General features: G+C 34.0%; 91 protein-coding genes and 1 tRNA gene (2 of these 92 running past the window's edge). 60 read left to right on the top strand and 32 right to left on the bottom strand.

Features of this window, described 5'->3' with window-relative positions; genetic code table 11:
* From AAC069_RS02750 to rplM, 5 genes are all read right to left on the bottom strand, one after another.
* Window positions 1-197, bottom strand: partial view of a DNA-3-methyladenine glycosylase I gene (locus AAC069_RS02750; RefSeq protein ID WP_339918980.1) — the start only. Its footprint begins 364 nt before the window's first position; the window shows 197 of its 561 coding nt (coding positions 1-197); it begins with the start codon at window positions 195-197; its stop codon lies off the left edge, out of view.
* Between the two features lie 87 nt (window positions 198-284).
* On the bottom strand, window positions 285-1,109 hold the full coding sequence (gene tsf, locus AAC069_RS02745) for a translation elongation factor Ts (protein WP_339918979.1): 825 nt from the start codon (window positions 1,107-1,109) through the stop codon (window positions 285-287).
* A gap of 138 nt (window positions 1,110-1,247) precedes the next feature.
* On the bottom strand, window positions 1,248-2,081 hold the full coding sequence (gene rpsB / locus AAC069_RS02740) for a 30S ribosomal protein S2 (RefSeq protein WP_339918978.1): 834 nt from the start codon (window positions 2,079-2,081) through the stop codon (window positions 1,248-1,250).
* 171 nt (window positions 2,082-2,252) lie between these two features.
* Complete coding sequence (rpsI, locus tag AAC069_RS02735) at window positions 2,253-2,639, bottom strand: 30S ribosomal protein S9 (RefSeq protein ID WP_091083100.1); 387 nt, start codon at window positions 2,637-2,639, stop codon at window positions 2,253-2,255.
* Entirely contained in the window at window positions 2,639-3,094 is a 456-nt protein-coding gene (rplM, locus tag AAC069_RS02730) for a 50S ribosomal protein L13 (RefSeq protein WP_007137451.1), read from the bottom strand. The genes rpsI and rplM overlap by 1 nt, the downstream gene beginning before the upstream one ends.
* A 337-nt stretch (window positions 3,095-3,431) precedes the next feature.
* On the opposite strand from rplM, the gene AAC069_RS02725 reads away from it, so the two are divergent.
* Window positions 3,432-4,457, top strand: coding sequence for a LacI family DNA-binding transcriptional regulator (locus AAC069_RS02725; protein ID WP_339918977.1), 1,026 nt, complete (start codon window positions 3,432-3,434; stop codon window positions 4,455-4,457).
* A gap of 112 nt (window positions 4,458-4,569) precedes the next feature.
* Here the strand turns inward: AAC069_RS02725 and polA are convergent, their stop codons facing one another.
* Window positions 4,570-7,410 (bottom strand): DNA polymerase I, encoded by a 2,841-nt coding sequence (gene polA / locus AAC069_RS02720; RefSeq protein ID WP_339918976.1) that lies wholly within the window; start codon window positions 7,408-7,410, stop codon window positions 4,570-4,572.
* A 354-nt stretch (window positions 7,411-7,764) separates the two neighbouring features.
* Here polA and AAC069_RS02715 point away from each other — a divergent pair, with 354 nt between their 5' ends.
* The 3 genes from AAC069_RS02715 to AAC069_RS02705 all read left to right on the top strand — a co-directional run bounded on the left by AAC069_RS02715 (window position 7,765) and on the right by AAC069_RS02705 (window position 11,013).
* Complete coding sequence (locus AAC069_RS02715) at window positions 7,765-9,252, top strand: hypothetical protein (RefSeq protein ID WP_339918975.1); 1,488 nt, start codon at window positions 7,765-7,767, stop codon at window positions 9,250-9,252.
* A 153-nt stretch (window positions 9,253-9,405) separates the two neighbouring features.
* Window positions 9,406-10,641, top strand: a complete 1,236-nt coding sequence (locus AAC069_RS02710) for a metallophosphoesterase (protein ID WP_339918974.1) — start codon at window positions 9,406-9,408, stop codon at window positions 10,639-10,641.
* Window positions 10,642-10,716: 75 nt separating this feature from the next.
* Window positions 10,717-11,013 (top strand): thioredoxin family protein, encoded by a 297-nt coding sequence (locus AAC069_RS02705; RefSeq protein ID WP_339918973.1) that lies wholly within the window; start codon window positions 10,717-10,719, stop codon window positions 11,011-11,013.
* A 22-nt stretch (window positions 11,014-11,035) separates the two neighbouring features.
* Here the strand turns inward: AAC069_RS02705 and AAC069_RS02700 are convergent, their stop codons facing one another.
* Both AAC069_RS02700 and AAC069_RS02695 read right to left on the bottom strand, forming a co-directional pair.
* Window positions 11,036-11,683, bottom strand: a complete 648-nt coding sequence (locus AAC069_RS02700) for a polysaccharide deacetylase family protein (RefSeq protein WP_339918972.1) — start codon at window positions 11,681-11,683, stop codon at window positions 11,036-11,038.
* 91 nt (window positions 11,684-11,774) lie between these two features.
* Complete coding sequence (locus AAC069_RS02695; RefSeq protein WP_339918971.1) at window positions 11,775-15,086, bottom strand: DUF2723 domain-containing protein; 3,312 nt, start codon at window positions 15,084-15,086, stop codon at window positions 11,775-11,777.
* A gap of 237 nt (window positions 15,087-15,323) precedes the next feature.
* Here AAC069_RS02695 and AAC069_RS02690 point away from each other — a divergent pair.
* Window positions 15,324-15,394: transfer RNA gene (locus AAC069_RS02690), tRNA-Gln, on the top strand.
* Window positions 15,395-15,512: 118 nt separating this feature from the next.
* On the opposite strand, the gene AAC069_RS02685 is transcribed toward AAC069_RS02690, so the two are convergent.
* The gene (locus tag AAC069_RS02685) at window positions 15,513-16,337 is read right to left on the bottom strand and encodes a universal stress protein (RefSeq protein WP_339918970.1); all 825 of its coding nucleotides are present in this window, start codon (window positions 16,335-16,337) and stop codon (window positions 15,513-15,515) included.
* Window positions 16,338-16,512: 175 nt separating this feature from the next.
* Between AAC069_RS02685 and rimP the strand changes: the two genes are divergently transcribed.
* From rimP to AAC069_RS02660, 5 genes are all read left to right on the top strand, one after another.
* Window positions 16,513-16,977, top strand: a complete 465-nt coding sequence (gene rimP, locus AAC069_RS02680) for a ribosome assembly cofactor RimP (RefSeq protein ID WP_339918969.1) — start codon at window positions 16,513-16,515, stop codon at window positions 16,975-16,977.
* Between the two features lie 13 nt (window positions 16,978-16,990).
* A complete protein-coding gene (gene nusA, locus AAC069_RS02675) occupies window positions 16,991-18,244 on the top strand; it encodes a transcription termination factor NusA (RefSeq protein WP_339918968.1) in 1,254 nt (417 codons plus the stop codon).
* Window positions 18,245-18,356: 112 nt separating this feature from the next.
* The gene (infB, locus tag AAC069_RS02670) at window positions 18,357-21,245 is read left to right on the top strand and encodes a translation initiation factor IF-2 (RefSeq protein ID WP_339918967.1); all 2,889 of its coding nucleotides are present in this window, start codon (window positions 18,357-18,359) and stop codon (window positions 21,243-21,245) included.
* 78 nt (window positions 21,246-21,323) lie between these two features.
* Entirely contained in the window at window positions 21,324-22,412 is a 1,089-nt protein-coding gene (locus AAC069_RS02665; RefSeq protein WP_339918966.1) for a hypothetical protein, read from the top strand.
* Between the two features lie 231 nt (window positions 22,413-22,643).
* Complete coding sequence (locus AAC069_RS02660) at window positions 22,644-23,051, top strand: hypothetical protein (RefSeq protein ID WP_339918965.1); 408 nt, start codon at window positions 22,644-22,646, stop codon at window positions 23,049-23,051.
* Window positions 23,052-23,707: 656 nt separating this feature from the next.
* Here AAC069_RS02660 and AAC069_RS02655 read toward each other — a convergent pair.
* On the bottom strand, window positions 23,708-24,097 hold the full coding sequence (locus AAC069_RS02655; RefSeq protein WP_339918964.1) for an SPOR domain-containing protein: 390 nt from the start codon (window positions 24,095-24,097) through the stop codon (window positions 23,708-23,710).
* A gap of 217 nt (window positions 24,098-24,314) precedes the next feature.
* Between AAC069_RS02655 and AAC069_RS02650 the strand changes: the two genes are divergently transcribed.
* The 10 genes from AAC069_RS02650 to queG all read left to right on the top strand — a co-directional run bounded on the left by AAC069_RS02650 (window position 24,315) and on the right by queG (window position 37,835).
* Window positions 24,315-25,634 (top strand): cytochrome c3 family protein, encoded by a 1,320-nt coding sequence (locus AAC069_RS02650; protein WP_339918963.1) that lies wholly within the window; start codon window positions 24,315-24,317, stop codon window positions 25,632-25,634.
* Window positions 25,635-25,666: 32 nt separating this feature from the next.
* Window positions 25,667-28,717, top strand: coding sequence for a TAT-variant-translocated molybdopterin oxidoreductase (locus tag AAC069_RS02645; protein WP_339918962.1), 3,051 nt, complete (start codon window positions 25,667-25,669; stop codon window positions 28,715-28,717).
* Between the two features lie 38 nt (window positions 28,718-28,755).
* A complete protein-coding gene (gene nrfD / locus AAC069_RS02640; protein ID WP_091083154.1) occupies window positions 28,756-30,159 on the top strand; it encodes an NrfD/PsrC family molybdoenzyme membrane anchor subunit in 1,404 nt (467 codons plus the stop codon).
* Entirely contained in the window at window positions 30,152-30,676 is a 525-nt protein-coding gene (locus AAC069_RS02635) for a DUF3341 domain-containing protein (RefSeq protein WP_091083157.1), read from the top strand. The genes nrfD and AAC069_RS02635 overlap by 8 nt, the downstream gene beginning before the upstream one ends.
* A gap of 7 nt (window positions 30,677-30,683) precedes the next feature.
* A complete protein-coding gene (locus AAC069_RS02630) occupies window positions 30,684-31,229 on the top strand; it encodes a cytochrome c (protein WP_339918961.1) in 546 nt (181 codons plus the stop codon).
* Between the two features lie 27 nt (window positions 31,230-31,256).
* Window positions 31,257-32,702 (top strand): quinol:cytochrome C oxidoreductase, encoded by a 1,446-nt coding sequence (locus AAC069_RS02625; RefSeq protein ID WP_339918960.1) that lies wholly within the window; start codon window positions 31,257-31,259, stop codon window positions 32,700-32,702.
* A 19-nt stretch (window positions 32,703-32,721) separates the two neighbouring features.
* Complete coding sequence (locus AAC069_RS02620; RefSeq protein ID WP_339918959.1) at window positions 32,722-33,876, top strand: cytochrome c oxidase subunit II; 1,155 nt, start codon at window positions 32,722-32,724, stop codon at window positions 33,874-33,876.
* A gap of 28 nt (window positions 33,877-33,904) precedes the next feature.
* Window positions 33,905-35,701 (top strand): cbb3-type cytochrome c oxidase subunit I, encoded by a 1,797-nt coding sequence (locus tag AAC069_RS02615; RefSeq protein ID WP_339918958.1) that lies wholly within the window; start codon window positions 33,905-33,907, stop codon window positions 35,699-35,701.
* Between the two features lie 155 nt (window positions 35,702-35,856).
* Window positions 35,857-36,879 carry a Holliday junction branch migration DNA helicase RuvB gene (ruvB, locus tag AAC069_RS02610; protein WP_339918957.1) on the top strand — a complete coding sequence of 341 codons (1,023 nt, stop codon included), beginning with the start codon at window positions 35,857-35,859 and terminating at the stop codon, window positions 36,877-36,879.
* Between the two features lie 35 nt (window positions 36,880-36,914).
* On the top strand, window positions 36,915-37,835 hold the full coding sequence (gene queG, locus AAC069_RS02605; protein WP_339919021.1) for a tRNA epoxyqueuosine(34) reductase QueG: 921 nt from the start codon (window positions 36,915-36,917) through the stop codon (window positions 37,833-37,835).
* Between the two features lie 12 nt (window positions 37,836-37,847).
* Here the strand turns inward: queG and AAC069_RS02600 are convergent, their stop codons facing one another.
* The 4 genes from AAC069_RS02600 to AAC069_RS02585 form a co-directional block, all read right to left on the bottom strand.
* On the bottom strand, window positions 37,848-38,870 hold the full coding sequence (locus tag AAC069_RS02600; protein WP_339918956.1) for a LacI family DNA-binding transcriptional regulator: 1,023 nt from the start codon (window positions 38,868-38,870) through the stop codon (window positions 37,848-37,850).
* A 217-nt stretch (window positions 38,871-39,087) separates the two neighbouring features.
* Entirely contained in the window at window positions 39,088-40,107 is a 1,020-nt protein-coding gene (locus AAC069_RS02595; RefSeq protein ID WP_339918955.1) for a LacI family DNA-binding transcriptional regulator, read from the bottom strand.
* Between the two features lie 156 nt (window positions 40,108-40,263).
* The gene (locus tag AAC069_RS02590) at window positions 40,264-41,997 is read right to left on the bottom strand and encodes an alpha-glucosidase (protein ID WP_339918954.1); all 1,734 of its coding nucleotides are present in this window, start codon (window positions 41,995-41,997) and stop codon (window positions 40,264-40,266) included.
* 30 nt (window positions 41,998-42,027) lie between these two features.
* On the bottom strand, window positions 42,028-43,797 hold the full coding sequence (locus AAC069_RS02585; RefSeq protein ID WP_339918953.1) for an alpha-glucosidase: 1,770 nt from the start codon (window positions 43,795-43,797) through the stop codon (window positions 42,028-42,030).
* 249 nt (window positions 43,798-44,046) lie between these two features.
* Between AAC069_RS02585 and AAC069_RS02580 the strand changes: the two genes are divergently transcribed.
* The 28 genes from AAC069_RS02580 to AAC069_RS02445 all read left to right on the top strand — a co-directional run bounded on the left by AAC069_RS02580 (window position 44,047) and on the right by AAC069_RS02445 (window position 87,488).
* Window positions 44,047-46,056, top strand: coding sequence for a glycoside hydrolase family 65 protein (locus AAC069_RS02580; RefSeq protein ID WP_339918952.1), 2,010 nt, complete (start codon window positions 44,047-44,049; stop codon window positions 46,054-46,056).
* 444 nt (window positions 46,057-46,500) lie between these two features.
* Complete coding sequence (locus AAC069_RS02575) at window positions 46,501-49,491, top strand: SusC/RagA family TonB-linked outer membrane protein (protein WP_339918951.1); 2,991 nt, start codon at window positions 46,501-46,503, stop codon at window positions 49,489-49,491.
* A gap of 11 nt (window positions 49,492-49,502) precedes the next feature.
* Entirely contained in the window at window positions 49,503-51,050 is a 1,548-nt protein-coding gene (locus AAC069_RS02570; RefSeq protein ID WP_339918950.1) for a RagB/SusD family nutrient uptake outer membrane protein, read from the top strand.
* Between the two features lie 166 nt (window positions 51,051-51,216).
* A complete protein-coding gene (locus AAC069_RS02565; protein WP_339918949.1) occupies window positions 51,217-54,534 on the top strand; it encodes a VCBS repeat-containing protein in 3,318 nt (1,105 codons plus the stop codon).
* On the top strand, window positions 54,527-57,796 hold the full coding sequence (locus AAC069_RS02560; protein ID WP_339918948.1) for a VCBS repeat-containing protein: 3,270 nt from the start codon (window positions 54,527-54,529) through the stop codon (window positions 57,794-57,796). Before AAC069_RS02565 ends, AAC069_RS02560 begins: the two co-directional genes overlap by 8 nt.
* A gap of 35 nt (window positions 57,797-57,831) precedes the next feature.
* The gene (locus tag AAC069_RS02555) at window positions 57,832-59,157 is read left to right on the top strand and encodes a vanadium-dependent haloperoxidase (RefSeq protein WP_339918947.1); all 1,326 of its coding nucleotides are present in this window, start codon (window positions 57,832-57,834) and stop codon (window positions 59,155-59,157) included.
* Window positions 59,158-60,069 carry a hypothetical protein gene (locus AAC069_RS02550; protein ID WP_339918946.1) on the top strand — a complete coding sequence of 304 codons (912 nt, stop codon included), beginning with the start codon at window positions 59,158-59,160 and terminating at the stop codon, window positions 60,067-60,069.
* Between the two features lie 132 nt (window positions 60,070-60,201).
* Complete coding sequence (locus AAC069_RS02545; RefSeq protein ID WP_339918945.1) at window positions 60,202-61,500, top strand: MFS transporter; 1,299 nt, start codon at window positions 60,202-60,204, stop codon at window positions 61,498-61,500.
* A gap of 16 nt (window positions 61,501-61,516) precedes the next feature.
* Window positions 61,517-62,443 carry a carbohydrate kinase gene (locus AAC069_RS02540; RefSeq protein ID WP_339918944.1) on the top strand — a complete coding sequence of 309 codons (927 nt, stop codon included), beginning with the start codon at window positions 61,517-61,519 and terminating at the stop codon, window positions 62,441-62,443.
* A gap of 6 nt (window positions 62,444-62,449) precedes the next feature.
* Window positions 62,450-64,186 (top strand): glycosidase, encoded by a 1,737-nt coding sequence (locus AAC069_RS02535; RefSeq protein WP_339918943.1) that lies wholly within the window; start codon window positions 62,450-62,452, stop codon window positions 64,184-64,186.
* 96 nt (window positions 64,187-64,282) lie between these two features.
* Window positions 64,283-65,497 carry an MFS transporter gene (locus AAC069_RS02530; RefSeq protein WP_339918942.1) on the top strand — a complete coding sequence of 405 codons (1,215 nt, stop codon included), beginning with the start codon at window positions 64,283-64,285 and terminating at the stop codon, window positions 65,495-65,497.
* Window positions 65,494-67,362 (top strand): trehalase family glycosidase, encoded by a 1,869-nt coding sequence (locus tag AAC069_RS02525; protein ID WP_339918941.1) that lies wholly within the window; start codon window positions 65,494-65,496, stop codon window positions 67,360-67,362. Before AAC069_RS02530 ends, AAC069_RS02525 begins: the two co-directional genes overlap by 4 nt.
* Before the next feature lie 69 nt (window positions 67,363-67,431).
* Window positions 67,432-67,866 (top strand): CBS domain-containing protein, encoded by a 435-nt coding sequence (locus tag AAC069_RS02520; protein WP_339918940.1) that lies wholly within the window; start codon window positions 67,432-67,434, stop codon window positions 67,864-67,866.
* A 154-nt stretch (window positions 67,867-68,020) separates the two neighbouring features.
* Window positions 68,021-70,303: an NADP-dependent malic enzyme gene (locus tag AAC069_RS02515; RefSeq protein ID WP_339918939.1), complete on the top strand. Its 2,283-nt coding sequence runs from the start codon at window positions 68,021-68,023 to the stop codon at window positions 70,301-70,303.
* 95 nt (window positions 70,304-70,398) lie between these two features.
* Window positions 70,399-70,980, top strand: coding sequence for a Holliday junction branch migration protein RuvA (ruvA, locus tag AAC069_RS02510; RefSeq protein WP_091083233.1), 582 nt, complete (start codon window positions 70,399-70,401; stop codon window positions 70,978-70,980).
* Between the two features lie 25 nt (window positions 70,981-71,005).
* Entirely contained in the window at window positions 71,006-78,166 is a 7,161-nt protein-coding gene (gene sprA, locus AAC069_RS02505; protein ID WP_339918938.1) for a cell surface protein SprA, read from the top strand.
* 88 nt (window positions 78,167-78,254) lie between these two features.
* Window positions 78,255-78,635, top strand: coding sequence for a glycine cleavage system protein GcvH (gene gcvH, locus AAC069_RS02500; RefSeq protein ID WP_339918937.1), 381 nt, complete (start codon window positions 78,255-78,257; stop codon window positions 78,633-78,635).
* A complete protein-coding gene (locus tag AAC069_RS02495) occupies window positions 78,628-79,011 on the top strand; it encodes a VanZ family protein (protein ID WP_339918936.1) in 384 nt (127 codons plus the stop codon). Before gcvH ends, AAC069_RS02495 begins: the two co-directional genes overlap by 8 nt.
* A 246-nt stretch (window positions 79,012-79,257) precedes the next feature.
* Window positions 79,258-80,001: a deoxyribose-phosphate aldolase gene (deoC, locus tag AAC069_RS02490; protein WP_339919020.1), complete on the top strand. Its 744-nt coding sequence runs from the start codon at window positions 79,258-79,260 to the stop codon at window positions 79,999-80,001.
* Window positions 80,002-80,020: 19 nt separating this feature from the next.
* On the top strand, window positions 80,021-82,138 hold the full coding sequence (locus AAC069_RS02485) for a gliding motility protein RemB (RefSeq protein WP_339918935.1): 2,118 nt from the start codon (window positions 80,021-80,023) through the stop codon (window positions 82,136-82,138).
* Between the two features lie 173 nt (window positions 82,139-82,311).
* Complete coding sequence (gene cyoE, locus AAC069_RS02480) at window positions 82,312-83,214, top strand: heme o synthase (RefSeq protein WP_339919019.1); 903 nt, start codon at window positions 82,312-82,314, stop codon at window positions 83,212-83,214.
* Between the two features lie 2 nt (window positions 83,215-83,216).
* Window positions 83,217-83,804: a cytochrome c oxidase subunit 3 gene (locus AAC069_RS02475; RefSeq protein ID WP_339918934.1), complete on the top strand. Its 588-nt coding sequence runs from the start codon at window positions 83,217-83,219 to the stop codon at window positions 83,802-83,804.
* Between the two features lie 42 nt (window positions 83,805-83,846).
* On the top strand, window positions 83,847-84,875 hold the full coding sequence (locus AAC069_RS02470; RefSeq protein WP_339918933.1) for a cytochrome c oxidase subunit 3: 1,029 nt from the start codon (window positions 83,847-83,849) through the stop codon (window positions 84,873-84,875).
* An 18-nt stretch (window positions 84,876-84,893) separates the two neighbouring features.
* A complete protein-coding gene (locus tag AAC069_RS02465; RefSeq protein WP_091083261.1) occupies window positions 84,894-85,250 on the top strand; it encodes a cytochrome C oxidase subunit IV family protein in 357 nt (118 codons plus the stop codon).
* An 88-nt stretch (window positions 85,251-85,338) separates the two neighbouring features.
* Complete coding sequence (locus tag AAC069_RS02460; protein WP_339918932.1) at window positions 85,339-85,980, top strand: hypothetical protein; 642 nt, start codon at window positions 85,339-85,341, stop codon at window positions 85,978-85,980.
* 11 nt (window positions 85,981-85,991) lie between these two features.
* Window positions 85,992-86,678 (top strand): SCO family protein, encoded by a 687-nt coding sequence (locus tag AAC069_RS02455; protein ID WP_339918931.1) that lies wholly within the window; start codon window positions 85,992-85,994, stop codon window positions 86,676-86,678.
* A 5-nt stretch (window positions 86,679-86,683) separates the two neighbouring features.
* Entirely contained in the window at window positions 86,684-87,226 is a 543-nt protein-coding gene (locus AAC069_RS02450) for a DUF420 domain-containing protein (protein WP_339918930.1), read from the top strand.
* 34 nt (window positions 87,227-87,260) lie between these two features.
* Window positions 87,261-87,488, top strand: coding sequence for a hypothetical protein (locus AAC069_RS02445; protein WP_339918929.1), 228 nt, complete (start codon window positions 87,261-87,263; stop codon window positions 87,486-87,488).
* Window positions 87,489-87,500: 12 nt separating this feature from the next.
* On the opposite strand, the gene AAC069_RS02440 is transcribed toward AAC069_RS02445, so the two are convergent.
* A complete protein-coding gene (locus AAC069_RS02440) occupies window positions 87,501-88,910 on the bottom strand; it encodes a DUF4403 family protein (protein ID WP_339918928.1) in 1,410 nt (469 codons plus the stop codon).
* Between the two features lie 197 nt (window positions 88,911-89,107).
* Here AAC069_RS02440 and AAC069_RS02435 point away from each other — a divergent pair, with 197 nt between their 5' ends.
* Genes AAC069_RS02435 through tsaB form a run of 3 tightly spaced genes read left to right on the top strand, consistent with a single transcriptional unit; the run spans window position 89,108 to window position 92,516 of the window.
* Window positions 89,108-90,478 (top strand): TolC family protein, encoded by a 1,371-nt coding sequence (locus tag AAC069_RS02435; RefSeq protein WP_339918927.1) that lies wholly within the window; start codon window positions 89,108-89,110, stop codon window positions 90,476-90,478.
* Between the two features lie 6 nt (window positions 90,479-90,484).
* Entirely contained in the window at window positions 90,485-91,783 is a 1,299-nt protein-coding gene (locus AAC069_RS02430; protein WP_339918926.1) for an efflux RND transporter periplasmic adaptor subunit, read from the top strand.
* A gap of 58 nt (window positions 91,784-91,841) precedes the next feature.
* Window positions 91,842-92,516: a tRNA (adenosine(37)-N6)-threonylcarbamoyltransferase complex dimerization subunit type 1 TsaB gene (tsaB, locus tag AAC069_RS02425; RefSeq protein WP_339918925.1), complete on the top strand. Its 675-nt coding sequence runs from the start codon at window positions 91,842-91,844 to the stop codon at window positions 92,514-92,516.
* 3 nt (window positions 92,517-92,519) lie between these two features.
* Here the strand turns inward: tsaB and AAC069_RS02420 are convergent, their stop codons facing one another.
* The 4 genes from AAC069_RS02420 to AAC069_RS02405 all read right to left on the bottom strand — a co-directional run bounded on the left by AAC069_RS02420 (window position 92,520) and on the right by AAC069_RS02405 (window position 95,298).
* Window positions 92,520-93,347 carry a mechanosensitive ion channel domain-containing protein gene (locus AAC069_RS02420; RefSeq protein WP_339918924.1) on the bottom strand — a complete coding sequence of 276 codons (828 nt, stop codon included), beginning with the start codon at window positions 93,345-93,347 and terminating at the stop codon, window positions 92,520-92,522.
* A 77-nt stretch (window positions 93,348-93,424) separates the two neighbouring features.
* A complete protein-coding gene (locus AAC069_RS02415; protein WP_339918923.1) occupies window positions 93,425-93,859 on the bottom strand; it encodes a YtxH domain-containing protein in 435 nt (144 codons plus the stop codon).
* A 210-nt stretch (window positions 93,860-94,069) separates the two neighbouring features.
* On the bottom strand, window positions 94,070-94,270 hold the full coding sequence (locus tag AAC069_RS02410) for a dodecin family protein (protein WP_339918922.1): 201 nt from the start codon (window positions 94,268-94,270) through the stop codon (window positions 94,070-94,072).
* A 128-nt stretch (window positions 94,271-94,398) separates the two neighbouring features.
* Window positions 94,399-95,298 carry a NifU family protein gene (locus AAC069_RS02405; protein WP_339918921.1) on the bottom strand — a complete coding sequence of 300 codons (900 nt, stop codon included), beginning with the start codon at window positions 95,296-95,298 and terminating at the stop codon, window positions 94,399-94,401.
* A 158-nt stretch (window positions 95,299-95,456) separates the two neighbouring features.
* On the opposite strand from AAC069_RS02405, the gene AAC069_RS02400 reads away from it, so the two are divergent.
* Entirely contained in the window at window positions 95,457-96,455 is a 999-nt protein-coding gene (locus tag AAC069_RS02400; RefSeq protein WP_339918920.1) for a type IX secretion system membrane protein PorP/SprF, read from the top strand.
* A 13-nt stretch (window positions 96,456-96,468) separates the two neighbouring features.
* A complete protein-coding gene (locus tag AAC069_RS02395) occupies window positions 96,469-96,984 on the top strand; it encodes a gamma carbonic anhydrase family protein (RefSeq protein WP_339918919.1) in 516 nt (171 codons plus the stop codon).
* An 8-nt stretch (window positions 96,985-96,992) separates the two neighbouring features.
* On the opposite strand, the gene AAC069_RS02390 is transcribed toward AAC069_RS02395, so the two are convergent.
* From AAC069_RS02390 to AAC069_RS02370, 5 genes are all read right to left on the bottom strand, one after another.
* Window positions 96,993-97,706 (bottom strand): LytTR family DNA-binding domain-containing protein, encoded by a 714-nt coding sequence (locus AAC069_RS02390; RefSeq protein ID WP_339918918.1) that lies wholly within the window; start codon window positions 97,704-97,706, stop codon window positions 96,993-96,995.
* A 44-nt stretch (window positions 97,707-97,750) separates the two neighbouring features.
* Window positions 97,751-98,833, bottom strand: coding sequence for a sensor histidine kinase (locus tag AAC069_RS02385; protein ID WP_339918917.1), 1,083 nt, complete (start codon window positions 98,831-98,833; stop codon window positions 97,751-97,753).
* Complete coding sequence (locus AAC069_RS02380; RefSeq protein WP_339918916.1) at window positions 98,834-99,193, bottom strand: DUF4907 domain-containing protein; 360 nt, start codon at window positions 99,191-99,193, stop codon at window positions 98,834-98,836.
* A 145-nt stretch (window positions 99,194-99,338) separates the two neighbouring features.
* Window positions 99,339-100,184: a kelch repeat-containing protein gene (locus AAC069_RS02375; RefSeq protein ID WP_339918915.1), complete on the bottom strand. Its 846-nt coding sequence runs from the start codon at window positions 100,182-100,184 to the stop codon at window positions 99,339-99,341.
* Between the two features lie 15 nt (window positions 100,185-100,199).
* Entirely contained in the window at window positions 100,200-101,048 is an 849-nt protein-coding gene (locus AAC069_RS02370; RefSeq protein WP_339918914.1) for a hypothetical protein, read from the bottom strand.
* Between the two features lie 230 nt (window positions 101,049-101,278).
* Between AAC069_RS02370 and AAC069_RS02365 the strand changes: the two genes are divergently transcribed.
* Window positions 101,279-102,601: a DUF4270 family protein gene (locus AAC069_RS02365; RefSeq protein ID WP_339918913.1), complete on the top strand. Its 1,323-nt coding sequence runs from the start codon at window positions 101,279-101,281 to the stop codon at window positions 102,599-102,601.
* Window positions 102,602-103,846 (top strand): aromatic hydrocarbon degradation protein, encoded by a 1,245-nt coding sequence (locus AAC069_RS02360; protein ID WP_339918912.1) that lies wholly within the window; start codon window positions 102,602-102,604, stop codon window positions 103,844-103,846.
* On the opposite strand, the gene murI is transcribed toward AAC069_RS02360, so the two are convergent.
* From murI to AAC069_RS02320, 8 genes are all read right to left on the bottom strand, one after another.
* Entirely contained in the window at window positions 103,847-104,623 is a 777-nt protein-coding gene (gene murI / locus AAC069_RS02355; RefSeq protein ID WP_339918911.1) for a glutamate racemase, read from the bottom strand. It abuts the gene before it with no gap.
* Window positions 104,624-104,737: 114 nt separating this feature from the next.
* Entirely contained in the window at window positions 104,738-105,238 is a 501-nt protein-coding gene (locus tag AAC069_RS02350; protein WP_339918910.1) for an OmpH family outer membrane protein, read from the bottom strand.
* Window positions 105,239-105,264: 26 nt separating this feature from the next.
* Window positions 105,265-106,278, bottom strand: coding sequence for an OmpH family outer membrane protein (locus tag AAC069_RS02345; RefSeq protein ID WP_339918909.1), 1,014 nt, complete (start codon window positions 106,276-106,278; stop codon window positions 105,265-105,267).
* Between the two features lie 37 nt (window positions 106,279-106,315).
* Window positions 106,316-109,045 (bottom strand): outer membrane protein assembly factor BamA, encoded by a 2,730-nt coding sequence (gene bamA, locus AAC069_RS02340; RefSeq protein WP_339918908.1) that lies wholly within the window; start codon window positions 109,043-109,045, stop codon window positions 106,316-106,318.
* The gene (locus AAC069_RS02335; protein ID WP_091083333.1) at window positions 108,978-109,718 is read right to left on the bottom strand and encodes an isoprenyl transferase; all 741 of its coding nucleotides are present in this window, start codon (window positions 109,716-109,718) and stop codon (window positions 108,978-108,980) included. Before AAC069_RS02335 ends, bamA begins: the two co-directional genes overlap by 68 nt.
* A 4-nt stretch (window positions 109,719-109,722) precedes the next feature.
* The gene (locus AAC069_RS02330; RefSeq protein ID WP_339918907.1) at window positions 109,723-110,406 is read right to left on the bottom strand and encodes a DUF6089 family protein; all 684 of its coding nucleotides are present in this window, start codon (window positions 110,404-110,406) and stop codon (window positions 109,723-109,725) included.
* A 171-nt stretch (window positions 110,407-110,577) separates the two neighbouring features.
* A complete protein-coding gene (locus AAC069_RS02325) occupies window positions 110,578-111,462 on the bottom strand; it encodes an NAD kinase (RefSeq protein WP_339918906.1) in 885 nt (294 codons plus the stop codon).
* Window positions 111,463-111,534: 72 nt separating this feature from the next.
* On the bottom strand, window positions 111,535-112,191 hold the full coding sequence (locus AAC069_RS02320; RefSeq protein WP_339918905.1) for a CBS domain-containing protein: 657 nt from the start codon (window positions 112,189-112,191) through the stop codon (window positions 111,535-111,537).
* 116 nt (window positions 112,192-112,307) lie between these two features.
* On the opposite strand from AAC069_RS02320, the gene AAC069_RS02315 reads away from it, so the two are divergent.
* The 5 genes from AAC069_RS02315 to AAC069_RS02295 all read left to right on the top strand — a co-directional run.
* A complete protein-coding gene (locus tag AAC069_RS02315) occupies window positions 112,308-113,021 on the top strand; it encodes a pyridoxine 5'-phosphate synthase (protein WP_339918904.1) in 714 nt (237 codons plus the stop codon).
* A 132-nt stretch (window positions 113,022-113,153) separates the two neighbouring features.
* Window positions 113,154-113,921: an alpha/beta fold hydrolase gene (locus AAC069_RS02310; RefSeq protein ID WP_339918903.1), complete on the top strand. Its 768-nt coding sequence runs from the start codon at window positions 113,154-113,156 to the stop codon at window positions 113,919-113,921.
* 48 nt (window positions 113,922-113,969) lie between these two features.
* On the top strand, window positions 113,970-114,314 hold the full coding sequence (locus AAC069_RS02305; RefSeq protein ID WP_339918902.1) for a phage holin family protein: 345 nt from the start codon (window positions 113,970-113,972) through the stop codon (window positions 114,312-114,314).
* A 100-nt stretch (window positions 114,315-114,414) separates the two neighbouring features.
* Window positions 114,415-114,780 carry a hypothetical protein gene (locus tag AAC069_RS02300; protein WP_101137734.1) on the top strand — a complete coding sequence of 122 codons (366 nt, stop codon included), beginning with the start codon at window positions 114,415-114,417 and terminating at the stop codon, window positions 114,778-114,780.
* A gap of 150 nt (window positions 114,781-114,930) precedes the next feature.
* A protein-coding gene (locus AAC069_RS02295) for a DUF3347 domain-containing protein (RefSeq protein ID WP_339918901.1) crosses the window boundary here: on the top strand, window positions 114,931-115,343 show its start. The gene runs 454 nt beyond the window's last position; the window shows 413 of its 867 coding nt (coding positions 1-413); it begins with the start codon at window positions 114,931-114,933; its stop codon lies beyond the right edge, outside the window.

The following is a 115,343-nucleotide window of genomic DNA, read 5'->3' as shown; positions in this document are numbered from 1 at the left end:
AAATTATCAAAAGCCTTACGGAAATTTTCTCTTTTGTTTAGAATGGTAATCCAACTCAATCCTGCTTGAAAGGTTTCTAGAATTAAAAACTCAAATAAAGTAGCGTCATCATAAACTGCAGTTCCCCACTCTTGATCGTGGTATTCTTTGTATAAGTCACTTGATAAACACCAGCCACATCTTGTTTTAGTTTCCATAATTAAAAGTTTAGAAATTCAAATATAAAAGAAAAATCCCATTTCAAATTGCTTCGAAATGGGATTTAATATATAGTTTAGAATAAATTATCCTAAAGCAGCTCTTTTGAAACCTGTAACGATAAGATCTTTATCTAAAGATTTTACGTAGTTAGCAACGCTCAATTTGTTGTCTTTAATGTAATCTTGGTTTACTAAAGTATTATCTTTAAAGAAACGAGCCAATTTACCTTTAGCGATATTGTCTAACATTGCTTCTGGTTTACCTTCTTGACGCAAAAGATCTTTTGCGATTTCAATTTCTTTTTCGATAATTGCAGCATCTACACCTTCTTCGTTTAACGCGATAGGAGACATAGCAGCAGCTTGCATAGCAACGTTTCTTGAAACTTCTTCAGCACCAGCAGGAGCAGCAGATAAAGCTACTAAAGTAGCAATCTTGTTTCCAGAGTGGATGTAAGAACCTACAAATGCACCTTCTAATTTTTCGAAAGTTCTAATTTCTAATTTTTCACCGATAACTCCAGTTTGCTCAATAAGTTTCTCTGCAATAGAAATTCCGTTGAAATCTGAAGCTAAAAATGCTTCTTTAGAATCAAAGTTCAATGCTTGATTAGCCATATCAGTAGCCATTTTCACAAAGCTCTCATTCATACCTACGAAGTCAGTCTCACAGTTTAAAGTGATAACAACACCAGCAGTTTTGTCAGCATTTACAACAGCAATTGCAGCACCTTCAGTAGATTCTCTATCTGAACGGTTTGCAGCTACTTTTTGTCCTTTTTTACGTAGGTTTTCGATTGCTAATTCAAAATCACCATCAGCTTCTACTAATGCTTTTTTACAATCCATCATTCCAGCACCTGTAGCTGTTCTTAATTTATTTACGTCTGCAGCAGTTATTGTTGCCATGTTGTATTTTTTTATAAGGTTAAAAGTAAAAATTCCAATTCCTAAATCCCAAATTCCAATTTTATCAAATTATCAACTTATTGTTTCTAATTTTTATTCGGGAATTTGGAATTTAAAAGTTGGAATTTAAATATTGTTTTATTCTTCAGTTGCTGGAGCCGCTGTTTCGGCAGCCGGAGCTGCAGTCTCAGTTGCTGCTGGAGCGGCTGTTTCAGTTGCTACTGGAGCTACTTTTTCAGCTGCTGGAGCCGCTTTTTCAGTTGCATCTGCGTCTTTATCAGAACCTCTATCAGAAAGTCCTTCAACAATTGCAGCTGTTACTAAAGTTAAAATTTTATCGATTGATTTAGAAGCATCATCATTTGATGGAATTACGAACTCTACTTCACGAGGATCAGAGTTAGTATCAACCATTGCAAAAACTGGAATGTTTAATTTTTGAGCTTCTTTTATTGCGATGTGTTCAGCTTTGATATCTACTACAAATAATGCAGCTGGTAATCTTGACATATCAGAAATTGAACCTAAATTTTTCTCTAATTTAGCACGAAGACGATCAACTTGTAAACGCTCTTTTTTAGAAAGGGTCATGAATGTACCATCTTTCTTCATTTTATCAATAGTAGCCATTTTTTTAACAGCTTTACGGATAGTTACGAAGTTAGTTAGCATTCCACCAGGCCATCTTTCAGTGATGTAAGGCATGTTTGCAGCTTTTGCTTTTTCAGCAACGATGTCTTTTGCTTGTTTTTTGGTAGCAACGAATAATATTTTTCTACCTGATGCAGCGATTTTTTTCAAAGCTTCATTAGCTTCTTCAATTTTTGCTGCAGTTTTATATAGATTGATAATGTGAATACCATTACGCTCCATATAAATGTAAGGAGCCATGTTTGGATCCCATTTTCTAGTCATGTGACCGAAGTGGACACCTGCTTCTAGTAATTCTTTTACTTCTACTTTGTTTGACATTTTTTGTACTAGTTTACGTTCTGTTGATTAGCAATGTATGAATGGCGATTTCTCGGCTAAATACATTTAGATGCTAAACTAATTCCTACCTCGGTAGGCAACAACAACATTGTTTTAAATTCAATAATAAACTCAATAAGTCTTGAATAAATGTATTCAAGACAGGCAATATTAACGTTTCGAGAATTGAAATTTCTTACGAGCTTTCTTCTGACCGAATTTCTTACGTTCAACCATTCTTGGATCTCTTGTCAATAAACCTTCTGGCTTCAAGATAAGTCTGTTTTCAGCATTTACTTCACACATAACGCGTGCTAATGCCATTCTTACAGCTTCTGCTTGTCCAGTTGAACCACCTCCATAAACATTTACTTTTACATCAAAGTTAGTTGCATTTTCTGTCATAGACATTGGTTGCATTACTTTGTACTGTAAAGTAGCAGTAGGGAAATAGGTTGCGAATTCTTTTTTGTTTACAGTGATTACTCCTGTTCCTTCCGAAACATAAACACGTGCAACAGCGGTTTTTCTTCTACCAATTTTGTGAATAACTCCCATTACTTAAGATCGTTAAGGTTAACTGTTCTCGGTTTTTGTGCACCTTGTTTGTGCTCAGAACCTACAACAACATTTAAATTTCTAAAAAGTTCAGCACCAATTTTGTTTTTTGGTAACATTCCTTTTACAGCTTTTTCTACTAATAATGCAGGGTTTTTAGATTGCAATACTTTAGCAGTTAAAGTTCTTTGACCTCCTGGGTAACCTGTGTGACGCATGTAAATCTTCTCGTCCATTTTGTTACCTGTAAGGTTGATTTTTTCTGAGTTGATAACAATTACGTTATCTCCACAGTCAACGTGCGGTGTGTAACTTGGTTTGTACTTACCTCTTAAAATCATAGCGACTTTTGAAGCAAGACGACCTAAGTTATGCCCATCTGCATCTACAACAATCCACTCCTTTGTAACGGTGGCTTTGCTTGCTGATTGAGTCTTGTAGCTTAATGCGTCCATAATATATTTTTAATTAAACATTCCATCCCCATTAAAGGGGATGCAAAAGTACAATTTATTATTTTAAATACAAATACCTTAAAAGAATAATTTTTTGTCGTTTTAACCCTGATTATCAATTGTATATTTGATGTGCTATACATTAGGTATCTTTTACAATTATAGATTGTGTCGACTTTCTATTTTTATATTACTTTTGTTATCAAAATAAAAGTTTTATATTGCGTGGTAGCAATAAAGGTTTAGTAGCTAAAAGGGGTCTATATAGAAACTTATATTTAGCAGATTATTAAGGATTTCTCTAAAATTGCTTATAAAGTCAACACCTATTTAAATTATGAAAGTCAAAGCAACCCTTAAACAAATAGCCAAGGAACTTAACGTTTCTGTGTCTACAGTTTCTAAAGCACTCAACGATAGTCCTGAAATTAGTGATTTAACAAAAATTAAAATTAAGGAATATGCAAAGCTTAAAAACTATAAGCCCAATGTAATTGGTTTAAACCTTAAAAACCGAAAAACTAAGACAATAGGGGTTATTATACCGAATATTCTTAATTCTTTTTTTGCCAAAGTATTTAGTGGTATAGAAAAAGTAGCCGATGAAAAAGGATATAACGTTATCATGTGTATTTCTAATGAATCTATGGATAAGGAAGCGCATACGTTAGAAATGTTGAGTAATGGTACGATAGATGGTTTTATTTTATCAGTTTCTGAAGAAGCGCAAAAGCTTCAGGATTATTCTCATTTTAAGGAAATAATTTATGATGGTACACCTATAGTTATGTTTGATCGAATTGCAGACGGTATTGAGTGTGACAAAGTGGTTGTTGATGACTTTGATTCCGCATTAAATTCTACCCAGCGATTAATTGATTTAGGATGTAAAAACATTGCCTTGTTATCTTCTGTGGATAATTTGAGTGTTGGGAAATTAAGAGCTGATGGGTATTTGAAAGCTTTAAAGGATAATAATATTCCAATAAATGAAAATATAATTCTTCGCACGGATTCAGAAGATGACTTAAAAAGTAGAATTGAGGCTATATTTGATAATAATGCCATTGATGGTGTTTTTGCTTTGGATGAAAATGATTCTGTTGCGGCTTTAAAAATTGGATTAAAAAAAGGATATAAAATTCCTGAGGAACTTTCGATAATTGGTTTTGCTGACGGGATTTTAGCTTCAAGGAGATTGACGCCAAGTTTGACTACTATAAGTCAACATGGAGTCGAAATTGGTGAAGTAGCAGCCAAGTTACTTATTGACAGATTAGAATCTAAAGAGGAAAATATTCCTTATGAAACAGTCGTCATTAAAACAAAATTAAAAGAGAGAGAGTCCAGTAGAAAAGCATAATTATAATTACGAATACATAAAACTAAAAAATCCATCGGCTAGGCAGATGGATTTTTTTTTGAACCATTGTCAAAGTACTGAACATTGACAATGGTTATATAATAAGAAATTTCTAATGCGCTTCCAGCCAGTCTTTACCCATTCCTAATTCTACAGTTAAAGGTACGTCAAGTTTAAATGCATTTTCCATTTCGTGCTTAATCATCGGTTGGATTTTTTCTAATTCACTATTGTGGACATCAAATACAAGCTCATCATGAACCTGTAGCAGCATCTTGCTTTTCCAGTTTTCTGAAGTTAGTTTTTTATGAATGTTGATCATCGCAATTTTAATAATGTCTGCCGCGCTTCCTTGTATTGGGGCGTTTACGGCATTTCGTTCTGCGCCACCGCGTACCATTGCGTTTTGAGAATTAATGTCTTTTAAATAGCGACGACGTCCAAGTATCGTTTGTACGTAACCATTCTCGCGTGCAAATTCAATTTGCTCTTGGATGTACGACTTCAGTCGTGGATAGGTTTTGTAATACGCTTCTATTAAAGCGGCACTTTCGCTTCTTGACAATGAAGTTTGATTGCTCAGTCCGAAAGCAGAAACCCCGTATATAATTCCGAAGTTTACTGTTTTTGCGTGACTTCTTTGTTCGCGGGTCACTTCTTCCAAAGAAACATCAAATACTTTTGAAGCAGTTGATTTATGAATGTCTTCGTTATTTAGAAACGCTTTTATCATATTTTCCTCGCCACTCAAGGCCGCAATGATGCGCAATTCAATTTGGGAGTAATCGGCAGAGATTAAAGTGTAGTTTTCGTCTCTGGCTACAAATGCTTTTCTAATTTGCCTTCCTCTTTCTGTACGAATCGGGATATTTTGTAGGTTTGGATTATTCGAACTCAAACGACCCGTTGCGGCTACTGTTTGCATATAATCCGTATGAATGCGACCAGTGATTAGATCGACTTGGTTTGGTAAAGCGTCCACATAAGTGTTTTGAAGTTTAATAAGTTGGCGCCAATTCAAAATGTCTTTTACAATTGGATTGTCGTTGGCTAAATAACTCAACACTTCTTCACCTGTGGCATATTGCCCAGTTTTGGTTTTCTTTTGTTTGGCTCCGCCAATTTTTAGTTTGTCAAATAAAACTTCGCCCAGTTGTTTGGGTGATGCTAAATTAAAGGAATGACCGGCAGTTTCATAAATATTTTTTTCTAATGATTTAATATCATTGTCTAATTCCTTTGAAAGTGATTTCAGAAAATCCACGTCTACACGGATGCCTTCTTTTTCCATGTCAGCCAATACTTTTACTAACGGAATTTCAATTTCGTCAAAAAGCTTTTTGGTTTCTGTTTTATCTAACTCAGCGGTAAATATTTCTTTTAATTGGAATGTTATATCAGCATCTTCAGCAGCGTATTCTTTGATTTCTTCTAATTCGACATCACGCATTGACTTTTGGTTTTTACCTTTTTTTCCAATTAAGTCTTCAATGGATTTCGGGGAATATTTCAAATAAGTTTCTGCTAGGATATCCATATTGTGACGCATATCTGGATTGATTAGATAATGGGCAATCATGGTATCGAATAGTTTTCCTTCTACATTAATATCATAGTTGGAAAGTATTTTTAAATCGTATTTTAAATTTTGTCCAATTTTCTCAATTTCTTCATTTTCGAAAAAAGGAACAAACTTTTCAATGAGTGCTTTTGCCTCTTCCTGGTTTTCTGGAAAGGGCACGTAAAATCCTTTTCCTTTTTCATAAGAGAAAGAAATCCCCACTAATTCAGCATGCAAGGCATCTAAGCCAGTAGTTTCTGTGTCGAAACAAACAGAAGTTTGCTTTAATAGATTTTGCAATAATAGTTTTAGCCCTAAATCTCCCTGAATGATTTGATAGGAATGTTCGGTATCTTCTAAGGTGTTGTAATATTTATGGTGAGTCTCTTCAGAAGATGCATCTGAAATTCCACTTCCAAAAAGATCAAACTGATCTTCGTTTTTTTGTGGAGTTTTTTTAGTTGAGTTAGCATCATCAACAGGCTTGCTTGCGGTTGCTGTTCCTCCTTTTTTAAATATGGCGTCAAACTGTTCTGCCATTCGTCTAAATTCTAGCTCATTAAAAAGAGCATCTGTTTTTTCGACATCTGGAGTTGATAATTCATAATCCTTTTCGTCAAAAACTACTGGACAATCGAGTAGGATAGTTGCTAAAGTTTTAGATAGGATACCTTTTTCTTTATTGGCTTCGATGTTTTCTTTCATCTTTCCTTTTAGCTTGTCTGTATTTGCCAAAAGGTTTTCCATAGATCCGTATTCTTTTAAGAATTTCTTAGCGGTAACTTCTCCTACGCCGGGAAGTCCCGGAATATTGTCAGCTGCATCGCCCATCATTCCTAGAAAGTCAATTACTTGTTCTGGTCTCTCAATTTGGAATTTTTCCAATACTTCTGGAACTCCCCATATTTCTATACCATTACCCATTCGTGCTGGTTTGTACATGAATATATTTTCAGAAACCAACTGCGCAAAATCCTTATCGGGTGTGACCATAAAGACTTTGTAGTTTTCTTTTTCAGCTTGTTTTGCAATCGTTCCTATCAAATCATCAGCTTCGTAGCCTTTGACTTCGATAATAGGAATGTGCATGGCTTTCAACAAAGATTGAATGTATGGAACGGCAATCTTAATAGCTTCGGGAGTGGCGTCACGATTTGCTTTGTATTCTGGAAATATCTCATTCCTTAATTGGCTCCCACCATTATCAAAAGCAACGGCTAAATGATCTGGTTTCTCTCTTTTGATAACATCCATCAATGAATTCATGAAACCCATAATGGCCGAAGTGTCCATTCCTTTGGAATTGATTCTTGGGTTTTTTATAAAGGCGTAATATCCTCTAAAGATTAAAGCGTAAGCATCGAGGAGAAAGAGACGTTTTTGTTCTGACATGATTGTGATTTTGTAAAGATTTCAAAAGTACAAAACTTAAAAGATAAAGATGGAATGGATTTTAATATTTCTAAAAATCGACGCTCAGATTTCACTCTTTATGGTTTTTGTGTATAAAGAAAGCGAATTCCATGGTGTTTTTTAGGTATAGTCTAGAGTGATAACTTAGGTTTAAAAATCAGTTAGTTAAGACTATGTAATACTTAGGCTATAAAAACAACTTATTTGGTGTTTTAAGTTAAATAATCATGTAGTTTGTCGATATAAATTACGGTTTGTCGATGTTTTGCATATTTTAGCGGAGTGGTTCTATGCCACGCTTTGTTCTTATATATAAATTTTAATTCGCATGTTATGAAAAAAAACTACTCTGCTAAAAAGGTGTTACAGGTCTCTATGTTATTTTTCATGATAATAACCACAAACATGTTTGCTCAGGTTGGAATTGGAACAATTACTCCTCATGGGAGTTCGGTTTTAGATGTGTCGTCAACGACACAAGGAATGTTGGCACCTAGGATGACAACGGCGCAGAAAATTGCAATTGTTTCTCCTGCTAATGGATTAATGGTTTATGATACTGATTTAAAACTTTTCTCTTACTATGATTTAACTGCAACAACATGGGTAAATAGTGCGCAGGGGAGATCGAAGTTTAAGAGGATTAAATCGACAGATGTCTTGGCAACGGTTTTAGCTTCAGAAAAAGCCGCTGGTGGAGATGCAAAATATCTTTTGGATTCTCAAACACTATATGAAATAAACGGAACGGTAAATCTTGATTTGCCTATTGAATTAAACAATGCTTATGTTATAGGCTTAGATTCTTCTGATGATAAATTAGTAAAAGCTACAGGAGATCTTTTTGTTGGTACAACTGGAGGATCTATAAGGGTATTGACTTTGGTCGCTTCTGCTGGAAATGTTTTTAATATTATTGGTACTGGTTCAATTGGAGCAGGAACGCAGACTCAAAATTTAATTTTGAGAGATGGTATTATTGTAGGTTCATCTAGTGTTGGTAAAATAGAAAATTTCGCATTGGTATTTATTAGTATTATACAATATGCTGGAAATGCAACAGGAATTGTTTATAAGGACATCAGTAAGCTACTTATAAATAATGCGGGCTGGTTTGGTAACAATAGCGGGACTTATGAGACGCTACAGGGGACTTTTGGTCTAGTAGGGAAAATAGGGGGCTTTACTGAGGTCGTAGGAAATAACACAGGATTTAGTGTTTCGTCTAATCCAGTAATTACAAATGATGCTGTATTGAGAGAAGTTATTTTCACGGGAGCCATTACTTCAGGTAAATTCATTAATGGGTATACAACTGGAAGTTATTCTGGATTTAATTTTGATAATAAATGGGCAGTTAACTGTCCCGGAATTCCTGTTGAAAGTGATTTGGTATCTACAGGTGATGTTAATTTTGATTATGCAGTTGGTTCTGGAGCATCAACAACTTTTTCGGGAAGTACTAAAACAAAATTGTTAGGGACAACAACGTCAAATAATTTATTTCGATTTTCAACAGATGTCACAAATAATAGACTAAAGTATTTGGGTAATAAAAAACGTTATTTTACTGTTAGGGGCTCACTATCTTTTCAATCTTCAGCAAGTACAACGACTTATATTGTGTATATTGCAAAAAACGGTACTGTCGTTAATCAATCTAAAGTATATATTAATTCAACTACTACAAATGATATTCTTGCTATTCCTATTGGTACAACCCTTGAATTAAGTCCAACTGATTATATTGAAGTGTTTGCAGAAAGATATTCTGGGAGTGGAAATATGCTAACTGTTTCATTAAATTTATCAATAAATTAGAAAGCCTTTCTAATGCTATAGAGATTAAATATTTATATTTTTTAATGACAACACTATGAGAGACGAAGATTTGTGTAATTTTAGTTAAATATTGATTAATAACTACACATAGTGTTTTCTTAATTTGTTATTTTGTCAATAAATATAATTGTAATGATTTTTCGTATCGTTTTTTTAAGTGTTGTCCTTATTATCATAGAGCTTTATGCATTTCAAGCATTAAGAACATTAATAAAGCTAAAGTGGGTTTTGGTTTCTTATCAGATCATTAGTGTATTAGTTTTGATATTTATTGTTTATTCTTTTATGCAATTTGACCGTTCTATAGGGCAAACTAAGCAGACGATGTTTACAATGGGTTTAGTGCTTTTAGTTTATGTACCTAAACTGATATTGACTCTGGTATTACTTGGAGAAGATTTGTTTAGATTAGGCGCAGGTTCGATTAATTTTTTTATAGAAAATGATGATAATACAGCCTTTTTTTCCTCGAGAAGAAAATTTGTAAGTCAGGTGGGGCTTGGGTTAGCTGCAATTCCATTTATGTCTTTGATCTATGGAATTACGATTGGGAGATACAACTACAAAGTAATAAAGCAACGCATTTTTTTTCCGGATTTACCAGATGCCTTTGATGGTTTTACCATTACGCAAATATCAGATGTTCATAGCGGTAGTTTTGATAACCCGGATAAGATTAATTATGCAATTGATTTAGTAAACGAACAAAATTCAGATATGATTCTGTTTACAGGTGATATTGTTAATACGGATGCCAAGGAGATGCATCCTTGGATTGAAACGTTCAATAGAATTAAAAAACACGAGTATGGGAAGTATTCTGTTCTTGGGAACCATGATTATGGAGAATATGTCACCTGGCCAACGGAAGTAGCTAAAGAAGAGAACTTTCAGGCTATAAAGAATCTTTATGGAGAAATTGATTTCAAGCTATTGTTGAATGAGCATACATATATAGAAAAAGGAGAAGATAAAATTGCATTAATAGGCGTGGAGAATTGGGGTCAAAATTTCAAGAAGGCAGGTGATATTAATAAGGCTTCGCTAGGGGTGAATCAAGAGGATTTTAAGATCTTGATGAGTCATGACCCAAGTCATTGGGATTATGAAATCAAAAACCATGATAAGAATTTTCACCTAACATTGTCAGGTCACACGCATGGCATGCAATTTGGGATTGAAATTCCGGGTTACTTTAAGTGGAGTCTGGCTCAATATGTTTATGCACAATGGGCTGGTTTATACGAAAACCTAGGAAGATATGTTTATGTTAATAGAGGGTTTGGGTATCACGCTTACCCTGGTAGGGTTGGAATTATGCCTGAAATCACAGTCATTGAACTAAAAAAAGGTAAGAATGTCGCATAATTAGTTAAAAGTGCTACATTTGTAGATTAATGTCTGTTTTTTTAAGTAGATTTAAAAATTAAATTCGTTGGTTTTATGTCAAAATTTGGAGAACTTATAAGTGCACGAGTGCCTGTGTTGATAGATTTTTACACAGATTGGAATGAGTCGTCTGTTTCTATGCATCCTGTAATTAGAGATGTGGCAGCAGCGCTTGGAGATAAAGCAAAAGTCATTAAGATTGATGTGGATAAAAACCAGGAATTAGCAGATGCTTTAAGAATTAAAGGACTTCCTACTTTAATGATTTATAAGGAAGGGCAAATGATTTGGAGACAATCAGGTGAATTAGACGCCAATACTCTTATCGGTATAGTACAAGAGCAATTGTAGTGCTTTTAATTTTTATTCTGTATTAAAAGGCTTCACATTGAAAGTTGTTTTCATCTAAATATTTCAAGACTTTTGGTAATGTGTATTCTAAGTTTTTGAATGCTTTAACGCTGTCATGAAATACAATTATACTTCCCGGTTTTATATTTGAAACCACATTTTTCAAACATCTTTCTTTTGTGATTGTTTGATCAAAATCAGCACTTAGAACATCCCACATAATAATTTCGTACCCTTGACTCTTCAATCTTTTTGCTTGTATGGATTTAATTTTTCCGTAGGGAGGTCGAAAGAGTTTAGATTCTGGATTATTGATTTCAGTTGAATTACTTTTAATCGAAGCAGCGCAAAGAGAAATATTTGTGCTGTAGTCTTCAGCGGTAGTTTTCCATCCGTTTAAATGATTAAAGGTGTGGTTTCCTATCGAATGCTTTCTCTGTGTTAATTTTTCGAAAATAGAAGGGTGTGCTTCAATATTCTTTCCAATACAAAAAAAAGTAGCTTTGGCATTGTGTAGTTCCAGCTGTTCTAGAACCCATTCTGTGATTTCGGGAGTAGGGCCATCATCGAATGTCAAGTAAACTTTCTTTTCAGTATTTGGTAAGTCCCATATATATTGAGAGAATAGCTTCTTGATAAGTGAATTTGTTTTAACCCAGTAAAAGCTCATTGTGGTATTTGTTTGTATCAAAATTAAAAAAAAATGCAGTAAAAGTTAGAAGTTTTACTGCATTTTTTTAAAAGATATTTATAGTGTTACTTTATTCTTTTTCTCGTCCGAAACGTTCGAACATTTCGATATAAGTATTGAATACAGTTCTGTTTTTATTATAGAAGTTTAAATCTCCATTTTCTTTCATTACTTGCAATAAGCTTCTGTAACGTTCAAGATCCGTAATGATATCAACTGCTAAGCTTGATTGTTCTGAAGACTTTAATTTACTGTAGTAATTAAGATTGTCTTTGTATTTTGCCGTCAATTTATTCAATAAATCTTGTGCTTTGGCTTTCTCTCCCACTTCATAATATCCTTTTGTGTAAGGCTCTACTAAAGAGTAATAGCCGAATTTATCCAAAGGCATTTTTGTCATCGCCAAATCGATAATCTTTTTTGCCTTATCGAATTTTTTCTCCACAATCAATTGATCCATTAATCGAGCAAGATTTGTTCTGTAAGTGATGCTCTCTCTTCTGGTTTCTGGGTCATGGTATATTTTGTCGCTGTCACTATTACCCCAATCCCATTTCATTACATTGGTATACATTTTCTCAGAATCAATTTGCCCCATGTCTAATGGACTACCATCTTTAGGGATTGCAGTTTTTACAGGCACTAATTTATAAACCATTCCATCAAGTTGAAGGTAATCTTTCATCCAAAGGTAATCTTCATCGTCAAAAGCACCAGGGCTGAAGAAAATAGGTCTTTTCCAATTGTTGTTTGCTACGATGTCAAGCATCATTAATCGATTTTTATACAAAGCGTTTCCTTTGATGTCTATATCTATGTACGGAACAATAGAGTCATAGTATTTAGGCGAAACGACCTTGTTTTTTATGATAGCATCTTTGTCAACAGGGATTCTGACTTTATTGGTTGGATAAAAATGAATGGTCTGTCCGTTCTGTAGGCCAACCGTAGATTTTGGATTTTTAATGAAGTCCATGAAATCTTTAATCTCCCATCTGCTTTCTGTTTTCGGAATGTGGGCAACGTAATCCAATTTGTCTCCTACGTACTGATCGTGTGTGAAAGAGATTGGCAATGGATCAGCTTCGTAAGTTTTCGTTTTCATTTGGTCGATATACCAATCCGTCATGAAAAGACTAGTATTTACAATCTTAACATCGGTCCTGACATGTTCTATTTCCTGTGCATACCATAACGGGAAAGTGTCATTGTCACCTATTGTAAATAGAATTGCATTAGGATCACATGAGTTAAGATATGCTTTCGCCATTGCAGTTGCTGTATACTTACCAGAACGGTCGTGATCATCCCAGTTTTGAGATGCCATAAGCACTGGAGCTGCTAATATACTTGCGGCAATAATTATTGGTCCCGCTAATTTTGGAGCTAAATATTTTTGGGCACTTTCGTACAGTGCGTAAACTCCAAATCCAATCCATATAGCAAAAACATAAAAAGATCCCACTAAGGCATAATCGCGTTCTCTAGGTTCAAAAGGTCTTTCATTCAGGTAAATTTTTAAGGCAATACCAGTGAATAAGAACAAAGTCAACAAGACATAGAAACTTTTTCGATCTTTATTGGCATGATACATTAGTCCTATAAGTCCTAGAAGGAATGGAAGGAAATAATAGGTGTTACGTCCCTTGTTTTTTAATACATCGGCGGGTAAATTATCTTGAGAGCCCAAGTGTAACTCATCCATGAATTTTATTCCACTCATCCAGTTTCCATCCTGACTGTCGTATCTTCCTTGTATGTCATTTTGACGCCCAACAAAGTTCCACATCAAGTACCTCACGTACATGTAGCCAAACTGATATTCGAACATGAAACTTAAATTATCTACCGTTGATGGTTTTTCAATGATTAGGTAATCACCATAACTTTTTAGGAATTTTACATAACCATCATTGTCAATTTGTTTTTGTGCGTAAGCAGTTCTGAATTCTCCTACTGTTTTTCGGATTTCATTTTTTAATTGTCCAATAGCTCTGTTGTAGTCCTCCTCGGTTAATTTACTGGCGTCAATTCCGTATTTAGCGAGATCCTCTTCATAAGGATAATCAGGGTTTAGTTCAAACTCAGGAGCATTTGTAAAGTTCATATAATTGGCTACATGATCGGTACTCCACATTCGGGGTAAAATAGTTTTGTGATTGTCGTCACTATTCTGCACGGCGTTTTTGAAATTATTTACAATCTCATATTTTCCGGTTTTATAGTTTCTCTCATAGTTAGGAGCTTTGTCAAGATAAGGGTTGTCCTTGTCTAAACCGGCAAAAACTTCAGTGTACTGAGGGCCATAAAACAAAGGGTTAGAGCCGTATTGTTCTCTATTGTAATAAGCAAGTACCTCACGCGCATCAGAAGGTTTGTTCTCATTGATAATTACATTGGCATTGGCACGAACAGGCAACATTGTCCAAGTTGAAAATCCAATTAGAACGAATAGAATACATAAAATTAAAGTGTTGTAAGTTACAAGACCTTTGTTGGTGGTGTATTTTAAACCAAAATAAAATGCGGCCGAAAGAAGTACTGTAACCAGAATGGTTCCAGAGTCAAAAGGCATTCCTAGAGAATTAACTGTAAAAACCTCTGTTCCAGCAAAAAACGACATGGTTAAAGGCAGTAGTAATTTGAAAATAAACAATAAAATTGAAATAACTACAACATTAGCAATGATGAAATTTTTGACTGTTACTGTTTTGTAATGCTTAAAAAAGTACAGTAGACCAATTGAAGGAATCGTTAAAAGAGCCATAAAGTGAACTCCAAAAGATAATCCGATAACTAGTGAAATGATCAACAACCATCGATTTCCTCTTGGTGAGTCCATGTCTTGCTCCCAGCGCAACCCTAGCCAAAAAAGTAAGGAAATAAACAAAGAAGCCATGGCATAAACTTCAGCTTCTACAGCGTTGAACCAAAAACTATCAGAAAAAGTATAAGCTAAAGCTCCAACGAAGGAACTCCCTAGAATTACAATAGCATTGTTTGTATTTAATTGTGTTGTGTCGTCTTCTTTTAGATTTGGTTCTACGATCCTTGAAATTAATTTCTTTAAAATCATAGATGAAGACCAAAATAGGAATAATATTGTGAAGGCACTAGAAACAACAGAAGTCATATTGACCATTAAGGCGATATGTTCGTTATCTGAGGCAAACATGGCGAAGAATGCACCAATCATTTGAAACAAAGGTGCTCCGGGCGGATGACCAACTTCAAGCTTTGCTGCTGTGGCAATATATTCTCCACAATCCCAAAAACTCATTGTGGGTTCAACAGTAAGGGTATAAGTTATTAATGCTATTACAAATGTAAACCAACCTATAATCGTATTCCATTTATTGAAATTGAATGGCGCCTTATTCATGTATTGAAATTTAGTTATATTTTAAGTTACAAAGAAAATGTTTTTTTATTTAAGGTAGGAAAGATTAGCGAAAATTTCTGTCAAACTATTTATTTCGGTAACATATTGGTTTTTAGTAATTTTCGAGATTGCGAAGATGTTGATTGATTTTTTTTGCGTTTTTTTTCAATAAAAAGTCCAAAAAAGTTTGCGCAAACTGAATTTTATTATAAATTTGCACTCGCTTAGCAGCAATGATGGTCTATGGTGTAATGGTAACACAACTGTTTTTGGTGCAGTCGTTCAAGGTTCGAGTCCTTGTAGACCAACAAAAGCCTCTCAATTTGAGAGGCTTTTTTTTTGAAGTAAATTTAAAACGGTAAAAATTCATTTAAGTTCTGTTTTAAATTCGTTCTTTTAAGGTGGTGTAATTAGACAATAACGACTTTATATCTTAAAGGTTATTATTGGTTTTACTGCGTGATTTACTAAGTCTTCACTTATGCTTCCTGTAAAAAAATGAGCCAAGCCGGTTCTCCCGTGCGTACATAGTCCTATCAAATCAGCATTTATCGAATTAGAAAAATTAATGATTCCTTTTTCAATATTTACGTCATTGTAGATGTGGGCGGAATAGTTAGTGATTTTGAAATCAGCGATGAAATCATTCATTATTTGTTCTGAAAGAGCAGTCGGTTTGAAACTATTAGGGGTGCAAATCATCACTAAGTTCAATTTTGCGTCAAATATTTTGCTAAACTCAATCATTTTTTTGAATGGTTTTTTTATTTCTTTCGAAAAATCAGATGCGAAAACGAAGTTTGCTCCTTTCAATTCGGTTGTGCCTTTTTTAATTACCAAGACTGGAACTTCTGATAGTCGGACTACTTTTTCGGTGTTGGATCCGATGAGTACTTCTTCGATTCCGGAAACACCATGTGATCCCATAACTATTAAATCGGTTTTGTTTTCCTTGCTAAAGGATAGAATCCCGTCAAATGCTCTTTCAAATTTCACTTGTTCAGTTACTTGTATTCCTTTTAGGTAGTCTTTTTGTTTTAATTTTTGAAGTGTTTCGTTTGCTTTTTTGATAAATAGCATCACTTCAGGGATGCTTGTGGCTCCAGTTATGGCATCGTTCATTTGAGTTGGAATTTCCAACATATGGAGAAGAAGTATTTCAGAATTGCTCTTTTTTGCAATTTGTGCAGCGACTTTTAATGCGTTCTCGGCATGTGCTGAGAAATCGGTTGGAACTAAAATTCGTTTCATAATTAGATGGATTAAATTATGGGAAAATTCGGTATTTTAATGCTTCTATAAAGATAAGAAATATTTTTACGGCACGCAATCAATTCGATTTATAAAAAAAACACTATATTTGCACCGTTATTTATTAAAATCTAGATAATGAGGGGACTAAATGTCCCCTCTTTTTATAAAAAATATGACATTTAAAGAAAAAGTAAATTTATTGTTGACTGAAGCTCTTGTAGAAAAGCCATCGCTTTTCTTGATAGACCTTACCATCACTGATGCTTTTAAAGTTATTATAACTTTAGACGACGACAATGGTGTGGTGTTGCAGGACTGTATTGATATCAGTCGCGCAATAGACGCAAGTTTAGACAGAGAAGAACAGGATTATTCTATGGAGGTAGCCTCAGCAGGGGTTTCTTTGCCATTGAAGAAGATTAGACAATACAAGAAAAATATAGGTAGAACGTTGATTGTGAAAACTAATACAGAAAATATCGAAGCGGAATTAGTGGAAGCTAATGATGATTTTGTAATTTTGTCGTGGAAAGCAAGAGAACCTAAAAAGATAGGTAAAGGTAAAGAGACTGTTGAAAAGACGCTACAAATCCCTTACGCAGATATAAAAGAAGCAATTGTTACAGTAACATTTTAATTAAAGAATTCGCATGGAAAATTTAGCATTAATCGATTCATTCTCAGAGTTTAAAGATGATAAACTTATTGATCGTGTAACGCTTATGGCAATTTTGGAAGATGTATTTAGAAATGCATTGAAGAAAAAGTATGGTTCAGACGATAATTTCGATATCATTATAAATCCTGATAAAGGAGATATGGAAATTTGGAGACGAAGAGTTATTGTTGCGGACGAAGATTTAGATTTTGAAAACGAAGAAATTACTTTAACGGAGGCTAGAAGAATCGAAGCTGACTTTGAAATTGGTGAAGAAGTTTCTGAAGAGGTGAAATTAATAGACTTAGGAAGAAGAGCTATTTTGGCTTTACGCCAAAACCTTATTTCTAAAATACATGAACACGACAATACAAATCTTTATAAGCAATTTAAAGATTTAATTGGAGAGATTTATACTGCCGAAGTACATCATGTAAGACCTAGAGTTGTTATTTTAGTGGATGATGAAGGGAATGAAATTGTTTTGCCAAAAGAGAAACAAATCCCATCTGATTTTTTCCGCAAAGGAGATAATGTTCGTGGAATTATTGAAAGCGTTGAATTAAAAGGGAACAAGCCTCAAATTATTATGTCTAGAACTTCTGAGAAGTTTTTAGAAAAATTGTTTGAACAAGAAATTCCTGAAGTTTTTGACGGTTTGATTATGGTTAAAAATGTAGTAAGAATTCCAGGTGAAAAAGCAAAAGTAGCTGTAGAAACTTACGACGATAGAATTGACCCTGTAGGTGCTTGTGTAGGTATGAAAGGATCACGTATTCATGGAATTGTTCGTGAATTAGGAAATGAAAATATAGATGTTATTAATTTCACAAGTAACATTCAATTATATATTACAAGAGCGCTAAGTCCTGCAAAAGTATCTTCAATTAAGATAAATGAAGAAACTAAAAGAGCAGAGGTTTTCTTGAAATTAGAAGAAGTTTCAAAAGCGATTGGTAGAGGTGGACACAACATTAGATTAGCTGGTCTTTTGACTGGTTATGAGTTAGATGTTATACGTGAAGGCGATGTTGCTGGCGCAACTGCTGATGAAGATGATGTTGAATTAACAGAATTTTCAGATGAAATCGAAAGCTGGGTTATTGAAGAATTTGCAAAAATTGGTTTGGATACAGCAAAAAGTATCTTGAAGCAAGATGTAGAGGATTTAGTAAGAAGAACAGACCTAGAAGAGGAAACGATTCTAGATGTAATGAGAATATTGAAAGAAGAGTTTGACAGTTAGTCAATGAATCTTCAACGATAAACATGCCGCTTTACAATTGATTCTTACTCGGTAGATATCGAGTTGGGAGTAAAGCGAGGAATAACAAAAAAGGTAATAATAAAAAGGTTTTATGTCTGAAGAGAGAATTATTAGAATAAACAAAGTTTTAAGGGAATTGAATATTTCTTTGGAAAGAGCTGTGGATTATCTAAAAGATAAAGGGATTGCTATTGAAGCAAATCCAAACACAAAAATTTCTGATGATGTATACAATGTCTTGTGCGGTCAATTTGCGGGTGACAGAGGTAAAAAAGAGGCTTCAAAAGAAGTAGGAGAAGAGAAAAGGAAAGAGAAAGAGGCTTTACGTGTTGAGAGAGAGAAAGAAATCGAAGATAAGCGTAAGCATGATGAAGAGATCCTTAAACAACAACAAGAAGTTATAAAAGCGAGAGCTGTTATAGCAGGACCTGTTCAAGTAGGGAAAATTGATCTTAATCCTAAAAAAGCTGCTGCCGCTGTTCCAGCTCCAGTTACGCCAACTCCTCCGGCTCCTCCTGTTGTTGCTGAGAAAATTGAAGCACCTAAAGCTAAAACTTCGACAGAAAAACCAGTTGAAAAAGAAGTGGTTAAGGAAAAAGTAGTTGTAGACAAAAAAGAGGTAAAACCTGTTGTTGAAACTAAGGAACCGGTTAAGGAACCAGTAAAAGAAGAGAAAAAAGTTGTTGTGTCGGAAGAAAAAACGGCTCCAAAAACGGACGAAGCTCCGGCTGAGGAAGCTATTACAACTCAATATCAGAAATTATCGGGGACAAAATTGACTGGACAAACTATTGACTTGTCTCAGTTTAATAAACCGAAAAAGAAAAAAGAAGAGCCTAAAATCACTCCAAATAAGCCAGGCGCTGCCGGTGCTGCTGGAGCGGCTAATAAAAATAAACGTAAAAGAATTGCTCCTAAACCGGGCACGCCAAGGCCTCCTGGAGTTCCTGGTGCACCAAATCCTAATAAGATTACGCCAAATGTTGGTGGTGGTGGTTTTAATGCGAATAGAAGTTCAAGACCTGGATTCGTAAGAGGAAACAGACCAGCTATTGTAGCAAAAGTTGAGCCTACAGAAGAGGAAGTAAAAAACCAAATTCGTGAAACTTTAGAAAAACTTCAAGGTAAAAAAGGAGGGAAATCTAAAGCGGCTAAATACAGAAGAGACAAAAGGGATACGCACCGTCAAAAATCTGATGAAGAGCAAAGAGCAATTGATGAAGGAAGTAAAACCATTAAGGTTACTGAGTTCGTAACTGTTGGTGAAATTGCGATTATGATGGATGTGCCAATTACTAAAGTTATTGGTACTTGTATGTCACTTGGAATCATGGTAACCATGAATCAGCGTCTTGATGCAGAGACATTGACAATTGTAGCTGATGAATTTGGTTATGAAGTTGAATTCATAACTGTTGATATTGAAGAAGCTATAGCAGTTGTTGAAGATAAAGAAGAAGATTTAGTTTTCAGAGCGCCTATCGTTACTGTAATGGGTCACGTCGATCACGGTAAAACATCGTTACTGGATTATATCCGTAAGGAAAATGTTATCGCTGGTGAATCTGGAGGTATTACACAACATATTGGTGCGTACGGAGTAACTTTAGATAATGGTCAAAAAATTGCTTTCTTAGATACACCGGGTCACGAGGCGTTTACTGCCATGCGTGCACGTGGAGCTCAAGTAACAGATATTGCTATTATTGTAATTGCTGCGGATGATGATATCATGCCACAAACAAAAGAAGCGATAAGCCATGCTCAAGCAGCAGGTGTTCCGATTATTTTTGCTATCAATAAAGTAGATAAGCAGAATGCTAATCCTGAGAAAATTAAAGAGAAATTAGCAGGTATGAATTTACTTGTAGAAGACTGGGGTGGTAAATTCCAATCTCATGATATCTCTGCAAAAGTGGGAACAGGTGTAAAAGAATTATTAGAAAAAGTTTTATTAGAAGCGGAAGTTTTAGATTTAAAATCGAATCCAAACAAAGCGGCTCAAGGAACTGTTGTTGAAGCCTTTTTAGATAAAGGTAAAGGATATGTTTCTACTATATTGGTACAACACGGTACCCTTAAGGTTGGTGATTATATGTTAGCTGGAAAGCATCATGGTAAGATTAAAGCCATGCATGATGAAAGAGGAAATATTGTTACTGTAGCAGGTCCTTCTACTCCGGTATCGGTGTTAGGTCTTGACGGTGCAGCAACAGCAGGAGACAAGTTCAACATTTTTGAAGACGAAAAAGAAGCAAAACAAATTGCATCAAAACGTTCTCAATTAATGCGTGAACAATCTGTTCGTACACAACGTCATATTACATTAGATGAAATTGGACGTAGAATAGCATTAGGTCAGTTTAAAGAATTAAACGTAATCCTTAAAGGAGATGTTGATGGTTCTGTTGAAGCATTATCTGATTCGTTCTCTAAATTATCTACTGAAGAAATTCAAATTAATATTATACATAAAGGTGTTGGAGCGATTACAGAAACTGACGTTATGTTGGCTTCTGCTTCAGATGCAATCATTATTGGATTTAACGTTCGTCCTGCAGGTAATGCAAGACAGCTTGCTGATAAGGAAGAAATCGATATCCGTTACTATTCTATTATCTATGCAGCAATCGATGACTTGAAAGATGCAATGGAAGGAATGCTTGCTCCTGAGATGAAAGAAGAAGTTCTGGGTACAGCTGAAATTAGAGAGATATTTAAAATCTCTAAAGTTGGATCAATTGCAGGTTGTATGGTTATGGATGGTAAAATAGCTAGAAATGCTAAAATCAGAATTATTCGTGATGGTGTTGTTGTTCATGCAGGTGAACTTAGTGCTTTGAAACGTTTCAAGGATGATGTTAAAGAAGTAGCTAAAGGATATGATTGTGGTATTCAAATCAAAGGTTATAATGACATAGAAGAAAGAGATGTTATTGAAGCTTACCATGAAGTAGCAATTAAGAAGAAATTGAAATAGTATTTTTATTACAATTTAGATATATAAAAATCCCGATTCGTCGGGATTTTTTGTATTTTAGATTTAAAATATTTATTTATGAAAGCACTTTTGACGGCTCTTTGTCTTTTATTTTGTTTAGCAGTAAGTGCGCAAAATGATAGGCATTATCTAATCTCGCTAGAGAACGATAGCAACATAGAAATTGAAAGTGATTTCTATATTAATAAAATTTATGATGGCAGACAATTTAAAGAAGACATTGGTATTGCGCAAAAATCCATTGGAAATTCAAAAACTCCGGTAAGTTTTAAGAGTGCTTTTGTAGATGAGCTTGAAAGTTTTTTAGCAGTTGTTTATCCAAAAAAAGAGGGGAAGAAAGGAATATCTATTCGTATAAATGAACTTTATGTTTCTGAGGTAACTACATCTAATAAAGAGACTGGGTTCGCAACGGTTGTTTTGGATATAATTGATAGCAGAAAGGGTAAAGATTATATAATTGGAACTTATACTTCAGTAGTTTCAGGTGTAAGTGGTGATGTTACTGCAAAACATGATGAACGATTAATTTTGGCTATCGAAAACTGTTTTGATGATTATAAAAAATCAGGAGTAGGTTATAAAACTGCCATGGAGTTCAATTCAAAAGAAGTCCTTGATTCGACTAAAGTCTTGGGCATAGTTAGAAAAGGTGTTTATTTAAATTATATGGACGTCAGTAATGGGAGGGCTTTAGATTTTAATGATTATAGTGTAACTAAATATCAGGAAGGGAATTGTCTTTTGAATAACAATAGCGGAAGGGTTGAAACTAAATTCTTTGGTTTCAGCAACGGACTTAGTTTTTATATAAATTCATCGAGGTATTCAACGGTAAGGTATTATTTTAGGACGGAAATAGTGGGAGACTATTATTTTGTTAATGAAGTTCGTTGTAATGCAATTGATTTTTCTGCAATAAGAAGTTCTTTTGGATTGTTAGGGATGTTGTTAACTCCTGATGCATCTGAATTATCCGTTCCATTACTTCTTGATAGGGTTACAGGTGCTCCAATTTTTTTGACTAATAAGTATATGGTTAATATGCTTTCCTCTGATCAAGAATTGCTAAAGGAGTACAGAAAAACAGAAAGGACAGTAGTTGATAAAAAACGCTTTTATAAAAAGTATTTTAATATTATTTAAAAATGTTAAGATTGTTTTTAGAGAATTGGTTAGGGCAGGTTTGTTATAAAATATTAGGAGATGTTTTATTTTGTTAGGTGGTTCATTTCCATGCAACATGATTGCTGCATTTAATGGGTCGTTGATGTAAAAGTTAAATAGAAGTTGTTACCGGATATTATGTGATGTACTCTCTTTTTGTTAAGGAAGTTGGGAGTGATATTAGTTCAGATATAAATAATAATCTACAGTATGAGTTTGTACTATAAAATTTGGATAGGTGCTATTGTCAAAATTAAAAGAAATTCTATAAGAAGGGAAGATTGGAAGTGGCTGGTTCAAGTATATATGGCAATAGCAATGGCATTAAATTTAATGTTCTTATTTGCGATCCTTCAAAGGAATATATTGCACAACACTTTTTATGACCTTGATATTAATTTATTTTCGAGTAGAATTTTAAATAATTTGATTGCAGGATTTATATTGTTTTTTTTGCCACTATTAATAATTAATTACATCCTGATTTTTAAAAATAATAAATATTTATCGTTGATTGAAAAATATAAAAGTGAAAAAGGAAATTGCTTTTTTCTTTATTTTTTCACTTCTTTGTTTGCGCCTTTATTAATTTTGGTAATTGGGTTTGTACTAAGATAATAAAATGACTAGGGGGTTATATCAACTTTTCGAGTGTCTAGACTATTCGGGGCGTTTGTTTAGCTGTAATATAAACGCCTTTAGAGGATTTTAAGTAAGTGGGTAGCCGTTACAGTCTTTTAGCAGAATGGTATGGTATTAAATACAATAGAATGGATTATTGTTTTCTTTAATTTTATTAGTTGTTGTCTTAGTTTTGTTACTCTTTCTTTTTTAAAGAAAGAGTAACAAAATGTAGGAGAGAGATTCTATTGAAAAGTCTTATTCGGTAAGATTTACGATAGAGTTGGTATAACACTGATGATACGGAAGTCTATGAAATATTGATTATAACACATACAAACCAAAGTGAAGATAGTGGCCTGGACGAACTAATTGTTTAAATAACTATTGCGTTGCCTACAAGCAGGCGTTCGTCGTCAACTTATGTCATAATCGCTCTTATATGCGCATATAGCTTTAATCTGTAGTTTTCTTCTGTGTCCGTTACGAGGAGTTTAGTGTTGATATGAGAGTTGTGTAATTTTTCCCGACTTTTCGCCCGTAACAATAAATAAAGGAGATATACTTAAAACAACAAAACCACTCTAATCGAGTGGTTTTGTTGTTTTTTAGAATCGCTTAAACCTTTTTAAGGAGATAGGTTTATCATCCTTTTATTTTTGTGGCTTTATTAAATAGGCGTTTTCGTACTTTCGACGAATATCTATTAAATTGCGTTCCGCTTCGATTTTAGTTCTGAAATTACCAACCCAGACTTTATAGTTTGGAGTGTTGAATACTATAGTGCCGTCAAGATCTGTAAAATCTTGTTTGCAATCGTTTAGTATCTTTTTAGCTTTTTCGCTGTCTCCGCTGAAAAGTTGAATTTTATAGCGCTCATTTACAGTTAGTGAGGCGTTTGTTTTTCGTTTTTCGTTTAGAAGTTGCTCAAATTTTGGATCTTGTGTAATAGTTAAGTTGCGATCTTGTGCTTTTAAATTATGGGATAGTATACTCAGTATAAGGGAGTAATAAAAGATATTTTTTATTGTTAATATTTTCATAACGTAGTGGTTTTTAGGCAAAAATAGTATTTAATGAATGAATGTAAAGCATAATTATTATTTAGAATAGTTATAAATTGAAATTAAGATTATTTTAAGGTTTTGAGAATAGTTCATAAGTCGTATTTTTGTCGAAGTTTATAATAAAGGAACAGTTTTTATATAAGTGTTTATAGAGAAAACTGTGCCAATTTTTAGTAGATAATCATTATATTTTATGAAAAAGGTGGGTAACCATAATTCGAACTCAAGGAAACTATTTTTAAGCTTAGCTTTAATGCTGGCTGTTTCCTTAACTTCTGTTGCGCAAGATGCTACTCCAGCAGCCGCAACTGAGGCTCCAGCAGCTACTCAAGGTGGTGACCCGGTTAAGGGTAAAGAACTTTTTAATGCAAATTGTGCTGCATGTCATAAGCTTGATGCTAAATCGACTGGTCCAATGCTTAGAGGTATTGCTGGTAAGCATGATATGCCATGGCTTTATAAGTGGATTCATAACAGTGCTGAACTGATAAAATCAGGAGATGCAGCAGCTGTAAAAGTCTATGAAGAGAATAACAAGGTCGCTATGACTGCCTTTCCTACGCTATCGGAAGGTGATATTGATAACATCATTGCTTATACTTCTGAAGAGAAAGCTGTCGCTCCGGCTGCTGTTCCAGGCGCTCCTGTTGCCGGTGCTTCTGATCAAGGAGGAATATCTAATAGTGTCATTTTAGGTGCTCTTGCTCTTGTTATGGCTATGTTAGTTGTTATGTTGTTCTTAGTGAATAATGTTTTAAGAAAAGTAGCTAAAGCAAACGGTATAGAGGTTGCTCCAAAAGCTGCTACTACTCCAATTTGGAAAGCATTTGCTAAAAATCAGTTCCTAGTGTTGGTTACTGCAATATTTTTATTGTTGGCTAGTGCCTATTTTGTTTATGGGTTCTTAATGCAAGTGGGTGTTGATCAAAACTACGAGCCAATTCAGCCAATCCATTATTCTCATAGAATTCACGCTGGTGATAATGAGATTAATTGTAAATATTGTCACTCTGCGGCTAGAGTTAGTAAAAATGCAGGAATTCCTTCTTTGAATGTTTGTATGAACTGTCATAAAAACATTGCTGAAGTTGCTGAAAGTACTGCTACTCCAGAATACAGCAAGGCATTCTACGATGAGCAAATCCAAAAATTATATACAGCAGTGGGTTGGGATAAATCTACTCAGTCTTATACTGGAAAATCACAGCCTGTAAAATGGGTTCGTATTCATAATTTACCTGATTTTGTTTATTTCAATCACTCTCAGCACGTAACTGTTGCTGGAATTGAATGTCAGACATGTCACGGTCCGGTTGAAACATATGAGATTCAAAAGCAATTTGCTCCATTAACAATGGGCTGGTGTATTAATTGTCATAGAAAAACCGATGTTAAGATGGAAGGGAATGAATATTATACAAAAATTCATGAAGAACTTTCTAAAAAATACGGTGTTGACAAATTGACTGCGGCACAAATGGGTGGGTTAGAATGTGGTAAATGTCACTATTAATCAAATTATTAAGATTTTAATATTTATATACAATGTCATCAAACAAAAAATACTGGAAAAGTGTTGAAGAACTAGAAAACGGTTCTATTGTTGAGGCGCTTAGAAATAACGAATTTGTTGAAGCAATTCCTACTGATGAATTTTTAGGAAGTAAAGAGGCAATGTCTTCTTCAACATCACGTCGTGACTTTTTAAAGTACGTTGGATTCAGTACTGCAGCGGCTACGCTTGCTGCATGTGAAGGTCCGGTTAACAAGTCGATTCCTTATGTATTGCAGCCAGAACAAATCATTCCTGGAGTAGCGGATTATTATGCTACTTCTGTTTTTGATGGTTTTGATTTTGCAAATCTACTTGTTAAAACTCGTGAAGGGCGTCCTATTAAAATAGACAACAATACTATTTCAGGAGCTAAATTTACTGCTAATGCAAGAATTCATGCGTCGATATTGTCGTTGTATGATAACATGCGTTTGAAAGAGCCAAAAATTGGTGGTAAAGATTCAACGTGGTCAGCTGTAGATTCAAAAATTAAATCAAGTATAGTTGATGCTAAAGCTAAAGGAGGACAAGTAGTGTTGTTGACTAATACTTTGGCTAGTCCGTCTACTGAGAAGTTAATCGGTCAATTTATTGCTTCAAATCCAAATGCGAAACATATCGTTTATGATGCTGTTTCTTCATCTGAAGCTTTAGATGCTTTTGAAACTGTTTATGGTGAAAGAGCTTTAGTTGATTATGATTTTTCAAAAGCTTCGCTAATAGTTTCTGTAGGAGCAGATATCCTTGGAGATTGGCAAGGTGGTGGGTATGATTCGGGTTATACTCAAGGTAGAGTTCCTAAAAATGGAAAAATGTCACGTCACTTTCAATTAGAAGCAAATATGACTTTGTCTGGTGCTGCTGCTGATAAACGTTTACCGATGTCTACTGCAAATCAAAAACAGGCTTTAGTACATATATATAATATAGTAACTGGTTCTGCTGTTGCTGTTAGTTTAGAAGATAAGTTTAAATCTGAAGTAACAAAAGCGGCGCAGCAATTAAAATCAGCTGGTTCAAAAGGGGTATTGGTTTCTGGGATTCAGGATAAAAATGCTCAGTTATTAGTTTTGGCTATTAACCAAGTTTTGGCTAGTGAGGCTTTTAGTACTACTGGTACAAGACAAATAAGAAAAGCATCAAACGAAAAAGTGGCTCAATTAGTGAAGGATATGAAGGCTGGAAGCGTTCATACTTTGGTAATGAGTGGTGTTAATCCAGTTTATACTTTAGCGGATTCAGCTTCTTTTGCTGAAGGGCTTAAAAAAGTTACTACATCTGTTTCTTTAACTTTAAAAGAAGATGAAACAGCTTTACTTAGTACGATTGCTGCGCCAGTGCCTCATTATTTGGAAGCTTGGGGTGATTTAAGTCTTACTAAAGGAACGTATAGTTTAACTCAGCCTACAATTCGTCCTTTGTTCGATACAAAACAATTTCAAGATGTGTTAATGTCTTTAAATGGAATGTCTGGAACATATTACGATTATATAAAAGCAAATTCATCTTCAATTGTTTCGGGTGCTACTTGGAATAAAATATTACATGATGGTGTTTATGTTGGTGCTGCTCAGTCAGTATCTGGAGGTTCTGCTGATTTTAGTGCTGCTGCGAGTGCATTAGCGAAATCTAAGGCTGCTGCAGGTTTTGAATTAGTTTTATATACTAAGACTGGTATGGGTGATGGACAACAAGCTAACAACCCTTGGTTGCAAGAGTTTCCAGATCCTATCACAAGAGTTTCTTGGGATAATTATGTTACTGTTTCAAATGCAGATGCTAAAGCGTTAACGATGTCTAATGAAATTGTTGCTAATGGTGGTCTTAACGGAAGTTATGCTACGATTACTACAGCTGATGGTTTGAAATTAGAAAATGTTCCAGTAATCGTTCAACCAGGTCAGGCTGTTGGAACTATTGGATTAGCTTTAGGATATGGTCGTAAAGCGGCTTTGAAAGAAGAAATGCAAGTAGGTATAAATGCTTACTCTATATATAAAGACTTTAATGATGTACAATCTGTAACATTAGAAAAGGCTGGCGGAGATCACGAGTTTGCTTGTGTTCAAGGTCAAAAAACATTAATGGGTAGAGGGGATATCATCAAAGAAACTACTTTGGAGATATTTAATACTAAGGATGCTAAGGTTTGGAACGAAGTTCCAATGGTATCTTTGAACCATGAAGAAGTAGAAGCTACTACAGTTGATTTATGGACGTCATTTGATCGCTCAGTTGGGCATCACTTTAATCTTTCTATTGACTTAAATGCTTGTACTGGTTGTGGAGCTTGTGTAATTGCTTGTCATGCAGAAAACAATGTTCCTGTAGTAGGAAAGTCTGAAATTAGAAGAAGTCGTGATATGCACTGGTTGCGTATCGACAGATATTATTCTTCTGAAAGTACATTTGAAGGTGATAACGAAAGAAAAGAAAGTATTTCTGGTTTATCAAGTTCATTGTCTACATTTAACGAGATGGAGAAAGCAGGAGATAATCCTCAAGTTTCATTCCAACCTGTAATGTGTCAGCATTGTAATCATGCGCCTTGTGAAACAGTTTGTCCGGTAGCGGCAACATCACATAGTCGTCAAGGTCAAAATCATATGGCTTATAACAGATGTGTTGGTACTCGTTACTGTGCTAACAACTGTCCTTATAAAGTACGTCGTTTTAACTGGTTCTTGTATAACAAAAACAGTGAATTTGATTATCATATGAATGATGATTTAGGACGTATGGTTTTAAATCCTGACGTGAATGTTCGTTCTCGTGGAGTTATGGAAAAATGTTCAATGTGTATTCAAATGACACAAGCGACTATTTTAAATGCGAAAAGAGAAGGAAGAGAAGTAGTTGATGGAGAATTTCAAACTGCATGTTCAAATGCTTGTTCTAACGGGGCAATGGCTTTTGGAGATGTTAATGATAAAGAAAGTCAAATTACTAAATTAGCAGAAGATGAAAGAATGTATCATTTGCTAGAGCATGTTGGAACAAAGCCTAATGTGATTTATCACGTTAAAGTTAGAAATACTTAGTACAAAAAATTATTAATTAAGAAACAAGATAAAGGATTATGTCGTCTCACTACGAAGCAACCATTAGAAAACCTTTAGTTATAGGTGATAAATCTTATCACGACGTAACAGTTGATGTAGCTGCACCTGTTGAAGGTAAAGCAAACAAACATTGGTGGATTGTATTTTCAATCGCATTAACAGCTTTCCTTTGGGGAATAGGCTGTATAATTTACACCGTATCTACAGGAATTGGAACATGGGGATTAAATAAAACAGTTGGTTGGGCATGGGATATCACAAACTTCGTTTGGTGGGTTGGTATTGGTCATGCAGGAACATTAATTTCCGCGGTATTATTATTATTCCGTCAACGATGGAGGATGGCTATTAACCGTTCTGCAGAAGCAATGACAATTTTCTCCGTTATCCAAGCGGGTTTATTTCCAATTATACATATGGGTCGTCCATGGTTAGCGTTTTGGGTTTTACCAATACCGAATCAATTTGGATCTTTATGGGTAAATTTCAATTCACCTTTACTTTGGGATGTATTTGCAATTTCTACTTACTTATCAGTATCATTAGTTTTCTGGTGGACTGGATTACTACCTGATTTTGCTATGCTAAGAGATAGAGCAATAACTCCTTTTAATAAAAGAGTTTATTCTATTCTAAGTTTTGGATGGAGTGGTAGAGCAAAAGACTGGCAACGTTTTGAAGAAGTATCTTTAGTTCTTGCTGGATTAGCAACTCCTCTTGTACTTTCTGTGCATACTATTGTATCGATGGATTTTGCTACCTCCGTAATACCAGGATGGCATACTACGATTTTTCCTCCGTATTTTGTGGCGGGTGCTGTATTCTCTGGATTTGCGATGGTAAATACGTTGCTTATCATTATGAGAAAAGTATCTAATCTTGAGGCTTACATTACGCTTCAGCACATCGAATTGATGAATATAGTAATCATGATTACTGGTTCTATTGTAGGTGTTGCTTATATTACTGAGTTATTTATCGCTTGGTATTCAGGAGTAGAGTATGAGCAATATGCTTTCTTGAATAGAGCAACTGGACCTTACTGGTGGGCTTACTGGTCAATGATGACTTGTAATGTATTTTCTCCTCAGTTCATGTGGTTTAAAAAATTAAGAACTAGTATTATGTTCTCATTTATTATATCGATTGTAGTAAATATTGGAATGTGGTTTGAAAGATTTGTAATTATCGTTACTTCTTTACATAGAGATTATTTACCTTCATCATGGACAATGTTTTCACCAACGTTTGTCGACATAGGAATTTTTATAGGAACAATTGGTTTCTTCTTTGTATTGTTTTTATTATACTCTAGAACTTTTCCTGTAATTGCACAAGCAGAGGTTAAAACGATATTGAAAGGAACAGGAGATAATTACATAAGAGAAAGAGCAGCAAATAAAGATTCACATCATGAGTAATAAAGTAATATACGCCATTTATAATGACGATGATATATTGATGGATGCGGTTAAACAAACCAGAGCAGCTCATCATCATATTGAAGAAGTTTTTACTCCATTTCCGGTTCACGGTTTGGATAAAGCAATGGGACTTGCGCCTACGAGATTAGCTATTTGTGCATTCATATACGGTTGTATAGGTATTTCGTTTGCCACATGGATGATGAACTTTGTAATGATTCAGGATTGGCCACAAGATATTGGTGGAAAACCAAGTTTCAGTTACATTGAAAACATGCCGGCATTTGTGCCTATTATGTTTGAGATGACTGTATTTTTTGCAGCGCATTTAATGGTAATTACTTTTTATATGAGAAGTAAATTATGGCCTTTTAAACAAGCTGAAAATCCTGATGTAAGAACAACAGATGATCACTTCTTAATGGAAGTAGCCGTAAATAATAACGAAGAAGAATTAGTTTCTTTTTTCAAGAATACGGGAGCCGTAGAAGTTAAAGTAATAGAAAAGCATTAATTTAGATATGAAAAGGGTATACAAAATAACACTATTATTTGGCATTACTATTTTAGTAGCATCTTGCCATAATAATTCAGCACCGAATTATCAGTACTTTCCTAATATGTATGAATCAATTGGCTATGAAACCTATTCAGAGTCTAATGCATTCAAAAATGGTAAAGAAGGTCAACTTCCAGTCGATGGAACCATAAACAGAGGTTTTGTGCCTTATGAATATGAGAACACTCCGGAAGGATACGAACTAGCAAAAGCTAATCTTAAATCTCCTATCGATTCGTTGGATAGAAGTTCTGATAAAGGACAAGCACTATATGAGATTTATTGTATTAGTTGTCACGGAGGTACTGGTAATGGAAAAGGAAGATTAGTAGAAAGAGAGAAATTTCTTGGAGTTCCTAGCTATAAAGACAGAGTTATCACTGAAGGAAGTGTTTTTCACGTTGTGACTTATGGTTTAAATGCAATGGGATCTCATGCTAATCAATTAAGTGCCCATGAACGTTGGTTAGTTGCTGACTATGTTCTAAAACTGAAAAGCCAATTATAATTGTTGAACAAACTGATCGTAATAGATATGTATACATTTTCAAGTAAATTAAAAACTTTTTCTATCATCTTAATGGCCGTGGGTCTTTTAGGAATTGGATACGGTTTTTTAACTGCACCAAAAGATATTCAAGAAGTTGAAAAAATTCTTGCTTCTGAAAGCCATGGAGGACATGGGGAAGTTAAGCATGAAGTTGCTACTGAGTCTGAAGAAGCTCATGCAGTAGTGGCGGATCATAAAGTAGTTGAGGCTACTGAAGTTCATGCAGTAGTAGAAGGTCATAATGAAGTTGCTGCGGCTGTTGAGCCTACTGAAGCACATGCTGCAGTAGAGAATCACAGTGAAGTTAGCGAAGCTGCTGAACATGAAGAGCATTTAACTCATGTTTTGCATCAATTGCAAAATAAACCATGGGCGGCATTATATGTAGCGTGTATTTTCTTTATGCTTATTTCAATGGGGGTTTTAGCGTTTTATGCTATCCAACAAGTTGCACAAGCAGGTTGGTCACCAGTATTGTTCCGCGTTATGCAAGGAATTACGGCTTACCTTCCAGTTGGTTCGGTACTATTCTTTATATTTTTAGTGCTTTGTGGTCTTCATTTTAATCATTTGTTTATTTGGTTAGATCCTGAAGTAGTTGCTCATGATAAACTTATAGCTACTAAATCAGGGTACTTGAACTTTCCTTTTTGGATTGCAAGAGCCGCGATATTCTTAATTGGATGGAATTTATATAGATATTACTCTGCTAAAAACTGTTTGGCACAAGATGAATCTAAGGATGATAGTTTCTACAAGAAGAACTTTAATATTTCTGCTGGATTCTTAGTTTTCTTTATTGTTACAGAATCAATTATGTCTTGGGACTGGATTATGTCTATAGATCCTCACTGGTTCAGTACATTATTTGGGTGGTATGTATTTGCAAGTTTCTTTGTAAGTGGAATTACTATGATTGCAATGGTTACTTTATACTTGAAATCAAGAGGGTATTTAGAACATGTTAATACAAGTCATATTCATGATTTAGCAAAATTTATGTTTGGTTTTAGTGTTTTCTGGACCTATCTTTGGTTTTCGCAATTCATGTTGATATGGTATGCAAATATACCTGAAGAGATTACTTATTTCATTACAAGAATAGAGTTGTATAATTTGCCGTTTTTTGGTGCAATAGTTATGAACTTTTTATTCCCTATATTGATTCTAGTAAATACTGATTTCAAAAGAATCACTTGGATACTGGTTATGGCAGGTGTTGTAATATTAGCTGGTCATTATATTGATTTCTTTAATATGATTATGCCTGGTACAGTTGGAGACAGATGGTTTATTGGGATATCGGAAATTGCTTCTGTGCTTTTCTTCCTTGGGTTGTTTATATTTGTTGTTTTTACAGCATTGGCTAAATCACCTTTGTTACCAAAAAGAAATCCTTACATCGAAGAGAGTAAACATTTTCATTATTAATATTTAAAGAAAGAAACAGATGACAAGTTTGTTGGTAATTATAGTTTTAGTTTTATTAGCTGTTGCTTTATGGCAATTGACTAAAATATTTGACCTTACTCAAGTAGGTTCTGATTCAGATAGCTCTCAAGTAGCTTCTGATGATGATAACAATGTACAAGGTTATTTAATGTTTGGATTTTTAGCTTTCATATATATATTTTCAATATATGGTTTGTTTACTTGGGGACCTCTTGTTCTTCATACCCCTGCGTCTGCGCACGGAGGTCAAGTCGATAACTTAATGAATATTACATGGGTCTTAATTTTTATTGTTCAAGCAATAACACAAGTATTATTACATTATTTTGCTTTTAAATATAGAGGTAAAAAAGATCAAAAGGCTTTATATTTTGCTGATAACAATAAGTTAGAAGCAATATGGAGTGTAATTCCTGCGGTTGTTTTGGCAGGTTTGATTCTTTACGGTTTGTACGCTTGGACAAACATTATGTTTATTGATGAGGATGAGGATACTATTGTAGTGGAATTATATGCTCAACAGTTTAAATGGACTGCAAGAGTAGCAGGAGATGACAATGTTTTAGGTAAAGCAAATGTTAGGTATATCGAAGGAGTTAATACTTTAGGTGTAGATATGTCTGATCCTTATGCACAAGATGATATTGTTGTTTCAGAATTGCATATTCCAAAGGGAAAGAAAATTCATTTTAAGATGAGATCTCAGGATGTATTGCACTCAGCTTACATGCCATATTTTAGAGCACAAATGAACTGTGTACCTGGAATGGTTACTGAATTTGCTTTTGAGCCAATTTATACCACTTCGGAATATAGAGAGTTGCCTTATATGATTGAAAAAGTAGCGAATATTAATGCTATTCGAGCTAAGAAATCTATTGATTTAGTGGCTAAAGGCGGTACTGTTTTAGATCCTTATACTTTTGATTATTTACTTCTTTGTAATAAGATATGTGGGGCTTCTCATTATAATATGCAAATGAAAATTATCGTAGATACACCAGAAGATTATAAAGCTTGGTTGAAAGAACAAACTAATTTAGTTACGCAAGTTAAAGCTTCTATTGCTCCTGCTCCAGTTGAAGGTGTTATGGGTAATGATAGTTTGAAAGCAAAAGATACGGCAGCTGTTTCTAAAATAGCTATGAAATAATTATTAAGAATATTTAAAGTACACATATATGTCAGCAGAAGGTCACGATCACGGACACGATCACGAACACGAACATCATCATAAAGATACTTTCATTACTAAATATATCTTTAGTATTGATCACAAAATGATTGCTAAGCAATACCTAATCTCAGGTATTGTGATGGGTATCATAGGAGTGACGATGTCTTTGCTTTTTAGAATGCAATTGGCATGGCCAGAGGAGTCATTTAAGATTTTTAACGTTCTACTTGGTGATAAATGGGCTCCAAATGGAATTATGACGAATGATATTTATTTGTCTCTTGTCACGATACACGGTACCATAATGGTTTTCTTTGTTTTAACAGCAGCTTTATCCGGTACGTTTAGTAATTTATTGATACCACTTCAAATTGGAGCACGAGACATGGCTTCCGGATTTATGAATATGGTTTCTTATTGGTTATTCTTTTTATCAAGTATAATCATGATTTCATCTTTATTTGTTGAATCAGGACCTGCGAATGCCGGTTGGACTATATATCCTCCTTTAAGCGCATTACCGCAAGCTATAGGTGGATCAGGAATGGGTATGACACTTTGGTTGGTTTCCATGGCTATATTTATTGCTTCTTCATTAATGGGGTCTTTAAATTATATAGTTACTGTAATTAATTTAAGAACTAAAGGAATGTCAATGACTAGATTGCCTCTTACAATATGGGCTTTCTTTGTTACAGCAATTATTGGAGTTGTTTCATTTCCAGTTTTATTGTCTGCTGCTTTATTATTGATTTTTGACAGAAGTTTTGGAACATCGTTCTTCCTTTCTGATATCTATATCGCTGGTGAGGTTTTACATTATCAAGGTGGTTCTCCAGTTCTTTTTGAGCACTTGTTTTGGTTCTTAGGCCATCCAGAAGTTTATATTGTTATATTACCTGCTTTAGGGATAACTTCAGAAATAATTGCAACGAATTCTCGTAAACCAATTTTTGGTTACAGAGCGATGATTATGTCAATTATAGCGATTGCATTTTTATCTACAATTGTTTGGGGACACCATATGTTTATCTCAGGAATGAATCCATTTCTAGGTTCGGTATTTACTTTTACAACATTATTAATTGCGATACCTTCAGCGGTAAAAGCATTTAATTACATAACGACACTTTGGAAAGGTAACTTACAGTTAAATCCAGCAATGTTGTTTTCTATTGGATTAGTTTCTACTTTCATAACAGGAGGTTTAACAGGAATTATTCTTGGAGATAGTACACTTGATATTAACGTTCACGATACTTATTTTGTAGTTGCTCACTTTCACTTGGTGATGGGTATATCTGCACTTTACGGAATGTTTGCTGGTATTTATCACTGGTTCCCTAGAATGTTTGGAAGAATGCTTAATAAAAATTTAGGTTATGTTCACTTCTGGGTAACTGCAATATGTGCTTATGGTGTGTTTTTTCCAATGCACTTTATCGGATTAGCAGGATTGCCTAGACGTTATTACACAAACACAAACTTTCCATTATTTGATGATTTACAAAACGTAAATGTTCTTATAACAACTTTCGCTTTAGTTGGTGGAGCTTTTCAATTGGTATTTTTATATAATTTCTTTAGTAGTATTTTTTACGGAAAGAAATCTGTTATGAATCCTTGGAAATCAAATACTCTTGAATGGACAGCGCCTATGGAGCATATTCATGGTAACTGGCCTGGAGAAATCCCAGAAGTTCACCGTTGGCCGTATGACTATAGTAACCCTAATCACGACGAAGATTTTGTTCCTCAAAATGTTCCAATGAAACCAGGAGAAGAAGTTTTACATCATTAAAAAATTAAGAAGCCTTTACGAAAGTAAGGGCTTTTTTTATGTATTTTGGATAACGGATCTTATGTGAATTTACTCGCATAGTGATTTGTAATCTATTTTTCTAAACTCTTTTATCAGTGCTGTATTTTACTGATAGTTTATTTTATCTTTGTTACATGAATGAAAATTTAGATCCAACAACTAACGGGTATAATTCAGAAGAATTTGATCTCGAAAAAAAACTTAGACCATTATCTTTTGATGATTTTGCGGGTCAAGATCAAATATTGGAAAACCTTAAAGTTTTTGTTGAAGCAGCAAATCAGAGAAATGAAGCTTTAGATCATACTTTGTTTCATGGTCCTCCAGGATTAGGTAAAACTACTTTGGCAAATATTTTGGCTAATGAGCTGCAAGTAGGGATTAAAATTACTTCGGGTCCTGTTTTAGATAAACCTGGTGATTTAGCAGGTCTATTAACAAATTTAGAAGAAAGAGATGTTTTATTTATAGACGAAATTCATCGTTTAAGCCCTATTGTTGAAGAGTACTTGTATTCTGCAATGGAAGACTTCAAGATTGATATCATGATTGAATCAGGGCCAAATGCAAGGACGGTGCAAATCAATCTTAATCCATTCACCTTAATTGGAGCAACGACACGTTCGGGGCTTCTTACAGCACCGATGCGTGCTCGTTTTGGGATTGCATCGAGACTGCAGTACTATACTACAGAATTGTTGACTACTATTGTTGAAAGAAGTGCTTCCATACTTAAAATGCCAATTTCGCTAGAGGCAGCAATTGAAATCGCTGGAAGAAGCAGGGGAACGCCTCGTATAGCGAATGCTTTACTGCGCCGCGTGCGAGATTTTGCCCAAATAAAAGGTAATGGTACAATTGATATTGAGATTTCAAGATATGCTTTAAAGGCATTGAATGTAGATGCTCATGGTCTTGATGAAATGGATAATAAAATATTGACTACCATTATTGATAAATTCAAAGGTGGGCCTGTTGGTTTGTCTACTTTGGCTACAGCCGTATCAGAAAGTAGTGAAACTATTGAAGAGGTATATGAGCCATTCCTGATTCAGGAAGGCTTTATTATGAGAACACCTAGAGGTAGGGAAGTAACTGATAAAGCGTACAAGCATTTAGGGAAACTTAATACTAATATTCAAGGAGGATTATTTTAGCATTAAAAGACATTCTCTTTTTTAAATAAAGTACTATTAATTCGAAATCAAAATACACACAATTTATTAAATCCGAAGCGAAACGCCTCGGATTTTTGTCTTGTGGTATATCACAAGCTGGGTTTCTTGAGCAAGAGGCACCAAGGCTTGAAAACTGGTTGAATAATAATCAGAATGGACAGATGTCCTACATGGAAAATAATTTTGATAAGCGTTTAAATCCAACTCTATTGGTTGATGGCGCTAAAAGTGTCATTTCTTTGTTGTTGAATTATTATCCTGAAAATACACAAGTTGTAGATTCGTATAAGATTTCGAAATATGCTTATGGTACTGATTACCATTTTGTAATTAAGGATAAACTTCAAGAGCTGTTGTTTTCTATTCAAGATAAGATTGGAGAGGTTTCAGGTCGTGCTTTTGTAGATTCTGCTCCAGTTTTAGATAAAGCGTGGGCCGCTAAAAGTGGTTTGGGTTGGATAGGAAAAAATAGTAACCTATTAACTCAAAAAGTAGGTTCATTCTATTTTATAGCCGAATTGATTATCGATTTAGATTTGGACTATGATAATGCAACAACTGATCATTGTGGAACTTGTACTGCATGTATTGATTCCTGCCCTACACAAGCTATAGTTGCGCCTTATATAGTGGACGGTAGTAAATGCATATCGTACTTTACAATAGAACTTAAAGAGAATATCCCGCAGGAGATGAAGGGGAAGTTTGATGATTGGGCTTTTGGTTGTGATATATGTCAAGATGTTTGCCCCTGGAACAAATTCTCTAAACCACACAATGAGCCTTTATTTAATCCTAATCCAGAATTGCTATCTATGTCTAAGAAAGATTGGGAAGAAATCACCGAAGATACTTTTAGGGCTGTATTCAAAGATTCGTCTTTAAAAAGGACCAAATTTTCTGGGTTGAATCGAAATATAGAGTTTCTAAAGTAAAGCGTTGTTGCATTATTTTAGAGAAGACTCTCTCGCAATAACAGTTGTTTCTAGTAAAATTGTTCTCGGTACAAAGGGTGTGTCTAGTTTATGACAATTCATTTCTTCTAACAGCAGATTAAATGATTCTACGCCCATTTGATGACTAGGCTGATCTACAGTGCTCAATTTTGGCGTGAGTACCTGAGACATAAACCAATTGCTGAAACCAATTACTGCTACTTGCTCTGGGATTTTAATTCCGATATCGTTAAAATAGGAAAGTACTCCTACAGCAACAAGATCTGTAATTGCAAATATTCCATCTACATCAGGATGTTCTTCAATTATTTGCTTTGCAAAATCAATTCCTTCTTGAAAAGTGACATTTTCACAAGTGTAAACTAGTTTTGAGTCAAATGGTATATTGTTTTTTTCTAGTGCTTTTTTGTAACCAATGTAACGGTCAATAGCATTTTGGGGGTTTAAAGGGCCTCGTATATGAGCAATTTTTTTGCATCCATTATCTATCAGATGCTGTACTGCATTAAACGCTGCTTTTTGATCATCAATAATAACTTTCGAACATTTGCAAAGTTTGGAAATTTTGTCAAACATAACAAAGGGTATGTTTCTATCTACAATTTGTTGTATGTGATCATCGTTGTTGGACTCATTAGAAAGAGACATTAAAATTCCATCTACTCTTTTATTGATTAGTAACTCAACTTGTTTTTTTTCTAAATCTAATGATTCATTTGACTGTAAGATGATTACTAGATAACCGTTTTTCTCTGCTTCGTCAATGATTGCGTTAATGACATTAGAAAAAAAATGATGCATCACTTCTGGAATTATTAGACCAATTGTTTTTGATTCTTTAGTTCTTAGATTTACTGCAAAACTATTTGGAGTATAGTGTAATGATTGGGCAAGTTCAATTACCGCATTTTTTGTTTTCTGGCTAACATCAGGATAGTTCTTTAGTGCTTTAGATACCGTAGTTATCGAAATACCTAATTTGAGAGCAATTTCTTTAAGTGTAATGTCTTTCATGCACTATGATTATTGAGTTTTTTGGTTTGAAATACGTTTCGTTACAATTTTTCAAGAGCAATTTATTGTTCTTAATAAGTGTGAAATGTAGCTTATACCTTTAAATAATAAGTAGCAAGGTATTAATTTTTACCGTAATAATGATGGATTTACAATATTTATCAAATTAGGGTAATGTAGTGCTTTTTTTTAAAAATAATTGATAAATCAGTTTCTTTTATGCAGATCCTCGTTCTATAATACTAGTTTCTAATTCTACAGATTGAAAATTAAAAGCTTTGTTACTTTTGATTAATTCAATTTCATCAAATAATATCGAAGCCGCTTTTTTCCCTATTTCGAATCCTGGTTGATCAATGGTAGTTAGTTTAGGAGTGATTATTTCAGACATAAAGGAGTTGCAAAATCCAAATACCGCTATTTGTTGTGGTATTTGAATACCAATGTCGTTTAAGTATTTAATGGCGCCAACAGCGACCAAGTCAGTGATGGCAAAAATGGCGTCTATATCCGGATGATCAATAACTATTTTTTGAGCATTGTTGTAGCCGTCCTCAAAATCAGTGTTGTTGTCACACAGGTACACCAGACTAGAATCATATGGAATGTTATTGTCTTCTAACGCTTTTTTATACCCTAAAAAACGATCGATGGAGTTTTGCGGCATATACGAACCTCTAAAATGTGCGATTTTTTTATGCCCTTTACTTATAAGATAGGTAACAGCATCATAAGCTGCTTTTCGATCATTGATCATTACTTTTGAACAGTTCACTAATTTAGCAATTTTATCAAAAAGCACTAGGGGAGTTTTATGGGCGATAATATTATTAATGTGATCAAAATCACCTGTTTCATTCGAAAGGGACATTAAAATACCATCAACTCTTTTGTTTAGTAGAAGTTCAATTTGCTTTTTTTCAACTTCTAATTTTTCATTAGAGCGTAAAATAATAACTAAGTATTTTCTTTTCTCGGCTTCCTCGAGGACTCCTTCAAAAACTTTTGAAAAGAAATTATAATCTACGGTAGGGACTATTAGTCCTATAGTTTTAGACTCTTTCGTTCTTAGGTTTACGGCAAAACTATTGGGGGTGTAGTTTAGTTTTTTTGCTAAGTCAATTACCGCATTTTTAGTTTTTTTACTAACATCAGGATAGTCTTTTAGGGCCTTGGAAACGGTCGTTATAGAGACTCCTAGCTGAGTAGCAATTTGTTTTAATGTTGCATCTTTCATAGTAGGATTACCCTGTTTTAAAAATAAAAAAAAACTGCTTTTTGAAAACAAACATACAATTTATTTATTGTAAGTCAATTTTCAAAAAAAGCAGTTTTTTTCTAATAATTAATTTTCTGGTAGTATGGTTCCAATTAGTTATAAATTGGTACTAGCTTATTCGATTGCTATCACTAATGATTCATAAGGACGCAATGTGTTATTTTTTATTTTAGTTGTATCGTTGTAATTATTTAGTAAGACCTCATATTTTCCTAATTTTAAATTTAGATTATAAGAAGTGTTCTTATCTGTAAAGTTTAATAAAACCAAAACTCTTTTTCCGTCTAATTCTCGTAGGTACGCAAAAACATCAGGATTTTCTTTGTCTAAAAGAGAATATTTCCCATATACCAAAACTAGATTGTTTTTACGAAGTTGTACCGTTTTTCTAAAGTAGTTTAAAATAGATTCTGGGTCTTGTTCCTGTTTTTTGACATTTATTTCATTATAATTTGGGTTTACTTTCAGCCACGGCATTCCAGTTGTGAACCCACTATTTTCAGTGTTATCCCACTGCATAGGAGTACGTCCGTTCTCTCTGGATACTTGCTTTTGCTCTTCTAAAAAAGCAAGTGTATCTCCTCCTTTATTTTTAAGATTGGTGTACTTGTTACGGGTGTCAACGTCATTGTAATCGTTGATAGATTCAAAACGGATGTTTGTCATGCCTATTTCGTCTCCCATGTAATAGTAAGGAGTGCCTCTCATAGTATATATAAATGTAGTTAGCATCTTAGAAGATAGTTCTCTAAATTCTGGAGTTTCATTCCCAAACTTACTTACCATTCTGGGTTGATCGTGATTAGCCAGAAATATCGAAAGCCAGCCTTTGTCTTTGAAGGCCTCATCATATCTGGAAAAAATAGCTTTGTATTTTTCAAGTCCAAAATCACTAATGTGTTTTCCAATGTCTACACTTTCAAAGTGATAGGCCATGTTGAGTTCTTTTCGGTCTGGATCAACAAATTGCAAGGCATCTTCTGGCGTACTTCCGGCGCCTTCGGCTACAGTCATAATATCATATTTGCTAAAAACCTCTTTATTCATTTCTTGCAAATAGTCATGTAAATGAGGGCCGACTCCGTAGTATTTTATAATATTTTTTTCAAATCCTTTAGGTAACTCTGGCCATGTGGTGTCTTTTGATGCAAATTGAAAAGCATCCATTCTAAACCCGTCAATGCCTTTGTCTAACCAAAATCGCATGATTTCATAGACTTCTTCTCTAAGTTTTGGGTTTTCCCAGTTTAAATCAGGTTGTTTTTGTGAAAAATAGTGTAGATAGTAGGAATTTGTTTGTGCGTCATATTTCCAAGCATCATTATTTACATCAAAAAAGCTCCATCTATAAGGCGGTTTTCCTTTTTCGGCAGGCCACCAATGGTAGTAGTTTCTATATGGATTGTCTCTGGAACTACGTGCTTGCTTGAACCATTCATGTTCGTCACTGCTATGATTAACGACCAAATCCATGATGAGTTTAATACCCCGTTCATGCATACCTTTTAGCAATAAATCGAAATCTTTCATAGTACCAAAATCCTTCATGATTGCTCGATAGTTACTTATATCGTAACCATTGTCGTCGTTAGGGGATTCGTAAATTGGATTTAGCCAAACGGCATCTATACCTAGACTTTTTATATAATCTAATTTAGATGTTATTCCTTTTAAATCTCCTACGCCATCGCCATCAGTATCCTTAAATGATCGAGGGTAAATTTGGTAAACGGTAGCTTCTTTCCACCATTTTTTCTGTAATGCTTCTGTAGTTGGTTCCACTTTTTGCGAGGTGATTAAATTTGTTGCTAAAAAAATGAATGTTATTGTTACTATGCTTTTTTTCATTTTATACATTTTAAGAAGTAATTTTCATTTTCATTTTATTTCGAAAATAACAGCTTCATAAGGTTGTAATTCTAGACCTTTAGAAGATGTTGTGTAATTCCCGATCAGTAACTTTGCTGTTTTAAGGTTTATTTTCGTGTCTAATTTTGCCTTTTCACTTCTAAAGTTCAACATTACTAATAATTTCTTACCATCCAGCTCTCTCGTGTAAGCATAGATATTAGGGTTTTTGGCATCAATTAAAGTGTATTTTCCATAAACTAAGACGTGATTGTCTTTTCGTAATTTTACCATTTTCCTGAAATAATTTAAGACAGAATTTGGATCTTTTTCTTGGGCTGTTGCATTTATAGAACGGTGATTGTCATTTACTTTTAACCAAGGTTCGCCAGTTGTAAAGCCTCCGTTCTTAGAGTCATTCCATTGAAAAGGAGTACGGCCATTGTCTCTTGCTCCCCCAGTTTTTTGGTCCTCAATGAATTGTTTCAGATCGCCTCCAGCATTTTTTACTTTTTCATACTCGGCTAATGTTTCAATATCTCGGTAATCGTCGATTGTATTAAATTTAGCATTAACCATTCCTATCTCATCACCATTATAGTAATAAGGCGTTCCTCTCATTGATAGCAGAAAGGTAGATAACATTTTAGATGATAATTCTCTGTATTGAGGAGAATCATTTCCCCAGCGAGAAGTCATTCTAGGTTGATCATGATTTCCTAAATAAATTGTTCCCCAACCTTTTTTGTCATAAACTGCATCCCAGTCTGAATAGATTTTCTTGAAATCTACTAAACTCCAGTTTGGATCCATTTTTTTGAAATACCCAGGGATATATCCTAAGCTTGCACCGTCAAAGTGATAGCCCATATTTAATTCATTTCTTGCTGGATCAACAAAATTTAAAGCGGTTGATTTTAGCATCCCTGCACCTTCAGCCAGTGACATGACATCATACTTACTTAAGACTTCTTTATTCATTTCCTGTAAGTAATCATGTAAATGCGGACCGCTAGCCATATATACATCCCATCTGCCTGCGTAGTTTTTATTTAGTTCTTCTTGAGTAATTACTGGGAAAGTAGTGTCTTTTGCAATGAAGGGGATTACATCCATTCGAAAGCCATCGATGCCTTTTTTAAACCACCAATTCATCATACTGTAGATTTCTTGACGCAATTTTGGGTTTTCCCAATTCAAATCTGGTTGCTTATTGCTAAAATAATGTAAGTAATAAGAATCCGTTGTTTTGTCATATCTCCAGCCGCTACCATCTGCTTCAAAACTTCCGGGACGAAATGCAGGTGTACCTTTCTCTGCCGGCCACCAGTGGTAATAATCTCTATAAGGATTGTCTCTGGATTTTTTACTTTCTTGAAACCATTTGTGCTCGTCACTGCTATGATTGACTACTAAATCCATTACTAACTTCAAGCCTCTTTCGTGCATTCCTTTTAACAAGGTGTCAAAGTCCTCCATTGTGCCAAATTCCTTCATAATGGATTGATAGTCTGAGATGTCGTAGCCGTTGTCAGTATTTGGGGAGCCATAAATGGGATTCAACCAAACAACATCTACCCCCAAACTTTTAATATAATCCAATTTGGATATAATTCCTTTCAAATCACCAACACCATCACCGTCAGTATCTTTAAAGCTGCGAGGGTAAATTTGATATACGACGGCTTCTTTCCACCATTTTTTTTCAATAGTAGCTTCTTTTTGCTGGGCCATTGTTGATTCATATAGTAAGCAAGTAAACAGTAATAATAAAGCAAGTAAGGTTTTTTTTGGTTTCATACAGTAATGATTTAATTGTAATTTTAAAGTGGCTTTTAAGGTCGGTTTCCGTTTTATCGGTTGTAATTGACTGCTATTGAGTAGAGCAATTTCTGTATTTATTTCTATATTTTGGCTTTCTTATTAATCGATAACGTTATCGAAATATCGAAAACGTTATCGATACTAAAATTAAGGATCTTAAAGGAATATTTAAATTTTTAAGAAATAAATGATTTAAGTTTGAAATTATTAATCAAAATTAAAATTATGAATTCAAATTTAACTCACCTTGTAATACTGATTTTGTTTACTACATCCGTGTTTAGTCAAACAAAGTCAGATGAATGGAATCTACATGCATCTTCAAGGGAAAACTACTTTGGTGTGGCTATGGCGAATGGGCAAATTGGAATTGTTACTGATGATACACCATTAAAAACTAAGGAAATTATTTTAAATGGAGTCTATGAAGCAAGTCCAGAAAATGGGATTAGTAGAATTGTTAGAGGGATTGAGTTTCTTAACCTTCATTTGAATATAAATAATCAAGAAATAAGCTCTTCTAATATTGATAATTGGAGTCAGGTAGTTTCAATGAAAGAAGGAACTAGCACAACTTCTTTTAGCTTTAAAGATCTTGCGGTTATTGACTATACTATTTTGGCCAATAGAGCCATACCATATTCAGCTATGGCAATTGTAGAAATTACTCCAAAAAAGGATATTGAAATTAACGCTAACAATTATATGGTTGTGCCTGACGAACTTAAAGAGGCCAAAAGGCAATTTAGAGTATTAAAAGACAATCAATACTTGATGCCAGTTTTTGGAACCACAGCAAAAACATTAAATGGTAAACATACTATATCAGCTTCAACTACTTTTCTTTTTGACGGTCAAAGTGAAACATTAAAGCAAACTGGTAATGAGGTGGGTTTTTCAAAAAAATTAAAAAAAGGTCTAAAATACCGATTTGCTATTGCGGGCGGAATTTGTACATCCAAAGATTTTACGGATCCTCTAAATGAATCCGAAAGACAGCCCATCTTCGCATTACAAGAAGGGATTGATAATTTACTGAACCGACATAAAAAAGCATGGGCTGAGCTATGGCGAACTGGTGACATACAAATCGAAGGGGATTTAGATGCACAACAGAGAGTTCGATTTGCCTTGTATAATTTGTACTCTTATATACGCCCGGAAACCAGACAGAGTATTGCTCCAATGGGTTTGTCCTCTCAAGGATATAATGGACATATTTTTTGGGATTCTGAATTATGGATGTATCCATCACTTTTAGCATTACAGCCTGCTATGGCTAAATCTTGTTTGGATTATCGTTCGGATCGTCTTGGAAAAGCAAAACAGAAAGCAACTGTATATGGGTATAAAGGAGCAATGTTTCCGTGGGAGTCAGATGATACAGGAGAAGAAGCAACGCCAACATGGGCTTTGACGGGGATTTTTGAACAACATATCACGGCTGATGTTTCGATAGCATTCTGGAATTATTATGCCTATACGCAAGATAAGTCTTGGCTTAAAAAAGAATGGAACGTATTGAAAGAAACTGCAGATTTCTGGGTAAGTAGAGTTGTTGAAAATAAAGATGGCAGTTATTCTATTCTTAATGTTGTAGGAGCAGATGAGTATGCTCAGCATGTAGATGACAATGCTTTTACAAATGCTTCGGCTATTGAATCATTGAAAAACACTATTAAAGCGGCTACTATTTTAAATGAGCCTGTTGACCCAAAGTGGGTAGCACTATCTGAAAGGTTAGTGATACATTCTAAAAATGGAATCACCCAAAATTACAAAGGGTATAACGGAGAGATGATAAAACAAGCAGATGTTAATTTATTGGCCTACCCCTTACATGTGATTACAGATAAAAAACAAATTGAAAAAGATTTGGATTATTATTCGGCAAAGATAGACCCCAAAGATGGGCCCGCAATGGCTTCAGGAGTGTTGTCTGTATTGTATGCGCGTATGGGTGATAGGGATAAAGCTTATGATTATTTTGTCAAATCGTATTTGCCAAACAGCAGACCGCCTTTTGGTGTTTTCTCTGAGTCAGCAAATAGCAACAACCCTTATTTTGCAACTGGAGCGGGCGCTATGCTTCAAGCGGTTATTTATGGATTTGGTGGTGTAGAGCTAACAGATGATGGTTTGAAATACAATAAAGGCCTTTTACCAAAGCAATGGAAGTCACTAAAAATAATTGGACTTGGTCTAGACAATAAGACAATCACTATCGAGAAATAGTATTTATCTTTTTTTTACTAATTGCCTCAATTATATTCTGCAGAATGTAATTGAGGTAATTTTGTTTTATATAGGATGCAAAAATTCAGATTCTATAAAGAGGGATTGGCGTGCATTATTGAATGTTTGTAAAAACGGCTTTTAAATTGCATTTTTATCAGGTAATTTTGGTGTGTGCAACTTTTTTTGACAAAAACGTACTCTTTTTACCGCTTGATTCGTGATTTATTAGCACAATTCTTTAAATTTTATATTTTTTTTACATTTTATATAATTTTAGTATTAATTTTTTAAAGGATTAATTGTGAAATCGAAAACGTTTTCGGTGCTCCGAAAACGTTATAGTTAGTGTCTTTCTTAAAATTATCATAAAATTTTAGCTAAGTTTGACTCTAATTAAACAAAACCATTTAAACAAATTATTAACCAACTTATTTATTACGTATGAAAAATAGTCTACTTAAGGGCTTGATGGTGTTTCTAACGATGCTATGTACGAGTTTGATACATTCTCAGAGTGTATCTGGTACAGTATCTGACTCCAGCGGTCCGCTTCCAGGGGCTTCAATATTAGTTAAGGGAACAACAAATGGAGCACAAACAGATTTCGATGGAAAATTTACCATCGGCAATGTTGGTCCAAATGCAGTTTTAGTATTCAGTTACATTGGTCTTAAAACACAAGAAGTAAATGTCGCTGGAAAAACAACGGTGAATATTGTTTTAAAAGAAGATTCGGCTGAATTAAGAGAAGTAGTCGTTATCGGTTACGGAACAGTTAGAAAGAAAGATGCAACTGGTGCGGTTGATCAAATTGGAGCTAAAGATTTTGATAATGTAGCGGCACCTTCGCCAGCTCAGTTATTAAGAGGGAAAGTTGCAGGTGTACAAGTTACACAATCTAGTGGTGAACCTGGAGCAGGAATTTCAGTTAGAGTTCGTGGTAACTCTTCTATTCGTTCAGGAAATGGTCCGCTTTATGTTATTGATGGTGTGCCATTGGATGGCGGGAATGTATCTGCAGGTGGTGGACTTACAGCAAATAACGGAGCTCAAGATTTAGGATCTTCTTCTGCAAGAAATCCATTAAACTTTATCAATCAAAATGATATAGAAAGCATTAGTGTATTGAAAGATGCTTCTTCTACTGCTATCTATGGTTCTCGTGGAGCTAATGGGGTAATTGTAATTACGACCAAAAAAGGAAAATCTTCTGAACCACAATTAACATACAGTACTTCGGTTACTTTTAGTAAAAAATCAGGAGACTTTGGCGTAATGAGCGCAGATCAGTTTGTTGCAGCAGGTGGTGACGATAAAGGATCAAGATCTTACAATTGGGAAGATGCAGTGATGAGAAACGGATTTTCTATGAATCACGATTTATCTTTTAATAAAAGCAGTGAAAATTCAAATACAAGATTGTCATTTGGCGCTTCTAATACTGATGGTATTGTAAAAAATTCTGGTTTAGATAAATACTCCGCATCTTTTTACAATTCAAATGATTTCTTTGGTGGGGCTGTTAAGATAGAGTCAAGAATTATCTATACTGCTTTGAAAGATGAAACTACATTGTTATCTAATAATGCTGGTTATATTGGTAACTTAATTGGTACAGCTTTATATTGGAACCCAACATTGCCAATTTATAATACAGATGGAACATATCATGTAGAGAGTACTTCTTATTTGAATCCAGTTCAATTATTGGATTCTTATAAAGACTTCACTAACACTAATAAATTATTAGGAAGTATTAATACTACTTGGAAAATTAATAGTCACTTGAAATACCAATTCTTATTTGGTATAGAGAGTTCAACTTCAACTAGAAAAACGCAGTTGTTGCCTTCTATTCAGATTTTGAATACAGCACAAGCTGTTGACCCTAGAGATAATACAACTAAATATGGTCAGGCGGCGATTGCTAGTCAAAATAAATTCAATAAAACGTTCGAACACACCTTGAATTTTAACAAGGACATGAGCGACAACTTTAATTTAGATGCTTTAGTTGGATACTCTTATTATGATTATACTGCAGATGGGAATCAATCTTCAGGAATTGGATATAACAGCGCTCAAACTAATTTGATTGATAATATCGAAGGTGGTCTTCAAAATGAGTTTAGAGTTTCTTCTTTTAGAAATAGAGTTGAACTTCAATCGTATTTTGGAAGAGTCAATGCTACATTATTCAAAAAATTAATTCTTACTGGTACTATACGTGCTGATGGTTCCACTAAACTTGGAGTAAATAATAAATACGATTATTTTCCATCTGTTGGTGTAGCTTATAAGGTGGTTGATAATAAAGATGGCTTGGTTAATGATTTTAAAATTAGAGGAAATTATGGTATAACGGGTAATCAAGAATTCTCACCAAACTCTGCCGTTTCAAGAGGAGCTTATACTAACAATACTTTAAATTTAGATAATAGTTCTAATGCTAATTTAAGATGGGAAACTACTAAATCATATGGAATAGGAGCTGATTTTGAATTTCTTAATAATAGATTGTCAGGATCATTAGATTATTTCCAAAGAGATACAAAAGATTTAATTTTTCCATTGCCTACTGCCTCACCACAACCAGGGCCTCCGTCTCCACGTTTCAAAAACTTACCAGGTAACTTAATCAATAAAGGGGTTGAGGTAGCTTTGAGTTATAAGATTATTGATAATGAGAATCTTACTTGGGATATTTCTGGTAACGCATCCTTCTTGAAAAATGAAATGAAAAATTTTGCTGGATTCTTATCTACAGGAGGATTAAATGGTCAAGGTTTATCGGGTGCTTATGCGCAAGTTGTTACTAATAATAAACCAATCTATTCTTATTACATGTATGAATGGAGAGGATATGACTCAGCGGGTAATTCCATTTATGCTGATGCGGCTGGTAACGATACGGGTTTAGGTACTGCAGCAAAAAAATTGTTGGACAAACAGCCTTTGCCAAAAATCAATGTTGGTTTCTCGACGGGTTTAAGCTACAAAGGATTTGATGCTAGTGCTTCTTTCTATGGTGCTTTTGGACACTACATTTACAATAATACGACTAATGCTTATTTCTTTAAAGGAGCATTCCTTGGTGGTAGAAACGTAACTGAGGAGGCGGCAACATCTGCACAAGCAGCAGGAGATCCAAACTCACCATCTACTAAATATCTTGAAAAAGGTGATTTCTTAAGAATGGGTAACCTTACTTTTGGGTACACACTTAAAGGAGATGCATTGGAAAGATTTAAAGTTAAATCGGCTCGATTTTATGTAAATGCCTCTAATTTATTTATAATTACAAGCTATTCAGGAACTGATCCAGAGGTTGATACTGACAAACAGTTGAACGGAGTGCCTTCAGCTGGTATAGAATATTTATCTTATCCAAGAGACAAAAGTGTATCTGTCGGTCTTAATGTAACATTTTAATTAAAAAAACGATGAAAAGAATAAATATAATAAAAGGCATCTTATTAACTAGTACAGTTATACTGGGGGTAAGTTGTACAAATCTAGACGAAGAAGTATTAGACGGAGTAATTGTTTCCACAACGGGAGGAGGAACAGTAAATACTTCTTCATTATTAACTAGTGCTTATGAGGGATTAAGAGGTTTCGAGACGCAAGGACAAATGTTCGCCTTGGATGAAATGTCAACAGACGCGTTAGTAGGACCTACACGTGGTGGGGACTGGGATGATAATGCAACATGGAGACAAATTCACGTACATACTTGGGCTCCAGATCATGTTGAGGTAAGAAACGCATGGAATGCTTTATTATCACAAGTATATAGCTGTAACTTGGTTATAGAAAACGGTTCAGCTGCTGAAGTAACTCAAGCCCGTTTTTTAAGAGCATTTTACTATTATAATGTAATTGATTTATTTGGTCAAGTGCCTTATAGAGAAGCTGGAACCGCAGTAGAAGACGATCCAAAAGTGTGGACAAGAGCAGAAGCAACAGATTTCGTAATTAGCGAATTGGAAGCTGTAATGCCTCAATTACCGGCGAGAACTAGTGCAAATACGGATTTCGCTAATGCTGATGCAGCCCATTTTTTATTAGCTAAACTGTATTTAAATAAAGGTGTTTTTAAAGCTGCAGCTCCTGCAGGACCTTATACTTTTGAAGCTGCAGATATGACAAAAGTTGTGACTCATGTAAATGCAATAAACAGTTCATTAGCGGATGATTACTGGGACAATTTCAAGCCTAGCAATAATACTTCTAATGAGATATTATTGTCTTCTAAAAACGTTAGAGGTGGTGCTGGAGGTGGAATACAGTTCTTTTGGAGAATGGGTATGCATTACAACCAAACGCCTGATGGATGGAATGGGTTTGCTACAGTGGCAGAATATTATAATAAATTTAACCCTAATGATAGACGTATAAAAAACAATGATGCTGCTATTATTACTGCGTTTGGTAATCCAACTGGATTTCAAATTGGTCAAATTTACAAACCAGGAGGAACGGAAATAGTTCGTGATAGAATTAAAAATGATGCAAATCCGCTTGGACAACCGCTGAAATTCACAAAAGAATTGACGCTAATCACAAGTGGTTCTACATTAGAATCAGCAGGTGTTAGGGGACAAAAGTACATTCCTGATTCTCAGAATCTAGGTGCTCCTGATAATGATTATGTATTTATGAGATATTCTGATGCTTTAATGATGAAAGCGGAAGCGATCGCTAGAGGAGGTTCTGGTACTAATGATGTAGTTAAACTTTTAAAAATTCACACTAGAACTAATACTAATGACATCACACCTTTTCCTACAACATTAGACGGAATTTATCTTGAAAGAGGTAAAGAGTTATGGTGGGAAGGATGGAGAAGAAATGACATGGTACGTTTTGGTAAATTCTTAGAAAAAAGAGAGTTGAAGCCTTATGTTTCGGATAATAAATATATATTATTCCCAATTCCAGCAGATGCTTTGTTTAATGCAAACTTAAAGCAAAACCCTGGTTACTAAGAGTTATTTACAATTATTATGTTTTGAGTTAGTTATAAAGAGGGCAATCGTATTGCCCTCTTTATTTTTTTAATTTTAACGCTATTCATTGTTTTATTTACTGAATATTATATAAATTAGACCTTTCTTTTCTTTTGAAATATCATTACCAAATACTACATAAAATATGTTTAATCGTTATTTTTTCTTTCCAATTCTCATTCTTCTTTTTACCAATTGTTCTAAAGAAAACACTGAAAATAAAGATGCCTTATTTACTAAATTAGATGCATCAGCAACCGGAATTAACTTTGTTAATGATGTGAAAAATGGTGCTGATATGAATATTTTTAAATATAGAAATTTTTATAATGGTGGTGGAGTGGCTATTGCAGATATTAATAATGATGGGCTTTCAGATATTTATTTTACCTCAAACCTGGGGGCGAATAAATTGTATTTAAATAAAGGAAATTTTCAATTTGAAGATATTTCTAAAAAAGCAGGAGTAGAAGGCTCTAAGTCCTGGTCTACCGGAGTTGTTATGGTTGATATTAATGCAGATGGATTGCTGGATATCTATGTTTGTAATGCTGGAAATATACAAGGCGATAATCAAAAGAATGAACTTTTCATCAATAATGGCGACCTTACTTTTACCGAAAAAGCTGCGGATTATAACCTAGCAGATACAGGAATAACCACTCATACTGCATTTTTTGATTATGATAAAGACGGAGATTTAGACGCTTATATTTTAAATAATAGTTTTATACCGGTGAGTAGTCTTAATTATTCCAATAAAAGAGAACTGAGAGACAAAGATTGGGACGTAGCTGATATTTTAAAAGGTGGCGGAGACCGATTGCTTCGTAATGATAATGGAAAATTCGTTGATGTAAGTAAGGAAGCAGGAATTTATGGTAGTTTAATCGGTTTTGGTTTAGGAGTGACTGTAGGAGATGTCAATGGGGATTTATATCCTGACATCTATGTTTCTAATGACTTTTATGAACGAGATTATCTATATATAAATAATAAAAACGGAACATTTACAGAACAAATTCAAGGCTGGGCATCGCATATCAGTCAGTCTTCTATGGGAGCAGATATGGCCGACGTCAACAATGACGGAAAAGCAGATGTATTTGTTACAGATATGTTGCCAGAAGGTGATGAACGACTGAAAAACACAACTAGTTTTGAAAATTACGATTTATTTCTACGAAAAATAAATCTCGATTTTTTCAATCAATACATGCAAAACACATTACAAGTTAACAACGGAAGCAATCAGTTTTCTGAAATTGCTAATTACGCTGGCGTTGCTAAAACAGATTGGAGTTGGGGTGCCTTACTTTTTGACATGGATAATGATGGCTACAAGGATATTTATGTTTGTAATGGAATTTATCACGATTTGACTAATCAAGATTTTGTTGACTTTTTTGCGAACGAGTTTATGCAAAAAATGGTCGTAACAGGAAAGAAAGAACAAATTGAAACGATAATAAATCGTATGCCAAGTTCCCCTATTCCTAATTACGCCTTTAAAAATAATAAAAACCTGACTTTTACGAATGAAGCTCAAAACTGGGGTTTAGCTACTCCTAGTTTTTCAAATGGTGCAGCATATGGCGATTTAGATAACGATGGCGATTTAGACCTGATCGTTAATAATGTGAATATGGAGGTCTTTGTTTATCAAAATAATTCAGAAAAAAAGAAAGACAATCATTTTATTAAAGTCAAGTTAAAAGGGGATAATCAAAATACTTTTGGAGTAGGAAGTGTTGTTGAATTGTTCTCAGGGGCAGAAATTTTGAGACAAGAACTAATTCCTTCTAGAGGTTTTCAATCCTCTATCGATTATGTGATGACTTTTGGTATTGGAACAAAAAAAATAGATTCTTTACAGGTTATTTGGCCTAATGGTAAGTTTCAAACGCTTAAAAAAATCACTAATAACAGCACAATTAATTTGAAGATTGCAGATGCGAAAACGGATTATATTTCTAAAGTAAATAAAGCTAAACCACTTTTTGTTGAAACTAAATCTGGATTTTTTGCCCATAAAGAAAATGATTATATCGATTTTGACTATGAAGGGTTAATTTCAAAAGAACTCTCTCAAGAAGGACCTGCGCTAGCAGTTGCAGATATTAATGGAGATGGTAATGACGATGTTTTTATTGGTGGAGCAAAAGGAGTTTCTGGAAAAATTTACTTGAATAAAGGAAACAATAATTATAGTTTGACTAATCAAATCAGCCTTGATTCAGATGCTAATTATGAAGATACCGCTGCAGATTTCTTTGATGCTGATAATGATGGCGATATTGATTTATTAGTAGGTTCAGGAGGTAATGAAAAAGCAGATCAAAACAATTATAAAAACCGTTTGTATTTAAACAATGGTAAAGGCGTGTTTGTAAAAAGTACAACTGCTATACCAACTACAAATAATAATGTTGCCGTGATTGTATCAAGTGATTTTGATAATGATGGCGATGTTGATGTTTTTATAGGAAGCCGATCTGTTCCAGGAGTTTACGGAATTGATCCTAAACATTTATTGTTAGAGAATGATGGTAAAGGTAATTTTACTAACGCCACTGATAAAAAAGCTTTTAAACTCAATACAGTAGGTATGATTACTGATGCTGTATGGGAAGATATAGATAATGATTCTAAAAAAGATTTGATAATCGTAGGGGACTGGATGGCTCCAAGAATATTTAAAAACACAGGAAGAAGGCTAGTTGAATACAAATCGAATCTAACTGAGTTTTCAGGATTCTGGAATGCAGTAAGTTGCGTAGATTTAAATAATGACGGGAAAAAAGATTTGGTTCTAGGGAATAAAGGAACAAACACCACTTACAAAGCTTCTACAAAAAATCCGATGCGATTGTTTGTAAATGATTTTGACAATAATGGCACTATTGAACAAATCGCAACGCGTTCTATAGATGGGAAAGACATGCCTTTGAACTTAAAACAGGACGTTGGTAAACAAATACCATTGATTAAGAAGAAGAATTTAAGTTATGCAGCTTACGCTAAGAAAAGCTTTCAGGAACTCTTCTCAGCCGATGTCACAAATAATTCAATTCAAAGAACGGCTAACATTCAGGAAAGCGTGGTTGCCATGAATAAAGGAAATGGAAAATTTGAAATAAAAGCTTTGCCAAAAGAAGTGCAGTTTTCTTGTGTGAACACCATTTGCGTGCTAGATATTAATAAAGATGGAATTCTCGATCTTGTTTTAGGAGGAAATCAATATGAGTTTAAACCACAATTTTCAAGACTTGATTCTAATTATGGAAGTGTTCTTTTAGGAAGTAAGAACGGCAGCTATACATGGGTGCCATACGCTCAATCAGGTTTTTTCATGAAAGGGGAAGTAAAGCATCTAAAAGCAATAAAAGGTAAGAATAATTCAGTTTCAATAATTGCAGTTATTAATGATAATGCACCTAAAATATTTAAAAGCAATGAATAATTTTTTTCGAATAGCACTGCTTTCTGTGCTAATGGTAAGTTGCTCAAAAAAAGAACATTATTTATTTGAAAAACTAGCCTCAGATAAAAGTAATATTACTTTCAATAACCAACTAGACCCTTCTAAAAATATTTCTATTTTAGATTACCTCTATTATTACAATGGAGGTGGAGTAGCATTAGGAGATATCAATAATGATGGTTTGGTTGATATCTACTTTACTTCAAACCAAGGTAAAAATAAATTATACCTGAATAAAGGCAATAATAAATTTGAAGACATAAGCACTAAGGCAGGGGTTGAGGGTCAAAGTGATTGGACTGCAGGAACGGTTATGGCAGATGTCAATGGGGATGGATATTTAGATATTTATGTTTGTGCTGTAGTAGGGATAAATGGTTTTGAAGGACATAATGAATTATTCATTAATAATAAGGATAATACTTTTACAGAAAGAGCGGCAGAATATGGTTTGGATTTGGATAATTACAGCTCTTCAGCGGCATTTTTCGATTATGATTTAGATGGTGATTTAGATATGTATTTATTGAATCATGCGGTACATTCAGAAGAATCGTTTGGGAATGCCGATGTAAGAAATAAAAGAAGCTATGAATGTGGTGATAAATTATTTAGAAATGACAATGGTAAATTTGTTGATGTAAGTGAGCAAGCAGGTATTTTTGGCGGAGCCAATGGATATGGGTTAGGACTTGCTGTTTCTGATTTTAATTTAGATGGTTATCCCGATATTTATGTAGGTAATGATTTTCATGAAGACGATTATTATTACTTAAATAATGGAGACGGTACTTTTACAGAAAGCTTAAAACAACATTTTGGACATACCAGCCGATTTTCTATGGGTGTTGATGTTGCGGATATCAATCACGATGGATTCCCAGATATTCTAACGCTTGACATGCTTCCTGAGAATGAAAAGGTTTTAAAATCGTCATTAGGAGATGATAATGTACAGATGCTAAAAATGAGAACCGAAAAATTGGGGTATCATTATCAGTACACGAGAAATATGTTGCAATTAAATAATGCAGGAAATAATTTTACTGAAACAGCGCTTCTTAATGGAGTTGCTGCTACTGACTGGAGTTGGAGCGCTTTATTTGCTGATTATGATCAGGATGGCGAGCAGGATATTTTTGTAGGTAATGGAATCCCAAAGCGCCCCAACGATCTCGACTACGTGAAATATTATTCTAATGACCAGATTAAAACGAAAATAACGACTACTAAATTATTAGACAAAGAGGCTTTAAACAAAATGCCTAAAGGGAATTGTACTAATTATATGTTTCAGGGAGCTGCAGATTTACACTTTAAAAATAGATCTAAGGACTGGATAGAAAATGACTCTATAATTTCTAACGGAAGTGGTTATGCCGATATCGACAATGATGGAGATCTTGATATCATTACTAATAATTTGAATAGTGTTGCATCTCTTTACATCAATAGGACAGATACTGCTTCTAATTACTTAAAGTTGAAACTACAGTTTCAGGGGAAAAACAGTTTCGGAATAGGAGCTAAAGTTATTTCTTATGCAAAAGGAAAAAGACAGTTTAAGGAATTACAAACTACAAGAGGATTTCAATCTTCTTCTGAGCCAATGCTACATTTTGGATATGGAAAGATAAAAATGATCGACTCCTTAGTAGTTATTTGGCCCGACAAAACATATCAAACTTTAAAGAATATAAAGGCCAATCAGACAATTGTAGTAAAAGCTGCGAAAAGAAGAAAAGCATTTAATTACCAAAAATTACATCCTTCTATTGTACCGGTATTTAAAAAGGTAGAAGGTAATTTAGGAATAGACTTCACGCATCAGGAAAATGACTACGTTGATTTTATCTTTCAAAAATTAATTCCGTACCAACGTTCAGATCGTGGACCAGCAACTGCCATAGGAGATTTAAATAATGATGGTAAAGAAGATATTTTCTTTGGTGGATCCAAGAATAAAAAGGCAACGGTATATGTTCAAAATGGAAATGGATTTTCGAAAAAATCTTTTACAACTATAGCCAATGATTCCGTATATGAAGATGCAGGGGCTGTTATTGGAGATTTTAATAATGATAAAGTCAATGATTTGTTTGTAGCTTCTGGAGGTGGTGAAAACGCCTCTGATTTACAAGACCGTTTGTATTTATCAGAAAACAAACAATTAGTAAAATCAAACTTAGTGGAGTTGATAAAAAATGCTTCTGTAGTTAAAATGTTTGATTATGACAATGACGGAGATTTAGATGTTTTTGTTGGAAATAATTCGGTTAATAACCGTTTCGGAAGCATTCCAGATTCCTACTTATTAAATAATGCAGACGGTGTTTTCTCTATTGTTCAGAATAAAACCTTTTCAAAAATTGGAATGGTGACGGATGCTGTGTTTTCAGATTTCAACAAGGACGGTACAATCGATTTAATTGTAATAGGGGAATGGATGAAACCTACTTTTTTTGCAAATACAAACGGAAAATTTAAAGATGTAACGGCTACTGTGTTACCAGAGAAAAGCAATGGTTTGTGGCAGGCTATAATACCTTTTGATATTGATAATGATGGAGACCTTGATTATATTGTTGGGAATTGGGGGATGAACTCCAAGTTCAAAGCGTCGCAGGAATTTCCGATGAGAATGTATTATGATGATTTTGACAAAAACGGATCCTATGAAACAATTGTTGCAATTGAAAAAAAAGGAAGCTATTATACTACTTTGGGCCTAGATGATTTAGCAGAGCAGTTTAGTGGGATGTTAAAAAAGAAGTTCAAAAGCTATAATGTATTTGCAGGAAAAACGGTTGAAGAAGTCTTTAGTCCAAAGATGCTTTCGGAGGCAAAGCATTTTGAAGTACATAATTTAAAATCAGGATACCTGAAAAATCAGGACGGAAAATTCACTTTTGTTGCTTTTTCAAGTGATTTACAAGTCGCTCCAATTAATTGTTTTGTGAAATCTAATTTTGATTCCAATAAAAAAGAAGCTGTTTTTGCCGCGGGTAATTATTTTGGAGTGTCTCCTTATCACAGTCGATTTGATGGTTTTTCAGGAGCTTTAATCAAAGATGCAAAAACAATTGTATTAGGTAGTACGTTAGGAATTGACTTGTCTCAAAAAGCAGTAAGACATTTAGATATGATTACCCTAAAAGGGAAAAAATATTTACTTGTGACTGTAAACAACAGCAAAGCGGAGGTATATGAGTTACCTATGATCAAGGAAAATAAGCAATAGGTTAAAAGTATATTTAAATTTAAATAGAAAGAGAAATGAGATTACAAAAATATTTTATAGTAGTAGTAACAGCGCTATTGATATCATGTCAAAAGGACAAGACCATTGAAGTTACAACAGATGAATATCATGCTGCGATAGAAAATGTGACAGAAATTATGATTCATGATATTTTTTCACCGCCAGTTGCTAGTAGGATTTTTGTTTATCCTAACATTGCTGCGTATGAAGTTATTGCTCAGAATAGTAAGACCTATTCCACTCTAGGGAATCAGTTAAAAGGATTAGGAACTACTCCTAAATTAGACCCTAAAAGCGGAGTAAATGTTGAGGTTGCGGCTTTGGTTGCGCATATGGAAGTGAGCAAGCAATTGGTTTTTTCAGAAGATTTGGTAGAAAAGTTCAGAGATAGCCTATATAAAAAATGGAGCGAGACTAATGAAAAAGAATTTAAGGCTTCTAAAGAATATGGACTTAAAGTAGCGGATCATATTAAGAAATGGATGGATAAAGACAATTACAAGCAAACGCGAACGATGTCTAAGTTTTCTGTTTTGCCTAATATTGCCGGTAGATGGCAACCAACTCCACCAGCTTATATGGATGCAATAGAACCACATTGGGGTGAAATTAGAACACTAGTATTGGACTCAGCCTCTCAGTTTAAACCCATACCAGCACTTCCTTTTTCATTAGATAAAAACTCTGCTTTTTTCAAAGAAGTACAAGAAGTGTATGACATAAGCTTGGATATGAAAAAAAGGGGAGATGAATGTGATGAAGTGAAAATGGCTCAATTTTGGGATTGTAATCCTTACGTTTCTGTGAGTCAAGGGCATATGATGTTTGCCAAAAAGAAAATAACTCCAGGCGCGCATTGGATGGGAATTACCAAAATTGCTTGTAAAAAATCAAATGCTAATTTTGAGAAAACAGTTTTTGCATATACTGAAACTTCTATTGGAATGTTTGAAGCATTTATAAGTTGTTGGGATGAAAAGTTCAGAAGTAATGTCATAAGACCAGAAACGGTAATCAATCAGGAAATTGATGAAAACTGGAAGCCCGCTTTACAAACCCCTCCATTTCCAGAATACACTAGTGGACATTCTGTGGTTTCTACTGTTTCGGCTGCAATTTTAACTTCGATATTTGGAGACAATTTTGCTTTTGTGGATAATTCAGAGTTACCTTTTGGTCTACCAAACAGGTCCTTTAAGTCTTTTAACGCTGCTTCAAAAGAGGCTGCCATGAGTCGTTTTTATGGAGGTATTCATTACAGAGCAGCAATTGAAAACGGAATTGTACAAGGGAATGAGATCGCTGGTTTTGTTGTGAATAAATTGAAAATGACGAAGTAAATGAAGACTAATAAAAAAAAAGTATTGTTTTTTAGTGTTTTGATTTCGCTTTTTATAGTATGGTATCTTTTTATAAAAAAAAGTGATTACTGTATTTCATTTAAGGTAAAAGCAGCAACCGGGACCGTATTTCAAGGAGTTCAGGAATGGTCAGCTTTGCGACAGTCTACGGAAAAAGAAGAATATCATACACTAGAAAAGAAAAACTTTAGTTTCATCAAGCAATCGATGACAAAAGGGACGATAAAAATGGAGTATACTTGGGAAATTAATACCCTAAATGATTCTGTTACTACTGTTAATGCATGTATTACCGATTTAGATAATAGTATTTATAATAGATTGACCGTTCCTTTTTTTGAAACTGATTTTAAAAAACAACAAATAGAAAAAATAACTAATTTTAGAAATGGGTTAAATAAACATCTGGAAAATTTTAAAATTAAAATTGATGGGATTGTTACTTCTGAGGAGACGTTTGTTGCTTATATCAATTTAAAAAGTGTCATGCAAGAAAAAGCGCAGACGATGATTGCAAATGATGCAGTTATTACGGGCTATTTACAGCAAAATAACATTAAAATCACTGGTAAGCCGTATGTCGAAATTGAAAATTGGGATCTAGATAAAGAAACGCTGGATTTTAATTACTGCTTTCCTATTGCTAAGAATACAAAGTTTATTGAAAATGAATTTGTGAAGTTTAAAACCTTAAAAACGATTAAGGGATTGCAGGCAACTTATTACGGTAATTTCAGGACCTCAGACAGAGCTTGGTTTACCTTATTGGACTATGCGAATAGACACGACATTAAATTATCGAAAAAGCCACTCGAACACTTTTTGGCAAACCCTTTTAATGGAGGTGACGAACTTACTTGGGAAACTAAAATAGTGATTCCTTTCGAGTGATTCCGTAATTGATAAATTAAGATTATTTTAAGAATTCGAAAACGTTTTCGGTACTTCCGAAAACGTTTTTGTTTTTATTACTTAATTAATTTGCGATTTTACAATTATATTTAAAAATTATAAATGAAATCGATGAAATTAAAATTAAGTTTTTGGCAAATCATCAACATGAATGTTGGTTTTTTTGGTATTCAGTATAGTTTTGGTTTACAACAAAGTGCTGTCAACCCTATTTACGATTTTTTGCATGCAAGCCCTGATGAAATTCCTATATTAAACCTTGCGGGACCATTAACAGGTTTGTTGATTCAACCTATAATTGGAGCAATGAGTGATAAAACATGGCATCCACGATGGGGAAGACGTAAGCCTTATTTTTTCGTTGGAGCAATAGTTTGCAGTATTGCTTTATTTTTATTTCCGTTTAGTAGTTCACTATGGATGGCTGCTGGTTTACTATGGATTTTAGATGTTGGGAACAACACTGCTATGGAGCCTTATCGCGCTTTTATTGCAGATACACTTGATGAAGAACAGCAACCTTTAGGATTTCAAGCTCAAAGTTTTTTTACAGGTTTCGGTCAGTTTTTAGCGTATATATCCATTGGAATTTTCCCGTTAATAATTGTTGGTTACACCGGCGAATTACCCAACTGGATGTATGCCTCTTTCTTCATTGGGGCAATCTTGTCCATCACATCTATTTGGTGGAGTATGAGTAAAACTACTGAAATCCCGCCAACAGCTGAAGAAATTGAATATATAAAAGCCAATCCATTAAATATTATTTCCCCTTTTGTAGATATTTATAAGGCTGTTCTAGAAATGCCAAAGGTAATGTGGCAGCTATTTTTGGTATACTTATTCCAGTGGTACGCCATGATGTGTTATTGGCAGAACAATTCTAAAAGTATCGCTTTGTCTGTTTGGGATACAACGCCTGCTGACAAAATAGGATATGGTGAAGCAGTTCGCTGGAATGGATTAGTCGGGGCATTTGGGTTTGTGGTTACTTTTTCGATAGCATTCTATTTGGCAAAGTTAGCGCAAAAGCACGGCGCTAAAATGGTTCATTTTGGATGCCTTTTATTAGGAGCTGCTTCTCTTTTATTGTTCCCTGTAATACAAAATCAATATTTATTTTTTGTTGTAATTATTGGATATGGAATCGCATGGGCAAGTATGATGGGGATCCCTTATTTAATGGTAGTTGCCAATATCCCAAAAGAACGTTATGGAGTGTATATGGGAATCATTAATATGATGATTGTTATTCCAATGATTTTTCAAAATGTATCATTTGGATTTATTTTGAAACATTTCTTAAACAATGATCCTCGATTGGCTATAACTTTTGCGGGAGTTTTATTGCTCATTGGTGCAATATGTACCTTATTTATAAAAACAGAAAATAAAAAATTAAGTGAATAATTCAGTAGATAATAAGATGGATAATATAGACATCCTTTGTGTTGGTGAAGTTCTTATAGATTTTATTGGGCATCAAGAAGGTGTTCTTATTAATGAAACTAGAGATTACCATAGGTATTTAGGCGGTTCTCCTACTAATGTTGCTATGAACTCAACAAGACTAGGTTTGAATGCTACAATGGTCGCTACGGTTGGCGATGATGGTTTTGGATCCTATATTTTCGAGAAATTATCAGAAGTTGGCGTGAATACGAGTCATATTAAAACTTTAGATAATAAATCAACTAGTGTTATTTTTGTTTCTAGGTCATCAGGTACGCCTGATTTTATCCCCTTTCGTGAAGCAGACTGTTGTATTTATGAAGAACAAATTTCAAGCGAAATATTATCTAAAACTAAAATATTTCATACGACCTGTTTTGCATTAAGCAAAAAACCTGCACAGAAAACAATTTTAAAAAAGGCACAAGAAGCTTATGATTTAGGATGTAAACTAAGTATAGATGTCAATTATGCTAAGAAACTGTGGAAAAGTCAAAAGAAAGCTTTTAAGGTGATCAAAAGCTATTGCCAGTTTAATCCATTAATAAAAATAAGTGAGGATGATATGCTGCGTCTTTTTGAGAAAGAACTACCTCATGAAGATATATTTCAATTTTTTCATGATCAAGGTGTAGAAACTGTATGCTTGACATTGGGTAGCAAAGGAGTGAAATTATCTCAAAAAGGAAAAGAAGTCATACAAATGCCAGCGATAAAAATTGACAAAGTAATGGACTCTACTGGAGCGGGTGATGCTTTTTGGTCGGGATTTTTATTTGCCTATATCAAGGAAAAGACTATTGATGAGTGTTTGGATATTGCTTTAAAATTAGCAGCTTTAAAATTGCAAAATGTTGGGCGTTTACCAGATAATATCAATATTCTATCTAAACTTTTATAATACACTATGCAAGAAAACGATAAAAATATTAGTAATGGTGTAATGCTTAATGCGTATCCAGATAGTATTGGAGAAAAATTTAGTGATACAGTAGATATGCTTAAAATGACAGAATTTAAGGATGTTTTTTCTTTGTTATATGTATTGCCTACTTTTTTTAATAGTGACTTAGATAGAGGTTTTTCTGTTATTGATTATAATCTTAATAGAGAGTTAGTCGACACAAAAGACTTACTTGATTTAGAAGAGCTCAATGTTAAACTTAAATTTGATATTGTCTTAAATCATCTTTCTGTAGCTTCACCACAATTTAAAGATTTACTTCAAAACGGAAATAAGTCTAAATACAAAGATTTCTTTATAAATTGGAATGAATTCTGGGAAGGAAACGGAGTAAAAAACGAAGATGGTATTATAAGTCCAAAAGCAGAATATCTCAATAAATTATTCATGAGAAAGTCTGGTTTACCGGTACTGAAAGTTCGTTTTCCAGATGGTACAGAACAACCGTATTGGAATACCTTTTATCAGCAAATAACTTATAATTCGATTACAAAAATAGATCTACAGCATATAAAAGGCCTAACCGAAGATCAAGGTTCGTTTATAACTGCAAAAATTAATGAAGCTATTGCTGAAGATCAAGATTTCACAACCATTGATTTTAAAGATGTGAGTCTTTTTAAAGCAGATATTCTACAAGTAGTAGAACAAAAGCGTTCTTATTTAGGGCAGATGGATGTCAATGCGGCATCGCCTTTAGTTTGGGATTTCTACGAAGAGACACTGAAAAAACTACGCAGTTATGGATGCAACATTCTTCGCTTAGATGCTTTTGCCTATTTACATAAACAGGTTGGAGAATCAAATTTCTTCAATAAACCGGGTACTTGGGAGTATTTAGAACGTATTAAACAAATAGCGCAAAAGAACGATTTGATACTTTTGCCTGAAATTCATGCAGAATATGGCTTGCATTTGCATGATGAAGTAGCTAACGAAGGGTATACTATTTATGACTTTTTCTTGCCAGGTTTAACGATTCATACTATTGAGAATAAAACGAGTAGCGCTTTATTAAGTTGGGCAAAAGAAATTATCGCCAAAGGATACAAAACAGTAAACATGCTTGGTTGTCATGATGGAATACCTGTTTTAGATTTAAAAGGCAAAGACGTAAATGGGGTTTATAACCAGGGCTTGTTACAAGATGACGAGATAGAAGGGATTATGAATACAATCATGGAGCGTGGTGGTCGCGTGAAAAATCTTTATGATCCTTCAGGGAAAAAGATTTCTTATTATCAAGTAAATGCTACTTTTTTTAGTGCACTAGGTGAAGACGAGCAAAAGTTACTTTTAGCTAGAGCGATACATATGTTTATGCCTGGAATACCTCAAGTTTGGTATTTAGATGTTTTTGCTGGGAAAAATAATTATGAAGCAGCTGATAACGGTGGTAGTGCAGGTCATAAGGAAATTAACCGCACAACGTTAACCATGCAAGATATAGAACAAGGACTAAAAACAGATGTTGTACAGAAGCAGCTAGAGATAATTCGTTTAAGAAATACCTCAGATGCATTTTTAGGCACAGTAGAAATTAATGATGCCTTTGACGATGTAATAGATATTAAGTGGGTAAACAATAATACAGTAGCGCACTTAAAGGGGGACCTTAAAACCTATCGTTTTACAATAGATCACATAGATAAAGACATTGAAATAATAATGAGGTATTAAATTAATCTAAAAATTTGCAGTCATAAAATAGTAAGATACAGTTACACTGCGGGACGAATTGTTATCCATGAATACCTAATACATAAAAAGATAAAAATGAAAAAAAGTACCATTAAACTAGCGATGTATCTGAACTACTTTGTTTTTGCCATTCTACTCAACAGTGTGGGAATTGTCATTTTAAAGGCGCAAAAAAATTACGGAGTTGATGAATTACAAGCGAGTATTTTGGAAGCTTTTAAGGATTTACCTATAGCTATTGTGTCTTTTTTAATCGCCTCTTTTTTGCCTAGAATTGGGTATAAAAAGGCAATGTTAATTGGATTGGCATTAGTTTCGGCAGCTTGTGTTACCATGTATTTTGGGAATTCATTTAGCGCTGCCAAAGTGCTTTTTGCCACCGTTGGAGTGTCTTTTGCATTGATAAAAGTGTCGGTATATTCTCTGATAGGAACTGTTACGGAGAATCAAAAAGAGCACAATAGTTTAATGAGTAGTATTGAGGGTGTTTTTATGATAGGAATCGCCTTGGCTTATTTTTTATTTCCTGCTTTTAATTCTGAAACCGATCCTAATGCTTGGCTTAATGTATACTGGCTTTTGGCTGCTATTTCGCTATTGTCGTTTAGTTTTTTGTTTTTCACCAAATTCGAAAAGCAAACAGAAATACCTGGGGTGGACTTATTAGATGATTTTAAACAAATGTTCAAACTGTTTGCTAAACTATTGACAATCGTTTTTGTAATTAGTGCTTTTCTATTTGTAATGATTGAGCAAGGAATTATGACATGGTTGCCTACGTTTAATGATAAAGTGCTTCATCTGCCAGAGAATATCAGTATCATGATGGCGAGTATTCTGGCAATTTCATTGGCTGCAGGAAGGCTTCTTGCTGGTGTGATTACTAAATCTATAAATTGGATTTGGGTATTGACTTTTTGTATAATCATGGCAATGCTATTGGTAGTTTTTGTACTTCCTAGAACAGTAGGTTTAGAAGTAAAAGATATTAATTCATTAAGCGATATTCCTTTGATGGGATTTGCATTTCCATTGGTAGGATTGTTTATAGCGCCTATTTACCCACTATTGAATTCCGTAGTTTTGAGTGCATTACCTAATAAATTACACAGTTCGATGACAGGATTGATAGTTGTTTTTTCGGCACTTGGTGGGACGCTGGGCTCAAGAGTTATTGGTTATTTATTTAAAAATGAAGGACCGGAAAATGCCTTCTATTACACATTGATTCCAATGTCGTTATTATTAGTCTCCTTTTTTATTCTAAAAAAACTTACTTCTAAATCATGAAAATTACTCTAAATAATATAGAAAAAGTCTTTCAGGAGCTATTGCTTCAAGAAGATACTGATCAAGATAAAAAAATCACGAAAGAAGATAAAGGTCCCAAGCGATTTGTGCTGGTTGATGAAAATACTAAAGTAGAAAAAGTGATTTCAGGAACGTATCATTTGTCAAATTTGCTTCAAGAACTGGCTTTGCTTAGAGAGCAGGAGGTTAATGAGTTAGATTTAGCTCATGTTGAAGAAGCTCCTGTTGAGAGAATTTCTAGAAAAATCCGTGAGGATTATTGGGATGAATTGACACGTACCATTGACAAGAAAGGGCTTGCCCAAATTCTTGAAGATGAAAAAACAGCTAATGAAGTACCTACACTTTATGTTTCAGCTAAGGACGAGGTGGGGGTTTCTTATTTTAAAGACTTGGAAAAAGATTTTAAAAATTTTAAAGTAGCCATTTTACCAGAGAATTACAGTGTGGATTATGTGGATACCTTGAATACAAAACCTGGGATTTTGGCTTTAGCATTAGAGCAAAATACAGACTCGCTACAAGGTGTTCCTTTTGTAGTGCCTGGTGGAAGATTTAATGAAATGTATGGTTGGGATAGTTACTTTATAGGCGTTGGGTTGTTGATTGATAACCAATTGGATAAGGCTATTGCTATTGCCGAAAACTTCAGATATCAAATTATTCATTATGGTAAAATATTAAATGCAAACCGAAGTTATTATTTGACAAGAACGCAGCCTCCATTATATTCTTCATTATTGTTAGGGATTGCACAAGATAAAAAAATAAGCCAGGAATGGCTAAAGAAGCATCTTGAGACTGTGATTATGGAATACGATACGGTATGGATGGTTCAGGGAAATCGATTAACACCTACGGGTTTGAATAGGTATAAAGCAGATGGAGTAGGTATGCCTTTTGAGGTGGAGCCTGGTCATTTTGACGATATCTTAGCGCCTTATGCCGTAAAGTATAATTTGCCTATTAGAGAGTTTGAAATGCAATATTTAAAAAGATCTATAGTTGACGATGAGCTTGATCTGTATTTTGTACATGATCGCAGTATGAGGGAAAGCGGGCACGATACCACAAACCGCTTAATAAACACATGTGCTAATCTGAATTCAGTTGATATCAATAGTTTTCTTTATAAATATGAAAAGGATGTCAGTTACCTTATCAAAAACTATTTTGACGATTCTTTTCAAGTCGACGGAACAACGTACACATCGCAAAACTGGGAGAATAAAGCGACTTTTCGTAAAAATAGAATCAATGAATTGTGTTGGGATGAAGCAGCGAGTATGTACTTTGATTATGATTTTGTAAATAAAAAACAATTTCCGTTTGAGGCGGCAACCACTTTTTTCCCATTATGGGCTGGATTGTGTAGTGAGAATCAAGCTAAAAAATTAGTAGAAATAGCCTTGCCTCAATTTATTCAATCCGGAGGAATTACAGGAAGTACAAAAGCAAGTGTTGCTGGAATTCCTGAAGATGTCCCACAACGACAATGGGATTATCCTTTTGGTTGGGCGCCTCATCAAATGTTGTTATGGGAAGGTTTAATTAATTATGGGTATCTTGATAAAGCTCAGGAAATGATCTATAGATGGCTGTGGTTGATTACAAAAAACGCAGTAGAATATAACGGAACCATTCCTGAAAAATTCAATCTTGAAACCAGTTCGCATAAAGTTTTTGCTGAATATGGTAATGTTGGGACTGAATTCGATTATATTTCTAAAGAAGGATTTGGTTGGGTAAATGCATCGTACCAATACGGTTTGCAAATTTTGAATGATAATTTTAAAACCGAATTGAATATCCTTACTTTACCTGATGATTTGTTTAAAGTTTAGTTTTTTATAAGTAAGCTGTCATTTGTATGCTATTTTTTTTAACTTTATCGTCAACTAAAATTTTTCAATATGACTGTAAATCAAATATTAAGCGTTAAAGGAAATGATGTGCACTCCATAGTTTCAACCATTACGGTTTATGAAGCTTTAAAAGTTATGGGAGAGAAAAACGTTGGGGCTGTTTTAGTAATTGAAGATAATTTACTAAAAGGAGTATTGTCTGAGAGAGATTATGCTAGAAAAATTGTCTTGAAAAACAAAGCTTCCAAAGATACTCATGTGCATGAAATCATGGAGCGAAATGTTATTACGGTTAAACCAGCAGATAATCTCGATTATTGTATGGAATTGATGAGTACAAAACGAATCAGGCACTTGCCTGTCGTTGAAGGTAATGAGGTTTTAGGTGTGATTTCAATTGGAGATGTTGTGAAATCCATTATAGAAATTCAAAAAGTAACTATTCAACATTTGGATTCTTATATTAGTGGAGCCAATGTATAATTAAAAACATATTATCAACCTAAATAGCTGCAAATTAGTGCGGCTATTTTTTTTCCTACAAAAAGATAGTTGTTTTTTTATAAAAGAATAGGAGAATAGTCTGCTTTTTAAAGCAACTCTTATATCTTTGTAAGCTAGAATAAAATCTAAATAAATGAATAAGAATAGCAAGAGAAGAGAGGCATTATTATATCATGCTAAGCCAACTCCAGGTAAAATACAAGTAGTTCCAACGAAGAAATATGCAACACAAAGAGACTTGTCTTTGGCATATACTCCTGGTGTAGCAGAGCCTTGTTTGGAAATAGCGAAGGATGTTAATAATGTATATAAATACACAGCTAAAGGGAATTTAGTTGCGGTTATTACCAATGGAACGGCAGTTTTAGGACTTGGAGATATAGGTCCTGAAGCTTCAAAACCGGTGATGGAAGGGAAAGCCTTATTGTTTAAAATTTTTGCTGATATTGACGTTTTTGATATAGAAGTAGACGCTAAGGACATTGACAAATTCATTGAGACAGTAAAAGCAATAGCACCTACATTCGGTGGAATAAATTTAGAAGATATTAAAGCTCCAGAATCTTTCGAAATTGAAAGACGTTTGGTTGAAGAGCTTGATATCCCTGTAATGCATGATGATCAGCATGGTACTGCAATTATTTCATCTGCAGCTTTATTAAATGCACTTGAATTAGCAGATAAGAAAATTGAAGATGCAAAAGTAGTAGTTTCAGGTGCAGGTTCTGCAGCTTTAGCTTGTGCTAATTTATATGTGCTATTGGGAGTCAACCCTGCTAATATTACCATGTTTGATAAAGACGGAGTTTTGTCGAAAGACAGAACGGACTTATCTCTATTACAACAACGGTACGCAACTGATAAAAAAGGATTTACATTAACAGAGGCTATAAAGGGAGCTGATGTTTTCTTAGGACTTTCTGCAGGAAATGTTCTTTCAGCGGAGATGTTGCTGACAATGGCTGATAATCCTGTTGTTTTTGCAATGGCAAATCCAGTTCCTGAAATCGATTATCATTTAGCGATAGCTACTCGTACTGATATTATTATGGCTACGGGAAGATCAGATTATCCTAACCAAGTGAATAATGTACTTGGGTTTCCTTATATTTTCCGTGGTGCATTAGATGTTCGTGCTACAAAAATAAACGAAGCAATGAAAATGGCTGCTGTTAGAGCGCTTGCAGCTTTGGCAAAAGAACATGTTCCTGAACAAGTGAATATTGCTTATGGTGCGACCAAATTAATTTTTGGACGTGATTATATTATTCCTTCTCCATTTGATCCAAGACTGATAAGTGTTGTTGCGCCAGCAGTAGCAAAAGCAGCAATGGACTCAGGAGTTGCCTTAAATCCAATTACGGACTGGAATAAATATGAAGAGGAGCTTTTAGACCGATTAGGGAATGATAATAAAATGGTTCGATTGATTACCAATAGAGCTAAAATGGATCCTAAAAAAATCATATTTGCAGAAGCGGATCATCTAGATGTGCTAAAAGCAGCCCAAATTGTTTTAGAAGAAGGAATTGGTCAGCCGATTCTATTGGGTAATATGGAAATAATAGTAGAGCTAAAGAAAGAATTAGGTTTTGAAACCGAAGTTGAAATTATCGATACTAAAATTGATGAAGAAAACGAAAGACGAAATAGATTTGCAAATACGTATTGGGAAGCCAGAAAAAGAAGAGGCATCTCTTTGTTGGATGCTCAAAAACTAATGCGTGAAAGGAATTATTTTGCAGCAATGATGGTCAATGAGGGGGAAGCTGACGGTTTAGTTACTGGATATTCCAGAAGTTATTCATCAGTAGTTAAGCCTATGTTGCAACTGATTGATAAAGCACCGGGAGCATCTATTGTAGCAACTACAAATATGATGATGACAAAGCGTGGACCTATGTTCTTGTCAGATACAGCGATAAATATAGATCCGTCTGCAGATGATTTAGCAAAAATTGCTATCATGACAGCTAAAACTGCCAGAATGTTTGGTGTTGAACCTGTTATCGCGATGGTTTCGTTTTCAAACTTTGGGTCTTCTACAGATGTAAGTGCAGCAAAAGTAAGAGAGGCTGTAGCTTATTTACATAAGAATCATCCTGACATGGTTATTGACGGAGAAGTTCAGGCTGATTTTGCTTTGAATCCTGAGATGTTAAAAGAAAAATTTCCGTTTTCTAAATTGGCTGGTAAAAAAGTTAATACTTTAATTTTCCCGAACCTTGACTCTGCTAATATTACTTATAAATTATTAAAAGAATTAAATAAGGTAGATTCTATTGGTCCAATTATGTTAGGTATGGGGAAACCAGTACATATATTTCAATTGGGAGCAAGTGTCGAAGAAATGGTTAATATGGCGACAATTGCCGTTATTGATGCTCAGGAAAAACAGAAGAAAAAGAACAAATAGAACAAATAGATATTGAAAAGCACTCCGTATTCATTGCGGAGTGCTTTTTTTAATTTGAAATAATCTATATTTATATTAAAATACAAAACAATTTAATGATAGCACATTTACAAGGCAAATTAGTAGAAAAAACACCAACAGAAGTAGTTATTGATTGTGGTGGTGTAGGGTATCACGTGAACATATCGTTGCATACCTATTCTTTGCTTCCAAATGCTGATTTTATAAAATTGTTTACGCACCTTCAGATAAAAGAGGATGCGCATACTTTATTTGGATTTGTTGAAAAATCAGAAAGAGAGATTTTTAAAATGTTACTTTCGGTTTCGGGTATTGGCGCCAGTATAGCCAGAACAATGTTGTCTTCATTAGATCCAAAACAAATTACAAATGCAATTGCGTCAGGTGATGTGGTAACGATACAATCGATAAAGGGAATTGGAAGTAAAACTGCTCAACGGGTGATCCTTGATTTGAAAGAAAAAGTATTGAAACTCTATGATTTAGATGAAGTTTCAATGTCGCAAAGCAATACAAATCGAGATGAAGCGTTATCAGCTTTGGAGGTTTTAGGTTTTGTTAGAAAAACCTCAGAAAAAATTATAGAGAAAATAGTAAAGGAAGATCCAGATGCTTCTGTGGAATCTATTATTAAAAAAGCTTTAAAAAACTTATAAAATCAAACTAAAAAACACGAATTGTATGCATAAAATTTGTACTTTTTTGATTGTTTTATTTTGTGGTTCCGTATCGCTGGCTCAGGTAAATGAACAAAATCAAGACACCACAAAAACAGGTTATTCTCTAGGGAAAGTCCAAATAAAAGATCCTCAAAGTGTCCTGTCTGCTTATACGTACGACCCAGTTACGGACAGATATATTTATACCAATTCAGTTGATGGTTTTTCCATTAATTATCCTATTATATTAACGCCAAAAGAGTACGAGAGTTTAGTGCTGAAAGAATCGATGAGAGATTATTTCAAGCAAAAAACGGATGCTATTGATGGTAAAAAAGAAGGAAGTGAAGCTGCGAAAAAAGATTTGCTACCAAAATATTATGTGAATTCAAATCTTTTTGAATCTATTTTTGGAAGTAATACTATCGATGTTAAACCCACCGGTTCTGTAGAAATGGATTTAGGTTTGCGGTATACAAAACAAGATAATCCGTCCTTTTCACCAAGAAATAGATCTAATTTATCTTTTGATTTTAATCAAAGGATAAGCATGAGTTTAATGGGGAAAGTAGGTACAAGGCTTAATGTAAATGCTAATTACGATACTCAATCTACTTTTGCCTTTCAAAATTTAATTAAATTAGAATACGCCCCTTCTGAAGATGACATTATTCAAAAAATTGAAGTAGGAAATGTAAGTATGCCTTTGAATAGCTCGTTAATTAGAGGAGCGCAAAGTTTGTTTGGGGTAAAAACTCAACTACAATTTGGTAAAACTACCGTTACGGGTGTTTTTTCAGAACAAAAATCGCAAACAAAAAGCGTGGTAGCACAGGGTGGTGGTACAATTCAAGATTTTGATGTGTTTGCTTTGGACTATGATAGTGATAGGCACTTTTTCTTATCTCAATACTTTAGAAATAAATACGATGCCTCATTAAAAAACTATCCGTTTATTGATAGTAGAGTTCAAATATCAAGGCTAGAAATTTGGGTTACCAATAAACAAACCCGAGTTAATACAACTTCTAATAATTTAAGAAATATTATTGCGCTTCAAGATTTAGGGGAAGGCCAATTATCTGGGATTCCTGATAATGAAGTGGTAGTTTTAGATCCTTCAACAGGGATGTTCAATAGTCCTTTCGACACCCCTTCAAATAACGCAAATAATGATTACGATCCTGCTCAAATTATTGCAGGAACCGGTTTGCTAAACAAAAATATTCGTGAAATCGTGACTTCAAGTTCAGGGTTTAACGTTACTGTAAGTGAAGGGCAGGATTATTCGAAATTAGAAAATGCTAGAAAGCTGAACCCTAATGAATATACGTACAATGCCCAGTTAGGATATATTTCCTTGCAACAAAGGTTGGCAAATGATGAGGTTTTAGCGGTAGCATATCAATATACTATTGGTGACAAAGCATACCAGGTTGGGGAGTTTGGAAGTGACGGTATTGACGCAACAGTTGTAACTGGTAATACTACTTCAAATCAAGCCATTATTACTCAAAGTTTAATTTTAAAAATGCTGAAAAGCAATTTAACCAATGTTAAAAATCCGGTTTGGAATTTGATGATGAAGAATATTTATCAGATTCCTGGTGCTTACCAGGTAAAACAAGAAGATTTTAGATTTAATATCCTTTATACAGACCCATCTCCGTTAAATTATATTACAGAAGCAAAAGATGCAGCCGGAAATCCAGTGCCATTTCCTTCTACTCCAACAGCTAACAATCGAGTTGCAGAAACTCCATTGTTGAAAGTATTCAATTTAGATAAATTGAATTACAACAATGACCCGCAAACTGGTGGTGATGGTTTTTTTGACTTTATGCAAGGTATTACGATTGATTCTCAAAACGGACGATTAATATTTACAACCAAAGAACCATTTGGGGAATTACTATTTTCGAAATTATCCAATACGGGTTCAGCAGAAAATTATGATGATGCCAGTACTTATAATGCAAACCAAAAGAAATATGTTTTTAGAAACATGTACCGCAACACACAATCGGGAGCACTGCAGGATAGTGATAAAAATAAATTCCTTTTAAGGGGAAAGTATAAATCATCTGGAGGTGATGGAATACCTATTGGAGCATTCAATGTGCCTCAGGGTTCTGTTGTTGTTACTGCAGGCGGAAGAATTTTAGTGGAAGGGATTGATTACAGTGTGAATTATCAATTAGGGAGAGTTCAAATTTTAGATGCTTCACTACAGGCTTCAAATACGCCAATTAATGTTTCCTTAGAGAATAATTCTATTTTCGGTCAGCAAACCAGACGGTTTATGGGTGTAAATGTAGAGCATAAAATCTCAGATAATTTTTTGGTTGGTGGTACTTTCTTGAAAATGTCTGAAAGACCATTCACTCAGAAATCAAGTTTTGGTCAGGAATCGGTCAATAATACTATTTTTGGATTCAATACTAATTTCTCTACAGAAGTTCCTTTTTTGACTAGATTAGTGAACAAGTTGCCAAACGTCGATACGGATGTGCCGTCAAACCTTTCTGTAAGGGGGGAAATAGCATTTTTAAAACCAGATTCGCCAAAAGCAGATCAGTTTGAAGGGGAGTCTACGATATATGTAGATGATTTCGAAGGGTCGCAAACTACGATCGATATGCGTTCTGCATACGCTTGGAGCTTATCTTCCACTCCGGACAGAAACACCCGAAGTACCTACGATTTTAATGCCAATGCCAATGATTTGAGTTATGGTTTTAAAAGATCCAAACTGGCGTGGTATTCAATTGATCCTGTGTTTTATACTCAAAAACCTTCTGGAATTTCAAATGACGACTTGTCATCAAATACCACTAGGAGGATCTATAGTGAAGAGCTTTATCCTTTAACAGATATTGCTCAAGGCCAGTCACAAGTGATAAACACTTTGGATTTAAGCTACTATCCTTCTGAAAGAGGGCCTTATAATAATAACGTGAATTTTGCCGCAAATCCTTCAGAAAATTATGGAGGGATTATGAGATCGTTAAACTCTACTAATTTTGAGCAGGGGAATGTAGAATACATTCAATTTTGGGTTATGGATCCTTATGTGGGACAAGGGGCGATTCCTCAAAATAATTCAGGAAAACTATATTTCAATTTAGGTGAGATATCCGAGGATGTTTTAAAAGATGGGAGAAAACAATATGAGAACGGACTTGGGCCAGATCAAATATTGGTGAACCCAAGACCGATTTGGGGAGATGTTCCTGCCTCTCAGTCATTGATTTATGCTTTTGATGCTAATGCAAATAATCGAGCCAATCAGGATGTAGGATTGGATGGATTGGCTAATGCCAATGAAAGTGCTGTATATACTAACTTTGCTTCTGAACCTGATCCAGCTGCAGATGATTATACTTATTATTTGAATACTTCAGGAGGTATAGTGAATCGATATAAAAATTACAACGGAGTCGAAGGGAATTCTGTGGTAGATATTAACAACGCAAACAGAGGGTCGTCTACGGTACCTGATGTTGAGGATATTAATAGAGATAATACGATGAATACTATCAATGCTTATTATGAATATAGCATCGATGTAAAACCAAATCCTGTTGTAGGCCAAAATTATATAACGGACATTAGAGATACTCAGGTAACATTAGCTAATGGCGAGGTAACTGATTCAAGATGGATTCAGTTTAAAATACCTGTTACGCAACCACAAAACACAATAGGAAACATTTCAGATTTCAGATCGATTCGTTTTATGAGAATGTTTATGACTGGCTTTAATCAAGAAGTAACGGTTCGTTTTGGAGCGTTAGATTTAGTAAGAGGGGAATGGAGAAGGTATACGAATACGCTTGATTTCAACGATACGAATGTAGCAGATGATAATACAGAGTTTGATGTAGCAGCCGTAAATGTTCAAGAAAATAATGAAAGATGTCCTATTAATTACATAACGCCTCCTGGCGTACAGCGAGAGCAATTGTTTAATAATAATACGCTGATCAATCAAAACGAACAGTCATTGTCGTTAAGAGTTGCAGGTGACGGTTTAGAACTTGGAGATTCCAGAGCAGTTTTTAAGAATGTAAGTATTGATATGCGTCAATTCAAAAAACTGAAAATGTTTTTACATGCAGAGTCATTACCAAATGAAAACAGACTTAGGGATGATCAAATGGTAGGGTTTATTCGTTTTGGAAATGATTTTACTCAGAACTTTTACCAAATCGAAATTCCTTTGAAAGTGACCCTGCCTTCCGCATCGTCGACGGCAAATTGTTCTCCTTTGAGTGCTGAGGAAGTATGGCCAGAAGAAAATGAAATCGACTTGTCATTAGCATTATTGACCCAATTGAAAATAATGGCGATGAGTGTTGATTTAAGTACGCTGCCTTTGGATGGGATTTATTATCAAAATGAGGATGAACTAAATCCTGCTTTAGGAAATAAATCAAATAAGCTGAGATTAGGAATCAAAGGAAATCCTAATTTTGGATTAGTTAGAACTTTGATGGTGGGTGTAAAAAGCAATGAAACGCATCAGGACCTTAAAGGAGAAGTTTGGTTCAACGAGCTTCGCTTAGCAGATATGGATAATCAGGGCGGAATGGCAGCCGTGTTAAATGTAGATTCTAATCTTGCTGATTTTGCCACAATTTCTGCTACAGGAAAGAAAAGTACAATTGGTTTTGGCGCTTTGGAACAAGGGCCAAACGAAAGAAGTCGTGAAGATATTCAACAATACAACATCGTAACAAATGTTAATTTGGGTAAATTATTACCCCAAAAATGGGGTGTTAATTTACCGTTTAATTACGCTATTGGCGAAGAGACAATTACTCCGGAATATGATCCTTTTAATCAGGATATAAAACTAAAACAGTTATTGGATAATACGACTGATTCTGCTGAAAAAGACAATATTTCAAGTAGAGCGATAGATTATACAAAACGAATGAGTATCAACTTTATTGGAGTTAGAAAGCAAAGAAGCGCAGAGCAAAAGCAACATGTCTATGATGCAGAAAACTTTACTTTTTCTCAATCGTATAACAAAGTGGAGCGACATGATTATGAGATTGAAGATTATATAGATCAGCAAGTGAACTCATCGGTTGATTATGCTTACAGCTTTCAGCCAAAACCAATTGAGCTATTTAAGAAGACGGAATTCATGAAAAAAAGCAGCTATTGGAAACTGCTGAGTGATTTTAATTTTAATTATTTGCCTTCTAATATATCGTTTAACACCAATATTAACCGCCAATACAACCGTCAACAATTTAGACAGGTTGATGTTGCGGGAATAGGTCTTGATCCTTTGTATAGAAGAAACTTTGGCTTCAACTACCAATATGGATTTAATTTTAATCTAACAAAATCCTTAAAATTGAGCTATACGGCTTCGTCGAGTAATATTGTGAAAAACTATTTAAATGAGGACAATGAGCCTATCGATAGTTTTACGATTTGGGATAGTTACTGGGATATTGGAAGCCCAAACCAACACATGCAACAGTTGGTTTTAAATTATGAGATCCCAATTAATAAAATCCCATTATTTAGCTTTGTAAAAGCTAATTATTCCTATACGGGTGACTATAGTTGGCAAAAATCATCAAATGCATTTTCTCAGTTAGAGGATGTTGGTATTCCAGATTTAGGTAATACTGTTCAGAACGCACGTTCAAATAACTTGAATACGAGTTTTAATATGGACATGCTTTATAAGTATTTGGGATTGACGAAAAATTCTACAAAATCAACAAATAAACAGAAAGCTCCTGCGCCGCAACCAGGACAGAAAGTGGTGAATACAAATACAAAACCTCAAGCTAAAGACAATGAATTTGTTAATGGTTTACTGGGCGTTTTGACCAGTGTAAAAAATATTCAGATTAATTACACGGAAAATAGTGGTACAGTTTTACCAGGGTATACGCCGAGTGTTGGGTTTTTGGGGTCTTCAAGACCGTCTCTAGGATTTACCTTTGGAAGCCAGGATGACGTACGTTTTGAAGCTGCTAAAAATGGGTGGTTAACTAGTTATCAAGAGTTCAATCAAAATTTCACACAGGTAACTAATAAGATGTTTAAGGCAACGGCAAATGTGGATTTGTTTCCAGATTTAAAAATTGACTTAGCGGCTGATAGATCTTATTCAGAGAATTTCTCTGAACAATATAATGTATTAGATGGTCAGTATTATTCACTTTCGCCTTATACATACGGACTTTTTTCTATATCTACGGTGCTGATAAAAACATCGTTTTCAACAAGCGATGAAAATTCTTCAGCAGCATTTGATGACTTTAGGGCTAACAGACTTGTAATAGCAAATAGATTGGCTACTGAGCGTGGTATAGATGTTACTAATCCTGGTAATCTTGATTCAGATGGGTACCCGCTAGGATATGGTAAAAATAATCAGGCTGTATTATTGCCTGCTTTTATGGCTGCTTATTCAGGAAGTGATGCTTCAGGTGTTTCTACAGGTATTTTTAGAAGTGTGCCTATTCCTAACTGGGCGGTAAAATATAGTGGGCTGATGCGTTATGATTTGTTCAAAAGAAACTTTAAACGTTTCTCTCTGCAACATAATTACAGGGCTTCCTATACCATTAATCAGTATCGTTCTAATTTTGATTATGATAAAACACCAGGCGGTGTTGATGCTAGCGGTAACTTTTTTAATAAAACGATCATGTCTAATGTCAATTTAGTAGAGCAATTCAGTCCGCTAATTCGAATGGATTTTGAACTAAAAAGTTCATTAAAAATTCTTACTGAGATCAAGAAAGACAGAGCATTGTCAATGAGTTTTGACAATAATTTACTGACAGAAGTGAAAGGGATAGAATACGTAGTTGGTTTAGGGTATCGATTTAAGGATGTGATTTTCACATCCAGATTGGCAGATAATCCTTCAGGTATAATTAAAGGGGATATCAATATGAAAGCTGACTTCTCTTATCGTAATAACCAAACTATTGTGAGGTATTTAGATTACGATAATAATCAATTAGCCGGAGGACAAAACATCTGGTCTTTAAAATTGACGGCAGATTATGCGTTCAGTAAAAACCTGACGGCTATTTTCTATTATGACCATTCCTTTTCAAAAGCAGTAATATCGACTTCGTTTCCTCTTACAAATATTAGATCCGGATTTACGCTTCGATATAATTTTGGGAATTAATTTATCAAAATCTAAACTATATTTAAATAGAAGATTGTTACATTTGCGCAACAATAATTCAATTATCAATTATCAATACGTATTTATTATGAATATACCAGCAGATTTAAAGTATACTAAAGATCACGAATGGGTTAGTTTAGAAGGTGATGTTGCAACTGTAGGAATCACGCATTTTGCTCAAAAGGAATTAGGGGATATCGTTTATGTTGAAGTGGAAACTTTAGATCAGACTTTAGAAAAAGATGAGGTTTTTGGTACTGTAGAGGCTGTTAAAACAGTGTCTGATTTATTCTTGCCATTAGCTGGAGAAATTGTAGAATTCAATGATGCTTTAGAAAGTACTCCAGAAGCAGTAAATGCTGATCCTTATGGTGCTGGTTGGATGATAAAAATTAAAGTTTCAGATGTTGCAGATTACGATTCTTTGCTTTCAAGTGATGCTTACAAAGAACTTATAGGTGCTTAAACGAATAGTGTTTTGGATTGCTTTATTGTGGACTGGCGTGGTTCTTTTTCTGTGCTTAGTTCAGTCGGACAAGATTCCGGCAGTCAATATTGAAAATCTAGATAAAATCGTTCATGCTTTCTTTCATTTTGTATTCACCGCGCTTTGGATTTTGTTTTTTAAAACACAAATTAAAGATCCGGATAGTTATAAGCCTTATATTATTTCGTTTTTGTTCTCTGTCCTTTTTGGAGTTACAATTGAAATCTTACAAGGACAATATACTACAACTAGAAAAGAGGATGCCCTGGATGTTATAGCCAATATGGTCGGAGCATCGTTAGCTGTCTTTTCAGTTATTTTATATTTTAAAAATAGGCGTCTAAGTAAAATTTGATACAAATAGTATAATCCCACTTCGGTGGGATTATACTATTTTAAAGCGGTAATTCTTTTTGCTTTGTAATTTAATTTTCATCAGATTTGAGTAGTTTTATTTGATAATGATTTTGGAAGCTTAAAATTCAGGGGAATAACGGGCGGTTTTACTATTAAAAGTAACTGGTTCTATAAAACTAATGCCAATTTAATATGTATTTTTGTAATCTATTAGGTTATCACTTAAAGCTAAATCAAGAGAATGATGAACGTCAAAAAATACTTAGATTCGACATATTTGAAAACTGCGGAGCAGGGAGGACTTGATGAAGCGGGCAATGTCAAAATAGTTAAGGGTTTTATTCAGGAAGCTATTGATGAGGATTTTAAATTGATTATGATTCGTCCTAATATGGTTTTGTTAGCGAGTCAAATGGTTTCTGATGCTGGTTCGAATTTACAGATAGGAACTGTTATTGATTTTCCGAATGGGAGGTCTGTAATTGCTGATAAATTAGTTGAAGCAGAAAAGGCAATTCAGGACGGGGCTGATGATTTGGACTTTGTCTGTAATTATGAGGCATTTAAAAATGACAATATTGATTTGGTTAAAGAAGAGATATTGAAAGGAACGCAACTTGGTATCGAAAACAATAAAGTTGTGAAATGGATTATTGAAGTTGCCGCGCTGAATGACAAACAAATTATACAATTGACAGCTTTGATTAAAAATGTTGTAGTTTCAAATTTTAAGGAGCTGAATTTTGCTTCTGTATTTGTGAAGTCGTCAACTGGGTTTTATATAACTGAAGATGGTTTGCCTAATGGTGCTACCATTCCGTCAATTATTTTGATGTTAGAAAATGCGACACCGCTTCCTGTTAAAGCAGCTGGAGGAGTTAGAACATATGAAGAGGCGGTGGCAATGATTAAGTTAGGGGTGAAACGAATAGGAACGTCTGGGGCAAAAGCTATTGCAAACGGAGAAAATACAAACAGTGGATACTAATTATACAATCAAAATCAATATGAAAAAGGGTTTGCTAACTTTATTTTTATCACTTCTTTCTTTTATTACCTATTCGCAAGACCGAGATTTATTAGATTCAAATTTTTCTCCTGAGCGATTTCCTGTTTTTCCACGTTGTGAAAATTTAGAAAATAAGGAATTGGAAAGTTGTTTTTATAATGAAGTCCAGGATTTTGTTTTTCAAAATTTTGTCGTCCCCGAAAACCTTGTGCAAAACAATTTTGAAGGAAATGTAAAAGTCCTTTTTGAGGTAGATGCAGCCGGTGTTTTTAAAGTCATTTATGTAAATGCAATTGATGAGGAGTTAATAAAGGAAGCAAAGAGAGTTTTTACCAAGTTTCCTAAAATTACTGCATCAACGTATAATGGTAAGTCGGTTTATTCAAAATACAATATCACGATATCAATTCCATTGAAAAGCGCTGAAACAAGAGCTTCAGAGGCATTAGCTCGTGCTGAAATAATACAAAGTAGTACAAAGCAACTAACAGAATTAGATAGTATTGTTTATAAGAAATACAATAATCCGGAGTATGATAGTCATTTAAATATTCCTTTTTCACATAGTTATTATGCGCAATTTGATGGGGCGTTAAATCATGTGGGGAGTAATAATCATACAGCCTCAAAACCGTATACTTATGCTGAGGTATCAAAGTATTATGATATTAAAGGGGTAAATGAAAAGCTAAAAAAGAATGTTTCCGGTTGGTGGGCTAAAAAGTTGTGGAATGAAAACACGGTTGAAATTCAGGGAGACGGCTATTGGTTGTCTTTAAACCCAATATTGGATTTGCAGGTAGGTAAAGCTTCTAACAGTGATGTTTCTTACACGTATGTCAATACTCGCGCGATTAATTTTAGAGGAGGGCTTGGAGATAAACTGAATTTTTCGACCACTGTATTTGAAAGTCAGGGACGTTTTGCTGATTATTTCAATCGGTATGCTGAATCGATAAGACCGGCAGGGGGGAATCCCGCGATCATTCCAGGGATAGGAATTGCTAAGGATTTTAAAACTGATTCGTATGATTTTCCTTTGGCGGAAGCTAATTTGACATTTTCTGCAAGCAAGCATATTGATTTGCAATTAGGGTATGGAAGGAATTTTATTGGAGATGGATACCGTTCATTGATGGAAAGTGACGGTGCAAGTCCGTATCCTTATTTTAAAATTAATACTAATTTTTGGAAAATAAAATATACGAATACATACATGTGGCTAAAGGACGTGCGTCCCGAAGTTACTCTCGAGAGAACTTATGCGACTAAGTTTATGGCAAACCATTATTTGAGTTGGAATATTTCCAATAGATTGAATCTTGGTTTCTTTGAGTCAGTTATTTGGACCAATACAAATGATAGAGGGTTTGATGCCAGTTTCGTCAATCCAATTATATTTTACAGATCTGTTGAGTTTGCCTCTTCGGCGAGAACTGGAAATGCGCTATTAGGACTAACATTCAAGTATAAGTGGAGCGATAAAGTGAATGTTTATGGTCAATTTTTGTTAGATGAATTTTCTTTGGGAGATATTAAAAGTGGAGATAACAGTTGGAAAAATAAATACGGGTATCAATTGGGTGTTAAGTATTATAATGCATTCCAGGTTGATAATTTATTATTGCAGTTAGAGTACAACCATGTGCGTCCCTATATGTATTCTCATAGTGTGCCTATTACAAATTACGGACATAATAATCAAAGTATAGGACATCAATGGGGTGGCAACTTTAAGGAGTTTATTGCCATCGCCCGCTACCATAAAGGCAGATATTTTGCTGATGCGAAAATCACCGTGGGTACCCGTGGCTTGGATTTTGACACTACTGAAGATAGCTTTAATTACGGTGGGAATATTTATAAAGATTATGATTTAAAGCGACCATTTGATAGTGGTGTAAAAGTGGGGCAGGGGAATAAAACGTCTCTTTTTATTGCAGATATTCAGGGAGGATACTTAGTAAATCCGACTACTAATCTAAAGATTTTTGGTAGTTATATTTACAGAAGTTTTGATCCTACAAAGTATACTGCAACTACATTCAGTGAGAGTACCAATTGGTTTACATTGGGATTACGCGCTGACGTTTTTAATTGGTATTTTGATTATTAAAAAAGGATTATAATAGCTTTTTGTTAATTCGAAAAAGACCTTTTATTTAGGAATTAACCTTCAGTATCTTTTTATGTTAAGATTAGTTTAAAAAAAATGTAAATTCTTCATTCTAATTTCTATCTGTAAGTTGTACCTTTGCATCAGTTTTAAAAAACCTAATGAAAACCGCATTGAATAGTACGTTAAATACATTTTCCCTTAAAAGAGTTTTTCTGGATTTTAAAGAAATCACGAAAGCGGGATTGGCTATAAGTGTTTTATTTTCCTCTATTGCAGGATACTTTTTAGGTTTTAATAACGAGCAGCCTTTTCAGTGGTCTGTTTTGTTGATGCTTGCCGTTGGAGGGTATTGTATGGTGGGAGCTTCAAATGCTTTTAATCAGGTGATTGAGAAGGATTTAGATGCTTTAATGGACAGAACTAAAAACCGTCCTGTTCCTTCGGGAAGAATGTCTAGTTTTTCTGCTTTGGTGGTAGCGAGCTTACTGACTATAATAGGTATTACATTACTATATATGATCAATCCTAAGACAGCAATGTTTGGTGCGATTTCTATATTTTTATATACAAGTATTTATACACCATTGAAAACTATGACGTCATTGTCTGTTTTTGTGGGGGCTTTTCCTGGGGCTATTCCATTCATGCTAGGATGGGTTGCTGCCACAGGTGATTTTGGAATAGAAGCGGGTACATTATTCTTGATTCAGTTTTTTTGGCAATTTCCGCATTTTTGGGCGATTGGGTGGTTCTTGTATGAGGATTATGAAAAAGCAGGGTTTTTTATGTTACCAACAGGAAAAAAAGATAAGGGTACTGCTTTGCAGGTTATTTTATATACGGTATGGCTTGTTATAGCTTCATTATTGCCTTCTTTAGGGTATACCGGTAAGTTATTTATATCTCCTGTAGCGGCAGCGGCAGTTTTTTTATTGGGTATTTGGATGTTGTTTTATGCAGTTAGACTTTATAAGTTAAGAACCGCAAAAGCAGCTAAAACGTTGATGCTGGTTAGTGTTGGGTATATTACTTTGTTACAATTCGTGTATATAATTGATAAATTTTTGAGATAATTATGGAAGTTACAATGACAACAGACGAACATAATGCGAGAACGGCAAGATCATACAAATTGATATTGTTGTTTGCTATGGTTAGTATGACCATGATGTTTGCAGGGCTTACCAGTGCATTTGTGGTAAGTAAATCGAGAGTAGATTGGTTGAAAGATTTTGAATTACCAACAGCCTTTTATTACAGTTCTATAGTGATAATTGCATGTAGTGTTACATTTCATTTGGCTAAAAAATCCATTCAAAAAGACAATAAAAGTGCGACTACTACATTTCTTTTTGCTACTTTAGCATTGGGAATATTGTTTGTGATTTTGCAGTTTATGGGCTTTGACCAGATAGTGCAACAAGGGTATTATTTTACAGGAAGTGAGAGTTCGATCACAACTACATTTCTTTATGTTGTTACCGTTGTGCACTTAATTCACCTTGTAGGTGGGTTGATTTCACTGCTAATTATAATTTATAATCATTTTAAACAAAAATACAATTCGAGTCAAACTCTTGGAATAGAACTAGGTGCAATGTATTGGCACTTTCTTGATTTCTTGTGGATTTATTTATTTGTATTTTTATATTTCTTTAAATAAGAAAAAAACGTAAATTTGGGAACTTTTTAACGAATAACTTTTATGGGATCGACAGTTACTACTGGGAATAGCGAAGAAAAAACTTGGGGAGGCGGCAATGAGCCAATGGGAGCAAGTTATGGTAAATTAATGATGTGGTTTTTTATCGTATCAGATGCCTTAACGTTCTCTGGATTTTTAGCAGCTTATGGTTTTTCTAGATTTAAATTTATTGAGACATGGCCTTTGGCCGATGAAGTGTTTACTCACTTTCCGTTTATGCACGGTGTATCTGCGCCGATGTATTATGTCGCTTTAATGACTTTTATTTTGATTTTTTCATCTGTAACAATGGTTTTGGCTGTTGATGCAGGTCATCAAATGAAAAAAGACAAGGTTATTATTTATATGTTTTTGACCATCATAGGTGGAGGGATCTTTGTTGGGTCACAAGCTTGGGAATGGAAAAATTTCATTAAAGGAGAATACGGTGCTATTGAAACAAAAGGAGGTAGTTTACTTCAGTTTGTGGATAAGGAAGGTAATCGTGTTGCTTTAGCAGACTTTGCAGCAACTTTGCAGGAAGAAAGAGTACAGCACACAAGAAGCAATGGAAGTTGGTTTGTTGGTGAAGATGCTTTGCCTACTTACTCTATTGCAGAAGTTCAAGCAGGATTTGAAGCACATCCAGACCTTTTAATTAGAACTGAAGTTATTTATGAAGCAACTCCCGAAACTAAGGTTGATGCCAAAATAAATCATGAATTAAGTAAATTCAAACACAAGACTGTCTTAACAAGAGAAGAGTCTGTGGTAAGATTAGCTCAAGCGGCTTATGTTGTTGAAGGAGCTAACTTGGTTAGAAATGAATACGGTAGTAAATTATTTGCTGATTTCTTTTTCTTTATAACAGGATTTCACGGGTTTCACGTTTTTTCAGGTGTAATTATAAATATTATTATATTTTTTAATGTACTTCTTGGAACTTACGAGAAAAGAGGGAGTTATGAAATGGTCGAAAAAGTTGGTTTATACTGGCACTTTGTCGATTTAGTTTGGGTATTTGTATTTACAGTTTTCTATCTAGTTTAATTTTCAAAAATTATTATTATGTCACACGAGCACGAATATGTATCAAATACCAGTAGAATCTGGAAAGTTTTCGGAATATTATCTATGGTTACTATCGTAGAAGTAATTTTAGGTATTCTTAAACCGGACTCATTGCACTTGAGTCATTTTCTAGGATTGAGTTTGCTTAACTGGATCTTTTATGGTCTGACAATATATAAAGCATATTATATCGTTTATGCATTTATGCACATGGAGGGTGAGAAAAGCGCTCTAAGATATGCAGTTGTGCTACCGGTAATATTTTTAATTTTATATTTACTTTTTATTCTTTTGACTGAAGGTAATTATATTTATGGGGTTTTTAAAGATTCGACCATTAAATGGAATTTTTAACAATATATTAATTCAAAAAAAGGGTATCCGTCGCGGCGGATGCCCTTTTTTATTTTATTTTTGTACCCTAAATGACATCTCCATAATAATGAAAAAAAATATCGTTCTTTTTGTTCTTTTTATATTGCCTATAGTGGCTTATCTTTTTTTTGCATCTGGTGTAAATGGTTTTACTAAATTACCTGTGATTACGCCTAAGATTAATGATTTTGGAGATTGGCAGTCTTTGGATGGAAAGAAAGTTTCGTTAGACAATAAGATAACTATTTTAGGTTTTGGCGGGTCTAACCTTATAGAAAACCGCGGTAACCTTTTCAATCTTAATGAAAAAATATACCAACGCTATCATACCTTTAAAGATCTTCAGTTTGTTATGCTGTGCCCTGTAGGTACAGAAGATGATGTCAAAAGCATTTTGGACGCTTTAGACGAATTTACAGATGTTTCTCAATGGCACTTTTTGTTTGCTACTCCTCAAGAGATTAACTCATATTACGACCAATTAAAATTAGTGGGTAAATTAGACAGTCATTCTGGTACTCCAGATGTGTATATTGTGGACAAAGCGAGAAACCTTAGAGGAAGAAAAAAGGTTAAGGAATATAAGGAAGGTTATAATACTTTCCATCCTTCTGAGTTGAGTAATGAAATGTTAGATGACTTTAAAGTTATTCTTTATGAATATCGTGCAGCACTTAAGAAAAATCACAACGCTACAAAGCAACTTTAAATTTAGAATATATGTTTAAAAATAAATCTTATATCGGGATTTCGTTTATTATTCTGGTTTTTGGAATATACGCGGTTCCTAAAATCATATCCCGAATTCAAAATAATGAAGTTGTAAAAGGAGACCGTTTAGACAAGATTGAAGCCACAAAGGTTATAGATGAGAAATTAATCAAAATAGGTCCGGCACCAAAATTTGATTTAGTCAATCAAGACGGTTTGAAGATTACAAATGATAGCTATAAGGGTAAAGTATATGTTCTAGAGTTTTTCTTTACGACTTGTCCTTCTATTTGCCCGAAAATGAATCAAAGCATGTTATTGATTGAGAAGAAATTTTTTGGCAATCCTAATTTCGGAATTGTATCCATTACTATCGATCCCAAACACGACACTCCTAAAGTATTAAAAGAGCATGCCGAGTTGCTGGGTGTTAGATCCTCAAATTGGAATTTTTTAACCGGCGATAGAGAATACATCTTTGACTTGGCCAATAAAGGTTTTAATCTTTATGCAGGAGAGAATAGTAAAGTGAACGGTGGCTTTGAGCATTCCGGTTTGTTTGCTTTGATAGATAAAGACGGAAATATCCGTTGTAGAAAAGATGATTTTGGAAATCCTATCTTGTATTACGATGGATTGGATAAAAAAGGAGTTAGAGATATTCAACAAGATATTAATATTTTATTAGAAGAATAAATAAGATGAACGAGAAAAATTTAGAGCAGAAGTATAATAAATGGATTATTCTTTTATCCGTTTCGATTCCATTAGTAGTTGTGTTGCTTTTTAGTGTGAATTTAAAGAAAATGGGTTTTGCAGTAGAGCCTCTTAATTTTTTGCCTCCTATTTATGCCACTATTAATGGTATAACCGCAGTTTTATTAGTGTCTGCTGTAATGGCAATTAAGAAAGGGAATCGAAAATTGCACGAAAATTTAATGAAAGGTGCTATTGGTTGTTCTATTCTTTTTTTAGGGATGTATGTGTCCTACCATATGACTTCAGATTCAACAAAGTTTGGAGGAGAAGGTGTTGTGAAATATGTATATTATTTTATATTATTTACACACATCATATTATCTGTGATAATTATTCCTTTGGTTCTGATAACGTATGTTCGTGCTTTAGCTCAAGTATTTGATAAACATAAGAAAATTGCTAAAATCACTTTTCCAATCTGGTTGTATGTTGCTGTTACTGGTGTTGTCGTCTATTTAATGATTTCTCCTTATTATGTCAGATAGAATAATGGAAAATAAGAAACTGGAAAAAAGGGTTATGAAAAAGAGAATTACAGTATTATTTTTTATTCTTTCTTTATTTTTTTCTCTAAATGTTGGAGCACAATGCGCTATGTGTAGGGCAGCATTAGGAGGTAAAGAGAATAATGTACAGGCGCAGGCGGTTAATGACGGTATTGTTTATCTAATGGCAATTCCTTACATTCTGGTTGCGGGAATTGGTTATGGTGTGTATCGAATAAGAAAAAATAAAAAATTGGATTAAAGCGATTCGTTTTTATTTTAATCCATCAATGGAAATATTAATTTCTCCATTTACTTTGATGAAAGCGATTATTGCGTTATTTGTTAATTGTACTTTCCGGAACTGTATGTCTTCCATCTTTCCGTTTACATAAACACCTGGCAGAGGGGAATAATTTTTCAGATAGCCCATCATAGTCTTTTTGCCTTCATCTAAATTAGTTTGAATGGAATATCGACAATTTTCTTTTATTTTTCGAAGAACTAATCCTTGGGCGAGCCAGTTTGCAGTTCGCATTAATTTGTTTTTAGTGTCTAAAACATAATCTAATTCGTCAAAATATATTTCTTTAGACTTGTCGTCGTATTGCGGAAATCCAGATAAATAAATTTTACCGTTTAAGGATCCTGATAGATCTAAGGCAATAACCATTTTGCCGTTTTTGTGCCAAATTTCGACATCTTGTACTTTTACTTTTTTTCCTCCTGACTCAAACTCTTGTCCAGCAAAATTTTTCTTCATTATTTTAGAAGCATCGTTATAGGTAGATACAGCAACGATATTAGCTGAAATTTGATTTTGAATTTTAGTTACTGGTTTTAAGATGATTTTATTTAAATCAAATTTGGATTCGGGTTGTTGCCCTATCAGAGTTTCCATGTTGCACTTCATTCCCATTTGTAGTGAAAATTCATCCTTCTTTAGTTTTGATGCAGTCGTATAGATTTCTAAAGGAACGATTCTTAACCAGCTTTCGTAGTTCTCATTGATCTGAAAAGGGACGTATATTTTTTCTAAAGCGGTTAGTACGTTTGGTTTAAAATTCATTGATTTACTTACTGCTTCATCAATTTTTCGCTCGATTTTGGACTTGAATAACCTTATCGCTGGGTTGATCAAGTAGGTAACTGGAATGTTTTTGCCAAAAACAGTCGTAGTAGGACTTTCATTCCAATCTAAAGAACTCAGTTCTGTTTTGGTATTTAATTTCCAATTAGTCAAACTAACATCACTTGTTAGTGTTACTACTCCATTAAGGTTAAACTCCTGGGTTTTGTAAAATTCAGTACCTAGTGTTTTTGTTCCTATCCTGTATTTCACGAGAACTTTTAGAGGCAAGGTAGTTTTGATTCTGTCTCCTGACTTTTCATTGGTATTTTCTATTGATATAGGGGCTAGTTTCCATATTTGCATTTCTATATCATCATCTTCGATAGTATTGTCTTCGTAGATTAGTCCGTTTAAAAGTGCGTTGGTTTGGTTTTCAATGTCTTTTAGCTTCACTGTAACCGGTAATGTAATAAAAGAAGGAGTGTTTTCATATACCAAAGGACTAGCGTCATCTGGTTCCGGTTTTAATGAGGTTATTTTTTGAGAGGGAGAGCAGCTAATAAAAAGCATAAAGGTGAACGCAAAAAGTAGGAGTGAAGCAGGTTTTGGCATTTGTTCTAATTTGAAGGTGCAAAATTAGTGAAAGAAATATATTTTTTTGTTTTTTTGTAACAAAAGGATGTTTTAATTGTCTAACCTATTTTAAAGGATAGGCTAAACCCATTGAGATTTTGTATTTTTATTCAAAATTCATGAAACGTAAAAGTTGCTTTGGGGTAGCCGTTACATTAAAATTTATTCAAAAAAACATGTCAAATAAAATCTATTTTAGTTTAATTCTATTGCTGCTGTACTGCTTGCCTTCTAATGCCCAATCTAAAAAGTGGACATTAAGCGAGTGCGTAAATTATGCGTTAGAGCATAATATTTCGATCAAACAAACGGAGTTAGATATTAAAACATCGACCATTGATAAAAGAGGAGCAGTTGGGAGTTTTCTTCCTTCATTAAATGGTAACGCATCGCATTCTTGGAATATTGGTTTAAACCAAGATATTACGACGGGACTTTTGCAAAATCAAACGACGCAGTTTACTTCAATTGGGGCAAACGTAGGAGTTGATATTTATAAAGGTTTACAAAACCAAAATACTCTTAGAAGAGCAAATCTTTCTATAGTTGCGGCTAAATATCAATTGTTAAAAATGCAAGAGGATATTGCGCTCAATGTTGCAAATGCTTTTTTACAAGTGCTTTTTAACAAGGAAAATTTAAAAGTGCAAGCAGATCAAATGAGTATTAATCAAAAGCAATTAATTCGTTCTCAAGAATTAGTTAACGCGGGGACGATACCTAAAGGAGACTTATTAGATGTTAAAGCTACTTTGGCATCCGACAATCAAAAAGTGATTACTGCTGAGAATTCATTGTTGATTTCTAAGCTAAGTTTAGCACAGTTATTACAATTGGATAATTTTCAGGATTTTGATGTTGTAGATGATACGGAGGCTAAAGATGAAAATAGTATATTGTTGCAGACGCCAATTGCTATTTATGATAAAGCGAAGGAACAAAGAACAGAGTTGAAAATAGCCCAAACTAATTTAGAAATAGCCGAAAAAAATGTAGCTATCGCAAAAGGAGCTTTGCAACCCACTTTAAGGGGGTTCTACAACTTCAATACTCGAATTTCATATGCGGATATTGCTTTGCGTGATAATAGCGGAAATGTGATAGGAACTCAAGCTCCTCCTGCGTTTTTTAGTCAGTTCGGAGATAATAAGGGACAATCGTTTGGAGCGCAATTAACAATTCCTGTGTTTAATGGATTTGCAGCTAAGAATAATGTAGAGCGTTCTCAAGTAAACTTGGAGAAATCCAAAATTGCCGTAGAGCAACAAGATTTAGATTTGCAAAGAAATGTTTATACTGCATTTACGGATGCAAAAGGGGCGTTAAATGCTCATGAATCATCGATTGTAGCTTTAGAGTCCAGACAGGAAGCGTACCATTATGCAAAAGAAAAATTTGATGTTGGCTTGATGAACTCTTTCGATTTAAACCAGTCTCAAACTTTACTTTCTACAGCACAATCTGATGTGCTTAGGACTAAATACGATTACATTTTCAAAATCAAAATATTAGAATTCTATTTTGGAATTCCTATCATTAAAAATTAATACATTATGTCAAAGAAAACAATTTATCTCTTAATAGGTGGTGCTATTGGTATTATCGCCTTATTAATTATACTTTCAAAAACTGGAGTTATTGGAAATAAAGATAAAGGGAAGGAAGTTGAAACTGCTGTAGTCAATGCTACAACAATCGTGGAAACGGTTTCGGCTACCGGTAAAATACAACCCGAAATTGAGGTTAAAATTTCGTCTATGGTTTCTGGGGAAATTATTTCATTGCCAGTTATCGAAGGACAAGTAGTTAAAAAAGGAGATTTATTAGTTAAGATCAATCCGGATTTATATACGTCTAGTTTAAATAGAACAATTGCAGGTTTATCTGGATCAAAAGCAGGATTGACTCAGGCAGAAGCTCAGTTTAGAGAGGCTAAATCAAGCTACGAAAGAAATAAAGTGTTATTTCAAAAAGGGATTATTTCTAAATCTGATTGGGATAAGTCAATCGCGTCTTTTGAAGTAGCTAAAGCCACGAAGGAGTCTGCTTATTTTAGTGTAAAAAGTGCTTCTGCTTCAGTAAGTGAAGCTCAGGACAACTTAGGGAGAACTATAATTTATGCTCCTGCAGACGGGACTATTTCGATGCTTAATGTAGAGTTGGGAGAAAGAGTATTAGGGACGCAACAAATGACAGGTACTGAGATTTTGAGGGTTGCTAACTTGAACAATATGGAAGTTGAAGTAGATGTAAACGAAAATGATATTGTAAAAATAAAAGTAGGAGATGCCGCTAAGGTGGAAGTTGATGCTTATTTGAAAAAACAATTTAAAGGTATCGTTACCAGTATTTCTAATTCTGCTAGTTCAGCTTTAACAGCAGATCAAGTAACTAATTTTAAAGTAAAAGTAAGAATTCTTAAAGAATCGTATATGGATTTATTAGAAGGAAAGCCTGCGGCTTATTCTCCTTTTAGACCAGGAATGACTGCGACAGTTGATATTATTACTAAAACAAAGAAGAATATTTTGGCAGTGCCAATAAGTGCTGTGGTTGTGAAATCAGATACCGCAGCGGTTAGCGATGTAAAAGCAATGGAGCCTTCGGATGATAAAAAAGAAGCCCCTAAGAGCGACAAAAAATTCGAATGTGTTTTTGTGAAAGTTGGAGATAAAGCTAAAATACGCGTTATTAAAACCGGAATTCAAGATGATACTAATATTGAAGTGAAGAGCGGTCTTAAAAAAGGAGATGTTGTGATTACGGGACCGTATACGACTGTTTCAAAAGATTTGAATTCGGGTGATATGGTGTATGTGAAATCAGAAAACGATAAAGAAAAAAGCAAATAGTTTTAGTTTAGATTTGTACTTTTGCCAATAAATAATTTGGATCTTAAATAGAAAAGTATTGACCTATATTCTTAACATCGAAACGTCAACTAAAAATTGCTCGGTAACAATCGCTAAAGATGGAGAAACCGTCGTCTGTAATGAAATTGCAGAAGAAGGGTACTCACATGCCGAACGATTGCATGTGTTTATTGAAGCAAGTTTAAAAGAAGCGGGAATTGTATATAAGGATTTATCTGCGATTGCGGTAAGTCAAGGTCCGGGATCTTATACCGGGCTCCGCATAGGTGTTTCTGCCGCTAAAGGCCTGTGTTACGCGTTAGGGGTTCCTTTAATAGCAGTAGATACTTTACAAACATTAGCTGCTCAGGCGACTGTTTCTAATGGATTGATTATTCCGATGATTGATGCCAGAAGAATGGAAGTGTATAGCGCGATATTTACTACTGAATTAGAGAGAAAAAGAGAAACTCAAGCCGAAATTTTAACTGAAAATTCATTTGAAGAGTTAGAAGGTACGGTTTATTTTGTTGGAGATTGTGCTGAGAAAGCACAGACTGTTTTGACCAAAGAAAATTTTTCTTTTCTGGAAGAAATCAAATATCCTTCAGCAAACGAAATGAGTCTTCTTAGTTTTGAGAAGTATAAAAAAAGCGACACTGTTGATGTCGCTTATTTCGAACCTTTTTACCTGAAAGATTTTATGGTAAGTCCGGCAAAAAAACAAGTATAGCAGTTAGTCTGCAACTTTAGATATTTCTTTTACATAAGGTTGTATCGCTATTCCTGCAGCATCAAAAGCTGTTTTACAATTTTCTAAAGTTTCAGTGAAGACAGTACCAAAATCTGCACTGTTTGCCCAAGGACGTACTGCCAGTTCAATAGCGCTATCGGTTAGGTTTTTTACAAAAACTTCCGGTTTAGGTGTTTGAAGTACTTTTGGGTTGTTATCTAAAATTGACAGAATTAAATCTTTCGCTTTTTTAATATCTGAATCATAAGAAATCGCAAAGGTTAGATCAGCTCTTCTGAATTTTTCCAAAGAATAATTGGTTATTGTTCCGTTAGAGAGAACACCGTTTGGAATAAATACGGTTTGATTGTTAGGGGTAATTAATTTGGTTACAAAAATTTGGATTTCACTAACGGTACCAAAAATTCCCTGCCCTTCTATTGTGTGTCCTACCTTGAATGGTTTAAAAAGAATAATTAGCATTCCTCCTGCGAAATTAGAAAGCGATCCCTGAAGTGACAATCCTACAGCTAGTCCCATTGCACCAAGAATGGCCACAAAAGAGGAAGTCTCTATTCCTAATTTTGATATGAACGTCACAAATAATAGTACTCTTAAAACCCAAAGAAGAATATCGGCGAGAAACTTTGTCAGCGTAGGGTCCAGTTCCCTCTTGATCATTATCTTTCGTATCAGTCTATTGATGATTCGGATAGCATAAAGTCCTATAAATAATATAAGAAATGCAGAAATTAGATTTGGCGAATATTCAATAAAAACTTTTAAGAAGTTACTGGCATAATCCGTAACGTATTTTGAGTCTACATACATTTTTAAGCTAATAAAAAACCCTCTCTAAAGAGAAGGTTTGTGTTTATGTGGCAAAAATACGAATTATTATTAAATGACTAATCAGCATCTTCTTCAATTCTATTTCTAAATTCTTTTGAAGGGGTTTCGTTATTTAAAGAACTTTCAATTTCTGGTATATCAGAATGAGATTCTGTGCTTTCTTTGATGAAAGTTTCTGTTTTCTTTACGGCCTCAGCGGTACTTTCTTTTACTGTATTAACAATGTTCCCTAAAATATCGCCAGCTTCTTCAGCGTACTCGCTAACGGCTTCTTTTGTTTGATTGGCGTAATCGTGGGCTTTTTCAATTATCGGAGTAGCAGCTTCTTTGGCTTTTTCTATTGAGTCCTCTACGAATGCATCTGCTTTCTCTATGTAAGGTGCTGCATTTTCTTTTGCATATTCTAAAGTCAGTTCTGCTTTGTCGGCCAATTCACTAGTGGTTTCTTTGGCAGAGCCAAATAAGTTTTTAAAAAATGATGTTACTCCCATGGTTGTTAGTGTTAGATTAGACTACAATAATAATCAATTTTTTTATGCGAAAAGATATTATTTATTAATATGTAGTTGATATTCAGTATCTAAAGCTTTTTTTTTATTTAAAAATAAACGATAAGCACTTTGGGTGTCTTTGTTTCGTTTTTTAAAAAACTATTGGAAATAAAAAAAGCGTCTCTGACGAAACGCTTTTTTTACTTTTAACTATTCAAGTTCAAAGGTCACTTTAAGGGTAACTCTGTATTCTGAGATCTTCCCTTCAACTACAGCGGCACTTTGATCTTTAATGTAGACCGACTTTATGTTTTTTAACGATTTTGAAGCTTTTGTAATCGCTTTTTGCGAGGCATCTTCCCAACTAACCGTTGAGTTGGCAAGTAATTCAATAACTTTTAATACTGACATAATTTCTATTTTTTAAAGTGAACTTAAATTTAGTAATTATTTTCGAAAAAACGTACTAAAAAGCGTGTTACTTTTTTTTAAATAATACAATGTCAGTAGGTTGCGTTACTTGTTGTTGTCTGGCTTATTTATGCGTTTACTGCTTCTACTTGAATTTGCTCATCATTAAGCATGCTTTTTAACATGTTTTCAATACCGGATTTTAATGTAAATGTTGAAGATGGGCAGCCACTACAAGCACCTTGAAGTATTACTTTTACAATTTTATCATTTTCATTATAAGAATCAAAAACAATGTTTCCACCATCAGCTGCAACAGCAGGTTTTACATATTCTTCAAGAATATTGATGATTTGTTGGGAAGTGACGTCTAGATTGTCAAACTCCTGTGTTTTAGTTTTCTCTTCTTTTTCAGTAGCACCAAGCATGGTTTCATCAAGAACGACTCCTCCGTTTTCGATAAATTGCTTAATAAAACTTCTTAATTCTAATGTTATTTCTTCCCAGTTGTTGATTTCATATTTAGTAACAGAAATATAGTTTTCATCAATGAAAATTTCTTTTACGTAAGAAAATTTAAACAACTCTTTTGCTAAGGGAGAAGCAGCAGTATCGTCGATGTTTTTAAACTCAATAGCGTTTTTAGTCAACATTCTACTTACAACAAATTTAAGGGCAGCCGGATTAGGAGTTGTTTCTCCATAAACGGTTATAGGTTGTTTTTTTGTTTTGTTTTCGTCGATTGTTATAATTGTCCCTCCATTGCTAACAAAAGTATCTATTTGCTCTGCTACGGCATCTTTTACATCTTCCCATTCTACAATGTTATATTTTTCTATGGCGATGAAGTTTCCGGAGATGTATACTGTTTTTACAAACGGCAAATAAAACAGCTGCTGTGCAAGTGGAGATGATTTTGCCTCGTCTATGTTTTTAAATTCAAAACTTTCATTTTGAGTAATGAAATCTTCAAATTCAAATTTAAGTATAGTTGGGTTTTGTGTTTCTTTTATGGTAACTTTTGTCATGATATTTATAAATTTTTACAAATTTAGTAAAGTTATTTTCTACGATTAACTATATTTGATTTATTAATGAATAAATTAACTTTATTTTAATTGTCTGGGTGGGTTTATGTCATTTTTTTAAGTGCATTAATATTCATTTATTATTTAATAGTATTTCAATGTATATAAAAATCAAATTTTTAATTGTTCTTTTCTTTGTATCATCATATACTTTCTCGCAAGAAGGGATAGCAGTCTATTCCGATTATTTATCAGATAATTACTATTTGATCCATCCCTCTATGGCAGGTGCGGCAAATTGCGCGAAAATAAGATTAACAGCTCGAAAGCAGTGGTTTGGTCAAGAGGATGCTCCGGAACTTCAAACTTTAAGTTTTAATGGAAGGGTTAGCGAAAAAGCGGGAGCAGGAATTATTCTTTTCAATGACAAGAATGGATATCACTCTCAAAAAGGAGTGAAGCTTACCTATGCTTATCACCTTATGTTTTCTAGAGATGAAATTGATTTGAACCAATTGTCCTTTGGTATTAGCGGTGGTTTGATTCAGAGTCAACTAGATGAAACTAGTTTTTTACAATCTGGAGACTTTGATCCTATTATTGATGGAACAATAGTGCAAAAAGATTCTTATTTTAATGTAGATATTGGTGTATCTTACAATTATTTAGATTTTTATGCACACGGAACAGTGAAAAATGCTATCGAAACGAGAAGAGATATTTATACGGAGTACGAAAGTGATAATTTACGAAAATATTTATTGAGTGCCGGTTACGTTTTTGGAGATCTTGACAGAATATTATTAGAGCCATCCATACTATTCCAACTTGTTGAAAAAACGCAAGAGAAGTCCATTGATGTAAACATGAAGGCTTATAAAAATATGGATTTCGGAACACTTTGGGGAGGTTTGTCTTATCGCAGAAGTTTTGATGGTGCGCAATACACTGATGGCAATGGTATCTCAAAGCAAAAATTACAATACATCACGCCGATTGTTGGTGTGAATTTCAATAACTTCATGTTTGCGTACACGTATTCACATGTTTCAGGCGCTGTCAAATTTGATGACGGAGGCTATCACCAGATTACATTGGGTATCAATTTATTTTGCAAACCCGTTAAATACGAATGTAAATGTCCTGCCATTAATTAAATTCAGATACTTAATGTTAATAAAATCTGTCAACGGAAAGTCACCTCTTATACCTGAGGATTGTTATGTGGCTGAAAACGCCACTATTGTAGGTGATGTGAGTTTTGGAGAATCGTGTAGTGTTTGGTTTAATGCCGTTATTAGAGGAGATGTAAATTTCATTAAAATAGGAAATAAGGTGAATATCCAAGATGGAGCGGTCATTCATTGTACCTATAAAAAGCATCCTACAATCATAGGTAATAATGTGTCAATTGGACACAACGCAATAGTTCATGGTTGTGTGATTAAAGATAATGTGTTGATTGGAATGGGAGCGATAGTAATGGACAACTGTTTAATTGAGAGTAATTCTATCGTTGCTGCCGGTGCTGTTATAACACAAAATACAACGGTCGAGTCAGGATCAATATGGGCTGGCGTTCCTGCCAGAAAAGTGAAAGACATCGATCAATCAGATTTTGCAGGTGAGATTGAACGTATTTCGAATAATTATGTAATGTATTCGGGTTGGTTCAAAGAAGAGTAGTTATTGAATTATAAGTTAATCTTTTCAAAGAATGAATTTTTGTAGCTTTCACTAATCGGAATCCTTTTTTCGGCAATTAGAACCTTGTTTTTCTGAATTGACTTTATGTGTTTTATATTGATTATATACGATCTGTGAATCCTAGAAAATCCTTTTGAAGAAAGTAAATTTTCGAGTTTTATAAGGCTAATAAGTGTCAATGTGTATTTATTATCTGTAGTATAAATTTTGACGTAGTCTTTAAGTCCTTCGATATATAAAATATCAACAAAATTAATTTTAACATTTTCATATTCAGCTCGTACAAACATAAAATCTTGCTCTATCTCTGGAGTAGAAATTAGAGCTGCAGGAGTAGAAAATGCTTGTGGACTAAAAATTTGTTGTGCTCGTAAAACGGATTTTAGGAATCTATGAAACGGGATTGGTTTTACCAAGTAGTCAACTGCACCTAAGTTAAATCCTTCTACAGCGTAATTAGAATAGGCAGTAGTGAAAATTATAAGTGGTTTTTTATCTAATGCATTTATAAAATCTATACCAGAGAAATGAGGCATTTCTATGTCTAAAAAAATCAAATCGACGTTTGTGTGATTAATCACAGCTAAAGCATCAATAGCATTATTAAAGGTATTTACTAGTTCGAGTGTTTCCACCTTGCTAACAAATTCTTTGATTAAATCAACAGCTAATGGTTCGTCATCTATAATAACACATTTCATTTATTTCAATTTTAGTGGTGAATAAGCCCTTCTAATTATTGCTTTTATTCTTTTATTTGATCGAGTTTTAAGTTTAAATGCAGACTGTATTTATCAGTTGTTTCTATAATTGTTAGTTTGTGCGCATTTGGGTATAAAAGATTAAGACGGTTTTCCATATTGGTCATGCCAATGCCTGAATTATTGGGGTCTTTAATATAGTTTTCAATCTTATTTTCAATCCAAAAGTCTAATGTGTTCTCTTCTATTATAATTTTAATTTTCACATAAGTCACGCCCTTGTAATCCGTTCCGTATTTAAAAGCATTTTCTATAAATGTAATTAATAATAAGGGTTCGATATACTTGTTTTTTGTGTCTCCATGAATATTTATGAAAATATTTTCAATATTACTCAATCGAAGCTTTTGTAACTCAATATAGTTTTTAATGTAGTTTAATTCTTTTTCAAGAAAAACGGATTTGTTATCAGTTTCATAGAGCATGTATCGCATCATTTCTGATAGGGTAACAATGGCGTCAGGAACGAGATCTGATTTTTTATAAGCTAAGGAGTAAATACTATTTAGGGCATTAAACAAAAAGTGAGGATTTGTTTGTTTTCTTAAATAATTTAATTCGGCCGAAGTTCTATGAGTTTCCGCTACTAGTTTGTTTTGTTGACTTGTATAAATCTCAGATAATGTTTTTATTACGATACTACAGGCCAGTATGAATATATAGAAGACAGCTGGTAAAAGCCTAAAAATAAAAGGACGTTTATCTCCAGAATGTGGGGCTAAACGCATTGACTCGTTTTCAATAGTTAATAGGTTTCTAGGGCGAGGCATTTCTCGAAATTCAGAAATTGTATAGGTCACTCGAAAAGCCATAAATACAAAAATAATTAAAAGCACAATCGCTAAATAGTAGCCATATTTCTTTTGTAAAAGTAATCTAGGAACAAAATAGAAGTAATTGAGATAAAATAATACAATCCCTGTTCCCCATTGAATAAAAAAATCAGGGGTTATGTAGAAAGGACTTTCGTAAAATTGAATCAGTGAGGAACAAATAAAAAAGCACCATACTACAGAATGAATTAATATGTTGTTCTTTTCGGTGCTTTTAATTTCGTTTAAGGTCATTTAGATTTTTATAGATAATAGAAGTAAATCTTTTTTTGTTACTGTAGGTGATAAATTTGAATTCAATTTCTCTAAAACTAATTGACCTACTTTAAGGGCTTCTTCCTCTGTTTTGAAACTTTTATTTTCAGAAATAACAGGAATTACAGTCTGTTTTATGATAATTTTTTCTTCTAATGTGATGACATAACCCCATCCATTTTGCGTTTTTAAGGAAGCTAGATTTAAGTCCTCATTTTTTTTGCAAGATATAAATAAAAATAAACATACTAAAAGTAGCTTTGTTATTGTTGATCGAAAGGATAAATTCTTCTGGATTTTTGTCCAGAAGAATTTTTTAGTTGAATTAATTATCATCATCACTTTGTTCGTCAAATGGTTTAAATTCCCATGAATCATCAAAATATGAAGAACCAGTTCTTCCTAATAAAATAAAACCACGTTCGTTGATTGCAAATCCTGTTGCATCTGTTCTTGCAGAACCTTCAAGAGAAGTTTTTTCTTCCTATATATCATCAGTTGGGTTGTATTCCCAAATCGATCTTGTACTTTCTCCACATCCTATGTAGCCGTATCCATTCATTGAAAATCCTGTCGCATTAGATCTTACAATTACATAATCGTCGTTGTAAGAGTAATCATCGTCATCGTCTTGATCGATGTCTCGTTTTCTTGTCCAGGTATCTGTTGCTGGATCAAACATCCAAAAGTCAACTTGGTAAGTACCACTATTTACTCCTAATCCTAAATAAACTTTATTATCGATTACAAATGTGCTAGCTCCTCGTCTTTTGTTTCCGCTGAAACCATTTACTAAGGTCCAAGTATTAGCTGTTGGGCTGTACTGATAAAAGTCTTTTAGATAATTTCCATCATATCCAGTTCCAAAATAGGCTTTTCCACCGGCTTGAAACCCTACTGCAGAGTAACGAGCTGTTCCAGCAAAATCAGCTTTTTGCGTCCAAGTATTACTTATTGGATCGTATTCGTAGAAATCGTTTAATTTATTAGTTCCATCGTAACCTAGCCCGATGTATCCTTTTGAATCCAGTTCAAACCCTGAAGCAGCGCTTCGTCCTACACCGTTGAAGTCTGCTTTTTGTTCCCAATAATCACCGTCAGAATTGTAAGCCCAAAGGTCTTTTAAATATTCATCACCTGTGTAACCCGTCGCTACATAAGCATAACTACCAATCACGAAACTTGTAGCACTTGATCTTGCTGGTCCATCAAAAGATGACTTTTTTACCCAGTTTCCTACTAAGTCAGGATCTTCATCGTTACTGCAACTAACCAATACTAATCCCATGATGAGAGTAGACATTATCATTCCTTTTCTTAAAATATTCATATGTTTATTGTTTTATTAATGTTTGAATTTTATACCTATGTTGAAAATATATCCGTTATTATTGTTGAAATTGTAGGTTAGGTTTCCGGCATTATCTGTGAGATAAAACTTGTTGTTGAATCCATATCCTCCTTTGAAGTTGATAGACCAGTAAGTGTCTATACTTCGTACATATTCAAATGTTGTGGCCATTTGTGAGTAGGTCATTTTTGTTGCCTTGTTATAATTATCATCTAAGTCTTTACTGTCTAAATTGTAAATAGCTCCTTGAAAGTCATTTTTTATTGAAAATGTATTTCTATTATTATTCGAATAAGAAACTATTGAGCTTGGAAATCCAATTACTGCAACTGTATTTTGATTTATCTGCTGGGTATAGGAAAAGGTGGGTAGTACACTTGTTTTTCCAAAAATCGTACTGCGCTGCACCCCTGCGGATATAGAGTTTGATTCATTGAATTTGTAATTTATTTTTAAAGCTCCTAATAATTGTAAATCTGAAAATTCCATGCTTTTTTCAAAATTGATTGTTGGTTTTATATCAAGAGTAAAACTCGTTTTTTCGTTGATATCGTGGTTGATTGTTAAATCATTTGCTATACTTAAGAAATCAGTAAAATTGTCTTGAAAAGCATATTTTTCTAACTCATAATTCACTCCTATTTTAGTATATCGTACTGTATTGGTTACGGTGTTTTTTGAATTGATTTTTTTCGAAACTGTAAAACCAACTTCAGTTTCATTTCTTGTTATTTTTTCGGTTGGTGCTGTTTTTGTATTTAAATCTAAAGAGTAGCTGTTTTGAGCACTTGTTTTTAGAATAGAAAACAGAAACAATAGGATTGTAAAAATCTTTATTCTCATATTTTTTTTTATTGTTTCAAAAGTAGTTGCATTATCTAATGTAAAAAAAGAAGATATATGTATTCCCTAATTCCATAGACTAATGAGTCATTTGCATGGCTGAATCAATATTAGTGTTCGGTAATTGAAGTTATAGATGTTTTATAGCTTTTTATAGACATAAAACTTTGAATGGTATATGTTATAATGTAGTATAAAAAGTGCTCTGCTATATTTGTTAAAAAACTTTTATGTATAAGTTATTGTTAGTGCTTTTTCTTGGAGCTTTGATAACCTCTTGTGATTCGGATGTAGATACAGGAGAGTTTGTAGTAGGGTCAGATTATTTGTCGGTAAGTAATAAAGTGGTATTAGTCGACACTTTAACTGTTGATGTTTCAACAATTAATTTGGATTCCTTAATCACTTCTAGTCAAAGTAGAATTTTAGTTGGAAATTATGTTGATCCTTATTTTGGAAAGGTAAAATCTGAAAGTTATTTTCAGTTAGCTGGTTCGTCTTATGCTTTGAAAACAGGTAGTTCAGATACTTATGCTCCAAATTATGTTTTTGATTCAATTCGAATGATTTTGAGGCCAGATAAATATTATTATGGAGATACCACATCAGTGCAAACAATTAGTTTACATCGTTTGCTTGAAAAAGTGAAGGTGGCTGATGATGATTATTATTTTTACAATAGCTCAACTCTTGCGTTTGACAAAGAAAGTTTAGGATCAGTTTCATTTAAACCAAAGCCTATAAGTAAGGATACTGTAGTTGTAAAAGTTAGTGATGTTTTTGGAGAAGCTCTTTTCCAAAGAATAAAAAAACGTGAAATAACTAATTTTGATGAATTTACAGAGTACTTCAAAGGATTGACTATTAAATCAACTTCAACTAATTCAAGTAGTGTAGTTGGGTTTAGTAGTTCCAGCGTACTTCGGTTGTATTATTCAAAATATTTAGGCGATACAGAAGAGTCTTTAAGTATGGATTTTGGTATTCTGGATGTGGCAAAGCAATTTAATAATATAAGTTTAGATAGAGCTGGAACACAAATTAGTGATTTACCTGGTTTTACAAGTAGTCTGTCAAGTGTTAAGACAGGGAATAAAGCATATATTCAATCAGGTACGGGTATTGCTTGTAGGATTGATTTTCCTAATATAAAGCAGCTAAAGTACATTTCAGAAAAAGGCGCTATTGTTGATGCTGAATTGATTATCAAGCCAATAAAAAACACCTACTCAGATAAGAACTATTCTTTACCTGATTCTTTAAGGGTTTTTGTGGCTGATAAGCTCAATAGGGTAACCGGAACTTTAAATAACACGGGTAGTGCTACCTACGCTGTTTTAAATACCCAAACAGATGAGTTTAACGAATATATTGGTTATAAGGTTTCCATTGGAGCTTTTTTACAGAACGAAATGATTAAAAATTCTGATTCTAAGTTATCATTAATATTAACGATACCTAATATTTTGAAATCAGTAAATCGAGTGATGTTGGGAGATCAAAAAAATAGTAACAATAAAATTCAATTGAAAATTTATTATATTTCTTATTAAATGAAAAATAAAATAGTAATTACCGGTTTCTTTATCTTTTTGGTAACGACTGCATTTTCGCAAAGTATATCTAGTTCACCGTATTCAATTTATGGACTGGGTAGTTTGTATGATTCTGATTTTGGATCTAATGCTTCCATTGGATCTTCTGGTATAGCATTGCCTTCGTCAAGTTCGATTAATAACCTAAACCCAGCTTCTTTGGGTTTTATGTCTCAAAATCATTTTTTATTTGATGTGGGTGGTAAGTCAATTTTTTCCAGTTATGAAAATGGTTCTAATAAGGAAAGTCGAAATAATATTCAATTTTCACATATTGCTTTGGCTTTTCCAGTCACATCTAAATCAGCTGTTAGTTTAGCTTTGAAACCGTATTCTAGCGCAACCTATAAAATATCAAATTTAGTTTTACCTGTTGAAAATAGTACTGAGAGCTATGTTTTAGACGCTGCAGGTTCGGGTGGTTTAAATGATGTTAGTCTTTCCTATGGATATAAGATTGGAAAAAAAATAGCTTTAGGTCTTTCAACGAATTTTCTTTTTGGTAACATTACTGACGATAGAAGTTATACTGTTGCAAATTCAGTAACTTCAATAAATAAAACTTCGTATTATAATGGAGCAAGAGTTTCATTAGGGGGGCAGGTGCAAATTGATTCTACGTTGGCATTTGGTGTTAATGTTAAATCACCAAGTCAAGTTAAAGCTTCAAAAACCCAATCTGTTGTTTCATATAATGCCTCTACGCTTACTTCTACAACAGTTGAAACGGATGCAGATTATGATGTTAATGATTATTACTTGCCTTTAGAAGTAGGAGTAGGATTTAGTAAAATTTTTAAAAACAACTTAAATTTAACGATGGATTATTCAAAAAGTTTGTGGAACAGCACAAACCAATCTGATTTGTATGGTACTTATGTTAATCAAGATAAATTTGCAATGGGTTTTTCTTATAATAAAACGAATGGTATTCGTACTTATTTTGATCGAATAAAATATTCGACTGGTTTTAATTATGATACAGGATTTCTACAAATTGATAATAAACGAATTAGCAATGTAGCCTTTTCGGTAGGTGTATCTTTACCTGTGGAGAATAGAACTTTTTCTGCGCTAAACCTGACCTATTCTTACGGTCAAAAAGGGAGTATAAGTAATGGTCTTATTAAAGAAAATTATCATAAAATATCTGTCAATTTAAGTTTAGATGCAATATGGTTTGTTAAAAGAAAATTCGACTAATTAAAAGTCCTTTTCTATAACTTCATATTTATTTTCTAAAATTTCCCTTAATACCTTTGGATTTGCATTGGTGTAGAAAATGGGTGTGCTATTTTTTTCTGTTGTGAAGCCCACTTTTTCTTTTAAAACGTTCTGCGTTTGTTTAGCGACCGCTTCTCCTGAATCAATTATTTGGATATGATTTGGGAGGATTGCTTTTATTTGCGGAATTAGATAGGGATAATGACTACAACCTAATACTAGATAATCAATATTCGCATCAATCATCGGGGTCAAATAGGAGTGAAGCAATTGTGTCATCTCTGGAGAATTCATTTTTCCACTTTCGATAAGGGGTACTAATCCATGACCTACCTGGTCAATTATTTTAGTGTTTTGGAACTGTTGTGCCGTTTTGTTGAAAAGTTCACTGATAAGAGTTCCCTGTGTAGCCAGAATGCCTATCGTTTGTGTTTTTGAATTCGTGGCAGCAGGTTTTATTGCAGGTTCGATACCAATAAAAGGAATGTCATATTTTTCTCTTAGTTCTCTAATAGCATTTGTTGTAGCAGTATTGCAGGCTACGACAATGAGTTTGCAATTCATTTTTAGCAATAAATCAGTGTTTTTCATGCTCAAGGCGATAATCTCGTCTTTCGATTTTTGGCCATAAGGAGCGTTCTTGCTGTCTGCAAGATATATGGTTTTTTCATTGGGAAGCAGCTGGTGAATCTCTTTCCATATTGAAGTGCCGCCAATGCCTGAGTCAAAAATACCTATTGGTTGGTTGTTATCCATCAAAACAAAGTTAAGTGGTATGGATTAATAATCCTAAATAATTCATATGACAAAAAAAATACCGCTCGATCCTAAAAAGGGTGAGCGGTATTTTTATATTGAGTTTTTGATTTTCTAGAAACCTAAATCTTTTTTCACGTCAGCAGTCAAGTTAGGACCGTCAGCAAGTAAAAGTGTAGAACCGTCTAATACGTATTGGAAACCTTTTGCTTTTCCAACTTTTTGGATTGAAGTTCTTACTTTTTCCATTAATGGTTTTACAATATCAGATTCTTTTTGTTGTAATTCTTTTTGAGCATTATCTCTAAAATCAACAATTCTTTTTTGCATGTCCTGAACTTCTTTAGAACGATCTCCGTTTATTGCGTCAGAAACAGTAGCAGACTCAGCTTCGTATTTTTTTAATTTCGCTTGGTATTCTTCAACCATTTTTTTATAATCGGCATCATAAGTTCCGCTTAATTTCTCTAATTGCTTTTGAGCATCTAACATAGCTGGCATTTTAGCCATGATTTCACTTACGTCTACGTGAGCCGTTTTTGCTTGTGCGCTAATTGTTTGATTTGCTCCTAAAATGAATATTGCAGCAATTAATAAAGTTTTAATCTGTTTCATCGTTTTTAAAATATTTAGTAATTAATTTATTGTTTTAGTTTTAATTGTTCTTCTCTGGCCTTCTTAATCGAGTCTCTTTGTTGCAGAACTTGTATTCTTCTTTCTTCTGCAGCTTTCTTGCGATCTTCAATTATTTTTTTTCGGTCTTCCAATATTTTGGTTCTTGCATCAAGTTGTTTTTGTCTTGCATCTTCGGCTGCTGATTTTGCTGCTTCTTTATTAGCATCAACATTTGATGTGTTTGCTTTTACGTCTTCTGTTTTAGATAAGGCAGAAACCGTGCCATTTTTTTTCGCTTCTCTATCTGAAAGCATTTTTTGTCTTTTTTCTTCAAAGTCTGCTTTCTTTTGTTCTTGAGCTAACTTTCGACCTGCAATAATTGAATCTCTTGTGGCTTTTTTATCGTCCAGTATTTTTTGTCTTTCAGCTAAGAAAGGATTGTCTTCAATAGCGTCTTCCTTGCTTTGTTTCGCTTCTTGAGCTTCAAGTTGTTTTTTTGTCAACTGTTCCCTTTTTTCTGCTCTGTTCAGTACGCGTAATACTTGGTCGCTTATGTCAAATCTTTTTGCAGCAAACAGCATTGTTAAATCAGAAGACTTGTCGAAAACAAAGTCGTATTTTAGTGATTCTGCGATGTCTTGAACAGCGGTGAATACTTGGTCTTGAATTGGTTTAACCAAAACAGATTTTTGCATCATCAAATCTCCGTTAGCGCCAAATCTTTTTTGCTGAAAATCCAGCATTTCATTTTCAAGGAACTTAATTTCTAATTCTCTCTCCTCAATCAATCCTTTTGTAAGCAAAGGTTTTTCAGCAGTAAGAGCCTCTTTTATTTTATTGAGTTCGATTTTCTTGGTCTCAATTTCTTGTTTCCATTTTTGTGCTTTTTGCTCCAGCTGGACAGTTGCTTCGGCATAATTGGGGACATTCTGTAGAATATACTCCATATCAATGTAGCCTAATTTTGTTCCTCTGGTTTGCGAATGAATTGTATTTACTACAATCAAAGCTAAAAATAGTACTAAAAAATGTTTTCTCATAACTTTATAGTATTAGAAAATCGTGATTCAATTTTTTTTAAAATTGCTGTCCAATAATGAAATGGGTTTCCCATCCATTCGGTTTACTTAGCCCCGGTAAAGCATCAAAACCATGTCCGAAATCGATACCTAATAATCCAAATGCTGGCATAAATACACGTAATCCAACTCCCGCAGAACGGTTTAAATCAAATGGATTGTATGTTTTAAAATCTGCATAAGATGAACCTGCTTCTAAAAATCCTAATGCATATATAGATGCAGATGATTTTAAGGTAATTGGATAACGTAATTCCATAGAGAATTTATTGTATACCGTTGCTCCAATTTGTTCTCCTACACTATTTATAGGTGTCAAAGAGTTGTTAGGATATCCTCTCAGCTGAATCGTTTCTCTTCCGTCCATTGAGTAATTAGCTAATCCATCTCCTCCTACATAAAATCTTTCAAATGGTACAACACCTCTATCTTGATTGTATGCGCCTAGGAATCCAAATTCAGTTAACGTTCGTAGTACTAATTTACCATAAACTTTCGTATACCAATCCGCTTTGAACTTAATTTTGTAATATTCTAACCAATTAAATTTCTTTTGATCTACTAATGCTGGGTCAGCAGCTGCATCTTGGTAGTTGAAAACTTTGTTTCCAGAAGCATCAATGTAATCACCAATATTAACTGTATTTCCGTTTGCATCTACTTGATTTGATCTGTCGGTAGTGTTTTTTAATTTATATTCTTCTTTGTCTCCTAATGTTGCATAATCTATTCCGTTTAAAAGAGAATATGGAGCAGTTAGTTTTGCCGAAATACTAAATTCTGAACCATAAGTTGGGAATATCGGATTCACCCCTTTGTTACTTCTAGATAATCCAATGGTGTACGCTAAGTTTCTTGAAGCTCCATTTCCAAATGTAAATAACCCCGTGTTATAATTGTTCAAATCATAATGTTGGTAACTAATAGATTGTGATAATACAAAAAAGTCATCCGGCACTGTTAATCTTTTAGCTAATCCCACAGATAGTGTAAGGATATTGAAACTTTTATCTTTGTCTACACTTTGAGTAATATAATTGTTTAAAAATTGTTTACTGTAAGATATGGAAGAACTAAATGAAACCGGTTTCTTTTGTCCAAACCATGGTTCAGAAAACGAAACACTATAGGTTTGAAAATACGTACTTGCCTGAAGTCTTAAAGATACTTTCTGTCCGTCACCCATAGGTAAAGGTTTGTATGCGTCCTTATTAAGTAGGTTTCTAGCCGAGAAATTGTTGAAAGATAGTCCTAAAGTACCAATAAAACCACCGCCACCATAACCTCCTTGAAGTTCTATCTGGCTTGATCCTTTTTCAACAAGATTGTATTCAATATCAACCGTTCCTGCTGAAGCATCTACATTTTTAAATTTAGGGTCGATTGCTTCTGGGTCAAAAAATCCTAATTGCCCAATTTCACGAATAGTTCTAACCAATAATTCTTTGCTGTATTTTTCTCCAGGTTTAGTTCTTAACTCTCTATAAATAACGCGATCATTTGTTTTGTCATTTCCTACTACCGTAATTTTATTAAAATAGGCTAGTGGACCTTCATTTACTCTTATTTCAAAATCAATCGTGTCGTTAACAGTTCTTACTTCAACTGCGTTGATGTTTGAAAATAAATATCCGTTATTTTGATATAGATTTGTAATGTCTTCTCCGTCTGGTTTTGACTTGTCTGCTATTCTTTTTTCTAGAAGTACTCCATTATAAGTTTCTCCTTTTTTGACACCAACTATTCTGCTTAGTAATTGATCTGGATAAACGGTATTCCCTAAAAACTTAATGTTTCCAAAATAATATTTATTTCCTTCTTCGACATTAATTTTTATAGATAATGCGTTTTTATCTTTAAGATAAGTAATAGAATCAGAAATTATTCTAGCATCTCTATATCCTTTTTCTTTATAGGAAGCTATTACTTTTTCTAAATCGGTTTTGTATTTTGCTTTTATGAATTTTGAAGCCTTCAATACATGAAAGATACTTTTCTCTTTGGTGTCTTTCATCGCTTTGCGTAAAGTTTTATCTGATAATTTTTCGTTACCAATAAAATCAATTTCAGCAATTTTTATTTTTTCACCTTTGTCAATATTTACAACCATATTTACCTGGTTAACAGTTGATGTATCTGGTACAATGTTAATGTTAACTTTGGTATTGTAGTATCCGTCTTTCTTGTATTTGTTTTCTATGTAGTTTTTTGTCGTGGTGATTAAGTTTTCGTTAACTACTTTGCTTTTTGTCAGTCCGTTGTCTTTAATTAAAGCTTCCGTTTTGTTTTTCTTAATCCCAACAAACTTCACGTTATTTAATTTCGGCAATTCTTTGATTTCTAAATCAAGATAGATGCTGTCATTTTCGATTCTGTTAATGTAAAATGAAATTTCGTCAAAAAGACCCAATTTCCCAAGCTTTTTAATAGCGCTACTGATTTCTTCTCCAGGAACTGTAATTTCCTGTCCTTTTTCAAGTCCAGCAAAAGTTACAACCGTTTGGTCATTGAAACTGATTTTGTTAGTAAGGACAACATCGGCTAATATGTATTTTTGACCTTGATCAAAAGGAACTCTTTCTTGAGCTTTAATTTGTGAAAAACTACCTAGTAAAACTAGGGTAAGGACTGCTTTTATACTTTTATTCAACACTAAAAAATTATTTAATTTGTTCACTTGTTTTTCCAAATCTACGTTCTCTTTTTTGATAACTAATGATAGCCTCATATAAATTCTGTTCTTTAAAGTCTGGCCACAATACATCAGTAAAATATAATTCTGCATAGGCTATTTGCCATAGTAGAAAATTACTTATTCTATGTTCTCCGCTTGTTCTTATTAATAAATCTACATCCGGTAAATTTTGCGTGTAAAGATGCTCATTTATAATTGAATCGTCAATAGAGTCTATTGAAATTATATTATTTTTAACTTTATTACTGATGTTTTTCACCGCATTTACGATTTCTTCTCTCGAACCATAACTCAACGCTAATGTTAATGTCATGTGAGTATTATCCTTAGTTTTGTTTATTACATCAAGGAGTTCCTTTTGAGCTGACTGGGGTAATTTTTCTAAATTACCTATCGTATTCAATTTTATATTGTTTTCCAGAAGTGTTGGGAGTTCTTTTTTTAATGACTTTATCAAAATCTTCATTAAAGTATCCACTTCCAGTTTAGGTCGGTTCCAGTTCTCCGTCGAAAAGGCATAGAGGGTTAAATTTTTGACACCTAATTTAGCACAGGTTTTTATGATGATTTTTACGGATTTTGTTCCGCTCTCATGCCCGAAAGCTCTAAGTAAACCTTGTTGTTTTGCCCATCGTCCATTACCGTCCATTATTATGGCTAAATGTTGGGGCAAATTATTCTTGTCTATATTTTCTAGTAAGTCCATTTTCTTAGTCTGCACAGTAGCATGGTTTTTCTCCAAAGGTATACGTTAACGTTAACCCTGAAAAAACGTACCAGTCATTATTATTTATATTTCCAAATTGTAATGGTTTCAAACTTTCATTCTTCGGATTACTACCGTCTAGATTGTCAGTAAGTGTGTAACGCACTCCCATTTCTAAACCTAGTATTAAACTAGGGGTAATGTTTGATTTTATTCCTACAATCATAGGTATCGCAAATGAATTCGCGCCCTCATCTTTTTTTGTTTCTCCTGACAATATATACAGCTCATCATATCTGAAATAACTAATCCCAGAATATACATAAGGCGTGATTTTACGCTCTAATTGATGAAGATTAAAATCAAAAAAATTGAATTCAAGGCCTAAAGATACTTCTTTTATGTTATTTTCAAAACGATAGCCTCTTTGGTTTCTGCTGGGTTCTTTTGAATCAAGATCATTTGATGTGATTTTTGATTGGGTGTACGAAAAACGATATGCATGTCTTGGACTTTTGTTGTATTTATAAAGTATTCCAAAAGCAGGTTCGTTTGGGGCTATGTAGGTCGTAGGTCCAATGTCTCCTATGTAGTTACTTCCGCCCAGAAAAACGCCCACTTCATGTATTTGTGAATACGTCGTCATACTCAGGAATAAGCATATAAATAAGCCAAAAGTTTTATTCATTTTGTTTGAAATTGCGTGCAAATATAATAATTATCGTTTCGAATCAATACCGATTAGCTTAAATGTGCCCATTTTTAAAGAATAGGGACTATTATCGATATCGGATAGGGATTTGTTAAAAGCGAAACGAAAAAATGGGATACTATAGTATGTTTTGGAAGTAAAAAAGATTTAATTTCTTTTGTCTTCACCCCATAATAATTTGGTGCGCAGTGTTTTTAGAAAGGTTTCTTCGGGGATTTCGACCATGTTTATTTCGAAGGGAGTTTTTTTAATGCTTAGTATTGATTCGTTTTTCACAGAAGTGATTCTAGAGTCTAATGAAACCAGATAATGCTCTTCTCTTCCTGAAACTTTTAATTTGATTTCAGTTTCATCAGGAATAACTAGCGGTCTTGCATTGAGGTTATGAGGAGCAATAGGCGTTATTACGAGACTTTTTACATCTGGAGTCAATATAGGACCTCCACAACTTAAGGAATATCCTGTTGATCCTGTAGGTGTTGATACAATTAAACCGTCGGCCCAATAGGAATTTAAAAACTCACCATTAAGGTAGGTGTCAATTGTTATCATCGAAGTAGTGTCCTTTCGGCTTACCGAAATTTCATTCATGGCAAAATTAATGTCTTGCAGTGCCTCGTTTGGAGGAGTACAGGACAAGCTCAATAATGTTCTTTTAGATAGCGTATATTTTTCTTCAATAACAATTTGTAGAAATTCATCGATGTTCTCTTTTTGAACCGTAGCCAGAAAACCAAGTCTTCCTGCATTAATGCCTAAGATAGGAATTCCGGAATCTCTTACTAGCGTCGCTGCTCTTAATATCGTTCCGTCACCACCTATGCTAATTAGCATGTCAAAACTTTGGTCTAATTCTGTGTGAGAAGAAAAAGTATTGTATTCTTTTTGTACAATTTCCTTTTCGTAAAGCAATTCTAAAAAAGAAGCTTCAATAACTAATTCTACATTGTTTTTATTAAAAAAAATGAAGATGTCTTTTATAATAGGTTCTGTACTATTTTGATAATATTGACCGTATATGGCTACTTTCATTATTTGGTGGAATCGTTTGTTTGTAAAATCGATGATTTGGGAGAAAGCTTAGATTGGTAACTTGGCAAATAGTTATATATTAAGGTATTTGTCTAAGTAGTCTGAGCGTTCTTTTAAACTGCTGATATAATTGTCTTCTTGGTGTTCTGATATTATTTCGTAATTGTACCTTCTGAAAGTTTGGACTATCTCATTAATGGCACCTAAGCTAATTTTCATCGTCACTTCAATGCTGTCTACATCAGATTCAGAAATAAACAAGCCTAAAAGCTTCCCGTTATTGCTCTCTACGATTTGTGTAATCTGGCTCATGGAATAATCTAATACGCCTTTTTTTACTTTTATAATTCTTCCTTGTTCTTTCAAAAAGGGAGTTTGGTGAAAAAAGCTCATAATGTCGTCTATTTCATAATAGCCTATATAGCTGTTGTTTTCATCCAATACAGGAATAAGGTTTGTATGGTTTTTTGCAAAAACTTCCAATACTTCGAGCCAGATTGAATTTGTTCTCGTGAAAAAACTTGCGAGAGTATATTTGTAATCAATTACCTTTTTGTCATTATCAAAAGTTTCAATGTCTTCAGATGAGATACTACCAATGTAAATGCCTTCTTCAACAACAGGAAAGTGTGAAAAAGTCAAATCATCAAAAAAGTCTTTAACAGACGCAATAGTGTCTTGGCTGTCAATCGCTTTAAAGTCAGTGGTTATGTAGTTTGTAATTTCCATCTTAAGTAAATCCTCAATTTTTATGCAAAATAATCAAAAAAAGGCAAAATCTCCTACCTTTTACTTTGTATTTTTGTATCCATTATATAGTTATTTCATAATCAAAAAGTATTCCAATGACAAAGTTAAGTGTAAACATCAACAAAATAGCTACTTTACGTAATGCCCGCGGAGGAAATGTGCCTAACTTATTAAAAGTGGCGACTGACATTCAAAAATTTGGCGCGCAGGGAATCACCATACATCCACGTCCAGATGAGCGTCACATCCGTTATCAAGATGCCCGTGACCTAAAAGCAATCGTTTATACCGAATTTAATATAGAAGGAAACCCACAACATAATTTTATCGATTTGGTTTTAGAATGTAAGCCCGAGCAAGTGACTTTAGTACCTGATGCTATCGGGGCTATAACCTCGTCTGCAGGTTGGGATACGGTAAAAAACCAAGCGTATTTGACTGAAATGATTCAAGAATTTCAACGCAATGGCATTCGTACCTCTATTTTTGTAGATCCACGATTAGATATGATCGAAGGTGCTAAACAAACTGGAACGGACCGAATAGAATTGTATACCGAAGCTTTTGCTCATGAGTATGGTTTAGGAAATAAAAACGGAATAGATCCTTATGTAAAAGCGGCCGTTTTGGCTAATGAATTGGGATTAGGAATTAATGCAGGACATGATTTGAGCTTGGAGAATATTCAGTTTTTTAAACAAAACATTCCTGGATTACTGGAGGTTTCTATCGGCCACGCCTTAATTGCTGAATCATTATATCTTGGTTTAGAGAATGTGGTCAACATGTATTTGCAAAAATTAAAATAAGATAATTAGGGCGTGACCCGCTAAAAAGCAGGTCGGGCTATGCGCTACAATCTTTATTAGTATTCCGCTATCGCTCCATACTAATAAAGGATTTTCGCTGCTATCCCTCACGCGCTCGTGAAACCATACAATATGTTATATTCAAAAATAGAAGGTTCAGGTAAACCACTTTTAATTCTGCACGGATTTCTGGGAATGTCAGATAATTGGAAAACACTTGGCGTGCAGTTTGCAACAGAAGGATTTGAAGTTCATATGTTAGATCTTCGCAATCATGGGCGAAGTCCTCATTCTGAGGAGTTCAGCTATGAATTGATGGCTCAGGATATTCTGGAGTACTGCAATAGTCATAATCTAACTAATGTCGATATGATAGGGCATTCTATGGGAGGCAAAACGGCGATGCTTTTTGCGACCTTGTATCCGGAAATGATAGACAAACTTATTATCGCCGATATAGGACCCAAATTCTATCCGCAACACCATCAATCTATTTTGGGAGGTTTAAATGCAGTCGATTTTGCTAAAAAACCAAGTCGATCTGAAGTAGAAGATACGCTTTCAGAGTATATAACGGATTTTGGGACAAGACAGTTTTTAATGAAAAGCTTGTTTTGGCAGGAGCCAGGACAATTAGCCTTCCGCTTCAACCTGGCTGTCTTTAATAAAAAAATGGACGAGATAGGAGTGGCGTTGCCGGCAACTTCGGTTTTTGAGAAACCAACCCTTTTTATCCGTGGAGGGAACTCCAATTATATTTTAGACAGTGATGTTGAAAATATAAGAGCGCATTTTCCAAAAGCAACGGTAGAAACAATACCAAATGCGGGGCATTGGCTTCATGCCGAAAATCCGACCTTGTTTCATGAGTTAACAATTTCTTTTTTTAAAGGAATTTAGATAATTTAAAAAAAGTAGTACTTTTAATAAAAATTTAAAATAAAAAACATGAAACTAATCATCAGAATTCTTATTACATCGGCTTTGGTATTACTAATCGCGAACTTAATGAAAGGAGTTCATGTGGCAGGTTTTACTACGGCTTTAATTGTAGCAGTTGTTCTTGGGCTACTTAATATATTCATCAAACCTATCTTAGTTATTTTAACATTGCCAATTACTTTTATAACTTTAGGGCTTTTTTTATTAGTCATCAACGCATTGATTATAATATTATGTGATAATATTGTAGGAAGGTTTAGTGTAGATTCATTTTGGACCGCACTGTTTTTTAGTATTATATTGTCCATCTTGCAATCTATCATGTATAAAATATTAGGAGAGGATAAGTAAGGAGAATATTGAAAATATAGTAGTACTTTACTTGTTTTAACAAATTTTTAATGAGGCGCTACTATATTTTTAGTAATTTTGAAATCTATTACACAAAAAAATGAAAAAATTCCACATTTTACTAATCGTTTTGTTTGGCTTCGTTATGATGCCAAATACGACTTTTGCGTGTGGAAATTCAGATAGTGGTTCTTGTACCATGGAAATGTCTTCTAAGAAGAAGACCAAAGATTGTTGCAGTAAGGATTCTCAATCTAAAAACAACAAGCATAACGGGTGCAATGGAAAATGTGGAAAGGCTTTATGTAGCACTCCTTCTGTAAATACAGCAATACCCTCGGCTTTTCAATTTGAAATGCAGAGTGCTAATTTTAATTTTTCAGCTGAAAAGCAAAAATTTTATCAAACGATATCCTTTACTTCTGCAGGATATTCTTCACTTTGGCTTATTCCTAAAATAGGCTAAATTATTTATTGACAGCCATTAGTGTGTCAAATCCGAAGCAAATCTTGCTTTAAATCATTTATTTATAGGCTAAAACTAATTGTTAACTATAGCTTTAATGCTTGTGTTTACCTGTTGGTCTAGCGTATTCACTTCTAATTTATTTATTATATGAACTCAATTAAAACAGGATTGATGGCAATAGCTCTATTGTTATCAGTCACAGCAGCTACTGCGCAAATTAAAAACACTAAAACTGAAACCGTAAAAATATTTGGAAACTGCGGTATGTGTGAAACGAATATAGAGAAGGCAGGGAGCCTCAACAAAGTGGCAATGGTTGATTGGAATAAAGACAGTAAAATGGCTACAATTACCTACGACTCCAAAAAAACAAATTCAAACGAAATCCTAAAACGCATCGCTTTAGCGGGTTATGACAGTGAGAAATTTAGTGCCCCAGACGACGTATACGACAATCTTCATGGCTGTTGTCAATATGATAGAGAGGCTAGCTTAGAGGTAACGACAGAAGTGTCTAAAACGGAAATGAGCCATGATGATCATTCTAATCATACTGAAAT

Origin of the sequence: uncultured Flavobacterium sp. (assembly GCF_963974175.1) — a bacterium.
Lineage (GTDB): Bacteria > Bacteroidota > Bacteroidia > Flavobacteriales > Flavobacteriaceae > Flavobacterium.
The sequence above is the reverse complement of the archived record's forward strand: the minus strand, read 5'-3'. Positions and strand labels throughout refer to the sequence as shown.

What these genes read in the sequence shown, in the direction of transcription:
- tsf (WP_339918979.1), bottom strand. Translation starts at nt 1,109, where the DNA reads ATGGCAACAATAACTGCTGCAGACGTAAATAAATTAAGAACAGCTACA.
- rpsB (WP_339918978.1), bottom strand. Translation starts at nt 2,081, where the DNA reads ATGTCAAACAAAGTAGAAGTAAAAGAATTACTAGAAGCAGGTGTCCAC.
- rpsI (WP_091083100.1), bottom strand. Translation starts at nt 2,639, where the DNA reads ATGGGAGTTATTCACAAAATTGGTAGAAGAAAAACCGCTGTTGCACGT.
- rplM (WP_007137451.1), bottom strand. Translation starts at nt 3,094, where the DNA reads ATGGACGCATTAAGCTACAAGACTCAATCAGCAAGCAAAGCCACCGTT.
- AAC069_RS02725 (WP_339918977.1), top strand. Translation starts at nt 3,432, where the DNA reads ATGAAAGTCAAAGCAACCCTTAAACAAATAGCCAAGGAACTTAACGTT.
- polA (WP_339918976.1), bottom strand. Translation starts at nt 7,410, where the DNA reads ATGTCAGAACAAAAACGTCTCTTTCTCCTCGATGCTTACGCTTTAATC.
- AAC069_RS02715 (WP_339918975.1), top strand. Translation starts at nt 7,765, where the DNA reads ATGAAAAAAAACTACTCTGCTAAAAAGGTGTTACAGGTCTCTATGTTA.
- AAC069_RS02710 (WP_339918974.1), top strand. Translation starts at nt 9,406, where the DNA reads ATGATTTTTCGTATCGTTTTTTTAAGTGTTGTCCTTATTATCATAGAG.
- AAC069_RS02705 (WP_339918973.1), top strand. Translation starts at nt 10,717, where the DNA reads ATGTCAAAATTTGGAGAACTTATAAGTGCACGAGTGCCTGTGTTGATA.
- AAC069_RS02700 (WP_339918972.1), bottom strand. Translation starts at nt 11,683, where the DNA reads ATGAGCTTTTACTGGGTTAAAACAAATTCACTTATCAAGAAGCTATTC.
- AAC069_RS02695 (WP_339918971.1), bottom strand. Translation starts at nt 15,086, where the DNA reads ATGAATAAGGCGCCATTCAATTTCAATAAATGGAATACGATTATAGGT.
- AAC069_RS02685 (WP_339918970.1), bottom strand. Translation starts at nt 16,337, where the DNA reads ATGAAACGAATTTTAGTTCCAACCGATTTCTCAGCACATGCCGAGAAC.
- rimP (WP_339918969.1), top strand. Translation starts at nt 16,513, where the DNA reads ATGACATTTAAAGAAAAAGTAAATTTATTGTTGACTGAAGCTCTTGTA.
- nusA (WP_339918968.1), top strand. Translation starts at nt 16,991, where the DNA reads ATGGAAAATTTAGCATTAATCGATTCATTCTCAGAGTTTAAAGATGAT.
- infB (WP_339918967.1), top strand. Translation starts at nt 18,357, where the DNA reads ATGTCTGAAGAGAGAATTATTAGAATAAACAAAGTTTTAAGGGAATTG.
- AAC069_RS02665 (WP_339918966.1), top strand. Translation starts at nt 21,324, where the DNA reads ATGAAAGCACTTTTGACGGCTCTTTGTCTTTTATTTTGTTTAGCAGTA.
- AAC069_RS02660 (WP_339918965.1), top strand. Translation starts at nt 22,644, where the DNA reads ATGAGTTTGTACTATAAAATTTGGATAGGTGCTATTGTCAAAATTAAA.
- AAC069_RS02655 (WP_339918964.1), bottom strand. Translation starts at nt 24,097, where the DNA reads ATGAAAATATTAACAATAAAAAATATCTTTTATTACTCCCTTATACTG.
- AAC069_RS02650 (WP_339918963.1), top strand. Translation starts at nt 24,315, where the DNA reads ATGAAAAAGGTGGGTAACCATAATTCGAACTCAAGGAAACTATTTTTA.
- AAC069_RS02645 (WP_339918962.1), top strand. Translation starts at nt 25,667, where the DNA reads ATGTCATCAAACAAAAAATACTGGAAAAGTGTTGAAGAACTAGAAAAC.
- nrfD (WP_091083154.1), top strand. Translation starts at nt 28,756, where the DNA reads ATGTCGTCTCACTACGAAGCAACCATTAGAAAACCTTTAGTTATAGGT.
- AAC069_RS02635 (WP_091083157.1), top strand. Translation starts at nt 30,152, where the DNA reads ATGAGTAATAAAGTAATATACGCCATTTATAATGACGATGATATATTG.
- AAC069_RS02630 (WP_339918961.1), top strand. Translation starts at nt 30,684, where the DNA reads ATGAAAAGGGTATACAAAATAACACTATTATTTGGCATTACTATTTTA.
- AAC069_RS02625 (WP_339918960.1), top strand. Translation starts at nt 31,257, where the DNA reads ATGTATACATTTTCAAGTAAATTAAAAACTTTTTCTATCATCTTAATG.
- AAC069_RS02620 (WP_339918959.1), top strand. Translation starts at nt 32,722, where the DNA reads ATGACAAGTTTGTTGGTAATTATAGTTTTAGTTTTATTAGCTGTTGCT.
- AAC069_RS02615 (WP_339918958.1), top strand. Translation starts at nt 33,905, where the DNA reads ATGTCAGCAGAAGGTCACGATCACGGACACGATCACGAACACGAACAT.
- ruvB (WP_339918957.1), top strand. Translation starts at nt 35,857, where the DNA reads ATGAATGAAAATTTAGATCCAACAACTAACGGGTATAATTCAGAAGAA.
- AAC069_RS02600 (WP_339918956.1), bottom strand. Translation starts at nt 38,870, where the DNA reads ATGAAAGACATTACACTTAAAGAAATTGCTCTCAAATTAGGTATTTCG.
- AAC069_RS02595 (WP_339918955.1), bottom strand. Translation starts at nt 40,107, where the DNA reads ATGAAAGATGCAACATTAAAACAAATTGCTACTCAGCTAGGAGTCTCT.
- AAC069_RS02590 (WP_339918954.1), bottom strand. Translation starts at nt 41,997, where the DNA reads ATGAAAAAAAGCATAGTAACAATAACATTCATTTTTTTAGCAACAAAT.
- AAC069_RS02585 (WP_339918953.1), bottom strand. Translation starts at nt 43,797, where the DNA reads ATGAAACCAAAAAAAACCTTACTTGCTTTATTATTACTGTTTACTTGC.
- AAC069_RS02580 (WP_339918952.1), top strand. Translation starts at nt 44,047, where the DNA reads ATGAATTCAAATTTAACTCACCTTGTAATACTGATTTTGTTTACTACA.
- AAC069_RS02575 (WP_339918951.1), top strand. Translation starts at nt 46,501, where the DNA reads ATGAAAAATAGTCTACTTAAGGGCTTGATGGTGTTTCTAACGATGCTA.
- AAC069_RS02570 (WP_339918950.1), top strand. Translation starts at nt 49,503, where the DNA reads ATGAAAAGAATAAATATAATAAAAGGCATCTTATTAACTAGTACAGTT.
- AAC069_RS02565 (WP_339918949.1), top strand. Translation starts at nt 51,217, where the DNA reads ATGTTTAATCGTTATTTTTTCTTTCCAATTCTCATTCTTCTTTTTACC.
- AAC069_RS02560 (WP_339918948.1), top strand. Translation starts at nt 54,527, where the DNA reads ATGAATAATTTTTTTCGAATAGCACTGCTTTCTGTGCTAATGGTAAGT.
- AAC069_RS02555 (WP_339918947.1), top strand. Translation starts at nt 57,832, where the DNA reads ATGAGATTACAAAAATATTTTATAGTAGTAGTAACAGCGCTATTGATA.
- AAC069_RS02550 (WP_339918946.1), top strand. Translation starts at nt 59,158, where the DNA reads ATGAAGACTAATAAAAAAAAAGTATTGTTTTTTAGTGTTTTGATTTCG.
- AAC069_RS02545 (WP_339918945.1), top strand. Translation starts at nt 60,202, where the DNA reads ATGAAATTAAAATTAAGTTTTTGGCAAATCATCAACATGAATGTTGGT.
- AAC069_RS02540 (WP_339918944.1), top strand. Translation starts at nt 61,517, where the DNA reads ATGGATAATATAGACATCCTTTGTGTTGGTGAAGTTCTTATAGATTTT.
- AAC069_RS02535 (WP_339918943.1), top strand. Translation starts at nt 62,450, where the DNA reads ATGCAAGAAAACGATAAAAATATTAGTAATGGTGTAATGCTTAATGCG.
- AAC069_RS02530 (WP_339918942.1), top strand. Translation starts at nt 64,283, where the DNA reads ATGAAAAAAAGTACCATTAAACTAGCGATGTATCTGAACTACTTTGTT.
- AAC069_RS02525 (WP_339918941.1), top strand. Translation starts at nt 65,494, where the DNA reads ATGAAAATTACTCTAAATAATATAGAAAAAGTCTTTCAGGAGCTATTG.
- AAC069_RS02520 (WP_339918940.1), top strand. Translation starts at nt 67,432, where the DNA reads ATGACTGTAAATCAAATATTAAGCGTTAAAGGAAATGATGTGCACTCC.
- AAC069_RS02515 (WP_339918939.1), top strand. Translation starts at nt 68,021, where the DNA reads ATGAATAAGAATAGCAAGAGAAGAGAGGCATTATTATATCATGCTAAG.
- ruvA (WP_091083233.1), top strand. Translation starts at nt 70,399, where the DNA reads ATGATAGCACATTTACAAGGCAAATTAGTAGAAAAAACACCAACAGAA.
- sprA (WP_339918938.1), top strand. Translation starts at nt 71,006, where the DNA reads ATGCATAAAATTTGTACTTTTTTGATTGTTTTATTTTGTGGTTCCGTA.
- gcvH (WP_339918937.1), top strand. Translation starts at nt 78,255, where the DNA reads ATGAATATACCAGCAGATTTAAAGTATACTAAAGATCACGAATGGGTT.
- deoC (WP_339919020.1), top strand. Translation starts at nt 79,258, where the DNA reads ATGAACGTCAAAAAATACTTAGATTCGACATATTTGAAAACTGCGGAG.
- AAC069_RS02485 (WP_339918935.1), top strand. Translation starts at nt 80,021, where the DNA reads ATGAAAAAGGGTTTGCTAACTTTATTTTTATCACTTCTTTCTTTTATT.
- AAC069_RS02475 (WP_339918934.1), top strand. Translation starts at nt 83,217, where the DNA reads ATGGAAGTTACAATGACAACAGACGAACATAATGCGAGAACGGCAAGA.
- AAC069_RS02470 (WP_339918933.1), top strand. Translation starts at nt 83,847, where the DNA reads ATGGGATCGACAGTTACTACTGGGAATAGCGAAGAAAAAACTTGGGGA.
- AAC069_RS02465 (WP_091083261.1), top strand. Translation starts at nt 84,894, where the DNA reads ATGTCACACGAGCACGAATATGTATCAAATACCAGTAGAATCTGGAAA.
- AAC069_RS02460 (WP_339918932.1), top strand. Translation starts at nt 85,339, where the DNA reads ATGAAAAAAAATATCGTTCTTTTTGTTCTTTTTATATTGCCTATAGTG.
- AAC069_RS02455 (WP_339918931.1), top strand. Translation starts at nt 85,992, where the DNA reads ATGTTTAAAAATAAATCTTATATCGGGATTTCGTTTATTATTCTGGTT.
- AAC069_RS02450 (WP_339918930.1), top strand. Translation starts at nt 86,684, where the DNA reads ATGAACGAGAAAAATTTAGAGCAGAAGTATAATAAATGGATTATTCTT.
- AAC069_RS02445 (WP_339918929.1), top strand. Translation starts at nt 87,261, where the DNA reads ATGAAAAAGAGAATTACAGTATTATTTTTTATTCTTTCTTTATTTTTT.
- AAC069_RS02440 (WP_339918928.1), bottom strand. Translation starts at nt 88,910, where the DNA reads ATGCCAAAACCTGCTTCACTCCTACTTTTTGCGTTCACCTTTATGCTT.
- AAC069_RS02435 (WP_339918927.1), top strand. Translation starts at nt 89,108, where the DNA reads ATGTCAAATAAAATCTATTTTAGTTTAATTCTATTGCTGCTGTACTGC.
- AAC069_RS02430 (WP_339918926.1), top strand. Translation starts at nt 90,485, where the DNA reads ATGTCAAAGAAAACAATTTATCTCTTAATAGGTGGTGCTATTGGTATT.
- AAC069_RS02420 (WP_339918924.1), bottom strand. Translation starts at nt 93,347, where the DNA reads ATGTATGTAGACTCAAAATACGTTACGGATTATGCCAGTAACTTCTTA.
- AAC069_RS02415 (WP_339918923.1), bottom strand. Translation starts at nt 93,859, where the DNA reads ATGGGAGTAACATCATTTTTTAAAAACTTATTTGGCTCTGCCAAAGAA.
- AAC069_RS02410 (WP_339918922.1), bottom strand. Translation starts at nt 94,270, where the DNA reads ATGTCAGTATTAAAAGTTATTGAATTACTTGCCAACTCAACGGTTAGT.
- AAC069_RS02405 (WP_339918921.1), bottom strand. Translation starts at nt 95,298, where the DNA reads ATGACAAAAGTTACCATAAAAGAAACACAAAACCCAACTATACTTAAA.
- AAC069_RS02400 (WP_339918920.1), top strand. Translation starts at nt 95,457, where the DNA reads ATGTATATAAAAATCAAATTTTTAATTGTTCTTTTCTTTGTATCATCA.
- AAC069_RS02395 (WP_339918919.1), top strand. Translation starts at nt 96,469, where the DNA reads ATGTTAATAAAATCTGTCAACGGAAAGTCACCTCTTATACCTGAGGAT.
- AAC069_RS02390 (WP_339918918.1), bottom strand. Translation starts at nt 97,706, where the DNA reads ATGAAATGTGTTATTATAGATGACGAACCATTAGCTGTTGATTTAATC.
- AAC069_RS02385 (WP_339918917.1), bottom strand. Translation starts at nt 98,833, where the DNA reads ATGACCTTAAACGAAATTAAAAGCACCGAAAAGAACAACATATTAATT.
- AAC069_RS02380 (WP_339918916.1), bottom strand. Translation starts at nt 99,193, where the DNA reads ATGATGATAATTAATTCAACTAAAAAATTCTTCTGGACAAAAATCCAG.
- AAC069_RS02375 (WP_339918915.1), bottom strand. Translation starts at nt 100,184, where the DNA reads ATGAATATTTTAAGAAAAGGAATGATAATGTCTACTCTCATCATGGGA.
- AAC069_RS02370 (WP_339918914.1), bottom strand. Translation starts at nt 101,048, where the DNA reads ATGAGAATAAAGATTTTTACAATCCTATTGTTTCTGTTTTCTATTCTA.
- AAC069_RS02365 (WP_339918913.1), top strand. Translation starts at nt 101,279, where the DNA reads ATGTATAAGTTATTGTTAGTGCTTTTTCTTGGAGCTTTGATAACCTCT.
- AAC069_RS02360 (WP_339918912.1), top strand. Translation starts at nt 102,602, where the DNA reads ATGAAAAATAAAATAGTAATTACCGGTTTCTTTATCTTTTTGGTAACG.
- murI (WP_339918911.1), bottom strand. Translation starts at nt 104,623, where the DNA reads ATGGATAACAACCAACCAATAGGTATTTTTGACTCAGGCATTGGCGGC.
- AAC069_RS02350 (WP_339918910.1), bottom strand. Translation starts at nt 105,238, where the DNA reads ATGAAACAGATTAAAACTTTATTAATTGCTGCAATATTCATTTTAGGA.
- AAC069_RS02345 (WP_339918909.1), bottom strand. Translation starts at nt 106,278, where the DNA reads ATGAGAAAACATTTTTTAGTACTATTTTTAGCTTTGATTGTAGTAAAT.
- bamA (WP_339918908.1), bottom strand. Translation starts at nt 109,045, where the DNA reads ATGAGGCTATCATTAGTTATCAAAAAAGAGAACGTAGATTTGGAAAAA.
- AAC069_RS02335 (WP_091083333.1), bottom strand. Translation starts at nt 109,718, where the DNA reads ATGGACTTACTAGAAAATATAGACAAGAATAATTTGCCCCAACATTTA.
- AAC069_RS02330 (WP_339918907.1), bottom strand. Translation starts at nt 110,406, where the DNA reads ATGAATAAAACTTTTGGCTTATTTATATGCTTATTCCTGAGTATGACG.
- AAC069_RS02325 (WP_339918906.1), bottom strand. Translation starts at nt 111,462, where the DNA reads ATGAAAGTAGCCATATACGGTCAATATTATCAAAATAGTACAGAACCT.
- AAC069_RS02320 (WP_339918905.1), bottom strand. Translation starts at nt 112,191, where the DNA reads ATGGAAATTACAAACTACATAACCACTGACTTTAAAGCGATTGACAGC.
- AAC069_RS02315 (WP_339918904.1), top strand. Translation starts at nt 112,308, where the DNA reads ATGACAAAGTTAAGTGTAAACATCAACAAAATAGCTACTTTACGTAAT.
- AAC069_RS02310 (WP_339918903.1), top strand. Translation starts at nt 113,154, where the DNA reads ATGTTATATTCAAAAATAGAAGGTTCAGGTAAACCACTTTTAATTCTG.
- AAC069_RS02305 (WP_339918902.1), top strand. Translation starts at nt 113,970, where the DNA reads ATGAAACTAATCATCAGAATTCTTATTACATCGGCTTTGGTATTACTA.
- AAC069_RS02300 (WP_101137734.1), top strand. Translation starts at nt 114,415, where the DNA reads ATGAAAAAATTCCACATTTTACTAATCGTTTTGTTTGGCTTCGTTATG.